Genomic DNA, 115,343 nt, shown 5'->3' on the forward strand with positions numbered 1-115,343 from the left:
AAGGCGCGAGAGAAGTCCAGAATGGCTCGGGTAGTGATCTCTCGCAACGTTCTTGCTCAATTTGCGCTAAACGGACTTACAGGATTTTCCAGATTGAATGTATTTCACGCAACTGGCGTTCACGGCAGAACGCAATTGTGACCGTGCATTGTTCTTCGCGGCCGAACATGCCGCGTGAAATTTCAGCTGTTTCGTGATTTGAACCTTCGCGGTTCTGGATGCGCCGAAATCTGACGAGGGACATGGCGCCTGTCCATTTACGACGCTCGCTGTTCCTTGAGCGTACGTGCTGGCGGCTTCGGCATTGGCTGTCGATGCAAATGCGACGCAAAGCAGAATTAGGGTTGAGGTTTTCATGACGCTCCGTTGGTTGGATGGTTAATAAGTGCTATCCAGCGTTGTTAGTGCGATGCAACCGGTGCTGGAGTTGTTGATGGGGCCGGAGGGACGGGCGGCGGATCGTTAATATAGTCAGCGTTGGCAAAGCTAATTGACCGGATCTGAGAACAATCGGCGCGCATGACAACCAGATCGGTCATGAGTTGCCATTGGTAGACGAACGCTTCCGGAGGGAACGTCAATTGCTCCTGATAGGTGTACTCACTGCTCTGGGTGTAGGTTGCGTTCACCGTAAGTCCGAACGTTTGCGTCATCGAAAGCGAAGCCGAGGCATTTTCGACCGCCCACTGGGCACCAACCGACACGCTTGCTTCGATCGAAGTCGTTGACTCGAATGTGGTCGAGTCTTCTGCCGTCACGCCCTGGTCATATGTGACCGTGATCTGTCCGCCTCCCGTCGGCGAGATAACCCTGTAGCAAAGATAATACGGCTGCGCCGCCACAAAATAAAACGGCGAGTTATACGCCTGATCCGGGAAGTCACTATCCGCCGGGATCATGTTGAATGGAACAATAAAGGCGTTGCTCAGACCTGCGTCGGTCCTTTGCTGTGTGACCGGCTGTGCCGTCGGTGATGGTTGCGGCGGCTGTGGGAAGTCAAAAGTTACATCCAGAAACGCTGCCGGCAGGTTGAGCATGTAGGCCTGCTCGGTGCTGTAAGTGTATCCAAGCGGCGACAACAATATATTGCCCTCCGGGACCTCTGCGATTGCCTTCAGAGTGGTAGCTGACGCCTCGACATCGCCATTGTCGTCCCACCCATATCCTGAGTCGTTCCATACGTTCTGCTGAGCGACCTTGAGACAGAGATCTTCGCGGACACACCAGTAGTCTTGCGTCCGGGGCATGTCCGGCGAAAAGCAGATTCCCAGAGCTACGTACCCTGGGGGCGGATCGAGGCGGTAATAGATCACCTTGTTCGGATTGTCTGACCCTGCGTCATCACACAACCAGGTGAACGAAACAGGGTGGGCGAGTGCGGGTTGCCCGTTGGGGGAAGGCGCGCCTGTCGGCGACAGAAAGAAGGTGGGCGGCGCAGGTTGGTACCTGACCGGGTCGTGACCGTCCATGGTTATCCATGCGTCAGGACGCATGAGATCGCCCACGGGCAAAATTTCATTTGGGACTGGATGTGGTGTCGGGATTGGCTGCATCGGGTTGAAGCGATAGAACACTGGCCCGTGGGTTTGGATCCCCAGCGCAAAGGCTGCCCAGAAAGGAGCGAACTCAAGGCTGCTGCTCAAGGAAAGCGCAATCTCGCCATAAGCGACCCGTTCTTTTTTCCAATCTGTATTTTTGATGGCAGCGATCAGGACTTCATTCGCCTTTGATTCGGGCATGTGGTCTCCAAATAATGATGTTTCTATCCAGACTATCGCGATCAGGGTGTGCTGCCGCTCGACGGAGCCGAACTGTCTCGACCTGCGTTTGCCTGCAATGTGGCACGAAGCCTGATCGCCAACCGACCTGACTACTCGTCGTCTGTGTCTGCAGTGCCCACCTCTTCCGTTATCGGCATCCGGCGTTCGCTACTTGAATCAGTGAAAGACGGCTTTCATGCTCGGACCGAGGGCACCCGCGTCCGCTTGCTGGCGCAGGCCATTTCCAGCCCGGCACGGTTCACGTAACGCTGCGGTCAGCACGAAATGCAGCCTATCCACAATGTGACCAGCCATATCGATGGAATGACTGGGGCTTACTGTGATGGCGTGGCACTCATGTCATGACGTCTTTGACCTGAAATCTCAGACACAGGCGATTAACCAAGAGACCCTCATGCAGAAGCCGGGAGAGGCGGCTAAAATAGCGCCGCAACATCGGTGACCGCGACATCGTTTCCCGCCCATAAAAATATCGACAACCCATGCCCGCAAAAAAACCCCGCTCAGCTTCGTCCGGCGCAAAGAAGGCGACCGCACTGGCACCGGCGACCAGCATGAGCGGAGCACGTACAGTTCTTGATGTCGTTGAAGAGTTGATGCCGGACGGTTCGCATTCGAAGCTGCCGAACGAACCTGTTGACCTACGCGTCTATCGCACGCTGCGATTGATCGTGCCGCCGCGCTGGCCAGCAGACATGTTTGCGGTCGCGGCGACGTTGATGGAACTCTCGGGGTGCTACACGGAAGCGTCCCTCGTTGGCAATCATCACGCGGCTCACGACACATACATCGATGAAGTAATGCGTGCGGCCAGGAAGTGGCGCACCTCGGGCGTGTGCCCGAAGGAAGTGGAAATCTGGTGGTACGACCTGATCGCCGTCCACGGCTCCGTGCCGCTGACCGCGCTCACAGCGGATGCGCCCTATAGCCCCGCGGTCGCGACCCTGATGCGGCTGCTTGCCGTTGCCGACGAAGCATCGGCGGGCGTCGGATGGATGAAAAAGGAAACGACCAGAATGACATTGCGGGCGTCCGTGTCGTTCCTCGATCTCAACGCGAAAAAAGGTGCGACGCTACCCTACGTCCCTTATTCGCTCTGTGAGCGGGTACCGCCGTCCGCGGCAACGGTGCTGCCCAAATCACTGACGCCATCGGTGGGCTGTACGGTGCGCGCCATGAGCCACCACCTGGCTCTGCTGCCGCCAGCCACGGTCGTCGAATCGGAATGGGTCTTGCCCGACAACGTACCGACCGACGAAACCCCAATGCGACTGCTTGTCATTCCTTACCCGTTCCGGGTAGATGACGAGAGTTTTGTCGCCTCGGGTCCCATGCGGGACATGAAGCATGGCGCGAAGATGCAGCCGTATTTCACGCTGAACCCGACCTGGCTGAAGAAGCCGAAGAGAGTCACGGCTCGGATGATCCGGGACCAGCTGATTGCCCCGATGGTCGGGCAGGCAGTGAGCAAGTTCGGCAAGAACGCCATTGATGGTGTGCTTTTCCCCGAATGCGCTCTCACGGAGAAACTTGGCGACCAGCTCCTGGACGAGGTCGCGCGCCGGCCGATTCCTGGCCTCAAGTTCCTGATTACCGGAACGATGGCTGCAGGAAAGCCGGGCAGCGAAGCGAACGATGGCACGCCGGGCCGGAATCGCGCGAAGACCATGGTCTTCGCCCAAAACCAGACGACGCCGGCAGAGCGCGTGCTTTACGGCAAGGCGCACTCAAAGCATCACCGATGGGCACTCGACTGGGACCAGATAAAGCGGTACGGCCTGACAGGTATTCCTTCGCCCCACCCGCTCAAGGTATGGGAACATATTGCGGTAGACAACCGGCGATTGCCTTTTCTCGCGCTGCGCAATGATCTCTGCATGACGGTGCTGATCTGTGAAGATCTGGCTCGCGCCGACCCGGCGATGGCCGTGATCCGGTCAGTCGGCCCGAACCTGGTCATTGCATTGCTGATGGACGGCCCGCAACTCGCGGTTCGCTGGCCGGGGCGCTACGCGACCGTGCTTGCCGAAGATCCCGGGTCATCTGTCCTGTCGATTACATCGGCGGGAATGGTCGACCGGTCCAACCTCGGCGAGCGCAGCCCGGCACGCGCGATCGGCTTGTGGCGACACGATCAGGGCTCCAACACCGAGCTCTATCTCCCCGAGGGACATCACGGCCTTGTATTGACCCTACAATCAGAAGGTGACAGGCAATACTCCCTCGACCACCGGAGCGATCTTGACACAACCCGGCGGTGGAAACTCAAAACGGTAACTCCGCTTGCGGTGCAGGCCGATTGGCTCTAGTCTGAGCGGATGGAGAGGGTAAACCTATGGCAACCAATCTTATTAAGGCTCGACACGGCGTATATGGCCGCAAGCCCACCGACCAGGAGCGCGAACAGTTGGAGCGGTTCGCCCGCGATTACGTGGCTTCGAGCGCGACCCATTCGGAAGCGGAGGCCAAAGCGCTCAGACGGCTGACAAAAAAGATGCTCACCGATCCAAAGGTCGCCGGGGCGCATGTCAAGCAGTTTCGGTCTGAGGGTTTCAAGGAACCAATCGGAGGCAGCGCCAAGGCGCACTCCGATGGTTTTCGCAAGAAGGCTGCGGCCCCGGACAATCGGGGCGTCAAGCGGCCAGCGAAGTCCGCTGGACAGACTCGCCCCAAGGCCTGAGCGGTCAGCCGCCGTCCCCGGCGGCTTTTCTCTGGCATCGCTCAATCCTGATAATCGTCGGCCGAAGTAAGCGCCTCGTGCAGCAGCGGCGATTCGCTGCGGTTGCGCGGTGCGGACACGAACGGAGCGAACACATTGCAGTGACAATCGCAGTAGGCCACCATCTTGCAGCCCTTCACCCGCTTGTGACCGCTGAAGCCCAAGTTGTCGCCGCCCTTTTTGGCCGCGCTCGTGGTTCTGGTCTACGACTGTCAGTAGGGTGGAGCATTGGCCGAGCGCACGTTTCGGACGACGGGCCGTCTCTAACCGACCCGAACCGGTCTTCCACCTTGCCAAGCCGAACGTCCGATCAGCACGCGAAAGCCGGCGTGGAATGTACCGGTTCCGACCGCCGTATCTCGTCGGGCGGTGGCCATTCTCACGGTGTATCAACGGTGTAACTTGCGCGAGCGTTTAGCTGCAATGACTCATTGGTGTCGATCGCATGGAGCAAGCTCGCGACGATTTGCCGGCTTTCACCAAGGTGGCTCAGCTTGGCTTCGAGCTTTTCGGCTTCGTGCCGCAATGCAGCCCGTACTTCGGCACACGGATGAAAAACAGGCGCAGCGCCAAGAACGCAGGGTAGCAACATCCGAATGCTGCTGATCTTCAATCCGGCCGAACTGAGCACATGAATACGGTGCACCGCATCGATCTCGTCGGGACCGTAATCGCGGTAGCCCGAATCGGTTCTCTTTGGTTTGAGCAGACCTTCATGCTCGTAATAGCGCAGCATTCGCTCGCTAACGCCGGTGCGGCGAGCCAGTTCTCCGATACGCATCACTATCCCCGAAAGTACGCTTGACCTTGACAGCGGTGTCAGAGTTTAACCTTTTTCGACCGGCTCATAGCGCCGGCCACACCATGCGTCGAGGACCATTCATGACATTGTCAACCGATACGTTTGACGGAACGTTTCCGTTTGCGCCGCGCTTCAGCAGCGTCGCCGGCTTTCGCATGCATTACATCGACGAGGGACCTGAGGATGGCGAAGTCGTCCTGTGTCTCCATGGGGAACCGACGTGGGCTTATCTGTTTCGCGAACTCATACCGGCACTATCAGGAAGCTACCGTCTGATCGCGCTCGACCATATGGGCTTCGGCAAAAGCGAAACGCCAGCGCATCGCACCTACTGGCTACAGGATCATATCGACAACCTCGAAAAGTTCGTCTTGGCCCTGGACCTGAGCGATATCACTCTCATCATGCACGACTTCGGCGGCCCTGTCGGTATGGGACTCGCCGCGCGCCATCCCGAGCGCATTCGCCGAATTGTCTCCGTCAACGGTCCGACGCCGTTCGGTCAGACAACGCTATTCGACCGGCTGGACGCGAATGCAGCAGTCTCGCCGTGGTTCCGCTGGATCGCACGCGCCGAGTCGGAAGGCCGCCTCGAAGCCGTGCTCGGAGAACTGGGCTTCAATATCCTGAGTACCTTGAAGCTCAATGGCTTCGAGAACCATACGCGCATCAACAACACATGGTTGAGTGCTTACGGCTCGCGTTTCGCCATACCGGCCGACAGTGCGGGAGCGATCGGCTGGGCCAAAGGTTTTGCGCTTGGAGCGCATCGTTTCGAAGCGCCTGACGCGGCAGCAGTCGACGCGGTCCGGTCGAAGCCGGCGTTAGCCATTTGGGGCGATGCCGACCGCACGCTGGCACCAGAGCATTTTCTACCGCTATTCAGCGAGCTATTTCCTCAGGCGCCTGTTCATCGGCTTGCTGGCGTTGGTCATTACAGCTTCGAAGACGCGCCGCAAAAGATCGCCGAGCTAATCGCAGCATTTCTAGAAGCGCACTGACGCGCCATGGCAAGCAATGCGACGCCGCCCATCTACACGGCGTCGATTGTAGAAGTCACGCTTTGTGCCCAGTTGCAGACAGTCGAGTTGGAAGGCCGAAGGTCCCTTCCTGGCCGCGTGCTGCCCGATGCGACCGGCATACGTCGGCCGCAACATTCCTCGAGCACCGTCGGCGGCTGTGCGTCGATGGCCTGGATCAGGTTGACATCTCTGTTGCTGGGAAACCACCAGGGATCGTTAAAGACATCTCTCACGTTCAGTGGTTCGAGTCCTGGGAAGCCTCATTCCGGAGGGGAAAGCGGATATCAAAGGTCGTGCCGAGCCCTTGGCGGGTCTCAAAGCGAATCCTGCCGTCGAGTACCCGGCAAAGCTCCTTGACGATCGCCAGTCCGAGGCCCACGCCGGGTATATCGTCGCCCGCGGCCCGTTCGAATTCGTCGAATACGCGGACCCGGTCCGCGGGCGCAATGCCTACCCCTGTATCGGCAACGCGCAGATACCAGCTGCTTTCGCCGTAGCCGCCCATAGCCAGCTCGATTTCGCCGGTTTTCGTGTACTTGGTCGCGTTTGACAGCAGGTTCAGCGCCACCTGCTTCACCTTGATGCGGTTCGACAGCACCGTTGCCACGTCCGCTTCGAAGCGGGTAGACAGGCGTAACCCCTTCGCCTCGATAGCGGGTCGGCAGGACGTGACCAGCTCATCAAAGAGTTCACGCAGGTCGAACGGCTCGACTGCGAGCGGGGTGCTGTCGCCGAGTACCACCGAATATTCGACCATGTCGTCCACCAGTTGCTTCATGTCCGCGGCCTGCCGGGTGGCTAGCGCGAGTCCGGCTTCCGCCTTCGACGGCGCACGCGAAATCAATTGAAGCGCAATGGAGAATGCATTCAGAAAATTGCGCAGATCGTGCACCACACTGCGGGTAATCTGCATGCGCGATTCGTACAGTTCGCTCACGAGCCGCTGCTTCAGCGTCAGTTCGTGGTTTGCCCGCTCCAGACTACCGGTGTATTCATCAATTTTCCGGTCGCGCTCGGTGACCGCTTCCCGGATGGACGTGACGGTGACGATGCCAAGCGCTTCATCGATCAGCCGCCGGGCGCGCCCTTCGTGGCGCCTCGTGAATGCGCTGTTCGATTCCGCGAACATCTCAGCCGCGTCAGCCAGCACCTGTCGGAACAGGTCCAGTTCGTGGACCAGTTCATCGATGCGATAGCCCTGTTGCCAGCGGACCTTTCCATGTGTGCGGGCGTCGCGTTCGATTGCCGGCTCCGCCTGTTCGAGGTCCTGCGCGTCAAGCGCGGTACAGATCCCGTCCAGGATTTCCGGCAGATGATCGGCGAGCTGGGCGTACGTTAGCTTGTCGGCCTCGACAAGGCCTGCATCGCCGAACACCGCTTTCATCCATTGTTCCATCAGGGTGGTCCGTTCCCGACGCAGAAACGCAGCAAAATTGCGAAGCGGCCCTGCTTGCGTGTCAGTCATATTTCGTGTTCGCGGAAAAGTATTGGGATGTAACGGAGCACGTGGTGCCACAGCATGTGTCAGGCATTTCCTGAGATGGGTACAAGGCAATGGCCACCGACTTTGACGCGGCAAGGGGAAGACCCCAGTCCCTCCCCTCGCCAGAGAGCGCCCCGATGTGGTAGGCCGTGTCGTTGCGTTTCATTATCCTTCAATCGAGTTGCTGGAACATACCTTGCTGGCAAGGGCACGCGTCAGACAGAAGCGAAAACGCATAACGCCGGGCCAAAGTCTCATGAAATCTATTCTGCTTGTCGACGACGAACCCGACCTGCTCGCGGCATGGCATCTGATACTGAGCGCAGAGGGGTATGACGTGCGCTGCGCCGCCCATGGTGCGCAGGCGCTGGAAGCGATACGGGAACGCCTGCCGGACCTGGTTATCACGGACTGGATGATGCCCGTGATGGGTGGCGCCGAACTGTGCCGCCGTCTGCGCGCGCAGCCAAACCTGGCCCAGGTGCCCATCCTCGTGCACACATCGGCTCCGCCACCGGTGAATGAGGCTCACGCTGGGGGTAACGCCTGGGATGCCTGTCTTCAGAAGCCGGTCCCGATGCAGATTTTTCTCACCACGGTAGGACGGTTATGTGCAGGAACTGGATAGTTGACCACGCGTGCGAGGTCGATTTCGGGACGGTCTGACCGGCGGTGGTCGGACGCAGTCCTCGACGAGGTGCCCGCCCAGTCCTGCAATCGCGTTGTAACACGGGGAACGACGGCTCAGGAGACCATCCATCTGGCCGCGAGCGTCGCACTGCGATGAGCTTCGGCCCTGCCGCTCACCTCGCGCCTGAAATCCGGATCTGATGCCTCGTGAACCGACGGATAACAGCGCCTCTGCATCTGGCCGGCATGCAGCGCATGCCATAACCTGGGATCGGCATTGCGGCGACTCGATGACCGGCCACATCAGCCACTCTGGGCAGACTCGGCGGCGGCATGTCTTTTCAGGTCCGCAGCGACGGCTCCAGTCGCGATGGAGCGTATCCGGACCAGGGCAACGCCCTCACCGAGTGGCCGGTTGTCAGCCGGCAATCGCAGTGCCGGAGATGATTGCCGGCTCGAGGAAAAATACGCCGGTCGCGACGTGAACGTGATATCGGCCCGACGTCCCGCACCTGCTGTCAATAGATCGGAAATACAAAGTCCGGCGTCGGCGTAAACCGGGTGTCGGTACCCGGGCAGATGACTCGTCCCCTGACCGCAACCCGCTGGCCCAGGTAAGGCAGCAGGAGCAAAGGCTCGGGTACGCCCGCCATACCGAGCACAATGTCGGTGACGACCTTGTCGTTACACGGCGAGGTTGACGGACGGTCCAGCCGCAGCGTCGTATAGTCGCCCGGCGCGTACTGTCCGTGGCCCCGCTGGATCGTGCCCGTGATCCAGATGTCCTGTTGCGACGGCAAGGTCTTCAAGGGTGGCTCAGCCGCTGCAGCCGCCGCCGGGCTGGCAGCCAGAATGGCCAACGCGAGCAGTGCCCTTGAGCGCTGTTTCATGATGCTGTTCCCATCTGACGTGTTGGTTCTGAACCCGGGCGTACCCGGCGAATCAACTCAGGTCCGCCGTTGCGCCGCAGCGCAATAGCCGGGCAATCAGTGGATCGGCGGCACAACGCCCAGTTTCTCGGCGAGCATGCGCTCGTAGACGCCGAAGTGCAGGTCGACTTCCTCCTGGCTGACCGTCGTCACGGTGACGTTCACCTGTTCCGTCGGCAGGCCGAGCACCACCGACATCGCCGCTTCCAGTTGCGGCGCACAGACGCTGTCTTCCACCACGGTTGTGCCGACGGCTATATCGTAGATCTGATCCGGCTGGAAGACGATCTCGACCAGCCGCGCGCGCGCACTCATGTTGTTGTCGATTGCGAGCCTCACGACCTCCGCAACGCTGTGCATTGTTTCGGTCGGAAAGCCTCTGGTCGAGCGTAGCCGCACACGGTGCCTTCCCAGCGTGAGCCAGTCAGAGCCAAACTCCATGATGTCCTCCATGAGATCTTTCGATGCGTTCGACAATAGGCGCCCGTTCAAAGATTTCAAGCCCAAAAAAATTTCAATATTCCCCCTTGAAGTTTTCGCTGGAAGGCCTATTTTGGATTTCGCTCAAGCAGACGCCGTGTTTTGGCGCGCTGCGTGTTTCGATTTGTCTGCCAGCAGCTGGCAGGCGGACTGGAGCGCATAGGCCAGTTCGCCTCCATGCAGCATTCACGGAGGATACGACCATGAGTGATCTCTATTCCGGAACCGACCTGTTTAGCGAGTTCGACCGTCTGCAACGCCAGATGGCCAGCCTGTTCGGCGGCCTTCCATCCAGCATCCGTTCCGGCAATGCCGGCGCATTCCCGCAGATCAATATCGGTGCGACCGACGACTCGATCGAGATCGTCGCGTTCGCGCCGGGCATCGACGCCGCCGCGATCGACCTGTCGATCGACAAGGGGCTGCTGACGATTGCCGGCGAGCGCAAGCCGGCACTACCACACGCCAGTGGCGACAGTCGCGACGACGTTCGCACCTACGCGCAGGAGCGCTTCAGCGGCGCATTCCGGCGCGTGATCGAACTGCCGCAGAATGCGGACCCCGACAAGGTGCAGGCGCGCTACACGAACGGCTGCCTGTCGATTACCGTGGGCAAGCGCGAAGCGTCGAAGCCGCGGGCCATCACCGTCCAGTAACGCCAGTTATTCAAGGAGCAAGCCATGAACGACAGGACACAGGTTGCTGAACGCGACCGGCAAACGGCAGCACGACGCGAGGGGGAGCAGCAGGCGCGGCGGATGACACTTACCCCCGCGGTTGATGTATTCGAGGACAGTCAGGGCATCACACTGTGGGCGGACCTGCCAGGCGTCACGAAAGAGAGGCTCGAGGTGAGAGTGCACGACGGCAATCTCTATATCGAGGCCGAAGCGATCGTACCGACACCTGCCAGTCTGCGGCTGCAGCACGCCGAGATCCGCGAACCGCGATTCGCGCGTGCGTTCTCGCTGAGCCCGGACTTCGACACATCGAAGATCGACGCGAACCTGCGGGACGGCGTGTTGAGACTGACCATTCCGCGCCGCGACGAAGCAAGGCCGCGACGCATCGAGGTGCAGACAGGGTAAGCCCGGACGATCAGCAGCGATGACGGGCAAGAATTGATGGCGGCCCTGAGGCCGCCATCACCTGCGCCGTGGAAGCGCGAATGCAGAACTTAATGGAAAAATGGTGGCTCCTCGCGAGGCGCAGCCCCGCCACGCAAGCAGAAACTTTGCACTGTGGGCCCAGATGGATATCCAGTTTTCCTGTCAAACCATCGAGGTGAATACGATGAATAACGACCTGAAAAAGTGGAACCCCTTCAAATTCATTCGCGGGTCAGTAGGCAAGTCCGGCACGGACGGCCCTGACACTCAGACAGCCAGCGAGCAGGGGCGCGCCACATGGCCTGACATTCAGCGGCTTTTCTCGCGTGATTCCCTGCGTGCGATGGAGGATTTCTTTCTCGATCCGTTTGCCGTGCGCGGCACGCTCGAACGATGGTTCGGCGACTTCAGCTCATCGCGTTTCCAGCCGCGCATCGATGTGGTCGACGAAGGGAAGATACTGCGCGTGACCGTGGAGCTGCCGGGCATGGAAAGGGACGATCTGACGATCAGCGTTGAGGACGGAGCGCTGGTGCTGCGCGGCGAGAAAAGACAGGACGTGCACAGTGAGGAGGACGGCTGCTATCGTCTGGAGCGCGCTTACGGAGCCTTCACGCGCACGATACCAATGCCTGAAAACGCCGATGCTGACCATACCCTCGCAAAGTTTGACAAGGGTGTGCTCACCTTGACCGTACCGAAGCATGAACCCTTGCGATCCGCCAGCCGCACGATCGATATTGGCTAGCGTTGTGCGGCCACGTTGCGGTTGCGAAGTGAAATGATGGGTAGGTGATCGCCGCGGGTTAAATCAATGGCCTTGTGGCGATCATTGCGCCTCGAAGTCGCGAATCCGGTGCCAGTATTCGTCGGCACGCCCCTCAGGACTTCCATCCTGAACCCAGAGTACATTAGCCCGCTCCCGCAGATGCTGCTCCAGCGCGCGATGCCAGTATTCCTCTGCACGTCCGGCAGGGCGCCCGTCCTGTTCCCACAGAAAGTAGGCGCGCTCGCGAACGCTCTGCTCAAGGCCCAATTTCGTTTCCGAACTGCTCGCCACGTCATCGCCGTAGGGAGCCATCTGGCCGCCCCGGCCGATGTGGATTCTGGCGGAAAGGCTCTGGAGTTCTGCGTCGGATACCAGGCGGCCGTGGGCGGCTGCCTCAAGAGCTTTTGCCTCGTAAGCCGCGTCGTCCGTCTCATCTTCCGCTTGTCCGAGCGTGATGGGATAGGTGTGAATGACAGCGCCACTGCTGTCCAGTACATCGACCAGTCGCTCCATTGCTCTTGCCCCAGTTTCCGCGGCCCGATCGTTGATTTACCTACCCTTCCCACGGTGCGAAGGAGCGGCTGCAACGTGAGCGTTGAACAGGCCAGAATTGCAACGCCTCCCGAGACCTTACCATCATTTGTCGATGCTGCGGGGCGGACCGGCGAGGCGCTGCGCAGGGGACCACGTGTCAGGCAGACCATCGTGCCGGAACGCTGGCTGCCGATGCATGCCCGCTGATCGCACGGTACCCGGGACGGCTGGCGGAGGCGGTCCTTTTTCAGGTCACACGACGCGTCTGAACCTGCGCTGCGCCCGCTGGCTTCCTTCTTCATCGCCCGCCGAGCGGGTGATCGCGATGAGCCGCGGTTGCCGCTTCCTTCTTTTCTGTCGGGACTTCTCATTTACCGTCCAATCATTCGCTGATAGCGGGGCCGGGCCTGGTTCTTGCGCGCTAGTGAAGACGCGAGTGTCGTTGCGACAGGTCGGCCTGCCGGCGAGACTGCGAGCCTTGCTGTTTCATCGCTTGAAAAATGTTTAGCTTAACGGAGCATCGAATGGAAACGGAAAAGGCAGAAGGTGCGATCCAGGAAGTAGCTGGCAAGGTTCAGGGCGCAGCCGGCGCGCTGGTCGGCGACTCTGCGGCGCAACTGGCGGGAAAGGTGCGCGAGCTCTCCAGTAAGGCGCAGCAGGTTCGCGCCGACGCCGCGAGCGCAGTGCGCGAGACAGCAGCCACGAATCCCTTTATGACGCTGGCAGCGGTTGCGGCCATAAGCTTTGTGGCAGGTGCCATATGGCGTGCCGGTGGACCCAGGTGCAATGACAGGTAAGCAGTCCTCGCACATGACGCAGTCTAGGAGCCCATGATCTTCATACACGCCAGCGCTTACGCCTCGGCGTCGGGAAACCATGGGTACGTTACAAAACCGATTGCGGTTAAAGCAATTCAAGCCGGCGAAGGTCGTCGCGTGCGTCAACTTGAACGCTCCGCACTGCACTTTCGCCAGCCGCACTTTTCGCCTCCTATGCGCAAAAAGCTTCTGCTTGCGGACGACGACGTCAATGCAATGGCAGCAGTCGCCGTGTTTTTCGAGTCTCACAATTTTGAGGTGCGCACCGCCACTGACGGCATCACCGCGCTCCGGTGGTTCTCAACCTGGCAGCCCGACGCGGCCATGCTCGATATCGACATGCCGGGCGCCAGTGGATATGAGGTGGCGCGGCATGTGAGGACCACCGAGCGTTCAGGCAAACGGACACTACTCGTTGCGGTCACGGGAGAAATGCCGCCACGCGAGGTCGCCGCCAGATGCTATCAGGCTGGCTTCGATCTCCACGTTGCGAAGCCAGCCGACGTGAAGGCACTCGCTGAATTCGTCATTCTGGGAATCGTGGGCTGAATCTTTCCCGGCTACCTTGAGAGGGCGAAGGACGAAAAGCGTTGACATTGTTGCCCGGTCACTATACTGTGGCTCTCGAAATATTCAAGAAGCTCGATTGCTGATCACCATTTTCCGCCTTGTCTGCGCGGTACTCGTTGTCCTCTCTTCTTCCTTGAAGTTTTTGTCGCTCCGCAACGGAGCTGTTATTTTTATTTCAGGGAATTCTCATGGATACCGGTACTGTTAAGTGGTTCAACGATAGCAAAGGCTTTGGCTTCATTACTCCTGACGCTGGCGGCGACGATCTCTTCGCTCACTTCTCGGAAGTTCGCGGCGACGGTTTCAAGACGCTCGCAGAAAACCAGAAGGTGACCTACGAGACGAAGCGCGGCCCGAAGGGTATGCAGGCCGCGAATATCTTGCCGCAGTAACGTATTTCAAGGGCCGGTAGACCGGCCCTTTGCTTGTCTGCCTGACTAGTATCCTCGCGGAGCCGTGCGCTCCCGATCTGATCGCCGTTGTTTCACCGCGCGCATCATTTGTCTTTCCGACACGATCCCCGTCTCGCCTTATTTTCAATTTATTTCGCTTGTACGATATATATGTCGTACGGGCGTCGCCCGGTTATTGCTTATGCAAAATAATAAACATCTCCACCACTACAACGGTTATTCAGTCTCCCCTTCTGCACATCGGTTGCCGGACGGCTGGTTTGCCGCCAACCTTCTGCTCGTCAGGGGTGATGCCCTTGAGGCTGATCCTGTTTCCTACAAGTTCCACGCGCTCGACTATTTCGATAATGAAACGCAGGCCCTGGGACACGCTACGACCTGGGCGCGTGACTGGGTCGACAGTCGCGGGTAGTCGGCAATACACTTGCATCGTAGCCGCAAGATGGACGGCGATCGATGATCGACGAGCCGTGGGCGCAGACCCCGTCAGACCGCAACGATACACAGCAAGAGCACCTCTGCCTGCATGAACTGATTTCATTGCGGCGACACCGCTTGGCGCCTCGCCAGTAGGCCGGTGGAGATGGGCGCGCAGGATGCTCACCGCATGATGCGAGAAAGCCCGTCATGTCTGTCACATCAGCGCCAATCATACTGCTCACACAACGTCGCGATGAAGCGCCCCAAGGCTGCTCAAGCTTGCGCCCGCCAGAACGTCACTCAACCGGATCACGGGATCCGGTCGCCTGATCGACACAACGCTATTCCCGTCAATCGCAATACAAGGAGCAGAGATGGCGTTATTGATCATGCAGGTCGCGGTAAGCGGGGAGCTGGTCGAGATTTTCGAAATGCCGGTTGATGATGTCGACGGCCACCGGATGCTCGCTGCCGCCAATGAGGACGAACGGGTGATTCATCCCTCGGGACAGGCGCTCGAAGACGGTGAGGTCTGGATTGATCTGATCGACGGAGATGGCGAGACGCTGTTCGACCAGGTGGCATGTTTTCACCGGGCGGATGCTTCCGACGCGCTTCAGATTCATTTCGGCATGAATGTCGATGTCGTGAGAGATTGCCTCTCAAAGTCGAACATCGCATCGCTCCATGCAAGGCACCGTCTGGCAGCCCAGGCCTACTTCCGCAAGGTTGACCGTCTTGTCGATTGCTCGCTGGTAGGTTCGAGGCTGAGCAATCGCCGGCGTGTCGGCGACGCCAGTGTCATGGACCTCGTGATAGAGCTTCGCAGGCGGCTGGACGGTGTTGTCACCCAACTCGCACTGAGCGAGCTGCCGACGCCTGTGCAGGCCGCAGCACAGCAGCTGAAAGACGCGACCAAGAGCTACGTGGGTGCGGTGCAGAGCCTGTGAAGCAGCCGACTGAGCTGTATTGTGGAATGTGAAGAGACGGTATGCAGAGAACAGTGAACTATCGCGGGTTTGAGATTGATGTTGACCTGGTGCCGACTTCCGAAGACATGTATGACGCGTGGTTTCGCATACACGGTCCGACCCCCGCCCCGGGAGTATCGGCGCTAGGGCTGCGTATCAAGGTTCGCGGCGGACCGTTTTCCCGCCGTTGGGCTTACTTCGTCGCGGAGATCGCCGGTCAGGCGTCAATCGACGTCATCCTCGGCCCTGGCGAATAGTCTGAAATCGGCAACGCGACGAGCGGTCCTGTCTGTCGCGTGCGAATCAACGAAACACCGGCCACCGATTTGAAAGGAAACAGGTTTCATGGATGAACGCAAGCGGGACAGCATGATTGCCTATCTCCGGCACCGCATGGAGGACTTCGGCATCAGCCCGGACGATCTGGCCACCGCACTCGCGGTCGTACCGGAAGCTGACCGCTACCGCAGCGCGAATGGCGATAGCTGGAGCGGCGAAGGGGCTATGCCTCATTGGCTGAAGCAGGCCACTAGCGCCGGGCAATCCATCGGACACTTCGAGCGATCGTCGGGGTCAGTGATCAGGCCGCCCTCGCAGGCGGGCGGAGACTGGACGAACGATCCCTTCGCAGGCAGTCCACTCGCGCGGCTGAGCCCCGGTTAGTTAGATCCCGCGTGCCTGACGGTTACCTGAGCCGTGCGTTAAGCGAAGAACCGACGTCTGAGCGTTCAATTGGGCGGCCCGTGGAAGGACCGTAGATGGCCGCACCCGGTCTGACACGTCGGAGTTGCAAACATTACTCCCCCTCGACGGTACCGGACGTGCTGGAGAATATGTAGCAATCTCTCGCCAGATTCCCGAACGCAGGAAGCACTAACCATTTCCGTAACGTCCCCTCGCACTCAAATCCAAGTTTCTCCAGAACGCGGCGCGAGCCCGTGTTTTCAACATCACAGACTGTCCAGATTCTTTGGATGTTGGGCGAACGCCAAAGTGCCGAAACAGCGGCTCGGCCAGCCTCAACTGCGAGTCCGCAGCCCCAGAATCGCTCGCCGACTCCAAAGTGAATTTCGGTTTTGTGTCGCTCGGGGATCACAACGAATAGACCCATCGGCTCGTCGTCGTCTCGTGTGCTAATGACCCAGGCAAAAGGCGCGTCGCTTTCATCCCAAGCCGTAATGCACCACTTTTCGAGCATCGCTTCAGTGTGGGCGACGTCCTTATGGGCATGCCGTTGAAGGAAGCGTGAGCAATTCTGGGCTCCCGTGTAATTCTCGAATAGGACAGATGCATCACCTTGTCGCGCTCGACGCAAACATAGGCGCTTTGTCAGTAGCTCAACTCGATCTTCCATCCTGTTCTCCTGCGAAGCGCCGACTCTTAAAGCTCGGATTGTCGCCAATTTGGAGAAGGCTGTCGAACGTCCCTTCGTGGCCGGTCAGCGTCCAACCAGCCGACCGTGTGGCGCGACAATCTGGATGAGAGACGCGCGACAATCAAGTTGAGAATGTCGCGGCAGAAATGATGATGCCGATGTTGATTGACGCTGGCAAGCGTTTATTGATTGACGTGCGGCGTTGATTGACGCGGGCGAGTGGGTGTCGCGCGACAATCAAGCTGAAGCGATCAGTCGATGAGGATTGCTGTGTAATGGTGACGCCGCAGGTATTCTGGCTGCACGACAATCAGATGAGAATGTGGTGGCGTGGAAGGTGAATCCGGGGTTGATTGACGCCGGCTAGCTTTGCCTGCGAGCCGCGCGTCAATCAGGATGAGAACAGCGGGTCATTCGGTGAGGTCGATGCCGTGCTGATCCTCCTGTGTCGGTGGCACGCCAACGTTCTTTGGTGTCGCTCGACTGGCCGGGCGTCCCGGTCCCTGCTGCTTGCGCTGCAGGGCAGTACGGCGACGGTAGCTTTCGACGTTCAGCTCAAAGATGGTCGAGTGATGGACCAGCCGGTCGACGGCGGCCACCGTCATGGCCCGGTCGGGGAAAACCTTGTCCCATTCGCCAAACGGCTGGTTGGCCGTTATGCAAAGGGAACGGCGCTCGTACCTGGCGCTGATGAGCTCGAACAGCACTGACGTCTCTGCCTGATCCTTGCTGACATATGCGAAATCGTCGAGGATGACCAGGTCGAAGCGATCCAGCCGCTTGATGGCGGACTCCAGCGCGAGCTCGCGGCGCGCGACCTGCAACCGTTGCACGAGGTCGGTAGTGCGAGCGAAGAGGACCTTCCAGCCCTTCTCCAGCAGGCTCAGTCCGATGGCCGACGACAAGTGCGATTTGCCCCCTCCGCTAGGCCCCAGAAGAATCAGGTTGGTGCCGTTACGCAACCAGCCGTCGCCCGCGCAAAGCGCCGAGACGTGCGCGCGCGACACCATTGGCACCGCGTCGAAATCGAAGTTCTCCAGTGTCTTGCCCGGCAGGAGCTTGGCGTCCCTGAGGTGACGATCGACTCGGCGTCGATCGCGCTCGGCGATCTCGTGTTCGGCCAGCGCCATCAGCAGGCGCGCTGCCGGCCAGCCTTCCGTGTCGGAGCGCTCGGCAAAGCTGGACCAGATCTGCTTGATGGCGGGCAGCCGCAAATCGTTGAGCAGCAGCGACAGGCGGGTGGCGTCGATGTCGAGATTCATGCCGTCACCTCCGTTGCCATGTCAAGCAGGGCTTCGTAGTCGCTCAGCGCGGCGAGCTGGATGTTCACCTCTGGCATGCTGCTCGTCGGCTTCGCTTCGAAGCGCGAACACAGTGCGTCGAGATCGGGTAACCGTCCATCGTCCAGGCACTGTTGCAGCGCCTTGGCCAGTTGGGCTTCGCAGTTGTGCTCGTGGGCCAGGCTGAGCAGTTCTACCATGGTCCTGCATGCCTGACGCTGCGGGAGCTACTCGAGCAGGCGATCGAAGCTCAGTCGATACGCCTCGCGCGGAAAGATCTGATCGCGGTAGACCAGGTTGAGCAGTGCCATGGGCTTGCGGCGCAGCGCGTGGATGACGTGCCGGTAGTTGATGACGTGGCCGTGCTTGCCCTTGGGACCCGCACGGCCGCGCTGCAGTGTCATCAGGGCCGTACTGCCCAGAAACAGCTCCAGCCGGTCGTCGTACAGGCGCACGCGCAGGTGATGGCCGATCAGCCGGGACGGGACGGTATAGAACACCTTGCGCAGGACGAAGCCGCAGGTGGTCGTGACGTACACGCGCGTTTCCTCGTAGTCACACGTACGCTGGGCCGGAAGCGGCTGAAGCAGTGCCCGCTCGAGCTCAATGCGTTTGCCATTACGCGCGTTGATTCGACCGACGATCTCGTCGATGAAGCGGCGATAGGAACCGAGATCGTCGAAGTCGTGACTGCCGCGCAGAAGCAACGCATCACGCACTGCGCTCTTGAGGTGGCCATGAGGGCTCTCGATGGAGCCGTTCTCGTGGGCAACGCCACGGTTGTTGCGTGTGGGCTGCATGCCGTAGTGGGCGCACAGCGCATCGTAACGCGTGGTCAGATCCTTGCGCGCGTCGGCATCGAGATTGCGGAACGCCGCCGACAGGCTGTCGCTGCGGTGCTCGCGCGGCGCGCCCCCGAGTGCCCAGATGGCGTTCTGCAGCCCTTCGGCCAGCGCGACATAGCTCTCGCCGCCGAGAATGACGTGAGCGTGCTCAAAGCCCGAGCAGGCCAGCCGGAAGTGATAGAGGCGGTGGTCAAGCGCGACACCCGCCACGGTGACGCCCAAGCTGTCCATCTCGGTGAAGTCGGACAACCCGAGACGACCGGGTTCGTGTACCTGACGGAACATAACGTCATGCTCCTCGCCATGGAGTGCGCGCCAGTCCCGAATACGGCGCTCCAGTGTGCGGCGCACGTTGCCCGGAAGGTCGGGATGGCGCCGAAGCATCTCGTCCAGTACGGCTATCGGCCGGATGCCGGGAGCGCACTGGAGCAGCGGCACGATCTCTGTGTCAAAGATTGCCGCCAGGGGATCGGGACGGCGACGCGCACGTGGTGCCTTCTTCTTCGATGGCAGTCGCCGGTCCTGATCGATGCGATAACCCGTGGCGGCGCTGAACCCGGCGCGCGCAGCCGCTTGAGCTGGTCCTTCCTTGAGTCTGTACTTCATGAAGAGCCTCATCTGATGGTCGTTGATGTGTCGGCCGGGCAACTCAGCCTCCCTTCGCTACATGGAAGAGCTGTTCATACCCGATTTACCGCGACCACCGACAAGGCACCCCGGCAGCGGGGCGGACTCCTCGGCGCGGCGTTGCGGCAGCGGTTCTGGGCTACGCCCTCCACCGCTGCCGCAACGCCAGTACTCTCATCCTGATTGACGCACGGCTCTCATCTTGTTTGACGCGCGGCACGACCGGCTGGGAGCGGTCAAACTTCGGTCTGTTCGGCCATTTCGAGCGCGTCGTCAACTTCGATACCGAGATATCGGACGGTACTCTCCAGCTTGGAATGGCCAAGTAGCAGCTGGACGGCTCGCAGGTTTTTCGTGCGTCGGTAAATCAGTGACGCTTTAGTGCGACGCATCGTGTGTGTCCCGTAGGCTGTGTCGTCAAGACCGATCGATTTGATCCAGCGATGGACTATTCGTGCGTACTGTCGGGTCGAAAGATGCGGCGAACCGCGAGGGGCCATACCCGTCATGCCTTCAAAGCAAATCGCGGTAGGGTAATGGTGAAGACGCAGCCGGCGCCTGGCACATCGCGGACGCTGAGAATGCCGGCATTTGCTTCAACGTAGCGCCTCGCGATTGAAAGACCAAGTCCCAGTCCTGTTCTATCCTCGCCATTCTGCGTAAACGGCACAAACATTCTTTCTGCATCACCGGGCGGCAGACCACCGCAATGATCCTTCACATCGATCAGGATATGATCAGACAGCGCGTATACATCCAACGCCACTTCGGTGCGATGCTGCGTAAATTTGAAGGCGTTTTGGAGCAGGTTTCCCAACGCCGAATAGAGCTGGTCACGGTCGCCACTGATAGCAAGCCGCGTGTCCACAGCGGAAACTGTTAGCACGCAACCGCGAATCTGGGCAGCAAGTTCAGCGGCATACTTCACGTCAGCTATGAAATCCGCGACGGAGAACAGTCCGGACTGTGCTGAAACACCGGTTGCCGTACGAACCTCCTCAAGGGAGTGCCTGATTAAATCGCGCAATCCATCCAGGCTGCGCTCCAGAACTGAGCTCGGTGATCATCATCACCGAAATACGCAGCTGCAGGTTCACTTCATGCAGCAATGGTTTGGGCTTTCGGACCCGGCGATGGAAGAGGCGCTATATGACGTGCCGCTGTACCGTGAGTTTGCGGGGCTGGACGAAGGTATGACGCGTTTGCCGGACGAGAGCACGATTCTGCGGTTCCGCCACCTTCTCGAAACGCACGGACTGGCCGCGCAGATGCTCGCACTGGTCAATGAGATCCTGAGTGAAAAGGGCTTGATGTTGAAGGCAGGGTCGGCGGTCGACGCGACCTTGATTAGCGCACCCAGTTCGACAAAGAACGGCTCTGGCAAACGGGACCCGGAGATGCACCAGACGAAGAAAGGGAATCAATGGTACTTCGGGATGAAAGCGCACATCGGCGTGGACGCAGAGTCAGGTCTGGTCCACACCGTCATTGGTACTGCGGCCAACGTGCACGACATCAATGCGGCCGGAGCGTTGTTGCACGGCCAGGAAAAAGATGTGTACGCTGACGCCGGATATCAGGGTATTGAAAAGCGCTGTCAGGCGAACCCGGTACGCTGGCATGTCGCGATGCGACCGGGCAAGCGTCGACAACTGGACCTGACCAGTCGTCTGGACGTGATATACAACCAGATTGAGCGCCTGAAGGCTGGCGTGCGCGCCAAGGTTGAACATCCGTTTCGAGTGCTCAAGCAGCAGTTTGGCTATACGAAGACCCGGTACCGAGGATTGGTGAAGAACACCGCGCAGATCACGACACTGTTTGCGCTGGGCAACCTCTGGATGGCGCGCAAGGCTTTAAGCAAAGCGTGAAACGTCCTGCGAATCAGGCCGTGAGTCTCGGCAAACGACGGTCATCATGCTTCAAAAGCCGGACGACCAACCTGCTGGCAGACTCTGCGGCCGATATGCCCAACGTGAAAAAAGATCGGTGCTCTGAAAACGTGTTGTGCAGACCTTCCCTAAGTACTTCGGTTTAGCGCGAACATACTCTTTCTGCAGATCGCCACCCTTCTCAAATTCCGCACACCAAGCCTTAAGAGAATTCTTCGTCGGGTAACCCAACTGGCGGATTGTCGCCTTGATGCGCTTGCCAAGCGTCAGGTACAGCTCGACCGCCCGAACGCGGTCTTCGTATGAATACATGGACTACCTCCAAAGTAGTCCATGATTTTGTCCGCATCCCCGGTGGGTCAGGATTCCGTGCAAATCAACAATCTACCCTGAAGTCCCTGCTTTATCTCAATTGCAGAGCTGTTGTTGGGGTGCTTCGCGATGGCGAGATTGGTACGCGACTCGTGCCAGTAGCCTGTACGGTATCGTACCGACTTTTATTAAGTTTCTGATGATCATCTTTCGGCGCGCGGCTGATACCCGCGTGTGTGATTCCGATGGCCGCGGCCGCAGCCGCTGCGGCCTTTTTTTCGTGCCGACGATAAACAAATAACAGGCATGATGAAGGCGATCTCTTCTGCTTGGTCCGTTAGCGAAATTTCTTGCTGCGGCGACGGAATCACTACACCGGGGCTACATCATGATGCACGTGTTTCTTGCGAACAACCGCAATGAACTCATAGAGAGATGTCGGGCGAAGGTGGCGCAGAGGCCCGCGCGCGAGGCGACCGCGCAGCAGCTTCAGAATGGTGTGCCGATGTTCCTGGACCAGCTCATCAGGACTCTCCAGGTCGAACAGACGTCGCAGCCCATCGACAGCCACAGGATTTCGGGTCCGTCGGGCGGCGGAGCGTCTCCATCCGAGATCGGCAAGTCAGCAGCAGAGCATGGACGGGAGCTGCTTAAGCTAGGGTTCTCGGTTGATCAGGTTGTTCACGATTACGGCGACCTGTGCCAGGCAATTACAGACCTCGCGTATGAGCGCGACGCTCCATTTCTGATAGACGAGTTTCGAACGCTCAACCGCTGTCTGGACAATGCCATCGCCGATGCGGTAACAGAATTCAGCTATCAGCGCGATTTCGCCGTCGCCAACCGACAGACCGTTGAAACGCATGAACGGATGGGGGCTTTCACCCACGAGCTGCGTAATTTTTTGCAGACCGCAACGCTCGCTTTTGTCGCAGCAAAAGCCGGAAATCTGAGCCTGTCTGGAGCCACTGGTTCTGTTCTGGAGCGCAGCCTGGACGGCTTACGAGACTTGATCGCCCGCTCTCTCGATGAGGTACGTACGGCAGCGGGGATTTCCGAGCAATCCAGAACGTTTTCCGTTGCCGACTTCATCGCTGAAGTGAAATATGCAGCTGACCTTGCGGCCCAGGTTCGGGGATGCGTATTGAGAGTTTCCGATGTGGACACGCGGCTTGCCATCGTTGGTGACCGCGATCAGCTTTATTCGGCGGTGGGTAACCTGCTGCAAAACGCCTTCAAATTCACGCGCCACCGCACCGAAGTGACGTTGGACGCCTACGCGTTATCGGATCGCATCCTGATTGATGTAAAGGATCATTGCGGCGGTCTCCCCGCTGGCGATGCAGAAAGAATGTTCCGGCCTTTCACACAGAACGGTACGGACAAAACCGGACTGGGTCTGGGCCTGTCAATCGCCAGGCGCTGCGTAGAGGGAAACAACGGCACTCTCAGTGTGCGCGATGTACCCGGCACCGGCTGCATATTCACCGTTTCACTGCCCAGATATGCCGTCCCCGCTGAGACAGTATGACAGCGTCGCCGCGACGGTCAGGTTTGAACCGGACAACCGACTCTCCGGTTATTCGTTCGAGCGACGGAAGTGGGTTGAACTGAGCCGCCCGTCGTACGGTTCAGTGCGGTCATGAAGAGCCGTTCGTCGGATGAAAGCGACAGGACGAAACCGGTCTTGTAGCTGTCGGTTGACCCACTGGCGTGGTTGGTTTGAAGTGAGCTGTGCGACATTGACCCAAGTCCGGCATGCCTTCTGACGTCGACGCCATTTGCCCGGACGAGCGGAAAGATATAAACGGAAGAAGAGCTTTTCCACGTACGCACGTGCTCAGGCGCGTCTTTGATCACAGGGGTGGCATCGCGGGATCAGTTTAATGCAGTGAACCATGTGCAGGGTCGAACAGACGCGCCTTTTTGGAGAGTTGCAACTGCAAATGTCGCGACTATCGTGAACTAGTCTCCTCTCCATATCGCCTGCTGATGTGGAATTGCCCGCCCTCAAAGCGGGCATTTTTTTACAGCGTTCCGTTTGCGGCGTCGGGGGGCGTTATGTGACCGTGCACAGATTACTAACGGTTGTAAGAAAAAGTGACACAGGTATAGGCTTCTTCAAGCAAAGATTCCATGCGGGCTGGAGAATGTCTGGTGGCGGCGTGGCTGACTGGCCGAGAATCGGGATATGCGCGAAGTCGGGTTGAGCTCGAATCTCGCGGCTTAAGGCCAGTCCGTCCATCAATGGCATGATCCAGTCGGTAACAATGAGGTCGGGCACATGGTGTTTCAGACATTCGAGCGCCTCGATACCGTTGCTCGCGCAAGTCACCCTGTATCCTTCGTTGACCAAGATCAGGGACCACGCGGCGAGAAGTTGGGGCTCGTCATCCACAAGCAAAATCGAATACATCTGCGGCCACCGATTGGTCAGTTTTTTCGCTGTCGCCTGACTGAGCAAGTAACATTCCAAAGGGAGGAGTAACTGCCGCTGCAAGGTGTTTTTCTTTGCTGCCACGCATCGTGGGGTGGGATCGATGCACCCAATAGCGTCGGGTCAGGATTTCTCCGAACTCCGTTGCCCCATCGAAGCGAATAACTAACGCTATCTTGGGCGCTCGGTCTCAAGGCAGCATTTTCTCTATGATCGGAAGCAGCGTGTCGAGCGAGAGCGGCTTGCGGCAATATGCAATCGCCGGATTGGGCTGTTTGGGTATGTCGACGGCTGCGCTGCACAGAATGACGGGGATTGACCGTAATTCCGGGTCCTCAAAGAGGGCGGCGCACAGCTCCGGACCAGACATCACGGGCATCATGCAGTCACTGAGGATGAGGTCTGGCCTGGCTTTGCGGATCAGCTCAAGCGCGACCGCTCCGTTGGGTGCTGTCACGGCGGCATATCCGACCTGTTCGAGCAGCAGGCTCCAGATAGTCAGAAGGTCGAACTCGTCATCTACGACCATGATTGTTTTCATGGCGCGTCAGCTGTCGAAACGGCCGATGATTCCTGTCGCGGCCCCGCGGCCACCGAGCAAACTCGCCGCACCCGGAAAAGCGTCGACAACATCGAGTCCCTTCTCGGCAATGACGAGCTCCCGAAGCGAAGAATCGTGCGCGCTTTCGCGCTGTTTGACCACGGAGATCATTCGATGCAGACCAGTGTCGGTTTCCGCATAGCGCAGCAAAATGAGATTTTCAGTCATGGCCGAGAGACGCATTCTGCGCATGACGGCGGGATCGGAATTGAACGGCACTTCTTCTGTGAGAAGCGTTGTCACTCCTGCGGCGCGTAACTGATGAGTCAATGCGTTGAGGAACAGACCAAACCGGCCCGTGCGCATTGCTGAATCACGAAACCCGTCGATACCGTCAAGCACAAGTCGCGTCGCGCCGGTCTGCTTCACCGTAGCGAGAGCGGTGGCTGCCAGTTCGTCTATTGCCAGTTCAATGGCCGGTTGCCACTGGACGGTCAGCCGCCCGTCGTCGCACGCCGCCCGCAACGGAATTGAAACGGATTCAGCCTTGCCGATGAGCCGTTGCGGCGACTCGTAAAAGCCGAGATAGACGGACTTTTCGCCGCGTTGCGCACCGGCCGATAGAAACTGCAGCCCAAGCAGCGTCTTGCCGATTCCCGATGCGCCCATCAGCGTGGTCGTGGAGCCCTTTATAAAACCTCCGCCGAGCAACTCATCAAGACGTGGAATACCCGATCCGAGGCGCGCCTTGAGGTCGGCCGGTCCAGGCTGCTCGGCACATCGTGCTTCCAGCCGTGGAAACATGACATGGCCGCTGTCCGTTATACGGAAGAAATGCTTGCCCAGCATGTGATCGCGAGCACGCATCTTGTGGACTTCAATTTCGCGTGTGCGGCGCATGCCGTCGCTGTAACGGTTGAGCTCAATCAGACCGTCGACGAGCGTATGTTCGGGATGCGGCTCGTTACCCGACAAAGGAGCCAGCAGCAACGTTGTACAGTTCATGGCAGCAACCAGCGCGTTCAACTCATGGATGAACTTGGACAGCGAGAGGTCCGTTTCACTGAACTCGCGTGCGCTGCGAAAGCCATCGACGATGAGCAGACCCGGGCGGTACTGGTGGAGGCTCAAGGCAACCTGCTTGAGGAAGCCATCAAGTCCGCCCTGCATGAGCGCGTGATAGCCCGAGACGAAAAACATTTTCTCCGCGACCACTTTTTCGTCAAAGAAGCTGAGTCGGCTCAGATGTCCGAGGAGCTTGTCGTGCGATTCAGCGATCAAGGTCATGTACAGCACCTTCTCGCCCTGGAGGACACGATGGAAGCCGATCTGGCTCGATAGAATCGTCTTGCCCGCGCCAGCCATGCCTTCTATCAGGTACAAAGCGCCGCCGACCAGACCGCCGCCGAGAATGGTATCGAGGCCCGGCACACCTGTTTCGACATTTGAACGGTCCGACGCTGGGGATGTGTGAGTTGTCATTTTTGAATCGTCTGCGAAGTTCAAACTGGGCTCGCCGCGAGATCAGTAAAATCGTCTAACCGCACGCAAACGGTGTACCTGGCTCGCTGCGTCGACAGAAAAGCGCGCTCAAAAGCGCACGCCAGAATTTTACCTTTTTTGAATTCGCTTGCGATCGTCGGACCCTGTGCAGGGGTAATCGCAAATCCATAGCTCAACGGTATGTTGTCCGCGCATAGGCGGAGCACAACGCTCGGTTTACATTACGACGCTGATATTCACCCGGACCGACTGAAAGACAGGGCAAAGTTCGTTGAGATCACGACAGCGAGGACAAAATCGCAACACGTCGTCTGGACATTTCATGCTCCGGAGAACAACAAGCAATCCAACTCGCTATATTTCGCGACGGGCATCTCCCGGTCGCCGCCGGGGCGCTTCAGCAGCACGCCCTGCAGCTTGCGGAAGCCAGCTGGAAACTCGGCGAATGGCGCGCCATTGCGAAGCGCTCCCGGTTTGCGCTGCAGGACTGCCAGGTAGTGACGCCAGTCGTAAATGGTTTCGCCGTGGTCATGGCTGCGGTTGATACAGCGCTCGTGCTCGGCAATCACCTGGCCTTCGGCGACGAACACGAGTCTGGCTGCGTAGACGCGCAGACTGATGGGCCGGTTCTCCCAGCCGGAGGCGACGTTGCAGAACTCGGCGTCAAACAGGTAGTGACTTACCATCGCGCTGAACCGCGCGTTGACCTCGCGCACCTTGCCGGGACGCACCCGGTCTACGGCGGTCTTCATGTTGTCGTAGATGCCGCGGCGTGGAATGCCGCCCCAGGCGACGAACGCGTGATGATGCGCGTCGAACAGCATCTCGTGGGTCTGCAGCAGGTAGGCCCGCAGGAAGAAGGCGCGGCTGTGGCTGAGCTTGAGTTGCGCGACCTGCAGCTTGGTGCGCTCGCCGTTGATGACGGCCCAGTCCTCGCTCCAGTCGAACTGGAACGCTTCGCCAGCGGCAAACCGGAGGGGAACGAATGTCCCGCGCCCGGTCGTCCTTGCCTGCTCGTGCTGCTCCTGTCGCCAACGCCGGGCAAACGCCGCGACACGGTCATAGGAGCCAGTAAAGCCCAGCACGCAGAGGTCCGCGTGAATCTGCTTGAGGGTTCTTCGCTGTTTGCGGGGCCGGGTCGCCTCGGTCTTCAGCCAGCCAGCAAGCTTCGCAGCAAACCCGTCGAGCTTGCTGGGGCTGTGGCGTTCGGGATAGGCGGGCAGTACGGTGCCGGCCCGTATGTAACGTCTGACCGTGTTTCTGGACACGCCCAGCCGTTTGGCAATCTCGCGCAACGACACATGATCGCGAAAGTGCCAGCGTCGGATGATGCTCAATATAGCCACGTCGATCACTCCGTTCCCCTGCCCGTTGCCGAGCAGGTCAGTGTTCTACGTGGGTCAATATTCGATGCAAATTACTGCGTAGGGTGGGTCAGGATTCCGTGCAAATCAACAGTCGAACCTTGTACTTGTTGCGTAACCACCGACGCAACCGCGTTGCGGTGTAACTATCGAGCGCCCGATACGCGCGTCTATCCGAGCCTACCTTGAAGTAGTTCGCCCAGCCGCGCAACGTGCGGTTCAACCTGCCCACCAGCTCCGTGGTCTCTTGCCACGCCGTCTTGAGGACGGTCATTGCATGAATCTTTTCGACCATGCGCCGAATACTCTTCTTCGACGGGCGCATGCCCATACGGGCCTGGCCAGTCGTCGCTGAGTACAGCCGCCCAAACGTGTAACCCAGGAAGTCGAATTCGCCCTCCGGCACCTTGCAGATTTGTGTCTTCTCCTCGTTGACCGTCAGCTTCAGTTTGCCCATGATCTCGCGCAGTCGCGACAACGCTTCCTCAGCCTTGCCATGCTTGCACAGGATCACAAGGTCATCCGCGTAGGTCACGATACGACTGCCAAGACTGCGCTGAAGTCCGAGCTTCTTCCATGCCAGCACGAACCGGCGCATGTAAATATTCGCCAGCAGGGGTGAGATGGGTGAACCTTGCGGAATGCCACGTCTGCTGTCTCGGGCTTCCGTCGTACGTTTCTTCCGGCCTCGGTTATCGGTTTCTTCAACGGAGCACTCCAACCACATCTTGATTAGATGCAGCACGCGCCGATCAACGATGCGTCGCGCGAGCGACAGCATCAATTCGGCGTGTGGAATACTTCCAAAGTAGTCCGCAAGGTCAGCATCAACAACGTCCGTTTGCCCTCGATGCAGCCGCTCTTCCACCTCGATCACCGCTTGCTGGGCATTTCGCCCCGCGCGATAAGCGTATTGCTCTGATGGAAGGTCAGCCTCGAAGATCGGTTCGAGCACCAGCATTGCTGCTGTCATGCACACCCGATCACGCAAGGTCGAGATGCTCAGTGGCCTCAGCTTGCCATTGGCTTTCGGGATGAACACTCTTCTGATAGGCTCCGGCCGGTAACTCTCCTGCCTGAGCGCAAGCGCCAGTTCGCCGAGCCACCTCTGCACCCCATACGCTTCGACCTCCGCGAAGTCTTGCCGATCGACACCCGGCGCGCCCCTGTTCGAGCGGCACTGGGCATACGCATGCGCCAGCACATCCTCGCGGTAGATCTTGTCGTACAGCGCGTAGAAGCGATATCCGGCTTCTGCCTTCGCTTTCGCGTGTAACGCCATCTGCAGCTTCTGAACACGAATCGGAGTTGATAGGTTGCCCAATCTCCACGTCCTCACTACGTATTGCGTCTGTCTTGAACTGAGGCCCCTTCCCTTCACCGGCATTACCCGGCTTCAGCGGTATTACGGGCCTCTCGGTCATCCCAAGACGCCCGGCCTGTCCCTCGCGGGCGTCCGGTTGGTCATCCCTGACCACGCCAAGGGACTTCCCGTGTTGCGTACGCTTTCCTTGTGTACATGCTGTCGCCACTACCCCGGCGCAGCGACTGGGCGTCCAGCCTGCTCATTCGCCCAGTCGTATCAGCCTTCCCCGATAGAGTTGTCGGGTCGGCCTGCGCATCGACCTTTTCGAGGTTTGCCCGGCGTTCACTCACGTTACGGCCTGCACACTCGCGCTGTCACCAATTTGTGACACGCATCACCGAAGGCTTCAGCCATTTCGTTCCCTCCATAGCTGCTCCGGTTGCTTCCGGCTGGAGCGGTTGCCGGGTGGGACTTGCACCCACTGGAAAACGCCACCTTTTCACGGCGCACACCCACAGCAGTCAGTCGACTTTCTCAGAAGCAGTCATTCATCGGACAATCTTCGCCTTGGAAGAAGTTGAATAACTGCGCAGTCACACCCTCCGCCCCGACTTTTACTCCACGAAACCGTCGAATGCTGTTCGCCTCCAGAATTCATTCGTTGGAAAGCCACCTCTCGCCTCAACATTCAAGGCGCTTGTTCGTATGGGCCAATGAAGGTGCTTTCACCAGTCATGGTTCGAGCAATGCATAGCGCGGCAAACTGATAGTGAATACGCATCCCACACCTGGAATGTCGCGAACACTTAGGTTTCCTGAGCTTGCTTCAACACTGCGCCGCGCGATCGAAAGACCAAGTCCCAGTCCGGTCCGATCACTCCCATTTTGCCGGAACGGCTTGAACATGGCTTCGACGTTTTCGGCCAACAAGCCGCCGCAGTGGTCCTTCACGTCGATCAGGATGCGATCAGCTACTGCGTAAGCATCCAACGTCACGTCCGTTTGATGATGTGTGTACTTAAAGGCGTTTTGTAGCAAATTTCCGAGGGCTGAAAACAAGAGGTCCCGACTCGCGGAAACGGCCAGTCTTTCGTCAACCTTAGACACAATGAAGCCACATCCGCGAGCCCGAGCCGCGAAGGTCGCTGACTCCTTGATTTCAGCGATGAAACCAGCGAGGGAGAACATTTGGAGTGACGCCGCTGCGCCAGCACTCACACGCACGTCAGCTATTGACTGGTCAATCAAGTCGCGGAGGCTCGTCAAACTACGATCCAGAACAGAGCCGGTGGCGCCAGACAAACTCAAATTCCCGGCCCTCGCGGCAGTAAAAGCGAGCGTTGCGGTCTGCAGAAAATTGCGCAGTTCGTGTGCAAAATAGCCTAAGCGTTCATTAATTTCTTGCGCAGACTTATCCGACGCCGCCGTATCGCGTTGATAGCTGAATTCAGTCACCGCTTCTGCGATAGCATTATCCAGGCAGCGATTGAGCGTTCTAAACTCGTCTATCGCGAACGGCGCATCACGTTCATAGGCGAGATCGGTGATGGCCTGGCAAAGGTCTCCATAGTCGTGAACAACCTGATCGACGGAAAATCCGAGGTCAAGGAGTTGCCTTCCATGTAGCGCGGCTGATGTACCAATAGCTGAAAATGACACTCCGCCGCTGGCAAGGCCGGAGATTCTGCGGCTGTCCATCGGTTCAGATGACTGTTCGACACGCAGTGTTTGAATCAGCTGATCCAAGAACAGCGGAACCCCATTCTGCAATTGCTCATCCGTGGCATCGCGGGCGGGCCGTTGGGCGACCTTTGCTCGACATCTGCTAACAAGATCGTCGCGGTTATTCGAAAGGAACTCATGCATCATGGTGCGGCACTCCGTTTTAGGCTGCGCATGGCTGACCTCCCTCGGCCTCAACCAGCGGTTCGCAAGCGCGGCCCGGTCTTTGCTCACGATCACAGATACATTCAATGTACTCCTTTTTCCGCATCGGACAGGATGCCATCAAGGCCACCCAAAATCGGCATTTATTGCGCGACGAGATTTGCGTGCGGAGCTTACCCGCAGTTCTTGCTCACTTCGGTGACTCTAGCCGATGGTGAAAAATCCTCTCTTGACAGGTCGCCAAGCTGCCATACAAGAAAATGACTACGCCCCAGCGCTACAGCCGATGGACTTCTCGACGTACGATGGCCGACAGATTTCCGATAAAGATTCTGGTCATCGATGATGATCATGCGTCCGCGGATGCTTTGGCGGCGGCGTTAAATACCGAAGGGCATGACGTCAGGCAAGCCTATAGCGCTGTCGGCGCGTTCATGCATATCAACGGATGGGCACCCGCAATTGTGCTTCTCGACATTTCGATGCCGGAGCACGACGGCTTTTCAATGGCCAGGATGCTTAGGCGATTGGACCGTACTCGCAACCTCGTGATCATCGCTGTGACCGCGTTGATGGAAGACTATGTGAAGGAACGTTGCTTTCCTGGGAGCTTTGATGGCTACTTTCAGAAAGGTACTCCCATGATCACCCTCCTCGCGTTTTTAAAGGTTTTGAGCGACGGATAAGGTATGCCGCGACGTATGCAAATCTCACAAATTCGATATCTACACGCTTGATATCGGATAGTCGAACGTCTCTTACTAGCTAGACATGGAGCCTGCTGGCCGCCGCACCTTTATCGGGATTCAGCCGAGTTGTGCTTGTCAAAATTTGTGTCACCGGCAGATTCTTTAAGTCTCAAGCTTTGAGTCGAGCAGCAATCAACGACTCGTCTAAAACGCTAAATTCGTCACGTCAGCCCGATCATCTCGGTCTCGACTTGCGAAAGCAGCCGTGAAGCAGCGAAAATTGGGCTCGATGTTGACGTAAAGCCCCGTGAAAGGTCCTGGAGCTGGACGCTTCGGTCACACGGGCCACTACTGTGAGTTGCCGGTTTCTTCGATCTCCAATTCCTGGAGTATTCTGGACATAAGACCGGCGCGTCGCCATTGCAGCCATTTGATGTAGCACGTCTGTGAAGGCGGAAAGTTGGCCGGTAACCTGTGCCACCTCTCGTTTTGCGTTATGACCCACAGAATCGCATTTAGCACGTCCCGTGGGTCGCGAGCTGGACGGCCAAACCGTTGCCCCGAATCTCGGCACAGTAGATGGCTAACACGCTGCCAAGCTTCGTCGGAAAGAGGAATATCCTTCATGCTACCTCGCATAGCCGATCAGTACAGATACGACCCTGTGGATCCGCTCCAAATCGTGAACTGATGAAGATTCAACGTGTTGTGCGACCGATTGGCTATCGCTGCGTATGCTTTTATGAGGATAAAAAGGCGATAAGAATTGAAGCGAGGGCGCGGAACAAACATCCGCCCCTCCGACGTTGCACCGCTTCGGATTGCTCGCAGCCGGTATAAAAAGAGCCCGCACGCGCGGGCAATGAAGCGCACGGGGTTGCGGCTCCATAAAAGATTATGGTTGCCCGTCGTCGCCATTGGGTTCATTTGACTTGCCTCTCTGCGACGGAAAGTACATTAACGGGCACGATTTAGATAACATTAATTCATCATATAAATTCGGTTTTTCTCAAGCAACGTCGTTTCACGCATGAAACGTTTGCATTCGGGTAAACCTGAGGACGTAGGATGCCCCGGACCAACAAGAAATGGCGAGGTGAGCGGCGGATCGCCCTAACTACAGCGTGGGACGCGGCATTTTATATTGCCATCCTGCCGCATCAGCAGGTAGCCCGCTGCGAACCGGCCCGCAATCTGGACTTCATGGACGTAGCTGCACCGGTGCCCCAACAGATTGGACTTAAGCGACGAGCGTCGCCGTACGCCATACACGGCACTTTCTTACTTTTCAAGAAGGGTCATAGTTGTCAATGATTGGCTCGGGTCGGTCAAACGTCTCAAATTGTTTAGGGTTGTAGGACGCCTGCCCTGGTCCGTACGCACGTGAACTCGCCCAGACGCCAGCGGGCAGGCGTCCTGCAAGCCCCAAGGGAGGAAACCGCGGAGTGTTCCGACGTGGTCTGAACATTTCACCGCTATGGCGATTTGTTTGGGCGCACTGAGGACATGGTGGATATAAAGGCGGGTAAATCTGAGGCTGGACAGGCACGATCGCGGCAGCGGCACAGCGGCGGGCTGCCATCGCGCCGACTCGGCCAGCGCCAGACTGCCTGTCTGGAAAGATAGGCGCAGGCGTCTGCTATCGGCTCTCGTTGCCGAAGAGCCGACAGTCGGATTGTGCATCCTGACACGATGGTGTTCATGCGTGGGCTCGCTCGACAGGCGGTGCCCGGATAGGTCTGCTGCGTTGGAGTATGTCGATGATGATCATTGGCGAACCGCAGTGCCGGCAAACGAAGGTTGGCGGCACTGCTACGGTGGATACGACGTTGGCACTGAGGCCGATACTGGCAGGCACTACGTCCAGCAACTCGCGTATCGTCGCGAGATTCTCGCGCCGCGATGGGTTCGCGATCAGACCGTAGTGGCGGATGCGGTGGAAGCCGCCAGGCAGCACGTGCAACAGGAACCGGCGCACGAACTCATCCGTTTCGAGTGTCATGGTCTTGTTGCGTGTGCGTCCGTCCACGCGGTAGTCCTTCCAGCGGAAGGTCACGCCGTGTTCGTCGAGCGCGACCAGGCGTTGGTTAGAGATCGCGACCCGATGCGTGTAACGCGACAGATAGGCGAGCACCGCCTTGGGTCCCGCAAACGGGCGTTTGGCATAGACCACCCACTCGCATGCGCGCATTGGCGCAAGCCACCCGGCAAAGGCTGCCATATCGTTGAGCCCGGCGTATTCGCCGAAGAAGCGCAACTGGCCGCGGCGATAGATCGCTTCCAGCTCTTCGAGGAATCGTCGCCGGAACAGGCGCGAGAGCACGCGCACGGGAAGGAAGAAACCTGGCTTGCACGCTACCCACCGGCTTCGATCCGGCGACAGCCCACCACCGGGAACGATGCCATGCACATGGGGATGATGCGTGAGCGCCGAGCCCCAGGTATGCAGCACGAGAGTGGCACCGATCTGTGCCCCGAGATGCTTCGGATCGGCGGCGATGGTGCGCAATGTCTCGGCCGCGATATCGAACAGCAGCCCGTAGATGACAGCCTTGTTGTAGTACGCAATCGCGCTGATCGCCGCCGGCAGTGTAAAGACCACGTGGTAGTACTCGACGGGCAGAAGATCGGCCTCACGCGCTTCGAGCCACCGGCGCGCCGCGGTAGCCTGGCACCTTGGGCAATGTCTATTGCGGCAGGAGTTGTAAGCGACCTCGATCTGTTCGCAACCGGAACAGCGCAACACGTGTCCACCCAGCGCCGCGCTGCGGCACTGTTCGATCGCTGACATCACCTTCAGTTGCCCGAGGTTCAGATTGGCGGATTGACGCCACACTGGACCAAGAGAGCGAAAGACGTCGGCCACCTCCAGCGCGCAATGCGCCACGATGGTGACCTACGCAGGATCCAGACCATCAAGGGGGCTGACCACCTCACGCAGAATATCGGTGGCGACCTGGGCATAAAGCGCTGTGGTCTCCAGCTTCTTGTGCCCGAGCATGACCTGGATCACGCGGATATCGACCTTCTGTTCCAGTAGATGGGTGGCAAAGCTATGGCGCAAGGTGTGCATGGACACGCGCTTGTCGATTCCCGCGGCCTCGGCGGCCGCATGGACCACCCGGTTGAGTTGGCGGGTGCTGAGCGATTCAATCGGGTTAAGCCCAGGAAAGAGCCAGCCACCGTCAAGCATCCGGCCCTGGGCCCGGGCCACTCGCCACCAGACCCGCAGACGCTCGAGCAGCACCGGGGACAGCATCGCGTAGCGGTCCTTCTGCCCTTTACCCTGCTCAACGCGCAGCGTCATGCGCTGGCTGTCGATGTCTCCGACCTTCAGGGCCACCACCTCGCTGGCCCGTAGTCCTGTGCCGTAGGCTACTGCGAGCGCTGTCTGATGCTTGAGGTTACTGGCCGCCGCGATCAGTCGACCCACTTCGTCGCGGCTGAGTATGACGGGCAAGGTACGCGGAAGATAAACCGGACGCATCTTCGCCATCAACTCCCCTTGACCGAGCGTGGTGGTGAAGAAGAACTTCAATCCGGTGATCGCCGCGTTCAGGGAAATCGGCGACACACCGCGGTCAACCAGATGCAGCTGATAGCGCCGCAAGTCCTCGACGGTGGCGGTGTCAGGCGAACGTCCGAGAAAGACAGTGAACTCTCGCACCACACGAAGATAGTTGGCTTGCGTGGTTGGCGCGAGGCGGCGCATGCGCATGTCGTCCATCATGCGCTGGCGTAGCGGACTGATGTCCTGGCTGTGGGTAGTCATGGCTCGGCTCCTGTCGAGTGACGAGGCGGATCGCCTCATCCCTCAACATAGGAAACCGGGCGGGTTTCCTATGAAGAACCACCACGTTGAAACGGAGTGCATACCGCGCGAGCGGTTTAGTCCTGTGGCCGCCTACTGCCTCATGCAAAAGGCATGCGTAACCTGAACCGCGCAAGTCTGTGATCGGCAGTACGCGACCCTGAGCGGTCAGTCGAGGTTCGGCAGTCCCGTGTTCCGATTTTCGAAGAGAAGCGGCCACTCGATGATCCTTCCGACGAAGATGCAAATGGCAGCGCGAGGCTGGGAAGCAACAACCGCTGAGCTAGGCGTTCTGGTTCGTCTGGGTGAACTCCCCGACATTGAATGACGGATGCGGCCGCTCCTTTATGGCCTTGCGTTCCGATCCCAGGGCGGTTCATCGCCAAACGTCCCGGCAAGGTAATCGACGAACCGGCGTACTTTGAGCGGTATGCGCTGCGCGCTCGGATAAACCGCTTGAATCGCCAGATCAGCCGCGCGGTAACCCGGTAGCAGTGCCACAAGTTCGCCCCGCCGTAGATGCTCGCCGAACACGAAGGTTGGGCCGTACGTAATACCGGCGCCCGCGAGCGCGGCGGCAAGAAGCATCTGCGCATTGTTGGCTGTCATCCGGCATGGTCCGTCGATCACGTGCGCGCGGTTTCTCGCATCGAGCAATGTCCAGTCGCCAGACGACACGGCTTCGCTGAAGGCAAGCCGCTGCGCGAGTCGTAAGTCTTCGGGTTTGCGCGGCGCTCCATGGCGCTCGAGGTACGCGGGGGACGCACATACGACCATTCGGCAGGGCGCAAGCCGGCGCGTCACCAGTCGTGGGTCCGTCAACCGTCCTATCCGGATTGCCACGTCAACGCCCGCATCCATGAGATCGACATAGCGGTCCCCGAGCAGCACTTCCACGTTGACGTGCGGATGGTCCTCCAGGTAGTGGGCAACAACGTCGCCCAAGTGCATGGCGCCGAACGTGACCGGCGCAGCGACGCGCAGTACGCCATGCGCCGTGCCTTGCGAATCGCCCGCTTCCCGATTCGCCTCGTCGAACGCTTCAAGGATCCGCTTGCAGCGCTCATAGTAAGTCTGGCCGGCATCGGTCAGACTCAACCGCCGAGTAGTGCGCTGCAGCAGTCGCGCATTCAGCTCGGCTTCGATTGCGCTGACATGCTTGCCGGCCATCGCTGGCGATAGCCCGAAGCGGCGCGCCGCAGCAGCAAAGCTGCCCTCCTCGACAGCCGCTACGAATACGCCAAGGCTCGTCAGTCGATCCATTTTATGCACTCCAATTCGATAGCCCCATTATCGACTGACTACACCAATTCGGCAATTATCAAACTGGTGACATGAATTTACCATTGAGACACTAACTGACCGGAAGGTGGCACGGAAATGGACATCGACTCAAACGGTACGCGGATTCACGTCACGCAGCGAGGCAGCGGCGAGTTGGCGCTGGTGTTCCTGCACTACTACGGGGGCTCGTCGCGTACGTGGGACAGGGTAGCAAGCGAATTGTGTGACCAGTATCGAATCGTTGCCACCGATCACCGCGGCTGGGGCGATTCCGAGGCGCCCGCCGACGGCTACCGCATTGCGGATCTTGCCGCCGATGTCGAAGGCGTCATCGAGGCGCTAGGTCTGCAGCGCTATGTTCTGGTCGGTCATTCGATGGGCGGCAAGGTCGCTCAACTCATCGCATCGCGCCGACCACGCGGGCTCGAAGGCCTTGTGCTCGTCGCGCCGTCGCCTCCGTCGCCGATGCTCCTCCCGGACGAGCAGCGTGCGACGTTGACCGGCGCGTATCAGTCGCGTGAATCGGTCGAATTTGTTATCGATCACGTCCTCACCGGAAAATCGCTTGACGCTGCTCTTCGGGAGCAGGTCATCGAGGACAGCCTGAGGGGCGCACCGCAGGCCAGGGCGGCCTGGCCGAACGTGGCCATGCGGGAAGACATTGGTGCGGCGGTGGCATCAATCGATGCGCCGACCATCATCATCTCAGGTGAGCTTGACCAGGTGGATCGCGTCGCAACGTTGCAGGCGGAATTGATGCCTCGTATTCCGCACGCGGCGATGTATATCCTGCACGGAATTGGACACTTGTCGCCGCTAGAGGCGCCGATCGAGGTGGCGCGGCTTATTGCGCGGTTCGTCGATGCGATCGAAAACAAGTCCGCCGTGTGCAGCACGCCCGAGCAGGTCCCCATCGCTTTCGACGCGGCGCTCAACGCCGGCGATCTTGATTCCCTGCTCAGTATGTTTAGCAATAAAGCCACGATGCGGATGACGGACGGCAAGGTGGTGCAAGAAAGCCCCACCGAATTGCGCAACGGCCTGGCTCGGTTGCTGACACTGCGCCCGCGCCTTCACAACGAGGTGCGTCGAGTGTTGACCAGCAGCAGTATAGCGCTCGTCCTGCTCGACTGGACCTTGAACGTGACGCTGCCGGACGGCCAGGAGCACGAGGAACACGGCACCGCCACGCAGGTCATGGAAAAGGGCCTCGACGGCGGGTGGAGGCTGCTGATCTCTAATCCGCTTGGGTTGAACTGAAGGGTACAGGGGGAACGACGCCATGAACAACCGACAGGAAGCACATCATGAATAAGCCTACCATCATTACGGTTCCAATCCTGCCGTTCGGCATGGTCCACTCTCACCTCATCATCGGTGCAAAGGGCTGCGTCCTCGTAGACACCGGCACGCCGGGCTCAGAGAACAAGATTGAGCGCGTCCTGAAGAAGCACGGTCGAAGCTTTCGCGATGTCACCTTGATCGTGGTCACTCATGCGCACACGGATCATGCCGGTTCGGCTGCGCGACTGCGCGAACTGACGGGTGCGCCAATCCTTGCTCATGCCGGAGATCTGGACTACTACGAGCGGCGCAAGGAAATGACGTATTGCGTTACGCATTGGTGGGGGCCTCTCTTTTTACGCTCCGGCCTGCCCGGCGAGCCATACTTGCCGTTCACACCGGACATCCTGATTCAGGACGGCGCCACCATCGATCTAAGCGGTTACGGAATCGAAGGCGTGGCTAGGCACACGCCAGGCCACACAGCCGGCTCCGTGTCAGTTGAACTGGGCAGTGGAGATGCGTTAGTCGGCGACCTCATCGCCTCGGGTGTCTTTCTAGGCGGATTGATCCGTAAGCGGCACGCCATGCGCCCGCCGTTCGAGGATGACCCGCAGGCTGTAAGTGGTGAATTGATGGGTATGGTGGAGGCCGGCATGGAACGCTTTCACATGGGACATGGTGGTCCGCTGGGCTCCGCCGAAGTACGCCGACACACCCTCGCTCTGCAGAACCTCAAGCCTGGACGCAAATACGGGATGCAGACCGTCGGATGCGACTGCTCGAGGCGCAAGCTGGCTGAGTTGGGTGAGTAAGGCTAGTCTTGGCCGATTGCTTGCCGGGCTGCCCGAATCCCCAGATGAAGGAAAAACGTCGCTGTCAACCCTTCCGAAACTCACGAGGCGTTTTGCCGAAGGCCATTTTGAATGATTGACTGAAATGCGTGAGATTATTGAAACCCCATGAGGAGGCGATATCGCCAATGGCGCGATTTACCTGTCCCCGGTCTTCGAGATCGCGAGCACACCTGGCCAATCTTCGCTCCCAGATGTACCGTTCAACCGACTGGCCGTCACTGGCGAATACCGAACTCAGGTATCGCTTCGAGATTCCCAGATGCTCAGCAACGTCGGCGGGCGCCAACGAATGATTTCGCAAATTCGTTTCGATAAAAGCGCGACCACGATAGGCGAGCATAGCCCTCGTCACCGTGTTCGTTGGCGCTGCTGTAGATTTGTCCTCCGGTCGCGACATGAATGCCATCATGGCCATGTCTATCGCCTGTGCGGTTAAGCGTTGCGCGATATCCGCACTGAAGCTCTCGAAGTTCTGGGCCAACGAGTTGACAAAATCCCTTGTCATATTGCACAGCGGATTATCTGTCGTGACGATGGTCGCGGTGAGGTGTTCGATGGCGCCAACCTGCTTGCGCACAAGCGTTCGTGGAATCTGCAGAACTAATTGGGATGTTGCCTCGGGAAACTCGGCGCGAAATGTCTTCGATGTATCCAGAAAAGTGATATCGCCTTGACGAAGAACATTGCGCCGGTTGTCCTGTTCGACGATGGCCTCTCCTGTCACCTGTATGCAGACGAATACCTGCTCTTCTCCGATCTGTGAGATTTTCGGCTTGATCCGAGCTATCGTATGCGATGCCGCTACGATTTCGATGAGGTTGATTGGACTCGAAAGATGAGCGGTAATCGACCCGGAAAAGCCTTCATCGAGAGCGCTCGAACATTCCAGATGAGTCAAAAGATTTGCGACGTTGGTTTGCCAGAAGGCTAGTCTGGCGTTAGGCGCCACGCGCTCAGTGGAAATTAGAACGGGGGCTCTGTTCATCGTCGTACCGGTCATGCGTGTCCGTCAGAAGAATCATCCCCGTGACAGGGATGCACCGATCGTCTTGTTGTGCAGCCGCTCAACGCTTTGTGATGATAGCCGATGTCAAATTTCCGCGCGACTGACCTGAAACTTTCTCGAAACGGAATAAAGAATGTAGTCAAGCGGCGCAGGCATCGCACAGCGTGCGCGCTCCGTTACACTTCGAGCACGTTACGATTTAGGGTATGTCTCGACCAGCGCAAGACCAGTTGCACAAATATCAGCACACGCGATACACAGCGCCCGACCGCCATTCGCGCTTGAACACATAGAACACAGCATTAACGCGGACCACACATATCGCGAGAATGTGCTCCGCGCGACCTCTCAGCCTGACGAGCTCTGAGCTGCAATCGTCCGACCGCAGATCCGAAAAAGTGAAGCAGGCAAAGTGCGCATGAGCAATGGCTTGCCGTGCGCGTGTTGTGTGCCCGAATCACCATCCGTTCAATGCCTTGATGTTCTTTCAGCGTTTGGAGAAGAAACGATGGATATGCATGCGTCGAGGTCCCGGATCGCGCTCTCGGCAGGGAAATCGCCGAGCGGGTCGCGGGTAGGTCACTCCCCGGTTGTTTCACCTTTCCAGCAGGGTTTTCTATTTCGGCGCACCGGCCGGACAAGCGCGATGACTGAGGTTCGACCCGAAGCTTCCTTTTTTCGGCTGCACATGCGACGACCTCGGCCCGCAGAAGATTATTACGTAGTTATTTCTGGTTTATGAACGTCTGATGGCGGTGAGATCGTCACGACCTCACATTTCAATGGCAGGTTGGCCCAATCGCTCAAGGGCATCAATACTTGCCTGGTTGTTTGCTTTAGAAATACCCCTGTTTTTTCCGCTTGTATCTCGCGTCTTCTCTCAACTGCATTTTCGACAGCATTCGTTAAGGAAACGACCATGAGTCAATCTGTAACCGCCGTACTCGTCCATGGAGCATGGGCCAACGCCGCGTGCTGGTCCAAAGTCATTCCGCTGCTGCAGGCGGCCGGATTATCCAGCGTCGCCGTGCAATTGCCGTTGACCTCGCTCGTGGACGACGCCGCTGCAGTCAATCGGGCGCTCGCTTTGATTGAGGGGCCGGTGGTGCTGGTCGGCCACTCCTACGGTGGCGTCGTCGCGACTGCTACAGGCAATGACAGCCACGTGCAAAGCCTGGTGTTTGTTGCGGCTTTCGCGCCGGACGAAGGCGAGTCAGCAGGCTCGCTCGGGGCCGGCGCGGACCCGGCACCACTCGGTGCGCAGATCCGGCCCGATTCACAAGGCTTCCTCAAGCTCACGCGAAACGGCATTGATGAGAGCTTCGGTCAGGACTTGACGGAAGATGAACGGTTGTTGGCCTTCGCGACACAGGGCCCGACGGCCGCAAAAGCGCTTGGGGACAATGTATCTAAGCCCGCATGGAAATCGAAACCGTCCTGGTATGTAGTCGCCGAACAGGATGGTGCGATTCAACCTTCGTTGCAACACAAAATGGCCGACAGGGCGAAATCGCAGAAGGTGTCCGTGGCTTCCAGTCACCTTGTCATGCTCTCTCACCCAGAGAAAGTCAGCGAAGCGATTCTGGCGGCGGCCAAGTAGGTATCACGCAACGGAGTACCCCGGCGCACATGTGGTCGAACCACGCGCCGGCTTCCGTTTTGCGCATGCGCTGTGCTGCGCTCTCAAGCCTTACCGATACCCCATGGAGAATGCAATGAGCAAACTGACGACCGCGTTTGGCGCCCCTGTACCTGACAATCAGAACACGCAAACGGCTGGACCACGGGGGCCGGCGCTACTTCAGGATGTGTGGTTTCTCGAGAAACTGGCCCACTTTGATCGCGAGGTGATTCCGGAGCGTCGTATGCATGCCAAGGGCTCGGGCGCATTTGGAACGTTCACTGTCACACACGATGTAACTCAGTACACTCGCGCAAAAATTTTTTCCGACATCGGAAAATCGACGGAGATGTTTGCTCGGTTCTCCACGGTTGCGGGGGAGCGAGGCGCTGCGGATGCGGAGCGGGACATCCGCGGTTTCGCGCTCAAGTTTTATACCGAAGAAGGTAACTGGGATCTCGTGGGGAACAACACGCCCGTTTTCTTTTTGCGAGACCCGCTGAAATTTCCGGACCTCAACCACGCAATCAAGCGCGATCCGAGGACGGGACTCCGCAGCGCGGAGAGCAACTGGGATTTCTGGACGCAATTGCCGGAGGCGCTTCATCAGGTCACCATCGTGATGAGTGACCGCGGCATTCCTCGCACGTTCAGAAACATGCACGGATTCGGCAGCCACACTTTCAGTCTCATCAACGATGCCGGCGAGCGCTTCTGGGTGAAGTTTCATATGCGCACGCAGCAAGGCATCGAGAACATGAGCGACGCGGAAGCGGTAGAGCTGGTTGGCTGCGACCGCGAAACCCATCACCGTGACCTGTACGAGTCCATCGAGAAGGGGGCGTTTCCGCGCTGGACCCTGTATTTCCAGATCATGCCCGAGAAGGAAGCCTCGACATACAAGGTGAACCCGTTCGACCTGACCAAGGTCTGGTCAAAGAAAGACTATCCGCTGATTGAGGTGGGCTACTTCGAACTAAACCGCAATGCGGAGAACTGGTTTGCCGACGTCGAGCAGGCGGCGTTTAATCCGGCAAACGTTGTCCCCGGCATCAGCTTCTCACCGGACAAGATGCTGCAGGGCCGCCTGTTTTCCTACGGTGACGCACAGCGATACCGTCTTTCCGTCAACCATCACCAGATTCCTGTCAACGCGCCGCGTGGTGCCAGCCACTACAACAGCTATCACCGCGACGGCGTCATGCGCGTCGATGGGAATCACGGCGGAACAACGCCTTATAACCCCAACACAAAGGGCGCCTGGGTCGATCAGCCCGACTTCAGCGAACCTCCTCTTTCTATCGAGGGCGCGGCTGACCATTGGAATCACCGAGTCGACGACGATTATTTCTCACAGCCGGGTGACCTGTTTCGGCTGATGTCGGAGGCGCAGCGTCAGGTTCTGTTCGAGAACACGGCGCGTGCGATGCACGGCGTTTCCCAGGCAATCAAGGACCTGCATGTCGAGAATTGCAGCAAGGCTGACCCGGCATACGGGGCCGGCGTACGACACGCCATTGACAGCCTTGAAGCGCCGGGGACGACCAGCGTCAGGTCGGAACGAGAAATGTCGAAATAGCCTCCGCCACGTCCTCGGGGAATGCGGGCAATTCCGCTACCAGCATTCCGGCCACGCAAAACGGAGCAATGCCGTTCGAAATGCACTGTTCGCCGTGTCCTATGTAGGCCCGCAATTGAGTATGTGCATCGCAACCCTAGCCTCACCCATCTAGAGATAAAAAATGAAAATGAAGTTCCGCCTCAACCGTATTGTCAACGCGCTCACTCTTTCGACCGCGGTGTTTGGGTCAACTGCTGCGATGGCAGCGCCGATCAGAAACGTCGTCCTCGTTCATGGCTACTTTGCGGATGGATCAGGTTGGCAAGCGGTCGCAAAGATCCTGACGCGCGATGGCTATAACGTCACCGTCGTTCAGGAACCGGAAACGTCCTTCGCCGACGACGTCAAGGCAACAAGCCGAGTCGTTGACGCACAAGACGGCCCGAGCATCCTTGTTGGCCACAGCTACGGTGGCGCTGTGATCACAGAGGCAGGTAGCGATGCAAAGGTTGCGGGACTGGTTTATGTCGCCGCATTCCAGCCTGATGCGGGCGAAAGCGCAATGGATCTGGCCAAGAAAATGCCCGGAGCCTCCAAGGCAATCAAGGCGACCGCTGATGGCTATCTATATCTGGACCCGGCAAGCTTCCACGCCGATTTTGCGGCAGACGTTCCGGCTGCTGAAGCACAATTCATGTCGGTGTCCCAGGTTATGCCGGCAGCAGCGTCCTTTGGAACGCCCATCTCGACGCCCGCCTGGAAAACCAAGCCGAGCTGGGCAGTTGTCGCAACCGCTGACCGGGCCATCAATCCCGACCTCGAACGGTTCATGACGAAGCGTGCCGGAAGCAAGACCATCGAGCTTAATTCGAGCCATGTGGCGTACATCTCTCACCCGAAGGAAGTGGCGAAGCTGATTGAGCAAGCAGCAGAGAATTCTGGCAAGTAACGAGGAATCAAATACATTGCGCGGGAATGGCTCTGATGAGGAGCCATTCCCGCGTAGTTGTCCCTTTACACAGAAAGTTCTATCCGATCGAAACACGGCAAAGTTCGGAGGATTTCAGTAACAAAACTACTAAGTGACGCGGAAGAGGCAATGTCAACGGGATGGCATATGGGCAATTACTATTCTGGCAAAGATCCTTGGGCTCACATAGTGAAAAATCTTGATGCGGATGCCGATTGGATCGAGCAACCAGTGTCCTCTGTCAAGAATGAACGCGTTGACTTTGCGCTATCGGGCTTTAGGTCTGGAACCAGGCTGATAGTCACGGGTACGCTCAACGACCATACACTCACAGTTATGTGGAGCAATCCCACCGTGGGCCATTACGGCGAGCAACACTGGTTTTCCACCTTGGCCCGAGCAAAAGGCGTTTGCGAGTTAAGCGGTGACGCCATCCACCGTGGAGACGCAGTTTTTCGGCCAAGGTCCAGTTCGCCACCACCGTTGAACTACAAAGCGATGATTCTTGCCCGGCACTTGGTCCAAGCCGCCATGCATTCAGGTTCACCGTCTACAGAGCAACCGCCTATGACGTGGGATCGTCTTGGATCCCCCAACGTGGAGGAGTCCGTTAACTGACCTAAGCAGCCGCTCAGATGTTCGCTTGCAAGCGTGGGCCAGTGTCCGTAGATGGCCGGGCACGGCCTGACGCGACAGGCTCGTGCCGACCCGCCTCAGGCGCTCGGTGTCCTTCATCAGAAATGGCCGTTTCCTAGGGGCAACGGTCGTTCGTCGATGCGCATAGGGGCTTAGTCCTGCTCGAGGCTGTCAGTGGAAATGAACCCCGAGTCGTCGGTCGGTGTTGTGGCAGCGGACTGGGCTTGACCAAAAGGAACACGTGCCCACGCCAACCCATCAGTGGAATTGCAAGCGCCGTCCTCAAGCTACGTTGAACAGTGGGTCGCTCTTCAGCCCGATGCGAACCAGTTCTGAATATGAAGCTAGATTGCACAGCCCGTGCATGGTAGGAGTTATTTGCAACAGCGCTTACCAGCGAGCGATCCGATAGCTATGCAATTACTAGTTACCGCCTGCAATTGTAGCGGGCAACGTGAACTGAAAAATCGCGCCCCGCCCCGGAGCACCGGCGACCCATAATTGGCCGCCATGCGACTCGACAATCGAACGGCTGATACGAAGTCCCATGCCAGTTCCGTGGGGTTTAGTCGTAAAGAATGGGTCGAAAATCTGGTCCGCGAAATGCGACGGAACGCCAATGCCGGTATCGCTGACAGACACCAGAATCTGCCCGTCTTCTGTCCACCGTGACCCGACGACCATCTCCCGTATTCCATTGACGTCCTTCATCGCTTCGATGCCGTTGACGATCAGATTCAGGGCAACCTGTTGCAATTGCACGCGATCGCCGACAATCCGGGGAAGATTGGCTGCCAGTCCTATGCGGACCGATATGTTGTATCGAACGGCCTCGCCACGCAAAAGATCAACGGTCTCACGAATAGTCTCGCTGACATCGAAGACCTCCCGGCTCAGGGTGCCCTTCTCGAATTGCGCACGGATCCTGCTCATGATCTGAGCCGCGCGTTCTCCGTCCTTTACCATTCTGGTCGCAGCCGCGCGCGCCTCATCGAGATCCGGCTTATCCCGATCAAGCCATCGCAGGCAGGCGTTTGCGTAAGTGATAGCGGCAGTAATCGGTTGATTGATTTCATGAGCGAGGGAAACCGTAAGCTCTCCCATGGTTGTCACCCGGTTGACACGCGTTAGATCAATCAGTGCCTCGCGCAAAGCCTCCTCCGCCCGCTTGTTTTCCGTGACATCACGAATGGCTCCGACAAAGTCAAGCTTGCCGGTATTGACTGCGCGTCCAGTCGCGTGGACGTGCTTGATTCTTCCGTCCGGCATGACGAAGCGATGTTCACTGTCAAAATCCTTCTTCTCGCTGATCGCTTCTTCCAGAAGCCGTCGGACCGATTCGCGGTCGGCGGGATGGATTCGTTGCAATGCAAGCTCCGCGGAGGCTTGGACACCCTTGTCATATTCAAGCATGTTGTAGCCCTCCTCCGACCAATAATACTCTCCGCTGGCAACGCACCAGCCGAAGGAACCGGTATGGCTGATCCTTTGCCCTTGAGAAAGGAAAGCTTCGCTGCGCTGCAGGTCCGTATAGAGCGCGGCGTTCTCCAGTGAAATGGCGGCTTGTGAAGCCAACAACTGCAAGAGTGCGACGCGATTCGAGGTGAAAACGCCCGACGTCAGGTCATTCTCCAAATAGAGTGCGCCACCAAGCTTCGCATGTTTGAGAATGGGTAGGCAGAGTACAGAACGCGAGTGGTTCCGCCGCACATATTCGTCCCTTGAGTACACAATGTCGGCCGAGGCATCGTCGATGAGCACGTGCTCCTGCGTCCGGATGACGTACTGCAGCACGGTTTGAGGAAGATCAAACGTTCCGATGGCTGCTCGTCGAGTCGAAACCTCGATTCTGCCCGAGCCACTAATAGCCTCCGCTTCAATACGCGGTTCCCCATCCGACAAGATCAGCAGACCCCGTTCGGCGCCTGCCTGTTCGATTGCCGTGCGCATGATCATCTCGATCAGCTTTTCCAGGTGGATCTCGCCTGAAACGGCCTGCACAACCTTGATCACGGTCGCGAGCTCGATGTGCTCGATTGGCGCTGCCATCGTATTGGTTGGTACGGGCGCCATCTCTTGGGTCCGCAGGTACGGGCACTGTTCCTCGAGTTGACGCACCTTTGCGTTGGCGCCCCAACGCACATAGCCATAGCAGGCGTTCTGCATATACATACGCGCAATGCTCCCCAGCCCGCGGGCTGCATAGAAGCGGGACGCGAGTTCGCTGGCCAGTGCCTCGACCTGCGCGAAGCCGCTTTCCTGTGCCGAGCGGATGGCCCGTTCGTAGAGCATCTCTGCATCGACTACGCGGCCCTCGATGCGGGCGATCTCCGCACCGACCAGCGCGCTATGGCTTGCGAAGTTCTCCGGACAGAGTTCTGCCCAGACGCGCAACTGGTTGTGGTGGGCAGTCAGTGCGTCCAAGTGCTGCGGGAGATCGCCGGCCGGGAGGGAGTCGCATCGGGCAGACCGTGCCAGCGCGGCATAGAGGTAATATTCGGCGTCTTCGTTGAACGAGTATGAGGTCCACAGGAGCGCTTGTGCCTTTGAGGCAGCAGCCGTGGCCGCCTCATACTTGCCCGCGAGATAGCGCGCCTGCAGTTTCCGGACCCAGTACCAGCACGCGGCGGTCGACAGGGACGGTTTGGACAGAAGGTGTTCGGAGTGAGCTTCATTGCACTGCCCGACCTCAAGGCAGCCGAACACCGGCGTCAAGCCGCGAAGCGTCCGGATCAGTGCAAGCTGCACTTCGATACAGTGAATGACCAGCCCGAATCGCACTTTCCTGGCGTACGCGAGGCCGGATTCGGCTTCTCGCTGCACATCGGCTAGTGACTCGCCGATGAAAAGCAGGGTCGAGGTCAGGTGGTTGCGCGCGAACACGCCGTACGTCAGGTCGCCGGTCCGGCTCAAAGCGTCCAGAATGTGGCGGAACTGGTCACGGCAAGTCCGCGCAGGTTGCAGCCAGCGTGTGACATAAAGTGCGCGAGCGTGGTAAGTGCGGGCTGCGTACCGTTCGAGGCCGCGCCGTTCGACGAGTTGGCAGCCGAGCTGGCTAAATCGAAATCCGGCCTCGTAGTCGCCGAAAAGCCTGCCGGCGATCCTGGGCAAATAAGCGTAGGCCACGCATGAGGCATCGCCATTCCCATGCTCAAGGCTAAGACTGACCGCCTTGCAGATTGCCAGGCCCGCGAACTGCCCATCGATGACCAACGCAGCTGCGAAGAGCTTGGTTAGAACCTCGACGGTGGCAATGGCCACCGCGTCCTGCATAGGCGGCAGGTCGATGAGTCCTTCGATCGTCCGGTCCCCAAGCAGGGACCCGATACGCTCGTATTCGCTTTGCACCGCCATCTCATCCGGATGGGGTGACCACGCGATGCCCACACGACGAAGGAAGGCGAGGCCGACTGTGATTGCCTGGTCACACTGGTCGCTGACGATGTGGACATCCATCTGCCTGCATGCAACCTGGGCACGCTCGGGCGTGGTCGCAGCACACTTCGACAGCCGCGACAGCCGCGCTTCGGCGGCGGGCAGTTGTCCCGTGAGGAATTCGCATTCGGCCCGGTTCAACTCCAGCGTAAAGAGCAAGTCATGCTGCCGCTGCCAGCAATCGTCGCTCAGTAGCCCCACACCCGTGGCGAAATAGGCGAGCGCCGAGGCATAGGCGCTCGATGCCTTGGCGCGCTGTCCAGCGAGCAGATTGAGTTCGGCCAGGTGGTCGCGTTCGTCCCGTTCGGTGATCAGCACGGCGCCGCGATTGAGCTGCCCCACGATCTCGAAGATTGCTTCCTCGCGCTTTTCCTCGGGCGTATGCGCGACGAGCAGCCGGCCGATCCGCAGATGGGCATCGGCGCGCGATGCCTGCGGGATGAGTGAATAGGCGGCTTCGTGGATCCGGTCGTGAACGAACGCGTAAGCGTCCTCCGCCCGCACGGCCAGTTCCTGGCGAACCGCCTCCCACAACGCCGCATGAACCCGCGCCCCCTGCATGCCGAGCACGGCCGACAGGGTCGCGATGCCCGCGACGTTCCCGAGGCAGGCAAGCTGCTGCAGCGCGTGCTGCGTCGCGGCCGGCAGGCGGGTCAGCTTGCCGGCCATCAGGTCCGCGACGTTGTCGGTGTAACCCTTGGCATGGATGCCTTCGGTGTCCCAGCGCCACTGGCGCACGTCGTGATCGAACGTCAGAAGATTGCCTTCGGCCAGCGCCTGAAGGAACTGGATCACGAAGAACGGATTGCCGCCCGTTCGGTCGCGCACGAGGCGCGCCAGGGGCTCGATCGACTCGGGCGCACAGCGTAGCGCGTCCGCTATCAGATGTGCGATGTGCGCCCGCGTCAGTGACGCGAGCCGGATTTCCTCCACCTTCGCGCCTGCATTGCTGACCGCCTGAAGCCTGGCGGTCAGCGGATGGGCGGCGTCGACCTCGTTGTCGCGGTAAGCGCCGATCAGCATCAGGTAGCGCAGGTCCGGGTGGGTCAGCAGATCCGCGAGCAGGTCCAGTGTCGCTGCATCGAGCCACTGCAGGTCGTCGAGAAAAAGTGCAAGCGGATGGTCGGCCTGGGCGAATACGCCGATGAAGCGCCGGAACACATGCAAAAAGCGCTGTTTCGCCTGCTGTGGCTCGAGTTCCGGGACGAGGGGCGGTTCGCCGACGATGAGCTTCAGTTCTGGGATCAGGTCGCTCAAGAGCGCGACATTGGGCGAAAGCGCCTCCAGTAATGCGGCGCGCCAGCCTGCCAGCTCGGTGTCGGACTTGCCAAGCAACATGCGCACCAAGCCTTGGAATGCCTGAACCAGCGTGGCGTAGGGGATATCCCGCTTGTACTGGTCGAATTTGCCGGACGCGAAGAGTCCCCGCGGGGGCACCAGCACCTTGTGCAGTTCATTGACGACCGATGATTTGCCAATGCCAGAATACCCGGAGACGAGCACCAGTTCCGGCACGCCACACTCGACGATCCGATCAAATGCGGCGATCAGAGTGTCGACCTCGCGCTCCCGCCCGTACAACTTCTCAGGAATCAACAGGCGGCCAGGCGCGTCGTCTTCGCCTAGTGGGAAGGCCTTGACGTGGCAGCGCTGCCAGCCGGTCAGACACTGCCTCAGATCACGCTCAACACCTGCTGCAGTCTGGTAGCGTTCCTCGGCCGTCTTGGCGAGCAGCTTCGTGACGATATCCGAGATCACAGCGGGGACGGTCTGCACCCGCGCGCTGGGTGGCACCGGTCTTCGGGCGATATGGCAGTGCACCCATTCCATCGGGTCGGTGGCGGTAAACGGCAGCACGCCCGTCAGCATCTGATAGAGCGTGACGCCTAGCGCGTAGAGATCGCTGCGCGAATCGATCGAGCGATTCATCCGGCCGGTCTGCTCGGGCGCCATATACGCGAGCGTACCAGTGAGGGTCTCGGGCGGCTCGGGTGCCTGTCGCTCGCGCGGCAGGCGCGAGGCGAGGCCGAATCCGGTAAGCCGCGCGAGTCCGTCGGCGCAGTTCACCAGGATATGGGCTGGCTTGAGATCCTTATGAACGAGGCCGCTCTGGTGAAGCTTGCCCAGCGCTGCGACGATAGGCACGGCAAGCCGCAAAAAGAGTCCCGTCTCCATGGGGGCGCCAAGCAGCCGCGCGAGCGGCTCGCCACCTGGGTCCTCGAACAACAGGACAGTACGGCCACGTTCGCGCACCAACTCCAGCGGCAGCACCGCCCACGCGCTATCGAGTTCGTGCCTCAGGCCAAACTCGTAAGTGATGCGATCCAGGCTGGCGGTTGGTGGATGTTCGGCGGCGAGCCGCGCAAGCAGAACGTTGTCGCAGCCGGCCCCGCTTGCGCGTCGCTCCCGACAGAAGACACGCTCGCCATCGTCCCACAAGATCTGGAGCCTGTCATCCGCCGCCGCCCGAACCATAGGTACACCCTCATCTGCCGCACGCTGTCATCAGCCCGCACTCGGCCACTAAGCTGGACTTAACATTCGCCCACAAAATCTGGACAAGGCACGCCTGGCGACGCGAGTGATAACACGGCGCTGCCGCGATTACCAATCGCGGCAGCAGCATCCATTCGTTAGAATACGCCTTGGGCGCCCGCAGTGCCAACTGGATTGGCACGACGGATGCAGCGGGAGCGGAGTTCGCGCCACGCGAGCTGTCATCTGAAATCGGGAAGGCCATTGGGGCCGCGACATCCACGGCGGCGAAGATACCGGGCTAAGCCCAATACTGTTAACAAAGTCGAATTTGTGTTAACTTTCAAGCGCCTGCAACGACAAGAAGAGCTTGAAGATGGCAAGAACGGAAGCAACGCTGCCCGGTGGTGCGAGGCTCGCGGACTATCTGGCGGTGGGGTATCTGGCGCTGAACTGCTCGCTGGGCGAGGTCAAGGAGGCGCTCGTGAAGTGCGCCGTGCATACGCGGCTACGCCGCGATATGCCGCGGGAAGTGCTGGTGTATTTCGGATGGCGATGTGCCTGTATCCGCGCGTGGCCTATGAGGAAGTGTTTCGGCTGGAGATCGAGGGGCTGCGGCGCATCTACGGCGACCAGGTACGCGATGCGCAGGTCAGCAAGGCGGCGATCTCGCAGGGGCGCGCACGCCTGGGCTGGCAGGTGATGCGCGAGCTGTTCGCCCGGCAGGCAGCGCAACGCCCACGAACTGCAGGCGGCGACTATGCGGGCTACCGGGTCATGAGCGTGGACGGCTCACGCTGGATGTGCCTGATGAGAAGGTCAATGCGGAGGCGTTCGGTTATGCGCGGGGCGGGCGCGGTGAGGCCGCGTATCCGCAGATTCGCTTTGTAGCGCTGGCCGAATGTGCAACGCACGCGCTGTGTGAGGTCCAGATGGGCGGGCTATGCAATGACAGCGAACAGGCGCTCACACGCCAGTTGCTTCCGGCATTCTCGGACGACATGCTGGTGCTGGCCGATCGCCTGTTCTATGGCTATGACATGTGGCGCGACGCGGTGGCTACCGGAGCGAAGCTACTGTGGCGCGTGAAGTCGAATTTGCGCCCACGCGCGGAATCGAGCGCCACCAGCTGCCGCCGCGCCGATTGCAAAACGCAACCAAGTCCCCGATCGTCGCAATCCCCTCCCCCTTCAAGCGCGAGGCGATGCGCGGGCGAAACCACCTTCCAATTGAATGGCTCGCCGCGGGCGACGCAGCCGCGAGTGCTGCCGCTTCGGTGACCATCCGGAACGTCACTGTGGTGAGCTTTGGCTCGCCATGCTTCTTGATGGACGCACGCAAGTGTTCCGCCAACGCGGGCGACCCCTGCTCGATCGCCACCTTCACCAGTCCGTCGAGCAGGGTTCGCAGATGCCGGTCCATCGCCGAGGGCGTCGCGGTGAAACTGTCTTCATCGACGTCGTAATAGGTGCGCGCGATGATCGCCGGCGCCACTCGCTGCACGTACGCTCGCACCGCCGCGAGATCCTTGGCGGTGTAGCCGTAGGTCAGCGTGAGGACTTCACTCATTGGGAATTACTCACGCGGGCCGCCCTTGGATTTGGACCCGCCTGGTGGCCGGGGCCGAAATCCCGCTAGTACGTCGTTGGCTTCAGCGAGGAACGCGTCAGGAAAAGCCAGCGTGATTTGCGTGAACGCCGCGCGCGTCGCGCCGAGCATCGTGGCCAGTTGGACATCGGACGCGGACTCGCCCCACAAGACGCGCTGCACCAGCGCAATGCCACCGTGCCGGGCGACCAGGCGCAGTGCATAGCCAAGCGACGCATTGGTCAGCATCTCGGCGCCATAGGTGTCGGCGAGCGCGGTGAGGATCGCGAGCTCCACGCGATCCGGTCGACGGGGCACTTTGCCATGCCGGGTCGCACGCGCAGTGACATCATCGGCCAGGTCACCGATCAGGCGGCTGGCCGAATCCAGTGCGCGGATGCCCGTCGCCTCCCCTGCCCGGAAGGCCGAGATCGCGTCATCCAGGCGCAGCACGATGCGCGCGGTCTCCGGGCTGAGCGGAGCGGCCTTATCGGATGGCGGGTCGGACTGGGGTTGTGGCATGGGCGGGCGGGCCAAAAGTGACCCTCAAATGGGAATCGTCGTATTTTAGCTCTCAAATGCAGTCCCGATAATACGAGTTAGAAGGTTTGTATCGCTCTAAATCATTGATTTATAGCACTGTTTTTATACCCCTACCCGTATTTGGCCGCCATCCCCAGTGCGTAATGTGCCGTCAACAGTCGTTAGTTTCTCTTCGGCTTTTGGTTTTTCGATTGGCCTCGCGCAGAGAAACAAGGAACTTTGAGCAGCCGGCGATTCGCAAGCATTAAAACAGTCGACAATTAATCCGAATGGCCCTAGTCGACCCTGTATAGACCTTCGTCCTTGGCTGAAGCGGTCGCTCAAACGTCCTGCTGCTGGGAGAGGTGATTACGCTGGAACGAAGTAAGGATGCGCGCCGTCGGGGAACTGATCCCACTCGATTTCGTTGGTGTATTCCGCGCACTTCACAAACAACGAATCTGTGTCGTGTGCATTCAAAATCTCCAGCGCAGCTTCGGGCGCATGTTGCCCAGGGAAAGTATGCTCAATTACATAAGCCTCGTAATCTCCTTTCGCGACCACCACTCGGCCGATGCTCCAACGGAATGCGGCCAACGGATATGAAGGTATTTCGCGCACATGAATTCTCGCCATATCGGTTCTCCATCTCCAGTCTCAATTTTGCGAATCACTTGGCAGGTTGGCCGGGCGGCGTTCGGGCAATTCCGCACGTTTCTTTCAATGCAGTGAGCGCTAGCATGTTCATGGGCTCCTGCCAGTACTTCGGGTTGTCGCGAAGGTACTTGTCTAAGATTGCCACTACCTGCTTGTTGGTCATCCCATGTATGCATCCATTCAGCATGTCGAGATTGCTGTCCGAGCCCGTGAGTACAGACGAAACCAGCAATCCGTCAACCAGTCCCTCCGCGTACCCAGAACGTTCGGCAACCGAAAGGTCGTTGTAGCCGTTGCCTGTCTGGAAGCCGCTGTAGAACGCCAATCCGCCCGCATTTGCATTCGAGGCGATCAGCCCCGAGATGATATCAACGTGTGTCTAAATCGCATATTCGATTTTCCTTGGTGTTGGTCTTTTCTCACGTTGCACTTCTCATGCGACCGTCAGTTCCTCATACGCGGACGATTCCGGTACCTGGGGCTCTTAGTATCCTGAGCCATTCGGTCACTTTGTCCGCATTAACTTCCTTGATCGGGTATCCGCGGACATTCACCACTTCACGAGCGCCAACGCTCAATTCAGCCGAGGTAATAAGGACGCCATATTTCGCACCATTGTACGTAACGTCGGCTGCAAGACCTTTGATGGTAACTTTGTCAACTTTCTCCTTTTGGCGTTTGTCTTCAGGCGATCAAAAGCTGTGTTAATCGCGAACTGCTGCATCAGGCTCATTTTCTGCGATGCATCTTCCGGCCAGTGTCCTGCGTTGGTTCTGGCGGGATGCAAGGCGCGAATGATTTCGTCGCGACCGGCATCGCTATAGAGATCAATCCGCTGGGCGGCGTCGCCCGGTGTCAGGTATGCGCGTAGCGTCGCGGGAATGTCACCGTCGTGAACCGACGCCATGCACCGTTCAATATCCTCGACAAAAAAGCTGTTCAGGATATCTACCGTCGGTTCTTCCGTCGCATCATCAATAGCCTCATCGTCGGCGTCGCTCCCAGACGTATATTGCGTTGCGAGTGACTGCGCATCGGGCAGCGACTTCTCACCGGTGATGGCCGCGGGGGTAAGCTTCGCCTGTTTGTCGTTCTCTTTTTCTCTCGTAAGTATCTCGAGCAGTGCGATGGACGATTGCGATGGCAATGTACAACCGGCCCAGTCCACGAGCACAGCATACAAAGACATGATCTCTTCACCGGTCAGCGGCGAAGGCTGCGCATCGTCATGCTCGCTTGAGCGTCGCCTCAGACGCTCGGTTTTGTAGTTGAACAGGCGCTCCGAAAGATCCTTTTGCGCGATACTAAACGCTTCTGAAGTGAGCGCCAGCAGTCCTTTTTGTCTTGCCATGCCAATCGGTCACGGCACGGTCGAAACTGAAAGCGGGTCGAACTCGGACTGGCCGTGCGCGTCGAAAACAATTCTCGCGATACATGACTGCCCATCGAGCGCCGTGCGTTCGGCGTCTTCCGTTGAATCGGTCGCCTCCTTCGCGCGGAGCTCTCCAGCAAAATCCGCGATGCCCTGCATCTCAAAAATGCCGAGATAGAGCTTGAATCCAGTCAACTCGCGGTCGTCGGGAATAACGGCCTGCCATGGCGATGGAGCACCTGCGCAAAGGTTATCTAGTGTGAGCCATTTCAGGTCCCGCTCGTCCACTTGGTCAAATACCTGCTTCAGGTCGAATGGAATGAAGAATTCGACCTTGTGCCAGAAATCGAGGACATCGTGAAGTGAGTTGGCTTGCGTCATGAACTCGTTCGTCTGCTTCCAATGGGTGACTCTCCATCATAGCCGGTTAGTAACGGTTCGCTTTGTTCGATGGCAGCGCCACGACGTCAATGTCGTATACGAACTGCGACGGTCATCAGAGCGCGACACTCGATAAGAATTGCCCTGAACGAAATCGAATCTCGATATTTCAATCAGGTATTCGACCACTCGACTGACATGATTGAAGCAATGGGCATCAGCGGCATCACGTGCGCACGCATGAATCCTGAGAAAGCCATGACCCCATTCAAAGGACGACCACCGTACACAGCAGCAAAGCCCGATAGAACCCCGTATCGGGCCACTAACGGGCTTCCAATATGACATCCAGGACCCACCGCATGACGAATCCATTCGAATACCTTACAGAGCCTGTTATGCACCCTCCAAGGAATCGCTTCACCTAATACGTCATTGCTTCGCTAGACAACAGCAAAGCCCCAAGGAATGTCGTCGGCGTCACCTTTGCCAATTGACGGAGCAACCACGCCGATCCCATTTGGTTGGATACCAGAATCCGTTGTATGAGACGGCAGATGCTCACGCGTGCCCTTCGAGAGACGCCCCATACTTTCCTCGAAGTCTGCTACTGGCGTCGCCTTCAAACGGGGGATCGGTACTCCGGTCTTACTACGCTTTCTGCCCTTTCTTTTCGCTTCAATCTTCGGTGGGTGACTGACCCAGAATGAGCGGTGAGCATCGGGCTTAACCATCTTCATGTAGAAATCCGGTTTCGTGATGTAGGGGACGACCTGATTTTCGAGAGCGCGGAGCTTTTCCTCATTGTCGTATCTCACGGACCCGATACCGGGCTTCACATACTTCGAACGAAAGCAGTTATAGCTGCCGCCTTTGCCGCGTGTGATCCGGCTATTCCAGTGATTGCAGATCATCTCGGTAATGACGGCGTGCTGGCCCACGACATCGCCATTGAGGATAACCAGAACATGAAAATGAAAGCCTTTATCTAGGCCGTACTCCAGTTTGATTCCAAAGCCCATGCCCTTGCTGGCACCCGCAGGCAGCATCTTGCTCAAGTCACGCTTGAGAAAGCGCCTCAGTGCCCTTCTATGGTTTCTCACATCCTCATAAGTGATCGCCTGCTCACCGGACGTCTCAGGATCGCAATAGTGCTTTGCGTAGCCGAGATCAAAGCGTAAGACCGAGAGATGATGATTCACGTTCAGGCAGGCGAGCACCAGAGACCACAGCGTGTCCTTATTCTCAGCAGGCTGCCTCTCGAGTCAGTCTATCCAGTCCCGGAAAGCTGGGCTATTGCCCTTTCTCCGAATCTCGTTGATGACATCATTCAAAGGCTGCACGTACTCGGTAAGCCTCACCGTGCTACTTTGTCTCCAGTCGGACGCGCCCAGCCATTCATCCTTAGCCGTCGTTGCAAATGACGCACGGCCATTCGTGAACGCCACTTCACGCATGACAGCCTGATGGAAGAGTCCGAAGTAACGGTTGAACTGCCCGATAGCCGGGTACCTGTCCAGTATGCGATCCAGATCCATCTTCAGACACTGCAGGAAGCACTCGCCGAGCTTACCCATCTCGAGTCTGGAGGTCAGCGGCTTGAGTCGGCGATCCACACTTACGTCTTCCAGATGAAAGAGACGATACTTTGAACGGATGATCGCCTTGACGCATTCGGTGATGTGATGCACGTCACTGGCGACAGTGCCTTCGCCAGAGCCGTAGGTGGACACGACGTTGTCGTCGATCAGGTCAAAGTGAAGTGTCTCGAATGGTCTAGACTCGAATGACTCTTCGCTAGTATGTCTGTTACTGTTCAATAAGTTTGTGGTCTTCATATCCGTCTCGATCAGTGATTAGTCGTGGCCCTCGTCGATCCCGTAGATCGACTTGAGCACCATGTGGAGCAGGCACGATGAGAACGTGAGCGCTACTCCTCGAATCATTCCAATGAGATGTAAAAAAGTACGGTAACTTGAGCAGAAGGACTGTTTATACTTGAGTGACCTACCTATTGATGGATGTCTGGTCAAGACTGTCGAAGAGGACGCTGTGGTATCGAGAGGGATGACGATTCGAACAGTTATGCAAAGAGGTCAGGAACACAGGTACGCTAAGTTGACCGTATAATATTAGAATATTGAATAAAGACAACAACGTTAGATCCGGAATTCATCGTCACTGAAAGATTCCATTTATCGAGAAGCCTGAATCAGAAACGGCTTTCCCATGCACGCTTTCTTCCTACCCGGTCTCGTCAAGTTAGCGTCCTGCGCTGTGAGATAAGGGTGCTTGCCGAGGCAATGTATCTTCTGATAACGTCTACCACTCGCAGTGATCCAATTTAAATCCAGAAAGGGGAAAGCATCAATGTCCAAGCTGAACGCAATCGACGAAGAAAGGGCAAAGCTCAATGAACAGCTGGCCGAGTTGGAAAGGCGGGAAGCGGCAATTCTGGAAGAAGAAAGGCCTGCAGCCATCACCCGGATAAACGCCGACATAGCGCGCTACAAGATCAAAGCTCAGGACCTCAGATTCGAGTCAGAGGGACACGGGACGCCAAAGCAATCTAAAGTTCCGACAAAAAAGCAGCAGGCACCCGCGAAGTACAAGAACCCGAACGGCGATGAGACATGGTCCGGCCGCGGCACACCTCCGAAGTGGATGCCTAAAGACAAAACCGAGTGGGATAAACTCGGAGTCTCCAAAGCCTGAGCCGTGCACAAGGGGACGGCTTTCCGTGGCCGGATTCCCCGCGATCCCGTCCATACGCGTACGCTCGCAATCCGGCCGCTCCTGCCGGCACCCGTTGCGAGCCATAGCCCCCTTCTCCATGCCGCCACCCGAGACGGAGACTTGATTGGGCCATACGACAAAGGCTTTCGACGGGAAGGGCCGCGCGAAAGCTCGGCACGCATTCCAACGGAACTGATAATGGCCCCATCGGTGACGGGACAGGATCCGAGACCCACGCGGAGTGCCCCAACGACCGGCTATACCCTTGCCTGGCGGAGCACGCCGTGCACTCCGCTAGGTACGTACGAAGCATCAGATCTCAGCTACACTTTAAGAATGGCCTGGACTGTCCCATTTGGTAGAGCAACCCTTGTCATACCGTCGATCTAGCGATCTGAAGAACCAACCCGACTTCATATAAAGAATCAACACCTACACTCAATAACAGATTCTTGACGTCACAAATTCGCTAATCTAGCATGATGAAAATCAGATATTGATTAGGTATAAAACCAGTAATCGTGAAGTCAATAACAGAACGTGATCTGAAGTTTGCTCGCCGTGCCCGCAGCCTGCGCCGACTCACATTGCATGCCGATGGCGGCGCTTTCGAGTTGCGCGTGAGCACGGCGGGCGAAGAAGATCTGACACTTGTGACGATGCGCAAAGCAGACGGCGCCTCGGTTCCCCGCCGCTTCGATAGTCCGGTTGCCGCCTTGGCGCTGCTGTTCAAACTTGGCATTCACGAAGTCAATGTCAATCTCGAGCATTGGCAGCCAAAGGAGAAAGACTCAGCCCGGCGCCGGCCAGATAGCGCTGCGCTGATGAAGGAAGCGCATGAAGCACTCGCCGAGAAGAAGCGGAATAAGCCCGATACGTCAGAAAGCACGACAGTAGTCCCGCCTCCTCAGGACGAAGGAGGGACGATTAACACCGCACAAGCTTCGGGCGATGAGAATGTAAAGCCATCTGCGGGGGATGAAAAGCCTTCACCGATCCCTCGAAAGACAGGCATTCATCAAGTGGAGATCCGTACCATGAAAGGGTACGTTCGGCGAGATGTCACTCAGCCGCACGTTGATTCAGGCGACGCTCCAGGCCGAGATAAAAGCACTATAAATGGCGATGAGCATACGTCATGACTTCGACCTTTTATGCTTTTTCGATCAAACAATGCAATGGCAAATAAGTCCCACCTGTCACGACTCATCGCTGAGTATTGGCGCCGAAGACGCGTCGCAATCCGGCTCGATCGCTTTGGTCTGGTGAGTCGTGCATCGCTTTTTTTTGCCCACAGCCTGGATGCGCAGATACTTCCTCAGAATGAGACGTTCCTTGTACTGTCGCAACTACCTGAGATAGTTGAACTCGTGCGAGGACTTGGGAAAACCCAAGGCCCCCTTCTCGCGGTCGCCCCTACGAAGCTTGCTGCCCAAATGGGGGTCTCGAGAACGCCAGGTTCCTTAATTAAAGCCGTACGTACTGAGTCCGACGAGGAAATAGGTTTGTACGACTGCACAGGAGAGTTCCATTACGGGACACTATTGAGGCGTTGCCTTCAGGCCAAGCTGGAAGTCGTCATGAAGTACCTTCCCCATCATGCATTCCATCCGGCTTTGGAGATCATCGAGCGACGCTTTCGGCACCTGCTGCGTTATCGCGAAGATATATTGGCCGATCAGATTCAAGGCCAGCTCCACACGTATGCAAACGAAGTCAATCAGGCAGTCGAAGGCATCCGGGCCGATTTGCTTCATGCCAGCTTCCGGAAAGCGTCCAGTGAATTCATCCGGGCAAGCAATGAGAATTTCCGTACCTTGCACGCCTATGTCGCCACGCTATTCAGCAAATGCACGACTCTTTGGGTAATTCGCCTGGATCTTGGCTACACTAGCGTCCAGAATTACGAGACGGTCAAAAAGCATCGGGAAAGCTTTCTCCGCTACCTTCGACAGAACACATCCATCGGGCAACCGTTTGGCCTTTCATGGAAACTCGAATTTAGTCACAAGGGTTCCTGGCGGCATCATTTTTTGCTCTTTTTCAAGCCCGTGCCGACTACAACCGCTGAACAGATCGGCAATCAGCTGGGAGAGCATTGGCTTTCTACGACCCGGAATGCTCAAACCGGGCGCAGTGATGGCGCCTTTCTCAATTGCAATACCATCAATCGCCGCGCGTCCCTGTCCTTAGCGGTGCGGCGATTTGGCACAGGCACCGTCACGTGTAAGCAGCTAGGTCCAGGTCGCGGCATCATCAGCGCGATCCAGTACATGACCCAGCTGGACTATTACGTCAAGCTGCGTCCAAAGAAAGGAATGAAAACGTTCTTCGGCGGAAACAAGAAGGCGGCTGAAGAAAAGAAACCTGCCGTGCGTCGGACGAGGAAACCGCGCGTTACTTTACGGGACCAGCTTTCCAAGGTAGAGGAAGCGCACCAAGCCATGCCACGCTACTACCAGGGCGAAGCTGATGAATAACAGCCCTTGGCCTACCTGTCGAAGGGTATCCCCGCCTTTACGATCTGATCAACAGCATCGGGCATTCGTGACCATTTGCGCCTCAGTAGCTTGGGCGAGGTCGCCCGCCGGAACAATAGTTGACCTAACTCTGTGCAAGGCGAGCCACAGACGCATTTGCGCTGCGCGCCGAAATCCGGTATGCCAATCTGATTCACACAGTGGGCAAATTCCGCCTGACCTGGACCGATCAGTCGTCAATCTGGTTACCGTTGAGCAGCCGCTTTACCGCCTCAGCCGGCCAGAGCAACCGTCGACTCGGAAGCTTGGTCGGTCGCACGCCGTGATAGCTTCCTGTTTGCGAATAACGCTTCCTGACCGATTGTGGGTCGACCGCCAAGGCGGTGGCGAATTCTGGAAACAGCCGACAATGCTCGGCAACTCGCTCAAATGAAGATACGCCCCGCGTCGCGGGAAACGTGCCGGGCCCCATTCATTTCTTCGTTGCCGACAAATGCTGCTGAATCCATGCATCGACTGCTATCCGCGAATAGCGGACGGTACGCTCGCCAAGCGGGATTTTCGGCGGAAAATTACCGTCGTAATACTTCGATGACGGCTTCATCTTTTCATGCAGCATCGAGACACTGATGCCCGTCCGCTCGCTGACTTCCTTAATGTCCAGCAACGGACCAGATGGAATCGCCGCCGGTTGTGAAATTCCCACCGCTTGATCAACCAGCACTTGTTCCGGCGCATCATGGAGGACTGGGCTGCCCGCTGGCAAACCTGATCGTGAGGATCGGTTGTGCCCCGGACTTCCAGCTTCAGCGGGCACGGTCAATTCTCCTCCGGGGCTGTGGATGTCACGATTAGCTGTCTGAGGAGAAGACGGCGCCGACGACTCCGCAGCCGTGGAGCCGATGCCACAGTAATCAAGATACTTCTGCGCATCCTGACGCGGAATCGAGGTTCCGATAGTCAACTCGATCGCCGGCACGTGCTTTCTTCGAAACGCCTTGATTCGATCCGTGTCGAGCCAATGCTGAAGGACTTGTAGATGTTCACCCGAAGCCTGCCATCGGAGGCCAATCAGCCTGTCGTACTCTCGCAGATACCGTGACTCCGTCAGCAGCACGGGTTCCCAGCTTGGCCCATCTGGCAGCGCACGATAGGCTTTCAGAAACGCGTCTACAACATCGTCGGAATAAGGGATTCGGAGCTCCGGCAAATCCGGCAAAACGCGCAGGAGATATCGCCGATCATCGTCAGTCAGATGCTGCTCGACAAACTGTACATCCCCAATGCCAGCAACGCCCAGAACAGTCGGCTTCTTCGCGACGACGCATTCGATGCCGGTTGCCTTCGGATTCAAGTCGGGCACAACAGCCTTACCAATCTCCCGGATGAGTGTCCAACAATCAATTACTTCATCCGGCGGCAGTTCGACACGGGCTGGCACTCAGGTACACTCCAAGCGTATGGAAGCTAATGGCAACATATCGACCGGCACGCTGCCGATCCAAATAACAATATACCGCCTTCTGACACTGGCGCCGATAGTCTTGCTCTCAGGCCGGCCTACTTCCTAAATCACACCCGTGTCCAGCAGCTAACCCCGACATAGCGGATCATCGAATCGCCGTAATCCTTAACGCAAAAGGATCTCGGACTCAAATGTGGTTACCGCCGAAGCTTGGAACATCCCCCCTTCGCAAGCTAGAGATTTCGTTGGCACTTTTGTTGGTATATTTTTTTCATGCCCAGATAAGATCCTTTTAAAATATAGGGTTCGGACTGCTATTCCAGTCCGGCCCTGGCACCAAATCGAATTCGAGTTTGACCAGCTTGTTTGAATAAACCCGCGAGAGCATCACGCTTCGCGGGTTTTTTTATGCGCGCGTGTTTATGCTTCTGCCGCGTCCGACGGCGCCGACAACGCGCGCAATATATTCATCGCCTCATCGGCACGCTCGGCCGGCACGAACAGATGGTCGTGATAGAAAGCCGACACCACGTTGCACGCGATTCGCGCTTGCGCCAGCTTCGTCGAGATCACGGCGAGAAAACCCACTGCGGCAAGATCCGAATGAACCGTCAACGTAATCATGCGCGCGGTGAAGTCGTAGGCGATGCCGAGGCGATCGGCATCCGACTGATCGAGAATCGCGGTCAGGCCTTCGGCCTCGTTGAACAGACAGACCGCGTCGACGCCCGCCGGCAGACGACGATCGGCAAAGCTACAGAAAACATAAGCCGGCGCGGCAACGACCGGCGTCATGTCGCGTAGCAACTGCTCGAGATCGCGGCTCGCTTCCATAGCTTTGCTCCTTATCGCCCGGCCACTCGCGCGCCACCCTGCAGCGCCGCGCGCCGGCGCTTGAACACATAGCCGGCCCACATCACCACCAGCCACGCCGGCACGAGCCACACCGAGACCGACAACCCAGGCGTCATGGCCAGAATCACGAGCACCAGCGCCATGAACGCGAGGCAGAGGTAGTTGCTGAGCGGGAACCAGATCGACTTGAACACCAACGTCTCGCCCGCCGCCACCATCGCCTTGCGCGACTTCAGATGCGTCAGGCTGATCAGCGCCCAGTTCAGCACCAACGCGGCAACGACCAGCGCCATCAGCAGACCGAGCGCTTCGGCGGGAATCAGATAGTTGACGATCACACAGGTGAACGTAGCAAGCGCCGACAAACCGATCGCCATATACGGCACGCCGCGACGATCGACCTTCATCAGCGCGCGCGGCGCATTGCCCTGCTCCGCGAGACCGTAAAGCATGCGGCTATTCGCATACACGCCGCTGTTGTACACCGACAGCGCCGCCGTCAGCACCACCACGTTGAGCACGTTGGCGGTCAGCGTCGAACCGATCTGCGAGAAGATCATCACGAACGGGCTGCCGCCGGCCGCCACTTCATTCCACGGATACAGCGAGAGCAACACCGTCAGCGAGCAGATGTAGAAAATCAGGATCCGGTAGATCACCTGATTCACCGCTTTCGGAATGCTCTTTTGCGGCTGATCGGCCTCGGCTGCCGTGATACCGATCAACTCCAGCCCGCCGAACGAGAACATGATGACCGCGAGCATCATGAAGAGGCCGTGAAAGCCGTGCGGGAAGAAGCCGCCATGACTCCACAGATTGGTGATCGACGCTTGCGGGCCGCCGTGACCGCTGAACAGCAGATAGCCGCCGAATACGATCATGCCGATCACCGCGACCACCTTGATGATCGCGAACCAGAACTCGGTTTCGCCATACGCCTTGACGTTGGCGAGATTGATCGCGTTGATCGCGACGAAACACACCAGCGCCGATATCCACGACGGCACACCGGGCCACCAGTAATGCACGTAGGTGCCGACCGCGGTCAGCTCGGCCATGCTCACGAGCACGTACAGCACCCAGTAATTCCAGCCCGACAGAAAGCCGGGAAAGTCGCCCCAATACTTGTACGCAAAGTGGCTGAAGGAGCCGGCCACCGGTTCCTGCGCGACCATTTCGCCGAGCTGCCGCATGATCATGAACGCGATGATGCCGCCGATCGCGTAGCCGAGAATCATCGACGGGCCGGCTGCCTGCAACACGCTGGCGGAGCCGAGAAACAAGCCGGTGCCGATCGCGCCGCCCAGCGCGATCAACTGGATATGGCGATTCTTCAGCCCGCGCTTCAGGCCGTCTTGCTGCTGTGCACTATTCAACATTGCGCCCCAGTGTATGGAAATCGATCGCCCGAGCGGACTTATGGTCCCTGCCGGGCGTAACCTGAAATTTTACCGTGGCCGATATAAGTCAAATACTGGGAGCAACCCGCGCTTCGTTCAGCGCCGCACTTAACGGCGCGGTTAGGGATTGTCACTGGCCTGGGGCTTCTGTATGGTCGCCTAGTCGAGGTTCCCGCCTCCGGAGATTCAACATGTTGCCCAAACGTCTGCTTTGCGCCGCTGCTTTGTGTCTCTGTTTCACGGGGACGGGCGTACGCGCCCAAACCGCGGCGCCTGCCGAGGCGCCCATGGCGACACCCAGCATGGCGCCCTCTCCCGAACCCGCCGACGAACCCGGCATGGCAGCCAGCGCACCCGAAGCGCCCGCTTTGCCCGCAGCACAACCACCCATGACGCCGCCCACGCCCGCAGCGCAAGCCCCTGCCCCAATGCCGGCAGCCGCTGCGCCCACACCGCCCGCTGCGCCGATGACCGGCCCTGTGCGCAACATCGTGCTGGTGCACGGCGCGTTCGTCGACGGGTCGAGCTGGAACGGCGTGGTCGCCAAATTGCAGCAGAAGGGTTATCACGTGAGTTCGGTGCAAAACCCGCTGACGTCCCTCGCGGATGATGTCGCCGCGACCCGTCGGGTGCTCGCGCGTCAGGACGGACCGACCATGCTGGTGGGCCATTCGTGGGGCGGTGTCGTGATCACCGAGGCAGGCGCGAACGCGCCGAATGTCGCGGGTCTCGTGTACATCGCGGCGATTGCGCCGGACCTTCACGAATCGACGCAGGACCTGATGAAGCGCGCCGAGCCGATGCCGGCGGCCCAGGCCATCATTCCGGATGCGAGCGGTTTTCTGTGGCTCGATCGCACCAAATATCATGCGGACTTTGCCGCTGACGTGCCCGAGAATCTCACGCGCGTACTCGCCACCGCGCAAGTGCCGATCGCCGCGAAGGCGTTCAGCGAAACGGTCAGTCATGTCGCGTGGAGAGAAAAACCGTCGTGGTATGTGTTGACGACGAAAGACCGCGCCGTGTCGCCGGACGTCGAGAAATTCATGGCCGACCGGATGGGCGCGAAGATCGTGCCGATGGCGTCGAGCCATCTCGCGCCGGTGTCGCATGCCGGTGCGATTGCCGACGTGATCGATCGCGCGGCGCGGGAATTGAGCCGGCAGCAGTAGCGGCTAACACGCGGTGCGTGCGTATGCGCGGCAGCGTGGCCGCGCATACGCTAACTTCTTCCGCAATCCGACCGCGCGTTAGCGGTCGCAAAGCACTTCAGCACTTCAGCAACTCGCCACCTCAGCGCAGATTCGTCGTCGCCAGTTCGACGATCTCGTCTCCGCGTCCGTTCAGCACCGCCTTCAGCATATAAAGACTGAAGCCCTTCGCCTGCGCCCATTGAATCTTCGGCGGCATTGCGAGTTCATGCTTCGCGGTCGTCACATCGATCACCGCCGGTCCCGGATGCGCGAAGGCTTCGCGCAGCGCCGGTTCGATGTTCTCCGACAGTTCGATACGAACACCGTAGATGCCCGCGCCGCGCGCAATCGCCGCGAAGTCGGTGGTCGCGAGATCGGTGCCGGCTTCCAGATAGCCGCCGGCCTTCATCTCCATCGCGACGAAACCGAGCACGCTGTTGTTGAACACCACGACCTTGATCGGCAGATTGAGCTGACGAGCGGTGAGCAGATCGCCGAGCAGCATCGACAACCCGCCGTCGCCGGATAGCGAAATCACCTGACGACCCGGTTCGGCGGCTTGCGCCCCGAGTGCCTGCGGCATCGCGTTCGCCATCGAACCGTGATTGAACGAGCCGTGCAGACTGCGCTTGCCGTTCATGGTCAGATAGCGCGCGGCCCACAGCGTCGGCGTGCCGACGTCGGCGGTCAGCACGGCGTCTTCGTTCGCGACCTTATCGATGATGCTGGCGAGGTACTGCGGATGAATCGCGCGCCCCGGCGCGGACGGACGCGCCAGATCGTCGAGCCCTTTGCGTGCGTCCGTATAGTGTTTGCGCGCGTTATCGAGAAAGCTCCGGTCGGTCTTGCGCTGGAGCTTCGGCAGCAACGCCTGCAAGGTCGCCTTGACGTCGCCGACCAGACCCAGCTTCAACGGCGTGCGCTTGCCGAGCGCGGAGCCGTTCCGGTCGATCTGCACCACGTTGCCGTGCGACGGATAGAAGTTGCGATACGGGAAGTCGGTACCGAGCATCACGAGCGTGTCGCACGACATCATCGCGTGATAGCCGGAGCTGAAGCCGATCAACCCCGTCATGCCGACGTCGAACGGGTTGTCCCACTCCACGTATTGCTTGCCGCGCAACGCATGCACGGTCGGCGCGCCGAGCTGATCGGCGAACGCGACCACTTCGTCGTGCGCGCCCTCGCAACCGCTGCCGCACAGCAGCGTCACGGCGCCGGCCTGATTCAGCAGATCGGCGAGACGATCGAGATCGGGCCCGGACGGCGTCAGCGTCGAACGTTCCAGCGTGCCGGACCATGCCGGCGCTTCGTCGGGCGCATCGCTCAGTGCCACATCGCCCGGCAGCACGATCACCGCGACGCCGCGTTCTTCGATCGCGGTGCGCATCGCGCGCGCCAGCACGCGCGGAAACTGCGACGGATTCGTCACGAGCTCCACGTAGTGGCTGCACTCTTTGAACAACTCCTGCGGATGCGTTTCCTGAAAGTAGCCGAGACCGATTTCCGACGAAGGAATGTGCGCGGCAATCGCCAGCACCGGTTGATGATTCCGGTGACAGTCGAAGAGACCGTTGATCAGATGCAGGTTGCCGGGACCGCAACTGCCCGCACAGACGGCGAGCTTGCCGGTCGCCGCGGCGTCGGCGCCGGCGGCGAAGGCCGCGACCTCTTCGTGACGCGTGTGCATCCAGCGAATCGAGCCGACGCGCTGCAAGCTGTCCGACAGGCCATTCAGGCTGTCGCCCGTCACGCCCCAGATCCGCTCGACATCCGCTGCCGCCAGGGTTTTGGCCAGATAATCCGCGATAGTCTGCTTACCCATGCTGTACTCCGCTCAGTGAGAAAGACGGTACTTTTTGGAAAACAGAGAGTACCGCGTCCTCACCGAACGTGTTCGCTGCGTGTACTTCTTTACAGTCGGCAGCAATCCGTAAGCGAGTTGAAAAAGGCCGCACGTGATTTGCGCGCAACCGTAGCGCGGGCTGCCCGGCTAGCGCAGCATGAACGACATCGCGGACAGGCAGTTCAGCATACGCACTGTGTGCTCCGCCGACGCCGCGTCGAAACGCAACGTGACCGCGTCGACGCGTGCAAGCGTCGGCCATTGGCAGAACAGATCGGCGAGCGCGCTGGTCTGCACGCGCAGTTCGCACGCAACCGGCTGCACCGCCGCACGCGTGGCCTGCGGCGCGCGGCCACCGTCGAGATGTTGACGGACCACTTCGCGCGCCGCCGTTTCGATCGCCTCGCGCGCATTCGCCGGCGACTGCGTGACACCGCTCGACTGGCCCGTCGCGCTCTTGGTGACGACAAAACGTGCGCCGGGAAAACGCGGCGCAGTTTCCTCGGCGAACACATCGTCGCCGGATAAAAGCGCTACCTGTGCCCCATATTCTTCCGCCAGCGCGCCATAAATACCCGCCTCGCCGACTTCCACGCCGTTCAGCGACACGCGCGCGAACGCGAAACTGTTGATCGTATGCGCGAGGATGCCGCGCGTTTGCGACATGGCGTGATAGCCGATCATGAAGACCAGCGCCGCACCATATTCAAGGCCGGCCATCATGCCCAGCGTGCGCGGTTTGCCGAGCACCACCAGCGCGCGCGGATCGAGCAGATCGGGCAGCAGATTGCGGAAGCCGCCGTGCGAGTCGTTGACCCACACTTGCGTGGCGCCGCCGGCGAACGCGCCTTCGATCGCGGCGTTGGCTTCGAGCGTCATCCAGCGGCGCGCGGCTTCGTATTCGCCGTTGCCCGCGCGCGTTTGCTCGGGATGAAACACGCCGGCCACGCCTTCGATGTCGGCGGAAATGAGGACTTTCATCAGCGAACGGAGTTGAGTAGTTGGGAGAGATCGGGCGCGCTGTCGTGGAGCGACAGACGTCGATGACCGTCGCGCCCGGTCACCGACACAGCGTTCCACAACGCGTCGACGATGGCCTGCTCGACGCTGTCCGCGCAGGCGCGAAACAGCGGGTCCAGACGTTCATCGGCGAGTAGCGGCGGCAGCGTGACGAATTGCGCTTCGTGCGGCACGGTGTACGCGGTTGAAAACGCCAGCGCGATATCGCCGCTGCCGTGACCGTACACGGAACCGGTGCGCGCAAGACCGGCTGCCGCGCGTAGCGAGAGACGCTTGAGCTGACGCGCGTCGAGCGGCGCATCGGTGGCGACGATCATGATGATCGAGCCTTGCTCGGGCTTCGTCGTGGTCGAAGCGTTCGCAGTTGCAGCCGCGCGTTCGCTCAGCATGCGGCCGAGCGGCACGCCGTCGAGCGTCAGCATCGGCAAGCGGCCAAAGTTCGCCAGCACCAGCGCGCCGACGGTATAACGTTGCCCTGCGGCCTCCACCACGCGCGACGCGTTGCCCATACCGCCCTTCAGATCGAAGCACGACATACCGCGCCCCGCCCCCACCGAACCGCTGGCAACCTCGGCGCTCGCGGCCGCGTACGCGTCGTCGAAATGTTGCGAGCCGACCGCCATTGCCTGGATATCGTTCAGATAGCCGTCGTTGCACTCGAACACCAACGGATTCACCGTCGACCACTCGCGCCCGATTCGCGGATTCGCACGAATCGCCGCGCGAATCTGCGCCTGTGCAACGGCGGCGACACCGAACGTATTGGTCAACGCAATCGGCGTTTCCAGCGTGCCGAGTTCCTCGACCTGCACGAGCCCGATACTTTTGCCAAAGCCGTTGATCACCGACACCGCGGCGGGCACCTTGTCGCGAAACGGATCGCCGCCATGCGGGCGAATCACGGTCACGCCGGTTTGCAGCGCGCCTTCGTCGAGCGTGCAATGTCCGGCGGTTACGCCCGGCACATCGGCAATCGTGCCGAGCGGACCGCGCGGCAAAGCGCCGATATGCGGCGCGTTTTCAGCAGAGGACACGCTCATGCGCGGTCGAGCTTCGGATCGAGCGCATCGCGCAAACCGTCGCCGAGCAGGTTGAACGCGAGCACGGTCACGAAGATCGCCAGACTCGGAAACAGCGCGATATGCGGCGCGGTGACCATATCGGCGCGCGCTTCGTTGAGCATCGCGCCCCACTCGGGAGTGGGCGGTTGCGCACCGAGTCCGAGAAACGACAGACTCGCGGCGGTGATGATCGAGGTGCCGATGCGCATCGTGAAGTACACCACCACCGACGAAATCGTCCCCGGCAAAATATGGCGCACGATGATCGTCCAGTCCGACGCGCCGATACTGCGCGCCGCTTCGATATACGTGAGCTGCTTGAGCATCAGCGTGTTGCCGCGCACGAGCCGCGCGAACGCCGGAATGCTGAAGATCGCCACCGCGCAGATCACGTTGATCATGCCGTTGCCGAGAATCGCCACCACGCCGATGGCGAGCAGAATGCCGGGGAACGCGAACAGCACGTCGGCTACCCGCATCACGATACGATCCCACCAGCCTTCGTAATAGCCGGCCAGCAGACCGAAGAACGTGCCGATCAGTGCGCCGATCGCGACCGACAGAAACCCGGCCTCCAGCGAAATGCGCGAGCCCGCGAGAATGCGGCTGAAAATATCGCGGCCCAGCGAATCGACGCCGAACCAGTGCGCCGCCGAAGGCCCCGCGTTCAACGCGTCGTAGTCGAAGAAATTCTCCGGGTCGTACGGCACCAGATGCGGCGCGGCGATCGCGACCACGATCAGCAGCAGCACGAAAATGCCGGCGCCGAGCGCCACATGCTGCTTACGGAATTTGCGCCAGAACTCGCCCCACGGTGTGCGGATCGTTTTCTCGACGATAGCGGCCTTGGCCGCATTCGCCTCGGTTGCGGAGATGCTCATGCGGGCCTCACTTGAAACGGATGGTCGGATTGATCACGGCGTACAACACGTCCACGATCAGATTGATGATGATGAATTCAAGCGAGAACAGCAGTACCTCAGCCTGAATCACCGGATAGTCGCGCATCGACACAGCGTCCACCAGCAGGCGTCCGAGACCCGGCCAGTTGAATACCACCTCGACCACGATCGAGCCGCCCAGCAGAAAACCGAATTGCAGCCCCATCATCGTGATGACGGGAATCAGCGCGTTGCGCAGACAGTGTTTGAGGATCACGAGACGTTCGGGCACGCCCTTGGCGCGCGCGGTCCGCACGAAGTCCTCGTTCAGCACCTCGACGAACGAAGCCCGCGTGAAGCGCGCCATCACCGCCGCGACCGCCGCGCCGAGCGTCAGCGAAGGCAGCACGTAGCTCTGCCACGAACCGTCGCCGACCACCGGCAGCCAGCCGAGCTTCACCGAGAAAATCTCCATCAGCACCATGCCGAGCGCGAAGGCCGGAAACGAAATGCCCGACACCGCGAGCGTCATGCCGAGCCGGTCGGGCCAGCGGTTGCGCCACACCGCCGAGACAATGCCGATGCCCATGCCCAGCACGACCGCCCACACCATGCTGGCGAGTGTGAGCAGCAGCGTCGGCATGAAGCGTTCACCGATTTCCTCGCTGACCGGCCGCTTGCTGCGCGTCGAGATACCGAAGTCGCCGTGCGCGATCTTCACGAAGAAGTTGACGAACTGCTGCGGCATCGGTTTGTCGAGACCGAGATCCGTGCGCACCAACGCGACGGTCGCCTCGTCCGCTTCGGGACCGGCGGCGAGCCGCGCCGGATCGCCCGGCAACAGATGCACGAACAGGAACACCAGCACGGCGACGATAAAGAGCGTCGGCAGCAGGCCAAAGAGACGTTTGACGAGGAAGTTCAGCATGAAACCCAATCCGGCAATGATGCGGGTAACGAATGATCCGGTGCGGCCTGTGAGTCAGAACCGTTCACGCTCCGGCGTATTCATCGAACACGCCGGAGCACGAACGGTCAGCCGATCACTTGATCGCGATCTCGTCGAAATTGAACGAACCGTCCGGCGCCACGTACGCACCCGACAGACGCTTGCTGCGCGCGTACACGACCTTCTCCTTGACGAGGAAGATCCACGGCGCGTCGGCCCAGATGCGTTTTTGCGCGTCGGTATAGAGCGCGGCCTTCTGCGTGCGGTCGGTGGTTTCGAGCGCCTGTTTCAGATCGTTGTCGACCGTGTCGTTCTTGTAGTACGCGGTGTTGACCATCTTCGGCGGGAACGACACGGAGCCGAGCAACGGCGTGATCGCCCAGTCGGCTTCACCCGTCGACGACGACCAGCCCGCGTAGTACATGCGCACCGGCGCGGTGGCGGGGTCCTGCGCGCTTTCCACCTTGGCGACGCGCTGCCCCGCTTCGAGCGCTTCGACCTGCGCCTTGATGCCCACTTGCGCGAGTTGCTGCTGCACGAACTGGATCACCTTCTGCGCGGTCGAGTAGTTATACGCGGACCACAGCGTGGTTTCGAAACCGTTCGGATAGCCCGCTTCCTTCAGCAACTCACGCGCCTTCGCCGGGTCGTACGGCCACGGCCCAAGCTTCACCGCGTAATCGACGCCTTGCGGCACCACGCCGTCAGCCGGCGTCGCATAACCGGCGAACGCGACCTTGGTCAGCGCGTCCTTGTTGACCGCGTAGTTCAGCGCTTCGCGCACCTTCGGGTTGTCGAACGGCTTCTGGTTCATGTTCAGGCTGATATAGCGCTGAATGATGGACGGCGACGCGATCAGATCGACCTTCGGGCTCGCCTGCAATTGCGCGGCCTGTTCGAACGGCACCTGGAACGCGAAATCGGCTTCGCCGGTGCGCATCAGCGCGGCGCGCGTGTTGTTGTCGACCACCGGCTTCCAGTCGATTGCGTCGACCTTCGGATAGCCCTTCTTCCAGTAGCCGGCGAACTTCTTCACCGTCAGATCGCCGGCCGGATCCCACTTGACCAGTTCGAACGGCCCCGTGCCCACCGGATGAAACGCAATGTCCTTGCCGTACTTCTTCAGCGCGTCCGGCGAAATCATCACCGCCGACGGATGCGCCAGCACGTTGATGAAAGCCGAGAACGGCGCCTTCAGGGTGATCTTCACCGTGTACGGATCGACCACTTCGGTCTTCTCGATACGGCTGAACATGTTGTAGCGCTTGAGCTTGTTGGCCGGATCGGTCACGCGGTCGAAGTTCGCTTTCACCGCTGCGGCGTTGAAGTCGGTGCCGTCCTGAAACTTCACGCCATGGCGCAGCTTGAACGTATAAACCTTCGCATCCGGGCTGGCCTCATAGCTATCGGCCAGCACGTTGACCAGCTTCATGTCCTTGTCGAAACCGAACAGCCCTTGATAGAACGACTTCGCGACGGCTTGCGACAGCGTGTCGTTCGCATCGTACGGATCGAGCGTCGTGAAGGTCGACGCGACGGCCATCACGGCCGTGGTCTCGGCATGCGCCACATTGCCCGCGAGCATCGCGAACACCACCGCGCCGCCGCTGACCAGCGCGCGCAAACGAAACGGAGAAGACGGGACCAGCAGGTTCATGAGGATGACTCCAGGCTGCGAAATGAAAACGGGTTGAGGGACTGCGAGAGGAAACGTTTTTTTGCTTTGGCTTGTCGGTCTAGTAAGCGCCGCCAACGCGATGCTGCGCGACAAAGTGATCCGGGCCCACCGCCACCAGCGGCGCCACCATGGGTTCGTCGTTCAGCGCGCGGATCGGGCTTGGAATTTCATCGGCGGCGAGCATGCGTTTGGCGTGACGGCGCGCGGGATCGGCAACCGGCACCGCGCCCATCAGCTTCTTCGTGTACGGATGCTGCGGCGCTTCGAACACCGCGCGGCGTGGACCGATTTCGACGATCTGGCCGAGATACATCACCGCGACGCGATGGCTGACGCGTTCGACCACGGCCATATCGTGCGAAATGAACAGATAAGCCACGCCGAGCTCGCGTTGCAGATCGAGCATCAGGTTGACGATTTGCGCCTGCACCGAGACGTCGAGCGCGGAGACGGATTCGTCGGCGATCACGACTTTGGGGTTCAACGCCAGCGCGCGGGCAATCGCGATCCGCTGCCGCTGACCACCGGAGAATTCATGCGGATAACGGCGCGCCGCTTCGTGCGGCAAACCGACCTTGTCGAGCAGCCACGCGACGCGCGCCTGCGCTTCGGCGCCCTGCGCCACGCCATGTACGAGCAACGGCTCCATGATCGAGAAGCCGACCGTCAACCGCGGATTCAACGACGCGAACGGGTCCTGGAAAATAAACTGGATGTCACGGCGCAGGGCCTGCAACGCGGGCCCCGTCAGCGAACTGATTTCCTTGCCGGCGAATTCGATCGAGCCGCTCTGACTTTCAACCAGACGCAGCAACGAGCGACCCGTGGTCGATTTGCCGCAACCCGATTCACCGACCAGCGCGAGCGTTTCGCCCGGCCGCAGATCGAAGCTGACTTTTTCGACCGCATGCACGCGGCCCGTGAGGCGGCCGAACACGCCAGTCTTGACCGGAAAACGCGTGACCAGATCGCGCACGCGCAGAATGGGCGGCGTGCTCTCCTGTACCGGCGGCTGCGCTTCTTCGGCGACGGCGGACGCGGCACGCACCGCCTGTTCCGCACCGCTCAAACTCGCCTGCTCGACGGTCAGAATCGGAAACTTGGCGGGTTGATCGGTGCCCTGCATCGCGCCTAAACGCGGCACGGCGGCGAGCAACGCCTTCGTATAAGGATGCGACGGCGCGGCGAAGATCTTGTCCGACGCACCCTCTTCCACTTTCTCGCCGCGATACATCACCAGCACGCGGTCAGCCACTTCGGCGACGACACCCATGTCGTGCGTGATGAAGATCACGCCCATGTTCATCTCGTCCTGCAAGCCGCGAATCAGTTGCAAAATTTGCGCCTGGATCGTCACGTCGAGCGCGGTGGTCGGTTCGTCGGCGATCAGCAGCGCGGGCTTGCACGACAGCGCCATCGCGATCATCACGCGCTGGCGCATGCCGCCCGACAACTGATGCGGATATCGCGCCGCCACCCGTCGCGCCTCCGGAATCCGCACGAGGTCGAGCAGGCGCAGCGTTTCGGCGTGCGCGGCCGAACGGCTCTTGCCCTGATGCAATGCAATCGCTTCGCTGATCTGATCGCCGACCGTGAAGACCGGATTGAGCGAGGTCATCGGCTCCTGAAAGATCATCGCGATGTCGGCGCCGCGAATCGAGCGCATCGTGCCGGACGACGCTTCCGCGAGGTCGAGCACGCTGCCGTCGCGGCGCCGGAATGCGATGCTGCCGCCGGCCAGGCGCCCACCGCCGTGCTCGATCAGCCGCATCAACGCGAGCGAAGTCACCGATTTACCGGAACCCGATTCGCCGACGATCGCGAGCGTTTCGCCACGCTCGACTGTCAGCGACAGATTGCGCACCGCGTTGAAGGCCTGTTCGCCGCGGCGAAACGCGACCGACAGATCGTCGACCGCGAGCACGCGTTGCGGCGGCAGGGTTTCGATAAGCGGACGGGCGGTGTGCAATGAAGTCGGCACGGTGGTTCCTTTGAATTCGAACGCGACTAGCCAGAACGCAAGCGCGCGGTCGCGCGAGCGTTCGAACCATGATTCAGTGAGATCCGGCGAGGCCTGCTAGCGATAGATCGCCGTCACCGGCGTTTCGCCGAGACGCGCGAAGCCGCGATACATGCCTTCGGTGTTGAACGGCAGCGTGATGTTGCCGCGCGCGTCGACGGCGATCAGACCGCCACGGCCGTCGATCTTCGGCAAGCGGTTCATCACCACGTCGTGCGCCGCTTCCTGCAGCGACACCTGGCGGTAGGCCATTTGCGCGGCGACGTCGTAGGCCGCGACCATGCGCATGAACATTTCGCCGGAGCCGGTGGTGGAGACCGCGCAGGTGGCGTCGTCCGCATAGCAGCCCGCGCCGATCAGCGGCGTGTCGCCGACCCGGCCCACCTGCTTGTTGGTAACGCCGCCCGTCGAGGTCGCCGCGGCCACATGGCCGTGTCGATCGAGCGCGACCGCGCCGACCGTGCCGAACTTGCGGTTCGGGTCGATGGGTTCGTGCGGCATGGGGTCGTCGCCGTTGTCGTTATTGCTGTCGTTGCCGCTGTCGTCATGCTCCGCCGATGGCGTGGCGGCGAGCGACGCGCCGTCGTGATCGAGCATCGCGCGGTGCTGATCGCGCGCGAGCAGCCATTGACGATGACGCGCTTCGGTATGGAAATACTCGGGCTCGGCGAATTCGAGTCCCTGCGCGGCGGCGAACGCCTCCGCGCCTTCGCCGGTGAACAGCACATGTTCGCTGCGTTCCAGCACCTTGCGCGCCGCCAGAATCGGATTGCGCACGCGCTTCACGCAACAGATCGCGCCGGCTTCGAGCGTGCCGCCGTCCATGATGGCGGCGTCCATTTCGTGCGTGCCGGCCGCCGTGTACACCGCGCCGCGGCCCGCGTTGAACAGCGGACAGTCTTCGAGCAGACGCACCGCTTCGCTCACCGCGTCGAGCGCGCTGCCGCCGTCCGCCAGCACGCGCTGGCCGGCGCTCAGCACCGCGTGCAGCGCGGCGTGGTAATCGGCTTCGGCGCTGGCCGACATCGACGCGCGCAGGATCGTCCCGGCGCCGCCATGAATGGCAATGACTGCGTTGGAGTTCATCGTTTAGCTTGAGTCTTGCTGGAGATTCGGGTGGATCGGGGCCTGGCCGCAACGCCAGGCTCACCAGGCTTGCCGGGTTTGCCGGCGTCGTTCGCACCACGGCTGACCGCGCGCGCTGGCCGCTCGTTCGGGCCGGCGTTCTCGGCGTGCGGATCGACCAGCCACGGCAGCACGAATTCGCTGACTTCGGCGGCGGCTTTGACCGAGCGTTTCGCCCGGTACGCGACCGCGTCGCACAGTGCTTCGATCACGGCCAGCACGGCGGAATCGGCATTGGCCGCGAGCCGTCGGTCGGCGCGAATGTAGAGCGAGAGATCCGCGAATTGCGCGAGCGGCGAACGCGGACTGTCGGTCAGCGCGAGCACGCGAGCGCCACGGCTTGCGGCGCGGCGCGCGAGTTCGATCGTGTCTTCGACGTAACGCGGAAACGCGAGGCCGATCACGAGATCGTCCTCGTTCGAGGCGAACAGACGCCGCGCGGCATGCGACGGGCCGCCCATCAGCGCGAGCGACTGCACGTTGTCGTGATACGGCATCAGGCCATGCTCCATCAGCCCGGCGAGGAACGCGCTGGCGCCATAGCCGAGCACGAACACACGGCGCGCCGCGATGATCGCTTCGACGGCGGCTTCGGCTGCGTTCTTGTCGATCGCCGTGCGGGTGGCGTGCAGATTATTGGCGGCCTGTTCGAGCGACGCGTCGAGCACAGCGTCGCCGGCGGCCAGCGACTCCTGCGCGCTGCGCAAGCGCTCGACCGGCGCGAGCGTCGCTTCGAAGCCGCGCACGAGCGCGTCGCGAAACTGCGGATAACCGTCGAAGCCGAGCGCGCGAGCGAAACGATTCGCCGTTGCCACCGACGCGCCCACCACGCTCGCCAGTTCGTCGATCCGCATGGTGGCCGCGCGGAACAGATTGGCCAGCACGTAATCGCCCATACGCCGGTGAATCGGCGTGAGCGTCGGCATCGCGGCGGCAATGCGCGCCGCGATAGCCTGCTCGGCGGAATTAGGGGCAACGGACGGTTGATGAATCATGCGAGCGGGTTGGCTGGGCCGATGCTGTAATGAAAATGAATGAAAGTATATTTACATAGAAATCACGCCAAAAAAAATTCATTTTCATTTTCAAGGGTTTCTCCGGATGATGCGTATTGGCTCGTGCGGCACCTCCACGCACCGCCGGCTGGCACGACGCGACCGGATGAAAACCTGTTTTCAGCAGGCGGCGGCACTTGGCTCGGGAATGCGCTCGAGCCGCGCCGCCGGCGACATGAAGATGATCAGCGCCTGCACGACAAACGCCGCCGCGGCCGCGACGAGACAAGCGTCCATGCCCCAGCGCGCGCTGATCGCCGCGCCGAGCAACGCGCCCAGCGGACGCGCACCGTAGGTGGCGGTGCTGTTGAGCGCCGACACGCGGCCCATCATCCGTTCGGGGGTGATCGCCTGGCGCAGCGTGGTCGAACCGACCACCCACAGAATCGGCCCGGCGCCGACCAGGAAGAAGCTCAGCATTGCCAGCCAGAACGACGGCGCGACGAGCGTCGCCACCATCACGAGCGACGCGAGCAGGCCGCACGACGGCCCAATGATCAGCACGCGTCCGAAGGCGAGACGCCGCGCGATCGCCGGCGCGGCCAGCGCGCCGCACACCATGCCCACGCCATAGGCCCCGAGCGTCACGCCGACCATCGACGCGCTCAGGCCCAACCGATGCACCGCGTACGGCACATACACCGCTTGCAGGATGAAAAAGCCGAGGTTGAAGAACACGGCGGTCGCGAGCATCGGCCGCAGCAGCGCATCGCGCAGCACGAAGCGCGTGCCGTCGCGTAACTCCAGCAGGAAGTGACGCTGCGGCATGGCCGCGCGCGGCGGTTCGCGCAGTCCGGCCAGCAGCGCGACGGCTAGCGCCGAGAGCCCGGCCGCGCAGCCGTACGCCCACCCTGCTCCGATCCAGCCGACCAGCAAACCGCCCAGCGCCGGACCCGCCGAATACGCGACGCTGCGCGCGAGTTCGAGCCGGCCGTTGGCGTTGGCGAACGCCTCGCGCGGCACCAGCGCGGGCACCAGCGACGGCGCCGCGACGTTGTAGGCCACCGTGCCGGTCGCCGCCACGAAGCCGAGCGCGGCCAGCAGCGGCAGGCTCAACGCATGCGTCGACACGAGCAGCAGGACGCACAGCATCGCCATCACGCGCACGCTTTCGGCGAGCGTCATCAACAGTCGGCGCGAGCGGCGGTCGGCCCAGACGCCGAGCGGGATCGACAGCAACAGGAACGGCAGCGTCTGCGCGGTTTGCAGCAAGCCGGTGTCGCGCGCGTCGGCGCCGAGCATGAACACCGCGACGAGCGGCGCGGCGGCGAGGCTGATCTGTTCGGCCGACTGCGCGACCAGGTTCGACACGCGAGCCGCTGGAAGGCGGCCGGCAAGCGGGATCGGATCGACGGAGAAGAAGAGGAAACGACGGGCATCGAAGCACTCCTTGGGCTCGGTGATGAGGAGCCCATCGTCGTCCGGTTCGCGCCGTGGGGCGCTCCGCTTCTTGCGGTGTTATTCTTCGCTCGCCATGAATCTCGAAAGCATTCTCTTCACTCAAGGTTTCGGCTCGCGCCGCCAATGCCGCGCGCTGATCGGCGACGCGCGCGTGAGCATCGAAAGCGCCGTCTGCACCGACGCCGACGCCGATTTCCCCGTCACCGGCAACGCCTTCCACTTCAGTGTGGACGGCGTCGTCTGGCCGTATCGCGAGCACGCTTATCTGCTGCTGAACAAGCCGGCCGGCTACGAATGTTCGCGCGACCCGCAGCATCATCCGAGCGTATTCAGTCTGCTGCCGCCGCAGTTCGCGGAGCGCGGCGTGCAATGCGTGGGCCGGCTCGACCAGGACACCACCGGCCTGCTGCTGCTCTCCGACGACGGTAAGTTCGTCCACCTGTTCACGTCGCCGAAACGCAAGGTGCCGAAGGTGTATGTCGCGACCACGCGCCATCCGCTCGACGACACGCAATTAGGCGCGCTGCGCGACGGCGTGCTGCTGCACGGCGAGCCGAAACCGATCGCCGCAGTCGACGCCGTCGCGCGTGGCGAGCACGCGCTGGCGCTCACGGTCATGGAAGGCAAGTACCACCAGGTCAAGCGGATGATCGCCGCCGCCGGCAACCGCTGCGAGGCGTTGCATCGCGAGCGGATCGGCGGACTCGCGCTGCCCGCGACGCTCGCGCCGGGCGCATGGCAATGGCTCGACGAAACCGACCTCGGATCTTTACGGAGCGGGTAAACCGGTAGTCGCGCACCAAGGCCTTGATGCGGCTGGAAAAAGCCTGTGCGCGGCCGCACACAAGGCGTGGCGGGCGGTCTTCATGCGCTGCGCCGCAGCATGCTCTTGCTTACAGCTCGCCCTATACTCCTTTAAACAAAGACAACAAAGGGTACAAGGAGGCGCGCCATGATGATCCACGACACTATCCGGATCTCGTCCGTGATGATTGCTTTTATTTGTCTCGGACTGGTTCTGATCGGCGGACTGCTGATCGCGATGCGGCTGCGGCATACCTACCATCCGAATCTGATCGGCGCATTGATCGGCGCAATGCTGTGCTTCCTGCTGCTGGAAGCATTGCCGGCGCTGACTTAAGCCAGCGCGGCACGCGAGGTCACGGTTGCGTGGTGGCCTTGCGCAGAAAATCCGCCACGCTCGGATAGCGCAATTGCACGCGCAATTCCGTCTTGAGCCGCCGGTTCATCAGCCGTCGCGATTCACGCATGAACGACAGCATGGTCGGCTCGATCGCCTGCTCGGCCTGCGCACGCGTGATACGCGGCGCACGCGCGACGCCGAACGCATCGGCGACCGCATCGAAGTACTCCCCCATTTTCAACGACGAGTCGTCGCTCGCGTGGATCGCGCGCGCCGGCCGGCCGTGTGTGACGAGCCGCACGAGGATCGCGGCGAGATCGTCGGCGTGGATATGGTTGGTGTAGACGTCGTCGGCATCGATCAAGGCCGGCGTGCGTTTTTCGAGCCGCGCGAGCGGCAGACGGTTGCCCGCATAGATGCCGGGAATCCGCGCGATGCTGGCGCGGACCGCGCCGCGAGCGGTCGCGCGCCGCAGTTGCCGCTCGGCCGACACGCGACGTTTGGCGCGCGCATTGGTCGCCTGCGTGACGCGCGTCTCGTCGATCCAGGCGCCGCCGCAGTCGCCGTAGACGCCCGTCGTGCTCGCGTACACGAGGCGGACCGGCGCGCGCGAAGCGGCGGCACGGCTGACCCCGTCGGGTACAATATTGGCTTTCCCGGATCCGTCCCACAGGGCAAAATCAGCAAACCCGGCACGCGCGGCCCGTTCGCGACGCAGCCGCCCAACCGGCGCCACGGCAGGCGCCGCCGCGGCTCGCAGCGCGCGAGCGCCACGAGCGCCAAGTGTTGCAAGCAGGGCGCGAGTACGCAGATCGTCGTCGCCATTTTTTTGCGGCGGCGCAAGGTGCAGCACCGTCGGCGCGAGGCCCGCGAGCCGTTTCAGGCTCCGGCGTTGATCCAGATCGCCGACCAGCGGCGTGACGCCCGCGGCGCGCAATTCTGCGCAGCGCCCGGCATGGCTGGTCAGTGCAAAAACGTGTGCACGTGGCTGCAGCAAGGGCACGCAGCGCATGCCGACATCGCCGCAACCTACGATCAACACGCGCGGCCGGCGGAAGTTTCGTGTCGCTTTCATGGTGGACGCATTGTAGCCGTCAGCCGCGAACGCGGCGGGTCCGATAACGATTACCGACTTTTCGATTTCCCCACACTTTATGGCATTCAACGTCACGCTCCGGCAAAGCGGCCGGCAGTTTCAGGTAGAACAGGACGAACCGGTGCTGAGCGCCGCGTTGCGCCAGGGCATTGGCCTGCCTTACGGCTGCAAGAACGGCGCTTGCGGCTCGTGCAAGGGCGCTGTGCTCAGCGGCGAAGTCGAACAGCGCGCGCATTCGTCGTCGGCGTTGTCGAACGACGAAAAGACTCGCGGCATGGCGCTGTTGTGCTGCGCGACCGCCTGCTCCGATCTCGAAGTGGACATCCGCGAAGTGGCCGGTGTCGGCGACGTGCAGGTCAAGAAGCTGCCGTGCCGCGTCAGCGCGATCGAGCGCAAAGCCGACGACGTCGTCGTGCTGAAGCTACAACTGCCCGCCAACGAACGTCTGCAATATCTGGCCGGCCAGTACCTCGAATTCATTCTGAAGGACGGCAAGCGTCGCAGCTATTCGATGGCGAGCGCGCCGCACGCGGAAGGCCCGATCGAACTGCACCTCCGTCACATGCCCGGCGGCGCCTTCACCGATCACGTGTTCAACACGCTAAAAGAGCGCGACATTCTGCGCTTCGAAGCGCCGCTCGGCACGTTCTTCCTGCGCGAAGATTCCGACCGGCCGATCGTGCTGCTGGCTTCGGGCACGGGCTTCGCGCCACTGAAGGCGATCGTCGAGCATGCGGTGTTCAAGAATCTGGATCGTCCCATGACGCTTTACTGGGGCGCACGCCGCAAGAAAGACTTGTATCTGCTCGAACTGGCCGAGCAATGGGCACGCGAGATTCCGAACTTCAAGTTCGTGCCGGTGTTGTCGGAGCCCGATGCGGACGACGCGTGGACGGGCCGCGTCGGCTTCGTGCATCGCGCGGTGATCGAAGATTTGCCCGATCTGTCGGCGTACCAGGTCTATGCCTGCGGCGCACCCGTGATGGTCGAATCGGCTCAGCGCGATTTCACCCAGCATCACGGCCTGCCGCAAGATGAGTTCTATGCGGACTCGTTCACGAGCGCCGCGGATCTGGCGAACGCGGTTTGAGGTGAGCGACGTCGGTGCAGATGCGCCGATGCTCGCAACGTACGATTCTGGAAGCGCGGCCATGCACCTGGCCGCGCTTCGCGCATGGAGAGGATGCGCCCGCGCCGGTCTCGACTTTGAGCTGAAGCAGGTGTGCCCGATCCTCGAGCGCCGCACGCTCGGATCGCAGCATTTTATGTAGTGCAGTACAGCCGTCGCTGCCGGTCGCGCCGAGATTCGAAGCAAGAAAATCGACCGCGTTTAGCGTGTCGAATAGTCTGTGCCCATACACCGGTTCATGGTGCGCGACGCGATTGCGTGACTGGTGGATTCGCTCCAGTTGAATGGCAACCGCCGATCGATCAATTGCCTTGTTCGGAAAGATGCGTCTTAGCGCAGGCTTCCACAGCGTCTGTTCGTAATCGCGAGAGAAGAGCCGCTTCCAGAAGTACATCGTGAGTTGGGTAATCACCTGACCACTCCGCACAACGATTGCCTTTTGCCGCGCCGCGACCCGAAATTCATGGTCCAGACCCGGCGGCACGCCGCGACGGAACGCCGCTTGATCGAGCGAGGATTTATCCGAAGCATTCAGTTTTGCATAGGCTGCACGTTGTGCCCCGCGAACGGCCGCTTCGATCTTGCCGCGCTCCTCGTCTTTCCAGACGAAAGGCACCGGTGGACGACGCAACCAGCCGTCCACGCCGAAGTGATCGCCTAGCCGGTCACAGACCGAATTACGAAGCGCTATCTCGACAACTGCCGTGACGCTCATCAGCGCCCCGGCCAACTGCAACATCTGCTGATGAAGCGCGATGGCCGCGCGAGTCGTGTCGGCCATTGTCTGAAAAGTGCTGAGGCGATCTTCAGAGAGCAGCGCGGTGATTGCTGAAATTTCATCATCTGTCAGGTGGTCCATTGACGGGCACCTCCTTGGCTTTTAGAATTGTTTGCGATAAGTCGGGATCAGCGTCGGCAGCTATCTTCGGGTGGGCGGACCCCCGGCTTCCTGATTCAGAATGGGCGCTCAACCGAGCGCCCATTTGCTTTTACGGCGATGGTTTTTGATGAGTTGCTGCCTCGTGCAGACAGCCCAAAAAACAACCGCCGTCACATTCTAGTCAGCGGCCGATCTCATAATCGGCAAGCCGCATAAGCTTGCACGTCGGAGAAAAAAATCCGTCCGATGCAAATTCATGGTTTACACCAGCGCTTTCCTTGTCGTATTCTTTCGCGCATGAACCGCATCCAGTCCGAACTTCGACGTCGCCGCTCGCCGCTCCCTTAGGGACGCCGCTGGCTTCGTCACGGATTCGCGCCACACACAGGCGCACGCAGTTCGAATCATGAAAGCCACGGCATGCCGTGGCTTTTTTGTTTTTGCCGTTCCGTTGTATTCCCGGCCGCTCTGTTGCGTATCCGGCCAACTTTCATCCCCCCTTCACCCGTTGTCTGGAGCCTGCCGTCATGAATTTCACTGAGTACCCGATCGAGTCGCTGATGTACATCACGAACCGGCCCGAAATCGTTTTCACGCACGGCAAGGGCTCGTGGCTCTACGACAATAACGGCAAGCGATATCTGGACTTCATCCAGGGCTGGGCGGTCAATAGCCTCGGCCATTGCAACGAAGGCATGATCGAAGCGCTGAACAAGCAGGCCAAGTTGCTGTTCAATCCGTCGCCGGCGTTCTACAACGAACCGATGGCGCAACTCGCCGGCCTGCTGACGCAACACAGCTGCTTCGACAAGGTGTTCTTCACCAACAGCGGCGCCGAAGCCAACGAAGGCGCGATCAAGCTCGCGCGCAAGTGGGGCAAGAAGTTCAAGGACGGCGCGTTCGAGATCATCACCTTCGATCACAGCTTCCACGGCCGCACGCTAGCCACCATGTCGGCCAGCGGCAAGCCGGGCTGGGACACGATCTACGCACCGCAAGTGCCGGGCTTCCCGAAGGCGGATCTGAACGACATCGCGTCGGTGGAAAAGCTCATCAACGCGAAGACCGTTGCCGTGATGCTCGAACCGATTCAGGGCGAAGGCGGCGTGATTCCGGCTACCCCCGAATTCATGAAGCAACTGCGCGCGCTGACGCAACAGCACAACCTGCTGCTGATCGTCGACGAAGTGCAAAGCGGTTGCGGCCGTGCCGGCACGCTGTTCGCGTACGAACTGTCGGGCATCGAGCCGGACATCATGACGCTCGGCAAGGGTATCGGCGGTGGTGTGCCGCTCGCGGCACTGCTGTCGAAGGCGGAGGTCGCCGTGTTCGAAGCCGGCGATCAGGGCGGCACGTACAACGGCAATCCGCTGATGACCGCGGTCGGCTATTCGGTGATCTCGCAACTGGTGGCGCCGGGCTTCCTCGAAGGCGTGCGGGCGCGCGGCGAATATTTGCGCGCGAAGCTGCTGGAGTTGTCGGCGGAACGCGGCTTTGAGGGCGAACGCGGTGAGGGCCTGCTGCGCGCGCTGCTGCTCGGCAAGGACATCGGCAACCAGATCGTCGAGAAGGCTCGTGTGATGCAGCCCGACGGTCTGCTGCTGAACGCGGCGCGCCCGAACCTGCTGCGCTTCATGCCGGCGCTGAACGTGACGAACGAAGAAATCGACCAGATGATGGCGATGCTGCGTTCGATTCTCGACACGCTGTAAGCCAAAGGAACGCACCTATGACGACGACCTCCACGCTATCGATCCGCCGCTTCGACGCGCGCGACACCGATGCCGTGGTCGCGCTGTGGCAAGAAGCCTTCCCCGAGTATCGGGACGTGACGAGGCCGCAGCGCAACCCGCATCTGTCGATCGCCAACAAGCTGGCGACGCAAGCCGAACTGTTCTTTGTCGCGACACTCGACGAGCGCATCGTCGGCACGGTGATGGGCGGCTACGACGGTCACCGAGGCTGGCTCTATTCGCTCGCCGTCGACGAATCGGTGCGACGTCACGGAATCGGTACGCGGCTGGTCGCGCACGTCGAACAGGTGTTGACCGGGCTGGGTTGCCCGAAGCTGAATCTGCAGGTGTTGTCCGCGAAGACGGATATCCGTGAGTTTTACGAAGCGCTCGGCTATCGCGCCGACGCGGTAATCAGTTTGGGCAAGCGGCTGGGCGAACTCGCGGAGCCGGTGGCGGCGACCTGAGACGCCGCGTCGGAATAGAAAAAGGCTGCATGCGTTTGCGCATGCAGCCTTTTTTTCAGTCTCGTCCAGCTAAGCCAGGTTACTCACCCAGATATGCCGCGCGCACCTTCGGATCGTCCAGCATCTGCTTGGCGTCGCCCGACATCGTGACCAGACCCGAGTCCATCACGTAGCCGCGGTTCGCCGCCTGCAACGCCAGACGCGCGTTCTGCTCGACCAGCAGCACGGTCATGCCTTCGGCCGAGATCGCCCGCACCACTTCGAAGATCTTCTCGACCATGATCGGCGACAGACCCATCGACGGTTCGTCGAGCAACAACAGCTTCGGCTTGCTGATGATCGCGCGCGCCATCGCCAGCATCTGCTGTTCGCCGCCGGAGAGCGTGCCCGCGTACTGCGTGGCCCGTTCCTTCAGACGCGGGAAGAAGCCGAACATGCGATCCACGTCCGCCTTGATGCCGTCGGTATCGGTCCGCAGATACGCACCCATCTGCATGTTCTCGATGATCGACATACGCGAGAAGATGCCGCGGCCTTCCGGCACCATCGCCAGACCGCGCTTGAGCAACAGATGCGGCGGCACGCCCTTGATCGACTCGCCCATGTACTCGATGTCGCCGATCGTGTACGGCTTCAACCCCGTGATCGCCTTCATCGTCGTGGTCTTACCCGCGCCGTTCGCGCCGATCAGCGTGACCAGTTCGCCCTGCTGGACGTCGAGGTCGATGCCCTTGACTGCCTGGATGCCGCCGTAATTGACCTGCAGGCCCTTGATTTTCAACATTGCTTGCGTTGTGGACATCAGTGGACTCCCGCACCCAGATAAGCTTCGATCACCTTCGGATCCTTCTGCACGTCTGACGGCAGACCTTGCGCAATCACCTTGCCGTAGTCGAGCACCGTCATCTGGTTGCACAGACCCATCACGAGTTTCACGTCGTGTTCGATCAAGAGGATCGTCTTGCCGTCACTGCGGATCTTGTCGAGCAGCTTGGTCAGATCGACCTTTTCCGTCGCGTTCATGCCGGCGGCCGGTTCGTCCAGCGCGAGCAGTTTCGGATCGGTTGCCAATGCGCGGGCAATCTCCAGACGGCGCTGGTGGCCGTACGACAGATTGCGCGACGTGTAGTCCGCGTACTGCGCAATGCCGACGTATTCCAGCAGTTCGATTGCGCGTTCCTTGATCTCGCGCTCTTCCTTGCGTTCGGACGGCGTCTGGAACACCGCGCCGAGCAGCCCGTGTTTGGTACGCACATGGCGGCCGACCATCACGTTTTCCAGCGCGGTCATGCCGCCGAACAGACGAATGTTCTGGAACGTACGCGCAATACCGGCCTGCGCCACCTGGTACACCGCAGTCGGCGTGTACGGCGTGCCGTCGAGCTTGAACTCGCCCGAATCCGGCGTGTACAGGCCCGTGATCACATTGAAGAACGTCGTCTTGCCGGCGCCGTTCGGGCCGATCAAACCGTAAATCTGGCCGGACTTGATTTCAAGTCCGACGTCGGACAGCGCCTGCAAGCCACCAAAGCGCTTGTTGACGCCCTTCACCGACAGTCGAATGTTGTCGCTCATTTTTTCTCTCCCCGGCTTAGGCGCGAACCGGCTTCTTGCCGCCACGCTTCGTCAGTTTCGCAATCTTGTCTTCATGTTTGGGCGATGGCCACAAACCTTCCGAGCGATACAGCATGATCAGCACCATGGCGAGTGCGTAGACCAACTGACGGATCACTTCCGTGTCGACGATTTCATGACCGAAGATCATGTTCTGCAACGGACCCATGGTCGAGCGCAGGAATTCCGGCAGCACCGCGAGCAGCACCGCACCGAGAATCACGCCCGGGATGTGGCCCATACCGCCCAGCACCACGCACGCCAGCACCACGATCGATTCCGGCAGCGTGAACGATTCCGGCGACACGAAGCCCTGGAACGAGCCGAACATCGCGCCCGACAGGCCGCCGAACGACGCGCCCATCGCGAAAGCCAGCAGCTTCACGTTGCGGGTGTTGATGCCCATCGCCTTGGCGGCGATTTCGTCTTCGCGGATCGCGGCCCATGCACGGCCGATACGCGAGTGCTGCAAACGCGTACACACCCAGATCACGGCCAACGCCGCGATCACGAACAGGTAGTAGTACGAGTACACCGTGGGGAACTGGAAGCCGAACAGCGTGTGCGTTTGCGCGAGGCTGAAGTCGCCGAAGTGAACCGGGTCGATCGCCGTGATCCCCTTCGGGCCGTTGGTGATATTCACCGGACGGTCGAGGTTGTTCAGGAAGATCCGCACGATTTCCCCGAAGCCCAACGTCACGATGGCAAGGTAATCGCCCCGCAGACGCAACGTCGGTGCACCGAGAATCACGCCGAAGAACGCGGCGACGGCCATCGCGCACGGCACGATCAGCAGGAACGGCACATGCAGCCCGTTCGGCGCGAAGTGCGCGATCCACTCGAACTGCGACGACAGGTGCGGTGAACTCAGCAGCGCGGACGTGTAGGCGCCGACCGCATAGAACGCGATGTAGCCCAAATCCAGCAGGCCGGCAAAGCCGACCACCACATTGAGGCCGAGCGCGAGCATCACGTACAGCATCGCGAAGTCGAGCACGCGGACCCAGTAGTTGCCGCCGGCCGTGCCGATGATCATCGGCGCGGCGATCACGAAGATCGCGGTGATGATGCCGACCGTCAGCGTCTTGGTGCGGTTCTTTTCAGGGATGAGCGTCGTGGACGGCTCGATCGGTTGAATTGAGGTCATGTTTATTTACTCCCAGAATCAGGCGCGATCCGCAACGCGTTCGCCGAGCAGGCCCGACGGACGGAACACCAGCACAATAATCAGCACGATGAAAGCAAACACGTCCTGATAATTACTGCCGAACACACCACCGGTGAGGTTGCCGATATAGCCGGCGCCCAACTGCTCGATCAGGCCGAGGATCACCCCGCCCACCATCGCGCCGCCGAGGTTACCGATGCCGCCCAGCACCGCCGCGGTAAAGGCCTTCAAACCGGGGATGAAGCCCATGTAGAAGTGCGCGTTGCCGTATTCGGACGCGATCATCACGCCGGCCAGAGCGGCGAGCGCCGAGCCGATCATGAAGGTTGCCGAAATCACGAAGTTCGGGTTCACGCCCATCAGGCTGGCATTGCCCGGGTTCTCGGCAATGGCACGCATCGCGCGGCCGAGCTTGGTTTTGTGCACCAGCAGCAGCAGGCCGGCCATCACGAGGAACGCCACCACGATGATCACGATTTCAGTCATCGAGATCACGGCGCCCGGCGTCGTGTCGGTGGCCTTGATCACGTTGATCGGGTCGGTGGGCAACAGCTGCGGGAACGGCAGCGGATTGCGCGACCAGATCATCATGGCCAGCGTCTGCAGCAGGATCGACACGCCGATCGCGGTGATCAGCGGGGCGAGACGCGGCGCTTTACGCAACGGCCGGTAGGCCACCCGCTCGATCGTGTAGCCGACGGCCGCGCACACTATGGCGGCGATGATCAGCGCGATGATGAGCGTCGGCACGTTGCCGAGGCCAGGGAAGTGGTTCTGAAGCACGCCTATGGCTGAGAGCGCAACCATCGCGCCCACCATCAACACATCGCCGTGAGCGAAGTTGATGATGCCCAAGATGCCGTAAACCATCGTATAGCCCAGTGCGATGATGGCGTAAACGCTGCCAAGCACCAGCCCGTTGAGGACCTGCTGGATGAAGATATCCATTTAATGCTCCTTAGCCCGTGCGACTGGATTCGCGTTCTTCATCAGCCGGTGGGCGGTGATGCGTCACGGAATCTCAACGGCACTGCGGGTACTGATGTAAAAGACCGGTAAGGGTTATCCGCCGCCGGTTTGCCATAACGACCGGGATGCGGTCGCAGGCTCGCCTTGAGCGGATGCAAAAACGGCACCGTTGGGTGGTTTCGGTGCCGTCAGGCTGAACGTCCCGTCATCACATCTTCACGACGTCGAGAACCGCTTTCTTGCCGTCCTTGAAGTCGTAAAGCGTAATGGCGCCCTCTTTCAAATCACCCTTGTCGTCGAACGCGATGTGGCCGATTACCCCGTTGTAATCGGTGGACGGCATCGCAGCCAGCACCTTGGGCGCCTCGATCGAATTAGCGCGCTTCATTGCATCGACAATCACGTACACAGCGTCATACGTGAACGGTGCGTAAATCTGCACCGGCGTGTGGAAGCGGTCCACGTACTTCTTTTCGAAGTCCGCTCCCTTGTCCATCTTCGAAAGCGCGAGTCCCGCCTCCGAGCAGACCAGGTTTTGCACGGCGGATCCCGCCAGCTCCCCCACCTTGTCGGTACACACACCGTCGCCGCCAAGGATTTTTGCCTTGATACCGAGCGCCGCCGCCTGTTTGGTAAACGGGCCGCCCGTCGCGTCCATGCCGCCGAACATAATCACGTCCGGCTGAACACTCTTGATCTTTGTGAGGATGGCCCGGAAATCCGTGGCCCGGTCGTTCGTCGCTTCCCGCGCGACGATCTTCGCTCCGCTCGCCTCTACGGTCTTCGCGAATTCGTCCGCGAGCCCCTTACCGTAGGCGGTTGCATCGTCCACTACCGCGATGCGTCTGGCGCCCAACGCCTTCGTGGCGTAATCGGCGAGCGCCGGACCTTGTTGCGCGTCCGTGGCGACGACCCGATAGGTCGTCTTGAATCCTTGCTGCGTGTAGGCCGGATTGGTCGACGACGGCGAGATCTGCACGATGTTCGCATCGCTATAGATCTTCGAAGCCGGAATCGACACCCCCGAGTTCAGATGCCCGACCACCGCGACCACGTGATCGTCGACCAGCTTCTGCGCGACGGCGGTGCCCGTTTTCGGGTCCGCTGCATCGTCCTGCGCGTCGAGCTCCAACTGGATCTTGTGGCCGTCGATCGTCAAACCCTGTGTGTTGATTTCCTCGACCGCCAGACGCGCGCCGTTCTCATTGTCTTTGCCAAGGTGCGCAATACCGCCCGTCAATGGGGCCGCATGACCAATTTTCACAACCGTCGCTTCGCTTGCCGGCGCCGCTGCCGTCACGACCGCCGATGCACCTGCTCCCGCCTCGCCATCCTGTTTCTTGCCGCACGCGGTCAGCATCGCAACCGCGGCCGCGATGGACACGGCGTAAGCAAATTTGACTCGCATTAAGTAGGTCTCCTGCGCCTTGCAAAATCTCGTGTTCGGGACCCGGAGGCCTTGAGAACGCGCGCATTGTAACTCCAATTTTGCGACGGGCAATATTGTTGAACCGGCAGGGTTTTCCTGCATTGCAACCTTATTTTGAGAGCGAAATTCACTAAAAGGCGCAACCCGGTTGCGACTATTTTTCGTGCATCAGTTGCACCAGCGCCGCGCCCCGTGGCATCAAGTGTTGCGGCGAATTGGCCCAAGCCCCGATTGCAGCGCGTTTCGCGATAAGTATTACGTTTCTATCGATTCAACGATCACGCACTATTTTAGTGCGTCAAAAATCGGCGCAAGCGCTTTTACTGGAAATAAACGGGGCCATATCATTGGGGGCGGGTTTAAAAACCAGATCGGTTTTCAAAAGAATTTGTGCGCAAGGCCACTAAAACTGAGCTTGACCCGTGATCTGGCACTTTATTTATTCTGAGATCGCCCGATCGACGGACATAAAAAAAGCGCACCCTCGGGTGCGCTTTCCTTTCATGGTCAGCTAATTGTCAGGCGGGTAGACCTAGCCCGCGCGGCAGCGGAAACGCAATATTTTCCTCGATGCCTTCCAGCGCGCGCACGTTGCGCACGCCGAGTTCGCGCAAGCGGGCGATCACCGCCTGCGCCAGCACTTCCGGCGCCGAGGCGCCCGCCGTCACGCCGATACGGCGCTTGCCCTCGACCCAGACCGGATCGATCTGATCCGGCGAATCCACCATATAGGCGGGTACGCCGAGCTTTTCGGCCAACTCGCGCAAGCGGTTGGAGTTCGAGCTGTTCGGGCTGCCGACCACGATCACGACGTCGCACTGCGGCGCCATGAACTTGACCGCGTCCTGACGGTTTTGCGTGGCGTAGCAGATGTCCTGCTTCTTCGGCTCACGGATAGACGGAAATTTGGTCTTCAACGCGCGGATGATTTCGGCGGCGTCGTCGACCGACAGCGTGGTTTGCGTGACGAACGCGATCCGCTCCGGGTCGTCGAGCTGCAAAGCCTGCACGTCTTCGATATCTTCGACCAGGTGCATGCCCTCGCCGGCCTGGCCCATGGTGCCCTCGACTTCAGGATGCCCCTTGTGGCCAATCATGATGATGTCGAAACCGTCCTGGCGCATTTTCGCCACTTCGATATGCACCTTGGTCACGAGCGGACACGTGGCGTCGTACACCCGCAGCCCGCGCGACTCGGCTTCGGAACGCACGGCTTTAGACACACCGTGCGCGCTGAAAATCACTGTATTGCCGGCCGGCACCTCTTCCAGCCGCTCGATGAAAATCGCGCCCTTCTTGCGCAGATCTTCAACGACATAGGCGTTGTGGACGATTTCGTGACGTACGTAAATCGGCGAGCCGTGCAATTTGATAGCCCGCTCGACGATCTCGATCGCCCGATCGACGCCGGCACAGAACCCGCGCGGCTGCGCCAGCAGGATCTCGGTTTCGGCAAGAGTCGTATCCGTGATGCTCATGTTTACAAAATCCCGATGATTTTCACTTCAAACGCCAGCGCCTGGCCGGCAAGCGGGTGGTTGAAATCGAACAGGGCCGAGGTTTCGCCGACCTCCTTCAGGACGCCGGCGTAGCGGCCACCACCCGGCGCGTTAAATTCGACCAGATCACCGGGAGAAAAATCCTCGCCGATCATGCTGTGTTCTCGCAGCGTGGCCAGCGACACGCGCTGGATCAATTCCGGATTGCGGGGACCGAACGCCTGACCGGGCATTAGCTGAAAGGTCGAGTGGTGGCCCACCTTCAAACCCAGCAAAATATCTTCCAGCGGCGGCGCCAGTTGACCGGCCCCGAGCAGCAGCGTGGCCGGTTTCTCGGTGAAGGTGTTGATGACTTCGGCGCCATCGGCAAGGGAAAGCCGGTAATGAAGCGTCACGTGTGAACCGGGTTTCACTTCGGAAATGTCGATGATGCTCATGCAATGCTCGCTCAGTCGAAGCGCGCTGCACGCGTGCGCCGCGGGCGCAGTCGACGCCGCAGTACGCGTGTGGCAGACCGTCGGGGGTGCCGTGCGCAAAGCGCCTATTGTAAGCCACATAGTCTGCGCTGGCTTGGCTGCGTCGCAGAGCGCCGCGGCATCGGCGCCGCCCTCAAACCGAACCGGAGGACTCTCTATATATGGCAGATTACGCCAGCATGATCGACGAAACACCGTTGCCCGCCGTGCACCCGGCGCCGGCGGCGCGCGGCAAACGGCCACGCCCGCGGCTTATCCGCGGCAAGTGGCTGAAGCAGGACATGCCGCGCGAGCGCCTGATCGGCCACGGACCCGGCGTGTTGTCGGACACCGAGATGATCGTGCTGGTGCTGGGTTCGGGCTTGCCCGGACACGACGTGTTCAGCGTCGCGCGCGCGTTGCTGGAGCGTTTCGGCTCGTTACGCGCGATGCTCGACGCAACCTATTCAGATTTCGAGGGCATCCGCGGCATCGGACCGGCGAAGATCGCCCAGTTGCTGGCCATCATGGAAATGGCGCGCCGCTCGCTGGTCGCCCGCATGCGCGAACGTTCGTTGATGAACTCGCCGGAAGCCGTGGAGAACTTTCTGCGTCTGCGGATCGGCTCACTTCAACAGGAAGTGTTCATGTCGTTGTATCTCGACGCCCGTCATCGGCTGATCGAATGCGAGGAAAGTGCCCAGGGCACGCTCACGCGGATGGCGGTGTATCCGCGCGAAATCGCCCGCCGCGCGTTAAGTTTGAATGCAGCCAGCCTGATCGTCGCGCATAATCACCCCTCCGGCGTCGTCGAGCCGAGCGCGAGCGATTGCCGCCTGACGCGCACACTGCGCGACACCCTCTCGCTGATCGACGTGCAACTGATCGATCATCTGGTGATCGGCACCGACCAGGTTTACTCGTTCGCCCGCGCCGGCTGGCCGTGACAGGGCTTGAACCCGGGCCGAATCCGGCCTGAACCTGGACCGCACGGGCGTTGCGCGGAGTCAGGCATCGCAAATAAGGTTTGATTTTGCGGCTTTTTTTCCGCTATAATTCCGGTTTGCCTATTTCCAACCCCCTGTTCCGAAGCCACCAAGGCGTTCCGGAAAGGACCAAGCGCCTCTAGTTTCATAACTTAAGCGTGGCTCTTTTCGGGAAACTTTCACGGCGTTCGAACTCAGAATTAGCGTATTAGGAGTGCTCTCATGGCACGCGTATGCCAAGTAACTGGGAAAGCGCCGATGAGCGGCAACAACGTTTCCCACGCGAACAACAAAACCAAGCGCCGGTTCCTGCCGAACCTGCAAAACCGCCGTATTTGGGTGGAAAGCGAAAACCGTTGGGTGCGTCTGCGCGTTTCGAACGCCGGTCTGCGCCTGATCGACAAAAACGGTATTGACGCTGTGCTCGCAGATCTGCGCGCACGCGGCCAAGCCTAAGGAGTAGATCATGGCGAAAGGCGCACGCGACAAGATCAAGTTGGAATCGACCGCAGGCACGGGTCATTTCTACACGACGACGAAGAACAAACGCAACATGCCGGAAAAGATGCTGATCAAGAAATTTGATCCGGTCGTCCGTAAGCACGTTGACTACAAGGAAACCAAGATTAAATAAATCTTGGCTCCTGCCTGACGAAGGCAAAGACAGGCGCAAAAAGCCTCGCATTCATGCGAGGCTTTTTTGTTTTCTAAGGGCCTGTTTTCCACTGCTCCAATCTCAACGACCACGTCGCCGCATTCCCTTTACACGCTGAGATAGTCCTAACCCGTTCGGCTAGCTTTCCCTACTCCATCGCGACGCGTATCCTTTCTCGTTTTAGCGGCGAACGAATGTTTCGCCGTCATGGCAAAACGACAGTGGGAGATGCGGGTAATGGAATTCGATGTGGCGATTGTCGGTAGCGGTCTGGCTGGTTTGAGCGTCGCGCTCAATCTCGCCGAGACCCGGCGGGTTGCGGTGGTCGCCAAGCGATCGATGACCGAAGGCGCAAGCGATTGGGCGCAGGGCGGCATCGCTGCAGTGCTGGACTCGGCAGACAGCATCGAAAATCATGTGCGCGATACGCTGATTGCCGGCGGCGGCTTGTGCGATGAAGCGGCGACACGCTTTATCGTCGAACACGGGCGGGCCGCGATCGAATGGCTGATCGAGCAAGGTGTGCCGTTCACCAAAGACGACGCCGCGGAACTCGGCTTCCATTTGACGCGCGAAGGCGGCCATAGCCATCGGCGCATCATTCACGCCGCGGACGCAACGGGTCACGCCGTGGTCGCCACGCTCAGCGAGCGCGTGCGCCGTCATCCGAACATCACGCTGCTCGAAGATCACTACGCGATCGATCTGATCACATCTGACCGCCTCGGCTTGCCGGGTCGTCGGTGTCACGGTCTGTACGCGCTTGATCTGCAGAGCGGCCGCACCGTCACGATCGAGGCGCCGCATACCGTGCTCGCCACCGGCGGTGCCGGCAAGGTCTACCTGTACACAACGAACCCCGACACCGCGACGGGCGACGGCATTGCGATGGCGTGGCGCGCCGGCTGCCGCGTATCGAACATGGAGTTCATCCAGTTCCATCCGACCTGCCTGTTCCATCCCTACGCGAAGTCGTTCCTGATCTCGGAGGCCGTGCGCGGCGAAGGCGGCATTCTGAAGCTACCGGACGGCACCCGCTTCATGCCGAACCACGACGAGCGCGCTGAACTCGCGCCACGCGATATCGTCGCGCGTGCGATTGACTTCGAAATCAAGAAGCGCGGCATCGATTGCGTGTATCTCGACATCAGCCATCAATCGCCCGAATTCCTGCGCGAGCATTTTCCGACAATCCTGGCGCGCTGCCTGGAATTCGGTATCGACATCACTAAAGAAGGGATTCCGGTCGTGCCGGCCGCGCACTACACGTGCGGCGGCGTCGTGACGGATCTAGCGGGCCGCACCGATCTCGCGGGCCTCTATGCGGTCGGCGAAACGTCCTGCACGGGTCTGCACGGCGCGAACCGGCTGGCCAGCAATTCGCTGCTCGAATGCCTCGTGATTGGGCGCTCCGCCGCGCAGGCTATCGAGGCAGAAGGCTTCAGCGCCGCCGTCCATGCGCCGCTGCCCGATTGGGACGAGAGCCGTGTCTCCGATCCGGATGAGGAAGTGGTGGTCGCGCACAACTGGGACGAGTTGCGCCGGCTGATGTGGAATTACGTCGGCATTGTGCGCACCGACAAGCGTCTGATGCGCGCCAAACATCGGCTCGCCCTGCTGCGCGACGAGATCCACGAGTACTACGCCAACTTCAAGGTCAGCCGCGACCTGCTTGAGTTGCGCAATCTGGTGGACGTGGGGTCGCTGATCGTGGAAGGCGCACGGTCGCGGCGCGAGAGTCGCGGCCTGCATTTCAGCCGCGACTGGCCCGCTACGTTGCCGAAGGCGCTGCCGTCGGTTCTATCGCCGGAGCATGTGCGCAACCGCAACGTGTGATTGAAGGTGAGTTAAAACGAAAAGGCCATCGCCGGTGAACACACTGGGGATGGCCTTTTTTCCAGCGCAATAAACGCTTGGACGCGCAAACGCGCTGCCTCAAACAATCCGCATCGAGTAATCGGTCGCGCGCACGTCTTTAGTCAGCGCGCCGATCGATACCCGGTCAACGCCCGTTTCCGCAATCGTCTGCACCGTGTCCAAGTTCACGCCGCCCGACACCTCCAGCACCGCTCGTCCTGCTGTCACGCGAACAGCCTCACGCATTGCGTCGAGCGAGAAGTTGTCGAGCAGAATGGATTGAGCACGATGCGCCAACGCCGTCTCCAATTGCTCCAGCGTCTCTACCTCGATCTGGATGGAGATACCCGCGTTCAACGCAAGCGCCGCATCCATTGCCGCGCCCACGCTGCCGGCTGCGGCAATGTGGTTTTCCTTGATCAGAATGCCGTCGTACAGCGCGAGCCGCTGATTTGCGCCGCCGCCCACACGCACCGCATATTTCTGCGCAAGCCGTAAACCGGGCAGCGTCTTACGCGTGTCCAGGACGCGCGTTCGCGTATGGGCGATCGCGTCGACATAACGGCGCGTTGCGCTCGCCACGCCCGACAGCAACTGCAGAAAGTTCAGCGCGTTGCGTTCGGCCGTCAACAATGCGCGCACGGGTCCGCGCAGTTCGCAAACGGGCGTGTCCGCCGTCATGCGATCACCTTCGCGGTAGAGCCATTGCACGTCGATGCGCAAATCTACCTCGCGCATCACCGCGGTAAACCACGGCACGCCGCACAACACCGCATCTTCGCGCACGATAATGCGCGCGTTGCGTATGTCGTCCGCGGGCACCAGGCGTCCGGTCTGATCGCCTGCACCGACGTCTTCGGCCAGCGCATCGGCGACGTTGCGCGCGAGCGCGGCGTCGAACGCCGCACCGTATTGCGCGTGAATTTCAGCGAACAGCGGCGACACCGCCTCACCCGGATTGCGCTCGACCATGCTCTCAACCGCCCCCATCACGCTGCTCCCACATTCGAATACAGTTGCGCGTCGCGCGCGAGATCGCCGCTTGCCTGCACGCGTTTCTTCTGACGCGCGGCGAAGTCCAGCATCCGATCGATCGGCAGACGCGCCCGCTCGCCGATCGCACGGTCGACGAAAATTTCGTTATGCCCGCGCTCCAGCACGTCGGCCAGATTCGCGAGTCCGTTCATCGCCATCCACGGGCAGTGCGCGCAACTCTTGCAGGTCGCGCTGTTGCCGGCCGTGGGCGCGGCGATCAGGGTCTTGCCGGGCGCGGCGAGTTGCATCTTGTGCAGAATGCCGAGATCGGTCGCGACGATGAAATGCGTGGCATCGAGTTTTTGCGCGGCGTCGATCAATTGCGTCGTCGACCCCACCACGTCCGCTTGCGCGACCACGTTAGCCGGCGACTCCGGATGTACCAGCACTTTCGCGTCCGGATACTCCGCGCGCAGCAGGTCGAGTTCGATGCCTTTGAATTCGTCATGCACGAGACAGGAGCCTTGCCACAGCAGCATGTCCGCGCCGGTCTTGCTCTGGATGTAGCTGCCGAGGTGCCGGTCCGGCGCCCAGATGATCTTTTCGCCGCGCGCGTGCAGGTCGGCGACGATTTCCAGACCGATCGACGACGTCACCATCCAGTCCGCACGCGCCTTCACCGCCGCGCTGGTGTTCGCATACACGACCACTGTGCGGTCAGGATGCGCGTCGCAGAACGCTGAGAATTCGTCCACCGGACAGCCCAGATCGAGCGAACAGGTCGCGTCGAGATCGGGCATCAGAATGCGCTTGTTGGGGCTCAGAATTTTGGCCGTCTCGCCCATGAAGCGCACGCCCGCCACCACCAGCGTCTGCGCATCGTGATCGCGACCAAAGCGCGCCATTTCCAGCGAATCGGCCACGCAGCCGCCGGTCTCATCGGCGAGTTCCTGCAACTCCGCGTCGACGTAGTAATGCGCGACGAGCACCGCTTTCTCGCGCTCAAGCAGAGCGCGGATGCGTGTCTTCAGTGCCGCCTTTTCCTGCGCCGACGGCGTGTCGGGCACCTTCGCCCAAGCCTGCCCGATTCCGCAGGTCATGCCCTGCGCTTGCGGCCGGTCGTATTCGACGGTCCTGATCGCCTGCTGATCCATGATCTCCTCTGCCTTCGCTCTGCCGCCGCGGACGGTCAACGACGTGTCGTTGCAGTTTTCGCGGCCCAAAAAGCAAAACCCCGCCAACGCGGGGTTTTGTGACGTAACGAGATTTTAATGGATTTCGCAATCAGGCATAACGACGTAGTCGCAAAGCGAATTCCTGCAGCGCCTTGATACCGCTCTGCTCAGCGCGATGGCACCAGTCCTGCAACTGAACCAGCAACTGGTCACGCGACGCATTCGACCGCTCCCACATGGACGCGAGTTCGTTGCGCATGTCGATGTAGGTCTTGAGCTTCTGGCTGTTTGCGAAGATTTGCGGCAACTGGCGCTTCTGCGGCTCGTTCAGACCGGCCTCTTCCTTGTGGAACCAGCTACGCGCACCGCGCATGACCTGATACTTCTCGCGCGCGCCGACTTCTTTCAGATGAGCCAATTCCTGGCGATAGGCACGCTTGAGCGCCTTGCCGTAACGCGCCATCACTTCGTAGCGATTGGCCAGCACGGCTTGCAGCGTGTCCTGATCGAGCACCAGCTTGCCGGTGGTCAGACGCGGCGTCGGCGCGACCTTCTTCACCTTGGCAAGACGGAACGCCGACATGATGCGGATGTACATCCAGCCGATATCAAACTCGTACCACTTGTTCGACAGCTTGGCCGACGTCGCATACGTGTGGTGATTGTTATGCAGCTCTTCACCGCCGATGAGGATGCCCCACGGGAAGATGTTGGTGCTCGCGTCCGACGAGTTGAAGTTGCGATAGCCCCAGAAGTGCGCAAGGCCATTGACCACGCCAGCGGCCCAGAAGGGAATCCACACCATCTGCACGGCCCAGATCGTCAGGCCGGCCACGCCGAACAGCGCGATGTTCAGCACCATCATCAGGCTCACGCCGAGGATCGGGTACTTCGTGTAGACGTTGCGTTCCATCCAGTCGTTCGGCGTGCCGTGGCTGAATTTGCGCATCGTTTCTTCGTTCTTGGCCTCGGTGCGATAAAGCTCCGCGCCTTCGAGCAAGACCTTCCAGATACCGCGCGTTTGCGGGCTGTGCGGATCTTCTTCAGTCTCGCACTTGGCGTGGTGCTTACGGTGAATCGCGGCCCATTGGCCGGTCAGCATGCCCGTGCTCATCCACAGCCAGAAACGGAAAAAATGACTGACGACCGGATGCAGCTCCAGCGCGCGGTGCGCCTGGCAGCGATGCAGATAGACCGTCACGCCGATAATCGTGATGTGCGTCGCGATCAGCGTGTACACCACGAGTTGCCACCACGAGAAGTGCAGCAGACCGTGGGCAAGGAAGTCGAGCAAGGAATTCAACAAGGCAATTTACCTGTGGAACGAGAGACACGAGACACACGCAACATGCGCATGTCAAGAAAGTGAAAGCATACAGCGGGATTGGACGTCATTCTACTTGAACCGTTCCAAGTGTTTGTAACAAATGGGGATTTTTTGTGCGATATCAATGGGATGGAAAACGCCGACAGGGTTTTTACCGCTGTCGGCGGGTTCGAAACACCCGTCAGAGGGCGCCGTCCGCCTGATTGGCCGCAGGCGCGGTCATTGTTACCGGTTGCGGCATGGCCGCACTCACATTGCCCACGATCCGCACTTCGCGTTGCGCGAACGGAATCGAGATGTCGTGTTCGGAGAACAGACGCCAGATATTCCGATTCACGGCGGAACGCACACCCGACGTGCCGGTTGCCGCGTCTTCGATCCAGAAACCCAGCTCGAGATTGATGCCGTCGGCGCCGAAGCTCGCCAGATACGGCGTGGGCGCGGGCTCCTTGAGCACGCGCGGCACGCCTTCGACCGCTTGCGCGAGCAGGCCCATGGCCTGCTCGACGTCCGACGAATAAGCGACCTGCACGGCCACCTTCGAATACCCGCGCGTCAGGAACGACGACTGGTTCTGCACCACGTCGGTGATCAGTTTTTCGTTCGGGATCAGCGTTTCGATGCCGTCGAGCCCACGCACCACGGTGTAACGCGTGCGGATCTGCGTGACCATGCCTTGCAGGCCGCTCACGTTGATCGTGTCGCCGATCCGCAGCGACCGGTCGATCAGGATAATGAAGCCCGACACGTAGTTGCTGGCGATCTTCTGCAGCCCGAACCCGAGCCCGACGCCCAACGCGCCGCCGAACACGCCCAGCACGGTGATGTCGATGCCGACCAGCGACAGGCTGATCAGAATCGCCGCCAGCATCAACGCGGCCCGGCCGACGCGCGCCACCACCACCTTCAGATTGGCGTCGAGCGTGGTCGAGCGGATCAGCCGGTCCTCGAACGTGGAGCCGAGCCACATCGCGACGATCATCGTCACGCAGACCCACAGCAGGCCCGTGGTGAGCGACAGCAGCGTCATGTGCGCATTGGCCACGCGGAAATGGACGCTGCCCATCCACGAGATCACGTCGTCCTGAATGCCCATCACGGTCAGCACCATGCCGACCCAGACAATCAGCGAGACCAGTTTTTCGACCAGAAACAGCCAGGGATGCGTCACGCCGTCGTGGCTGAAAACCCGTCGCGCGATGAAAAACACGATATAGATCAACCCGATGCCGAACAGCGGCACCAAGGCCAGATCGAGCAGCGCGGTATGCATGAACGGCGCGGTGATCGTGCGCGCGAGCCACACGAGCGCCGCGCCGATCAGCGGAAAGAAGGCGCGGTTCAGACTTTCCGCGCCGAAGCGCAGCGTCTGGTAACGCGTTTGCCGGCGCAGATCGAGCGTTCGCCGCAACAGGCGCGCGAGCAGCCACGCGAGCGCGAGCGTCCCCAGCAGCACGCCGACCTGCCAGAGCATGACGGGCTGGCCAAAGTCGCGCGCAAGGTCGCCGAACATATGAGAAAAAATACGGTTTTGCATGATGTCGCCGAAATCGCCGGCGTGCCGCGGGTCAACTACCCAACCCACAGTACGCCGGCAAAAAAGCCTGTCGTGTTGCTTAGCTCTGGCGTTCCAGCACGGCGGCGAAGAAGCCGTCGGTTGCATGGCGGTGCGGCCACAGCGACAGGTAGTCGCCCATTTCCAGTTCGATACGCTGCTCGGCCAGCACGTCGCGTGCGGGCACCAGTACGAAGTCCTGATGGTCGGCGAGGAACTGCTGCACGACCGCTTCGTTTTCCGCTTCCAGAATCGAGCAGGTCGCGTAGACGAGGCGGCCGCCCTTCTTCACCAGACGCGAGGCGCTCGCCAGAATCGACAATTGCTTCGGCGCCAGTTCGGCGACCGATTCCGGCGACTGGCGCCACTTCAGGTCCGGGTTACGGCGCAGCGTACCCAGCCCGCTGCACGGCGCGTCGACGAGCACGCGGTCGATCTTGCCGGCCAGACGCTTGATCTTGGCGTCGTGTTCGCTATCGATCAGCACCGGATTCACGTTCGATAACCCGCTGCGCGCGAGGCGCGGCTTGAGCTTGGCGAGACGACGCTCCGAGATGTCGAAGGCGTACAAACGGCCGGTGGAGCGCATCGCCGCGCCCAGCGCCAGCGTCTTGCCGCCCGCGCCCGCGCAGAAGTCGACGATCATCTCGCCGCGCTTGGGCGCGACCAGCGAGCACAGCAACTGGCTGCCTTCGTCCTGCACTTCGACCCAGCCGTGCTGGAACGCGTCGAGCTTGGTGAGCGGCGGCTTGCCGACCACCCGCACGCCGAACGGCGCGAACGGCGTTTCACCGCCCTCGATACCGGCCTTCGACAGCGCGTTCAGCACGTCTTCGCGGCTCGCCTTGATCGGGTTCGCGCGCAGATCCAGCGGCGCCGGGTAGTTCAGCGCGGCGGCCAGTTGCGCCAGTTCGGCGGGCTCGAAACGCTTGGCCAGCGCCTGATAGATCCAGTCGGGCAGGTTCAGGCGAATGCGCAGCGGCAAGCTCTGCGGGTCGATCTTCGACACGTGTTCGAGCCAGCTCAACTCCTGCTCCGTCACGAACGGCTTGAGCGCGTTACGCCCCGCCGTCTGCATCAGGCCGAGCAGCGCCATACGTCGGGCCGGGCTGCCGGCGCCGCTTTCGGCCAGATGGGCGAATTCCATCCGGCGGCGCAGCACCGCGAACACCGCTTCCGCGATCACGCCGCGCTCGCCGTGCCCGAGCTTCGGATGGGCGCGGAAAAAGCGGCTGGTCGTGGCATCGGCCGGGCCGGTGAGTTTCAGGACTTCAGCCAGCAAAGTCTCAGTTTGTCCAATCAAAAAACCATGTAATCTCATGCGCCCTCTCCGGCGGTGTGACCGGCAAAGAGCCATTGCGGCTCTGACGGCGTAAGCGTGACGCGCAGGCCATCTAGAGCAAGACGCCCTTCGACGAACCAGCGCACCGCGCGTGGATAAATAATGTGTTCGATCGCCAGCACGCGTTCGGCGAGCATGGCGGGGGTATCGCCGTTTTCCACGGGAACCGCCGCCTGCGCGACGATCGGCCCGTGATCCAGTTGCGACGTAACAAAATGCACCGACGCGCCGTGTAGCCGTACGCCCGCATCCAGTGCCTGTTGATGGGTTTTCAGGCCCGGAAAGCTCGGCAGCAGCGACGGGTGCACGTTCAGCATGCGCCCGGCGTAACGGTCGACGAAACCGGCCGTCAGCACGCGCATGAAGCCGGCGAGCACCACGAGATCGGGCGCGAAGCCGTCGATCTGCTGGGCCAGCGCCGCGTCGAAGCGGTCGCGGTCGGGATACTGGCGGTGGTCGACCACCGCCGTGGCAATACCGTGCGACGCCGCGAACGCAAGGCCCGCGGCGTCAGGACGGTTGGCAATCACGGCGGCGACTTGCGCCGGCCAAACCTCGTCCGAGCAGGCTCGAACGATGGCTTCCATGTTGCTTCCCCGCCCCGAAATCAGGATGACGAGTTTTTTCATCCGCGGATTTTATCATTCGGGGGACCCTGAAACCGCGACGCGCCGCCGTCTCACGCGCCGAGCGTTTATAATCGTTTGTTTTGCGGCACCCCGCCCGCCCTATTCCAACGCGCTATCGTGAGAGTCTTCCGCGGTCTTCCCAATGCTGAAAGCCGTGCGCCCTGCGCACTGACCATCGGCAACTTCGACGGTGTCCACCGCGGCCATCAGGCTCTGCTCGCGCACGTGCGCGCAGCGGCCGACGCGCGCGGCCTGCCCGTCTGCGTGATGACCTTCGAGCCGCACCCGCGCGAGTTCTTCAATCCCGCCGGCGCGCCGCCGCGTATCGCCATGCTGCGCGACAAGCTCGAGGCGCTGCGCACCAACGGCGTCGATCGCGTGGTGGTCGAGCATTTCAACCACACGTTCGCAAGCCAGTCGCCGGATACGTTCGTCGAACGGATCATCGTCAACGGCCTGCACGCGCGTTGGGTCATGATCGGCGACGACTTCCGCTACGGCGCCAAACGCGCGGGCGATTTCGCGTCGCTCAAGGCCGCGGGCCAGCAATACGGTTTCGAAGTCGAGCAGATGGCTACCGTCGCCGATCCGTCCGGCGCGCGCATTTCCAGCTCGGGCGTACGCGCCGCGCTGGTGGCGGGCGACCTCGATTCGGCACGGGCCGCGCTGGGCCGCGATTATCTGATCAGCGGCCACGTCGTGCACGGCATGAAGCTCGGCCGCGATCTCGGTTTCCCCACGTTGAATCTGCCGATCGCTCACAAGCGGCCGGCGCTCGCGGGCATTTTCGTGGTGCGCGTGCACGGCGTGGCGGACGAGCCGCTGCCGGGCGTCGCGAGCCTCGGGCTGCGCCCCACCGTCGACGATTCCGGCCGCGTGCTGCTCGAAGTGCATCTGCTCGACTGGCACGGCGACGCGTATGGCAAACTCGTGCGCGTCGAATTCCTGAAGAAGCTGCGTGACGAGGAAAAGTACGTCGACCTCGAAACGCTGACCGCCGCGATCGCGCGCGACGTCGCCAACGCCCGCGCCTGGTTCGCGGCTGTCGGCGCCGGCACGCCGGGCAGTCGGTCCACCGGCTTCGCCACCTCGGCCACCGACCGAATTAGATAGCCGCCGTGGTCCATGCGCGCATGCCGTACGCCGCCTGGACCCTCGCCGCGCGCATCGAAGGGCGTCCGTGGATCACGCGACATGCCTGCCGGGCGCGCCCCACGCCCACGCGCAGCGTGCGCATTCCGCGCCCCGCTGTGCACAGAACGAATTCACCGCGACGACATCATGAGCAACAAGAAAGCCGATTCGAAACCGCAGTCACGCTATCCCGTGAACCTGCTCGACACGCCGTTCCCGATGCGCGGCGACCTGCCCAAGCGCGAGCCGCAATGGGTCAAGGAATGGCAGGAAGGCAAGATCTACGAAAAGATCCGCGCCGCCAGCAAGGGCCGCAAGAAGTTCATCCTGCACGACGGGCCGCCGTATGCGAACGGCGACATCCACCTCGGTCACGCGGTGAACAAGATCCTGAAGGACATGATCGTCAAGGCGCGCAATCTGGCGGGCTTCGACGCGGTCTACGTGCCGGGCTGGGACTGCCACGGCATGCCGATCGAAATCCAGATCGAAAAGCAGTTCGGCAAATCGCTGCCGGCCGCGGAAGTGATGCAGAAGGCGCGCGCCTACGCGACCGAACAGATCGAGAAGCAGAAGGTCGGCTTCCGTCGTCTGGGCGTGCTCGGCGACTGGGACAATCCGTACAAGACCATGAACTTCACGAACGAAGCCGGCGAAATCCGCGCGCTCGCGAAGATCCTGGAAAAAGGCTACGTGTTCCGCGGTCTGAAGCCGGTCAACTGGTGTTTCGACTGCGGCTCGGCGCTGGCTGAAGCGGAAGTCGAATACGCGGACAAGAACGATCCGACCATCGACGTGCTGTTCAGCTTCGCCGAACCGGAAAAGACCGCGCACGCGTTCGGCCTGAACGCACTGCCGCGCGAAGAAGGCGGCATCGTGATCTGGACCACCACGCCGTGGACCATCCCCGCCAACCAGGCGCTGAACCTGCATCCGGAAATCGTCTACGCGCTGGTGGATACGCCGCGCGGTCTGCTGATCCTCGCGGAAGAGCGCGTTGAAGCGTGCCTGAAGCAATACGGCCTGGAAGGCACGATCGTCGCCACCGCGCCGGGCGCGAAGCTCGTCAACCTGCGCTTCAATCACCCGCTCGCGGCCGCGCATCCGGCTTACAAGCGCACCGCGCCGGTCTATCTCGGCGACTACGTGACGACCGAAACCGGTACGGGTGTCGTGCACTCGTCGCCGGCCTACGGCGTGGAAGACTTCGTGTCGTGCAAGGCGCACGGCATGGCCGATTCCGACATCATCAGCCCGGTGATGGGCGACGGCCGTTACATCGAATCGCTCGCGCTGTTCGGCGGCCTGTCGATCTGGGCGGCGAATCCGCAGATCGTCGAGGCGCTGCAAACGGCCGGCTCGCTGATGCGCACCGAGCGCTACACGCACAGCTACATGCACTGCTGGCGCCACAAGACGCCGATCATCTACCGCGCGACCTCGCAATGGTTCGCCGGCATGGACGTGAAGCCGAACGACAGCGACAGAACGCTGCGTGAGACCGCGCTGGAAGGCATCGAAAACACCGCGTTCTATCCGGCGTGGGGCAAGCAGCGTCTGTTCAGCATGATCGCCAACCGCCCGGACTGGACGCTGTCGCGTCAACGCCAATGGGGCGTGCCGATGGCGTTCTTCGTGCACAAGGAAACCGGCGAGCTGCATCCGCGCACGGTGGAACTGCTCGAAGAAGTCGCGCAACGCGTTGAGAAGGCCGGGATCGAAGCGTGGCAAACGCTCGACCCGCGCGAACTGCTCGGCGACGAAGCCAACCTGTACGAAAAGAACCGCGACACGCTGGACGTCTGGTTCGATTCGGGCACCACGCACTGGCATGTGCTGCGCGGCTCGCATAAAGACGAACTGCAATTTCCGGCCGATCTGTATCTGGAAGGCTCGGATCAACACCGCGGCTGGTTCCACTCGTCGCTGCTGACCGCCTCGATGCTCGACGGCCGTCCGCCGTACAACGCGCTGCTGACCCACGGCTTCACCGTCGACGGCGAAGGCCGCAAGATGAGCAAGTCGCTCGGCAACGGGATCGACCCGCATGAAGTGGCGAACCGTCTGGGCGCGGAAATCATCCGCTTGTGGATCGCGTCGACCGATTACTCGGGCGAACTGGCGATCTCGGAAGAAATCCTGAAGCGCGTCACGGAAAGCTATCGCCGGATCCGCAACACGCTGCGCTTCCTGCTCGCGAACCTGTCGGACTTCGACTTCGCGCAGCACGCGCGTCCAGTTGAAGACTGGCTCGAGATCGATCGCTACGCGGTCGCGCTGTCGGCGAACCTGCAGAACGACATCCTCACGCACTACGACAAGTACGAGTTTCATCCGGTGGTCGCCAAGCTGCAGACGTTCTGCTCGGAAGACCTCGGCGGCTTCTACCTCGACGTGCTGAAGGACCGCCTGTACACCACGGCGGCGGATTCGGTCGCGCGCCGTTCGGCACAGACCGCGCTGTATCACATCGCGCACGGTCTGCTGCGTCTGATGGCGCCGTTCATGTCCTTCACCGCCGAAGAAGCGTGGAAGGTGTTCCAGCCGAATAGCGAAACCATCTTCACCGAGACGTATCACGCGTTCCCGGCCGTGCCGCAAGCGGGCGAACTGCTCGACAAGTGGACGCTGCTGCGCGCGGCGCGCGGCGACGTGACGAAGGCGCTGGAAGAAGCGCGCGGCGCGAACCTGATCGGTTCGTCGCTGCAGGCGGAAGTCGAAATCCGCGCGAGCGGCGCGCGTTACGACGTGCTCGCGAGCCTCGGCGAAGACCTGAAGTTCGTGCTGATCACGTCGGCGGCGAATGTCGTGAAGGTCGCGAGCGAAGCGGAAGAAGGCGTCGAAGTGATCGCGTCGAAGTATCTGAAATGCGAGCGCTGCTGGCACTACCGCGAAGACGTCGGCGCGCACGCCGATCACCCCACGCTGTGCGGCCGCTGCTTCAGCAATCTGTTCGGCGACGGTGAATCGAGGAGCGCGGCATAATGGCACGAACCCTGTCCAAAGCATCGAGCGGCCATAGTTCGCTGGCGCCCTGGCTGGGCGTCGCGCTGATCGTGATTCTGTTCGATCAGTTGACGAAGATCGCGATCCAAAAGGTGTTCGCGTACGGTGTCCCGCATGAGATCACGCCGTTTTTCAACCTGATCCTCGTGTACAACCGCGGCGCGGCGTTCAGCTTCCTCGCCATGGCCGGCGGCTGGCAGCGTTGGGCCTTCACCGCGCTCGGCGTGATCGCGGCGCTCGTGATCTGCTATCTGCTCAAGCGCCACGGCGGGCAGAAAATGTTCTGCACGGCGCTCTCGCTGATTCTCGGCGGCGCGCTCGGCAATGTGATCGACCGGCTCGCGTACGGTCACGTGATCGACTTCCTCGATTTTCACGTGCGCACGTGGCACTGGCCGGCGTTCAATCTCGCCGACAGCGCGATTACCGTCGGCGCGATCCTGCTGGTGCTCGACGAGTTGCGGCGCGTCCGCGGCGCGTCACGCTAACGCCGCAGACGCCGGCGCCCGGGTTCGTCTGAATCCGCGCGCCGGGGTCCGGTTCGAAAGACGCGGCGGCCCGGGGTGCAACGCCCCACCGCGCCGCCCGCCACCACGCTTTGTCGGAGGCTTCGTTGGCAACCGCAGAACTCGCAGGAAAACACCTCGTCCTCGGCATGACGGGCGGCATCGCCTGCTACAAGATCGCCGAACTCACGCGTCTGCTGACCAAGGCCGGCGCGACCGTGCAGGTCGTCATGACCGAAGCGGCCACGCAGTTCATCACTCCCGTCACCATGCAGGCGCTCTCGGGCCGTCCGGTCTACACGAGCCAGTGGGATGCGCGCATGGCGAACAACATGGCGCACATCGATCTGTCGCGTGAAGCGGATGCGATCGTGATCGCGCCCGCCTCCACCGACTTCCTCGCCAAGCTCGCCCACGGCATGGCCGACGACCTGCTGTCCACGCTGTGCGTGGCGCGCGACTGTCCGCTGCTGGTCGTGCCGGCCATGAACCGGCAGATGTGGCAGAACCCGGCCACGCAGCGCAACGTCACGCAACTGCGCGAGGACGGCGTTCAGGTGCTCGGCCCCGACTCCGGCCCGCAGGCTTGCGGCGAAATCGGCGACGGGCGCATGCTCGAAGCGGCCGCCACGTATGAGGCGATCGCGTCGTTTTTCTCGCCCAAGATTCTGGCCGGCCGGCGCGTGTTGCTGACCGCCGGACCGACCTTCGAACCGCTCGATCCGGTGCGCGGCATCACCAACCGGTCGAGCGGCAAGATGGGTTTCGCGCTGGCGCGCGCCGCGCAACAGGCCGGCGCCGAGGTGCATCTGGTGGCCGGCCCGGTTGCGCTGGAAACGCCGTGGGGCGTGTTCCGCGAAGACGTGCAGACCGCGCAGCAAATGCACGATGCGGTGATGCGCTCGGTCGCGAATGCCGACATCTTTATCGGCGTGGCCGCCGTGGCCGACTGGCGCGCCGATCACGCCAGCGAGCACAAGATCAAGAAGACCGCCGAGCGCACGCTACCCACCTTCACGTTCGTCGAGAATCCGGACATTCTGGCCACGGTCGCGCAACTGCCGCATCCGCCGTTCGCGGTCGGCTTCGCGGCGGAGAGCGGCGATCTCGAAGTGCATGGCGAAGAAAAGCGCGCACGCAAGAAGGTGCCGCTGCTGATCGGCAATCTCGGGCCGCTGACTTTCGGCCTCGACGACAACGAAGTGATCCTGTTCGAAGCCAGCGGCGCCACGAAGCTGCCGCGCGCCGACAAGCAGACGCTCGCGCGCACGCTGATCGCGGAGATCGCGAAGCGCTTGCCCGATTCAAGTCTGATTCGCTGAACGCCGCTCGCGTTTGACCTCACGGCAAGTTCGCCGTCACGAGGTCAAAACGCGCAGCGACGTGACTCATCTGGAGCCGTGCCGACATGACGCTACTATCCGTGCTCGATCAAACGCCCGTGATCGCCGGGCACTCGGTGGCGGATGCGATCGCCGCCACCGTGGAACTTGCGCAACTCGCCGACGACCTCGGCTACACGCGCTACTGGTGCGCCGAACACCATGGCCTGCGCGGCGTATCGAATCCTTGCCCGGAAGTGCTGCTGGCGCGCCTCGGCAGTGTGACGAAACGCATTCGCCTCGGCTCAGGCGGCGTGATGCTGCCTTACTACAGTCCGTTCAAAGTCGCCGAGCAATTCATGATGCTCGAGGCGCTGTTTCCGAATCGCATCGACCTCGGCGTAGGACGTGCGCCGGGCGGCGACATGCGCACCGCGCAAGCGGTCGCGGCCGGCGACTACAACCGCGGCGATATTTTTCCGCAGCAGGTCGCGGATCTGGTCGGGCTGATGCACGGCACGCTGCCCGACGATCACGTCGCACATGGCGTGCTACTGCAACCGCAAATCGATACGCGCCCGCAACTGTGGATGCTCGGATCGAGCGAATTCGGCGGCTTGCTGGCCGCGCAACTCGGCATTCGTTTCGCGTTCGCGCATTTCATCAACGCGCATTTCGGGCATCAGGTGGCGCAGGCTTATCGCGAGCGTTTCAAGGCCAGTCAGGAAGCGCAACAGGCTTATCTCGCCGCCGCGGTTTTTGTGATCTGTGCGGACACCGAACAGGAAGCGGCCGATCTGGAGAAAGCCGTCGATCTGCGCCGCGTGCAAATGGCGTACGGCCTGAACGAACCCATTCCGTCGATCGAACAAGGCATCGCGCAGGAGTACGGCGAGCGCGAGCAACTGGTGATCGCGCGGGAACGGCCGCGTAGCATTGTCGGTACGCCGGAGATCGTCACTGAACGCCTGCATGCGCTGCAGGAGCAGTTCCAGGCCGATGAGCTGATCGTGCTGACCGTGGCGGGCAGCTATCGCGCCCGCCTGCGCTCTTATGAACTCCTTGCCGATGCGTTCCAACTGGCGCATTGAGGTCTAACCTCTACTTTCCACCCTCTTCAACCTTTCCAACCCGCATGAAACTCGACCTCAAGATTCTCGATGCGCGCATGCGCGACCAACTCCCGGCCTACGCCACCACCGGCAGCGCCGGCCTCGATCTGCGTGCGTGCCTCGACGAACCGCTGACGCTCGAGCCCGGCCAGACGGCGCTGGTGCCGACCGGGCTGGCGATTCACGTCGGTGATCCGGGTTATGCGGCGTTGATCTTGCCGCGCTCGGGGTTGGGACATAAGCACGGCATCGTGCTGGGCAATCTGGTCGGCCTGATCGATTCGGATTACCAAGGTCAGTTGATGATCTCGACGTGGAATCGCGGCGAGACCACCTTCGTGCTTAATCCGATGGAGCGCCTCGCACAACTCGTGATCGTGCCGGTCGTACAAGCCGAGTTCAATATCGTCGACGACTTCGAGACGAGCGATCGCGGTGCGGGCGGGTTCGGTAGCACGGGCAAGCATTGAGCGCGTAGTCGCCAACCGGCACCGAAGCCGGAGCGCACATAAAAAAACGGCGCGGGTTAAAAAACCGCGCCGTTTTTTTGCCTGGCTTAGCCGTGTAGTAACGCCTGAAACTTACTCGACTTCGACCGCTTCCGGATTCGGATTGCGCGGCGCCGGATGCTCGTCGAAGGTCAACTGCACCTTGTCTTCCGCATCGACGTCGACCGATACGCGGCCGCCGTTCATCAGCTTGCCGAACAGCAACTCGTCGGCCAGCGCACGACGGATCGTGTCCTGGATCAGACGCTGCATCGGCCGTGCGCCCATCAACGGATCGAAACCGTGCTTGGCGAGATGCGCGCGCAACGCGTCGGTGAAGAGTGCGTCGACCTTCTTCTCGTGCAACTGATCTTCCAACTGCATCAGGAACTTGTCGACCACACGCATGATGATTTCTTCATCGAGCGAACGGAAGCTGATCGTTGCGTCCAGACGGTTACGGAACTCCGGCGTGAACATGCGCTTGATGTCGACCATCTCGTCGCCGGTTTCCCGACGATTCGTGAAACCGATCACCGACTTGCCCATTGCCTCGGCGCCCGCGTTCGTCGTCATGATGATGATGACGTTGCGGAAATCCGCCTTGCGGCCGTTGTTGTCCGTCAGCGTGCCGTGATCCATGACCTGCAGCAGCACGTTGTAGATGTCCGGATGCGCCTTCTCGATTTCGTCGAGCAGCAGCACGCAATGCGGCTTCTTCGTGACGGCTTCGGTCAGCAGACCGCCCTGGTCGAAACCGACATAGCCCGGCGGCGCGCCGATCAAACGGCTGACCGCATGCCGCTCCATGTATTCCGACATGTCGAAGCGGATCAGTTCGATACCCAGCGTGAACGCCAACTGCTTCGCCACCTCCGTCTTGCCGACACCCGTGGGGCCGGAGAACAGGAATGCGCCGATCGGCTTGTCCAATTTGCCGAGCCCTGCACGCGCCATCTTGATCGCGGCCGACAGCGCGTCGATAGCCGGGTCTTGCCCGAACACCACGCTCTTCAGATCGCGATCCAGCGTTTGCAGCTTGCTGCGATCGTCTTGCGACACGCTTTGCGGCGGGACGCGGGCGATCTTCGAAATGATCTCTTCGATCTCGTTCTTGCCGATAGTCTTCTTCTGCTTCGACTTTGGCAGGATGCGTTGCGCGGCGCCGGCTTCGTCGATCACGTCGATTGCCTTATCCGGCAAGTGACGATCCGTGATGAAGCGTGCCGACAACTCAGCCGCCGCCGACAGTGCGCCCGACGAATACTTCACGCCGTGGTGCTCTTCGAAACGCGACTTCAGGCCACGCAGAATCGCCACCGTCTGCTCGACGGTTGGCTCGGTCACGTCGACCTTCTGGAAACGACGCGACAGTGCCGCGTCTTTTTCGAAGATGCCGCGATATTCCGTGAACGTGGTCGCGCCGATGCACTTCAGCGTGCCCGACGACAACGCCGGCTTCAGCAGATTCGACGCGTCCAGCGTGCCGCCCGATGCCGCGCCCGCGCCGATCAGCGTATGAATTTCGTCGATGAACAGGATCGCATGCGGACGTTCCTTCAATTCCTTGAGGACCGTCTTCAGACGCTGTTCGAAGTCGCCACGATATTTGGTGCCGGCCAGCAGCGCGCCCATGTCGAGCGAGTACACCTGAGCATCCGCTAGGATGTCGGGCACTTCGCCGCGCGTAATTCGCCACGCCAGACCTTCGGCGATCGCGGTCTTACCGACCCCCGCCTCACCGACCAGTAGCGGATTATTCTTGCGCCGGCGACACAGCACCTGCACCACACGCTCGACTTCCGACTCGCGTCCGATCAGCGGATCGATGCGGCCGTCTTTCGCCATCTGGTTCAGGTTCTGCGTGAACTGCGCGAGCGGCGTTTCCTTCTGCGCGGCGGCTTCGTCGGACTCGGCATTCGCGTCGCTCGCTTTCGCGGCGTCCGTGCTGCTCGTCTTGGCGATGCCGTGCGAGATGAAATTGACCACGTCCAGACGCGTCACGCCCTGCTGTTGCAGGTAGTACACCGCGTGCGAATCCTTCTCGCCGAAGATCGCGACCAGCACATTCGCGCCGGTCACTTCCTTCTTGCCATTCGAGGTGGACTGCACATGCATGATGGCGCGCTGGATCACACGCTGGAAACCCAGCGTGGGCTGCGTGTCGACGTCGTCCGTGCCAGGCACGGTCGGCGTGTTGTCATGTATGAAGTTGCGCAGGTTCTGGCGCAGATCCTCGATATTGGCCGCGCATGCACGCAACACCTCCGCCGCTGTCGGATTGTCCAACAGTGCCAGCAAAAGATGTTCGACCGTTATGAACTCGTGCCGCGCCTGGCGTGCTTCCATGAACGCCATGTGCAGGCTGACTTCCAGTTCCTGGGCAATCATGCTTCCTCCATCACACACTGCAGCGGATGCCCGGCCTGCCGTGCGTGGGTAACGACTTGCTCGACTTTGGTCGACGCGATGTCCCGCGTATAGACCCCACAAACTCCCCTGCCCTCGCGATGCACCTTCAACATTACCTGTGTTGCGGTTTCACGATCTTTATTGAAGTATTCCTGCACGACCATCACGACAAATTCCATTGGCGTGAAGTCGTCATTCAGCAGCACCACTTTGTACATGGACGGCGGCTTGAGTTTCTTCTCCTGCCGCTCCAGTACGGTGCCGTCCTGCTTGTCCGGGATAATCGCCATACACCCATTCTAAACAACTAGGACAGGCCCGCAATCCTGTCAAAACCCGGCCGACCGGCCGGTGAGCCCGTTCGCTACCGCCTGATGAGTAACTACCCGCCATGCGTGCGCCATTCGACGAGCCGTTTGCGGAGCCGGCCCCCTATCCTGATGCATCGCGGCCTTGCTGCACCGCAGTCGGATCGAGTATCGCACAACCTGCCGGAGCTGGCTGGAAGGCTCGCCCCGTGCCAATCGGCGGCAGGCGACCCGCAGAACAGCATGTGAGTCGATTATGCGACTTTTCAAGACAGCCCGCTTGCGCAACCGCACATAACGAAAGCGGGAAAAACCCTGGAAAGCGCCTGTTTGCAACGCCTCAGCTAGCGTCTCAAAATTTTCTTGACACCCGAATAAAGAGCCTCAACAATCAAGCTGGCACTTTTTTCACTGAGCCATAAATCGAAAAAATGCCGATGGTGAGCTTGTGAGGAGGGAGCGGCTGCTCGCGCGGTCGTCGAGCTTTTCGAGGGCTCGTGGTAGTGACATGAGTTACAGGGGAAGTTGGAATGGCAACTGGTACGGTCAAATGGTTCAATGACGCAAAAGGTTTCGGATTCATCACGCCTGATGAAGGTGGTGAGGATCTGTTTGCACACTTCTCGGCCATCCAGATGAATGGGTTCAAAACCCTCAAGGAAGGCCAAAAGGTGACCTTCGAGGTCGTGCAAGGCCCGAAAGGCAAACAGGCATCGAACATCCAGGCACCCGCCTGATACGGTTCGTTACCCGTCCTTTGAGACCCGGCTACGTGCCGGGTTTCTTTTTTTGGGGGCGTCACATCGCTGCGGCTCGCGATTATTTTTAAATGCGGCACGTCAGACAGTTAAGTCCGCATGCCGGAATCGATGCCGAGATGGCCTGCTAACATCTTGAACTTCCCATTTCCGCGTGTTCGGCGACTCCCCGGGTGGCCGAGACCCAAGCCTTAACGCACATGACAATTCGAGGCCTCTTTTCCGTCTTTGCTTCGGCGTCGATTCTTTGGTGCTGCGCAGTGGCGCCAGCTAACGCCAAGACCGTCAGCATCGAGAGCGTGTCCACCGAAAACAAGCCCACTCCGCTTGGCATCGACGCCATGACGCCGAGATTCAGTTGGGTCATCGCGGCAAACGAGCGCAACCAGAAACAGACCGCTTATCAGATTCGCGTCGCTGGAAGTCCGGAAAAACTGCGCACACCTGACATCTGGGATAGCGGCAAGGTCGCCGGAGATCAGTCGCAGTTCGTTCCGTATCAAGGTGCCGCACTACGTTCACGGAGCCGGTATTTCTGGATGGTCCGCGTGTGGGACGCTCACGGCCATCCTTCCGCCTGGAGCAAACCGTCCTGGTGGGAAACGGGCTTGCTGAACGACACCGATTGGCACGCCCAGTGGATTGGCCGCGGCGGTAACGTGCCCTTGCCGCCGGACATTATCAAAGCGCAACTGCCCGCCATATCGTCCGCATTCAAGGCGGGCGAGGTGCAGGGACAAAGTTTCACGACCGACCACGCCATCGCGTCAGTCAGCGCAGAGGTGCCGACTTTCGGCACCAAAGACTCCGGCTTTACGCTATCGCTGTACAGGAACGGCCCTGGTGGCGAATTGCTGGCCAGACAGCGCATTACGAACCATCTCGATAACGACTGGGCGACGTTGAAGCTCAGCAAGCCGCTGCCAGCGGGCAAGTACTATCTGGAGCAATCCGATCTCGTCGGCAAGGCTGGGTGGTACACCTATCCCGACTGCAAATATGCGTATGGCATGGGCTACGCCGGGAAGACGGTAATCCCGGGCGATCGCAAGACAAAATGGGAAATCAGCGGTGAACGGGGACGCGACGGTCTGACATCCCAGTTGCGTCATGAGTTTTCCGCCACTAAGACTATCGCGCAAGCCAGGTTGTATATCACCGCGCTCGGCTTGTATCGCGTACAGATCAACGGTCAACCCGCCAGTGCCGATTACTTCGCGCCGGGCTGGACCGACTACCGGAAGCGGATTCAGTACCAGACTTACGACGTCACCAAACTGGTCCACCCAGGCAACAACGCCATCGCGGTCGATCTCGGCCCTGGCTGGTATGCCGGGAACGTCGGCTCGCTGGGTCCGAACCAATATGGCCAGTTGCCTTACCTGCGCGCGCAACTCGAATTGCGTTACGCGGACGGCACCACCGCTCAGATCGATACCGACGGCAGTTGGAAAAGCACGCTCGGCCCCATCATCAGCTCCGATCTGATCATGGGTGAGCAATACGACGCCCGCCTGGCTACGCCGGGCTGGACTTTGCCGAACTTCGACGACAAAGCGTGGCAGCCGGTGCTGATCGGCCCGATCGTCAAAGCCGCCCTCGTCGCCCAGGTCGATCCGCCCGTGCGCGTCGATCGTGACATCAGGCCAGTCAAGGTCACGCGGATCAAGCCGGACACCTACGTCTACGATCTGGGCCAGAACATGGTGGGGGTCGTGAAGCTGCGTGTCCGTGGCAAAGCCGGACAGGTCATCACCCTGCGGCACGCGGAAGTGCTGAACAAGGACGGCACGCTATACACCGACAACCTCCGCACCGCAAAGGCTACGGATCAATACATCATGAGCGGCAAGGGAACGGAAACCTTCGAACCGGTCTTTACGTTCCATGGCTTCCGCTATGTCGAGGTCAGCGGATCGAGCATCCGGCCGGTGATCGTCGGGCGCGTCTTACACACGGCCATGCCGTTGACGGGGTCGTTCAACACCAACGTGCCCATGCTGAACCAGTTGCAGCAGAACATTCTGTGGAGCCAGCGCGGCGATTTTCTGTCGGTGCCCATGGACACCCCCGCGCGCGAC

General features: G+C 60.4%; 102 protein-coding genes and 6 pseudogenes (1 of these 108 only partly in view). 44 read left to right on the top strand and 64 right to left on the bottom strand.

What is annotated here, in order from left to right:
* Nucleotides 1-76 precede the first annotated feature (76 nt).
* Complete coding sequence (locus tag FA94_RS38525; protein ID WP_156126546.1) at nt 77-244, bottom strand: hypothetical protein; 168 nt, start codon at nt 242-244, stop codon at nt 77-79.
* A gap of 157 nt (nt 245-401) precedes the next feature.
* Nucleotides 402-1,739, bottom strand: a complete 1,338-nt coding sequence (locus tag FA94_RS06140; RefSeq protein ID WP_035547893.1) for a hypothetical protein — start codon at nt 1,737-1,739, stop codon at nt 402-404.
* A gap of 524 nt (nt 1,740-2,263) precedes the next feature.
* Between FA94_RS06140 and FA94_RS06150 the strand changes: the two genes are divergently transcribed.
* Nucleotides 2,264-4,090 carry a hypothetical protein gene (locus FA94_RS06150; protein ID WP_081935724.1) on the top strand — a complete coding sequence of 609 codons (1,827 nt, stop codon included), beginning with the start codon at nt 2,264-2,266 and terminating at the stop codon, nt 4,088-4,090.
* 26 nt (nt 4,091-4,116) lie between these two features.
* Nucleotides 4,117-4,461 carry a hypothetical protein gene (locus FA94_RS06155; RefSeq protein ID WP_035547901.1) on the top strand — a complete coding sequence of 115 codons (345 nt, stop codon included), beginning with the start codon at nt 4,117-4,119 and terminating at the stop codon, nt 4,459-4,461.
* 418 nt (nt 4,462-4,879) lie between these two features.
* On the opposite strand, the gene FA94_RS06160 is transcribed toward FA94_RS06155, so the two are convergent.
* Nucleotides 4,880-5,281, bottom strand: coding sequence for a MerR family transcriptional regulator (locus tag FA94_RS06160; protein ID WP_051980391.1), 402 nt, complete (start codon nt 5,279-5,281; stop codon nt 4,880-4,882).
* A gap of 101 nt (nt 5,282-5,382) precedes the next feature.
* On the opposite strand from FA94_RS06160, the gene FA94_RS06165 reads away from it, so the two are divergent.
* Nucleotides 5,383-6,303, top strand: a complete 921-nt coding sequence (locus tag FA94_RS06165; protein ID WP_035547903.1) for an alpha/beta fold hydrolase — start codon at nt 5,383-5,385, stop codon at nt 6,301-6,303.
* A 256-nt stretch (nt 6,304-6,559) separates the two neighbouring features.
* Here the strand turns inward: FA94_RS06165 and FA94_RS06170 are convergent, their stop codons facing one another.
* Complete coding sequence (locus FA94_RS06170) at nt 6,560-7,789, bottom strand: sensor histidine kinase (RefSeq protein WP_035547905.1); 1,230 nt, start codon at nt 7,787-7,789, stop codon at nt 6,560-6,562.
* 274 nt (nt 7,790-8,063) lie between these two features.
* Here FA94_RS06170 and FA94_RS06175 point away from each other — a divergent pair, with 274 nt between their 5' ends.
* Entirely contained in the window at nt 8,064-8,435 is a 372-nt protein-coding gene (locus tag FA94_RS06175; RefSeq protein ID WP_035547908.1) for a response regulator, read from the top strand.
* A 520-nt stretch (nt 8,436-8,955) separates the two neighbouring features.
* On the opposite strand, the gene FA94_RS06180 is transcribed toward FA94_RS06175, so the two are convergent.
* Both FA94_RS06180 and FA94_RS06185 read right to left on the bottom strand, forming a co-directional pair.
* A complete protein-coding gene (locus FA94_RS06180) occupies nt 8,956-9,327 on the bottom strand; it encodes a hypothetical protein (protein WP_035547911.1) in 372 nt (123 codons plus the stop codon).
* A gap of 96 nt (nt 9,328-9,423) precedes the next feature.
* Entirely contained in the window at nt 9,424-9,807 is a 384-nt protein-coding gene (locus FA94_RS06185) for a hypothetical protein (protein WP_035549406.1), read from the bottom strand.
* 242 nt (nt 9,808-10,049) lie between these two features.
* Here FA94_RS06185 and FA94_RS06190 point away from each other — a divergent pair, with 242 nt between their 5' ends.
* The 3 genes from FA94_RS06190 to FA94_RS06200 all read left to right on the top strand — a co-directional run bounded on the left by FA94_RS06190 (nt 10,050) and on the right by FA94_RS06200 (nt 11,703).
* On the top strand, nt 10,050-10,502 hold the full coding sequence (locus FA94_RS06190) for an Hsp20/alpha crystallin family protein (protein WP_035547913.1): 453 nt from the start codon (nt 10,050-10,052) through the stop codon (nt 10,500-10,502).
* 24 nt (nt 10,503-10,526) lie between these two features.
* The gene (locus FA94_RS06195; RefSeq protein WP_035547914.1) at nt 10,527-10,934 is read left to right on the top strand and encodes an Hsp20/alpha crystallin family protein; all 408 of its coding nucleotides are present in this window, start codon (nt 10,527-10,529) and stop codon (nt 10,932-10,934) included.
* 205 nt (nt 10,935-11,139) lie between these two features.
* Nucleotides 11,140-11,703 (top strand): Hsp20/alpha crystallin family protein, encoded by a 564-nt coding sequence (locus FA94_RS06200; RefSeq protein WP_035549408.1) that lies wholly within the window; start codon nt 11,140-11,142, stop codon nt 11,701-11,703.
* 81 nt (nt 11,704-11,784) lie between these two features.
* Here FA94_RS06200 and FA94_RS06205 read toward each other — a convergent pair whose 3' ends face one another.
* The gene (locus tag FA94_RS06205; protein WP_035547917.1) at nt 11,785-12,237 is read right to left on the bottom strand and encodes a DUF2934 domain-containing protein; all 453 of its coding nucleotides are present in this window, start codon (nt 12,235-12,237) and stop codon (nt 11,785-11,787) included.
* A 545-nt stretch (nt 12,238-12,782) separates the two neighbouring features.
* On the opposite strand from FA94_RS06205, the gene FA94_RS06210 reads away from it, so the two are divergent.
* The 6 genes from FA94_RS06210 (at nt 12,783) to FA94_RS06240 (ending at nt 16,113) form a co-directional block, all read left to right on the top strand.
* Nucleotides 12,783-13,055, top strand: coding sequence for a CsbD family protein (locus FA94_RS06210; protein WP_035547919.1), 273 nt, complete (start codon nt 12,783-12,785; stop codon nt 13,053-13,055).
* Between the two features lie 33 nt (nt 13,056-13,088).
* On the top strand, nt 13,089-13,625 hold the full coding sequence (locus FA94_RS06215; RefSeq protein WP_051980393.1) for a response regulator: 537 nt from the start codon (nt 13,089-13,091) through the stop codon (nt 13,623-13,625).
* 209 nt (nt 13,626-13,834) lie between these two features.
* Entirely contained in the window at nt 13,835-14,038 is a 204-nt protein-coding gene (locus tag FA94_RS06220; RefSeq protein WP_035547921.1) for a cold-shock protein, read from the top strand.
* Between the two features lie 202 nt (nt 14,039-14,240).
* Nucleotides 14,241-14,471, top strand: coding sequence for a hypothetical protein (locus tag FA94_RS06225; RefSeq protein WP_035547925.1), 231 nt, complete (start codon nt 14,241-14,243; stop codon nt 14,469-14,471).
* Nucleotides 14,472-14,853: 382 nt separating this feature from the next.
* The gene (locus FA94_RS06230; RefSeq protein WP_035547927.1) at nt 14,854-15,429 is read left to right on the top strand and encodes a hypothetical protein; all 576 of its coding nucleotides are present in this window, start codon (nt 14,854-14,856) and stop codon (nt 15,427-15,429) included.
* 366 nt (nt 15,430-15,795) lie between these two features.
* Nucleotides 15,796-16,113, top strand: coding sequence for an H-NS histone family protein (locus FA94_RS06240; protein ID WP_035547932.1), 318 nt, complete (start codon nt 15,796-15,798; stop codon nt 16,111-16,113).
* A 133-nt stretch (nt 16,114-16,246) separates the two neighbouring features.
* On the opposite strand, the gene FA94_RS39855 is transcribed toward FA94_RS06240, so the two are convergent.
* The 5 genes and pseudogenes from FA94_RS39855 to FA94_RS06265 all read right to left on the bottom strand — a co-directional run bounded on the left by FA94_RS39855 (nt 16,247) and on the right by FA94_RS06265 (nt 20,604).
* A complete protein-coding gene (locus FA94_RS39855; RefSeq protein ID WP_051980395.1) occupies nt 16,247-16,804 on the bottom strand; it encodes a GNAT family N-acetyltransferase in 558 nt (185 codons plus the stop codon).
* A gap of 431 nt (nt 16,805-17,235) precedes the next feature.
* Nucleotides 17,236-18,087, bottom strand: coding sequence for an IS21-like element helper ATPase IstB (istB, locus tag FA94_RS06250; protein ID WP_035547934.1), 852 nt, complete (start codon nt 18,085-18,087; stop codon nt 17,236-17,238).
* Nucleotides 18,084-19,598 (bottom strand): annotated as a pseudogene (gene istA / locus FA94_RS06255) (IS21 family transposase). The gene istB and the pseudogene istA (FA94_RS06255) overlap by 4 nt, the downstream one beginning before the upstream one ends.
* Before the next feature lie 215 nt (nt 19,599-19,813).
* Nucleotides 19,814-20,062, bottom strand: a pseudogene (locus tag FA94_RS06260) (tyrosine-type recombinase/integrase); the annotation flags it as partial.
* Nucleotides 20,063-20,082: 20 nt separating this feature from the next.
* Nucleotides 20,083-20,604, bottom strand: coding sequence for a sensor histidine kinase (locus tag FA94_RS06265; RefSeq protein ID WP_231584856.1), 522 nt, complete (start codon nt 20,602-20,604; stop codon nt 20,083-20,085).
* A gap of 52 nt (nt 20,605-20,656) precedes the next feature.
* Between FA94_RS06265 and FA94_RS06270 the strand changes: the two are divergent.
* Nucleotides 20,657-21,448, top strand: a pseudogene (locus FA94_RS06270) (IS5 family transposase); the annotation flags it as partial.
* A 153-nt stretch (nt 21,449-21,601) separates the two neighbouring features.
* Here the strand turns inward: FA94_RS06270 and FA94_RS37815 are convergent.
* A pseudogene (locus tag FA94_RS37815) lies at nt 21,602-21,781 on the bottom strand (IS3 family transposase); the annotation flags it as partial.
* 388 nt (nt 21,782-22,169) lie between these two features.
* Between FA94_RS37815 and FA94_RS06280 the strand changes: the two are divergent.
* Nucleotides 22,170-23,312 carry a sensor histidine kinase gene (locus FA94_RS06280; RefSeq protein WP_197070178.1) on the top strand — a complete coding sequence of 381 codons (1,143 nt, stop codon included), beginning with the start codon at nt 22,170-22,172 and terminating at the stop codon, nt 23,310-23,312.
* 528 nt (nt 23,313-23,840) lie between these two features.
* On the opposite strand, the gene FA94_RS06285 is transcribed toward FA94_RS06280, so the two are convergent.
* From FA94_RS06285 to FA94_RS06310, 6 genes and pseudogenes are all read right to left on the bottom strand, one after another.
* Nucleotides 23,841-24,302, bottom strand: coding sequence for a response regulator (locus tag FA94_RS06285; protein WP_231584858.1), 462 nt, complete (start codon nt 24,300-24,302; stop codon nt 23,841-23,843).
* Nucleotides 24,303-24,408: 106 nt separating this feature from the next.
* Entirely contained in the window at nt 24,409-24,759 is a 351-nt protein-coding gene (locus tag FA94_RS06290) for a response regulator (RefSeq protein WP_035547940.1), read from the bottom strand.
* A gap of 6 nt (nt 24,760-24,765) precedes the next feature.
* Nucleotides 24,766-26,241, bottom strand: a complete 1,476-nt coding sequence (locus FA94_RS06295) for an ATPase domain-containing protein (RefSeq protein WP_051980398.1) — start codon at nt 26,239-26,241, stop codon at nt 24,766-24,768.
* Nucleotides 26,242-26,633: 392 nt separating this feature from the next.
* A pseudogene (istA, locus tag FA94_RS06300) lies at nt 26,634-27,608 on the bottom strand (IS21 family transposase); the annotation flags it as partial.
* An 88-nt stretch (nt 27,609-27,696) separates the two neighbouring features.
* A complete protein-coding gene (ltrA, locus tag FA94_RS06305) occupies nt 27,697-29,013 on the bottom strand; it encodes a group II intron reverse transcriptase/maturase (protein WP_081935730.1) in 1,317 nt (438 codons plus the stop codon).
* A 651-nt stretch (nt 29,014-29,664) separates the two neighbouring features.
* Nucleotides 29,665-30,801: a sensor histidine kinase gene (locus FA94_RS06310; RefSeq protein WP_197070179.1), complete on the bottom strand. Its 1,137-nt coding sequence runs from the start codon at nt 30,799-30,801 to the stop codon at nt 29,665-29,667.
* A 323-nt stretch (nt 30,802-31,124) separates the two neighbouring features.
* Here FA94_RS06310 and FA94_RS06315 point away from each other — a divergent pair, with 323 nt between their 5' ends.
* Nucleotides 31,125-31,505 carry a response regulator gene (locus FA94_RS06315; RefSeq protein WP_035547943.1) on the top strand — a complete coding sequence of 127 codons (381 nt, stop codon included), beginning with the start codon at nt 31,125-31,127 and terminating at the stop codon, nt 31,503-31,505.
* 351 nt (nt 31,506-31,856) lie between these two features.
* Here the strand turns inward: FA94_RS06315 and FA94_RS37825 are convergent, their stop codons facing one another.
* The 4 genes from FA94_RS37825 to FA94_RS06330 all read right to left on the bottom strand — a co-directional run bounded on the left by FA94_RS37825 (nt 31,857) and on the right by FA94_RS06330 (nt 36,582).
* Entirely contained in the window at nt 31,857-32,147 is a 291-nt protein-coding gene (locus FA94_RS37825) for a transposase (RefSeq protein ID WP_353611435.1), read from the bottom strand.
* 1,060 nt (nt 32,148-33,207) lie between these two features.
* On the bottom strand, nt 33,208-34,395 hold the full coding sequence (locus tag FA94_RS06320; protein WP_051980300.1) for an IS91 family transposase: 1,188 nt from the start codon (nt 34,393-34,395) through the stop codon (nt 33,208-33,210).
* Between the two features lie 9 nt (nt 34,396-34,404).
* Nucleotides 34,405-35,280, bottom strand: a complete 876-nt coding sequence (locus FA94_RS06325) for a tyrosine-type recombinase/integrase (protein ID WP_035546331.1) — start codon at nt 35,278-35,280, stop codon at nt 34,405-34,407.
* 384 nt (nt 35,281-35,664) lie between these two features.
* Entirely contained in the window at nt 35,665-36,582 is a 918-nt protein-coding gene (locus FA94_RS06330; protein WP_035547945.1) for a LysR family transcriptional regulator, read from the bottom strand.
* Nucleotides 36,583-36,699: 117 nt separating this feature from the next.
* Here FA94_RS06330 and FA94_RS06335 point away from each other — a divergent pair, with 117 nt between their 5' ends.
* Nucleotides 36,700-37,863: an alpha/beta fold hydrolase gene (locus FA94_RS06335; protein WP_035547948.1), complete on the top strand. Its 1,164-nt coding sequence runs from the start codon at nt 36,700-36,702 to the stop codon at nt 37,861-37,863.
* Nucleotides 37,864-37,910: 47 nt separating this feature from the next.
* Nucleotides 37,911-38,702 carry an MBL fold metallo-hydrolase gene (locus FA94_RS06340; RefSeq protein WP_035547951.1) on the top strand — a complete coding sequence of 264 codons (792 nt, stop codon included), beginning with the start codon at nt 37,911-37,913 and terminating at the stop codon, nt 38,700-38,702.
* 64 nt (nt 38,703-38,766) lie between these two features.
* Here FA94_RS06340 and FA94_RS06345 read toward each other — a convergent pair whose 3' ends face one another.
* Entirely contained in the window at nt 38,767-39,744 is a 978-nt protein-coding gene (locus FA94_RS06345; RefSeq protein WP_035547953.1) for an AraC-like ligand-binding domain-containing protein, read from the bottom strand.
* 925 nt (nt 39,745-40,669) lie between these two features.
* Between FA94_RS06345 and FA94_RS06350 the strand changes: the two genes are divergently transcribed.
* From FA94_RS06350 to FA94_RS39725, 4 genes are all read left to right on the top strand, one after another.
* Nucleotides 40,670-41,350, top strand: a complete 681-nt coding sequence (locus FA94_RS06350) for an alpha/beta hydrolase (protein ID WP_035547957.1) — start codon at nt 40,670-40,672, stop codon at nt 41,348-41,350.
* Between the two features lie 115 nt (nt 41,351-41,465).
* Complete coding sequence (locus tag FA94_RS06355; protein WP_035547960.1) at nt 41,466-42,950, top strand: catalase; 1,485 nt, start codon at nt 41,466-41,468, stop codon at nt 42,948-42,950.
* 169 nt (nt 42,951-43,119) lie between these two features.
* Entirely contained in the window at nt 43,120-43,881 is a 762-nt protein-coding gene (locus FA94_RS06360) for an alpha/beta fold hydrolase (RefSeq protein ID WP_035547963.1), read from the top strand.
* Between the two features lie 168 nt (nt 43,882-44,049).
* Nucleotides 44,050-44,520, top strand: a complete 471-nt coding sequence (locus FA94_RS39725) for a DUF3331 domain-containing protein (protein WP_081935734.1) — start codon at nt 44,050-44,052, stop codon at nt 44,518-44,520.
* A gap of 441 nt (nt 44,521-44,961) precedes the next feature.
* On the opposite strand, the gene FA94_RS06365 is transcribed toward FA94_RS39725, so the two are convergent.
* The gene (locus tag FA94_RS06365) at nt 44,962-50,448 is read right to left on the bottom strand and encodes an ATP-binding sensor histidine kinase (protein ID WP_035547966.1); all 5,487 of its coding nucleotides are present in this window, start codon (nt 50,446-50,448) and stop codon (nt 44,962-44,964) included.
* A 549-nt stretch (nt 50,449-50,997) separates the two neighbouring features.
* Between FA94_RS06365 and FA94_RS39090 the strand changes: the two genes are divergently transcribed.
* Nucleotides 50,998-51,339: a transposase domain-containing protein gene (locus FA94_RS39090; RefSeq protein ID WP_051980403.1), complete on the top strand. Its 342-nt coding sequence runs from the start codon at nt 50,998-51,000 to the stop codon at nt 51,337-51,339.
* A gap of 168 nt (nt 51,340-51,507) precedes the next feature.
* On the opposite strand, the gene FA94_RS37200 is transcribed toward FA94_RS39090, so the two are convergent.
* The 9 genes from FA94_RS37200 to FA94_RS06405 form a co-directional block, all read right to left on the bottom strand.
* A complete protein-coding gene (locus FA94_RS37200) occupies nt 51,508-52,017 on the bottom strand; it encodes a phage integrase family protein (protein ID WP_051980405.1) in 510 nt (169 codons plus the stop codon).
* Between the two features lie 6 nt (nt 52,018-52,023).
* Entirely contained in the window at nt 52,024-52,557 is a 534-nt protein-coding gene (locus FA94_RS06375) for a hypothetical protein (RefSeq protein WP_035547967.1), read from the bottom strand.
* Nucleotides 52,558-52,926: 369 nt separating this feature from the next.
* The gene (locus tag FA94_RS06380; protein ID WP_035547971.1) at nt 52,927-53,193 is read right to left on the bottom strand and encodes a hypothetical protein; all 267 of its coding nucleotides are present in this window, start codon (nt 53,191-53,193) and stop codon (nt 52,927-52,929) included.
* A gap of 34 nt (nt 53,194-53,227) precedes the next feature.
* Nucleotides 53,228-53,539, bottom strand: coding sequence for a Rap1a family protein (locus FA94_RS06385; RefSeq protein ID WP_035547974.1), 312 nt, complete (start codon nt 53,537-53,539; stop codon nt 53,228-53,230).
* 127 nt (nt 53,540-53,666) lie between these two features.
* Entirely contained in the window at nt 53,667-53,861 is a 195-nt protein-coding gene (locus FA94_RS39860) for a hypothetical protein (RefSeq protein WP_081935738.1), read from the bottom strand.
* Complete coding sequence (locus tag FA94_RS06390; RefSeq protein WP_035547977.1) at nt 53,789-54,565, bottom strand: hypothetical protein; 777 nt, start codon at nt 54,563-54,565, stop codon at nt 53,789-53,791. Before FA94_RS06390 ends, FA94_RS39860 begins: the two co-directional genes overlap by 73 nt.
* Nucleotides 54,566-54,574: 9 nt before the next feature.
* Nucleotides 54,575-54,967 carry a hypothetical protein gene (locus tag FA94_RS06395; RefSeq protein WP_035547980.1) on the bottom strand — a complete coding sequence of 131 codons (393 nt, stop codon included), beginning with the start codon at nt 54,965-54,967 and terminating at the stop codon, nt 54,575-54,577.
* 443 nt (nt 54,968-55,410) lie between these two features.
* Entirely contained in the window at nt 55,411-56,169 is a 759-nt protein-coding gene (locus tag FA94_RS06400; RefSeq protein WP_197070180.1) for a hypothetical protein, read from the bottom strand.
* Between the two features lie 63 nt (nt 56,170-56,232).
* A complete protein-coding gene (locus FA94_RS06405) occupies nt 56,233-56,805 on the bottom strand; it encodes a hypothetical protein (RefSeq protein WP_035547984.1) in 573 nt (190 codons plus the stop codon).
* A gap of 532 nt (nt 56,806-57,337) precedes the next feature.
* Here FA94_RS06405 and FA94_RS06410 point away from each other — a divergent pair.
* From FA94_RS06410 to FA94_RS06420, 3 genes are all read left to right on the top strand, one after another.
* A complete protein-coding gene (locus FA94_RS06410) occupies nt 57,338-57,682 on the top strand; it encodes an H-NS histone family protein (protein ID WP_035547987.1) in 345 nt (114 codons plus the stop codon).
* A 542-nt stretch (nt 57,683-58,224) separates the two neighbouring features.
* Entirely contained in the window at nt 58,225-58,845 is a 621-nt protein-coding gene (locus FA94_RS38530) for a hypothetical protein (RefSeq protein WP_156126552.1), read from the top strand.
* 438 nt (nt 58,846-59,283) lie between these two features.
* On the top strand, nt 59,284-60,183 hold the full coding sequence (locus tag FA94_RS06420) for an inovirus-type Gp2 protein (protein ID WP_156126554.1): 900 nt from the start codon (nt 59,284-59,286) through the stop codon (nt 60,181-60,183).
* Nucleotides 60,184-60,655: 472 nt separating this feature from the next.
* On the opposite strand, the gene FA94_RS39380 is transcribed toward FA94_RS06420, so the two are convergent.
* From FA94_RS39380 to FA94_RS06440, 3 genes are all read right to left on the bottom strand, one after another.
* Complete coding sequence (locus FA94_RS39380; RefSeq protein WP_231584860.1) at nt 60,656-61,624, bottom strand: helix-turn-helix transcriptional regulator; 969 nt, start codon at nt 61,622-61,624, stop codon at nt 60,656-60,658.
* 444 nt (nt 61,625-62,068) lie between these two features.
* On the bottom strand, nt 62,069-62,482 hold the full coding sequence (locus FA94_RS06435; RefSeq protein ID WP_035547997.1) for an ACT domain-containing protein: 414 nt from the start codon (nt 62,480-62,482) through the stop codon (nt 62,069-62,071).
* An 11-nt stretch (nt 62,483-62,493) separates the two neighbouring features.
* The gene (locus tag FA94_RS06440) at nt 62,494-63,879 is read right to left on the bottom strand and encodes an amino acid permease (RefSeq protein ID WP_035549444.1); all 1,386 of its coding nucleotides are present in this window, start codon (nt 63,877-63,879) and stop codon (nt 62,494-62,496) included.
* Between the two features lie 215 nt (nt 63,880-64,094).
* Between FA94_RS06440 and FA94_RS06445 the strand changes: the two genes are divergently transcribed.
* Entirely contained in the window at nt 64,095-65,075 is a 981-nt protein-coding gene (locus tag FA94_RS06445; RefSeq protein ID WP_035548000.1) for an alpha/beta fold hydrolase, read from the top strand.
* Between the two features lie 121 nt (nt 65,076-65,196).
* Here FA94_RS06445 and poxB read toward each other — a convergent pair whose 3' ends face one another.
* The 10 genes and pseudogenes from poxB to FA94_RS06495 form a co-directional block, all read right to left on the bottom strand.
* Nucleotides 65,197-66,921, bottom strand: a complete 1,725-nt coding sequence (gene poxB, locus FA94_RS06450) for a ubiquinone-dependent pyruvate dehydrogenase (RefSeq protein ID WP_035548003.1) — start codon at nt 66,919-66,921, stop codon at nt 65,197-65,199.
* 168 nt (nt 66,922-67,089) lie between these two features.
* Complete coding sequence (locus FA94_RS06455) at nt 67,090-67,923, bottom strand: M55 family metallopeptidase (protein WP_035548005.1); 834 nt, start codon at nt 67,921-67,923, stop codon at nt 67,090-67,092.
* On the bottom strand, nt 67,923-69,002 hold the full coding sequence (locus tag FA94_RS06460) for a DmpA family aminopeptidase (RefSeq protein ID WP_035548008.1): 1,080 nt from the start codon (nt 69,000-69,002) through the stop codon (nt 67,923-67,925). Before FA94_RS06460 ends, FA94_RS06455 begins: the two co-directional genes overlap by 1 nt.
* Nucleotides 68,999-69,904 (bottom strand): glutathione ABC transporter permease GsiD, encoded by a 906-nt coding sequence (gene gsiD, locus FA94_RS06465; protein WP_035548011.1) that lies wholly within the window; start codon nt 69,902-69,904, stop codon nt 68,999-69,001. Before gsiD ends, FA94_RS06460 begins: the two co-directional genes overlap by 4 nt.
* A gap of 7 nt (nt 69,905-69,911) precedes the next feature.
* A complete protein-coding gene (gene gsiC, locus FA94_RS06470) occupies nt 69,912-70,832 on the bottom strand; it encodes a glutathione ABC transporter permease GsiC (RefSeq protein WP_035548013.1) in 921 nt (306 codons plus the stop codon).
* A 115-nt stretch (nt 70,833-70,947) separates the two neighbouring features.
* Complete coding sequence (gene gsiB / locus FA94_RS06475; protein WP_035548015.1) at nt 70,948-72,510, bottom strand: glutathione ABC transporter substrate-binding protein GsiB; 1,563 nt, start codon at nt 72,508-72,510, stop codon at nt 70,948-70,950.
* Between the two features lie 79 nt (nt 72,511-72,589).
* Nucleotides 72,590-74,512, bottom strand: a complete 1,923-nt coding sequence (locus FA94_RS06480; RefSeq protein WP_035548018.1) for a dipeptide ABC transporter ATP-binding protein — start codon at nt 74,510-74,512, stop codon at nt 72,590-72,592.
* 96 nt (nt 74,513-74,608) lie between these two features.
* Entirely contained in the window at nt 74,609-75,637 is a 1,029-nt protein-coding gene (locus FA94_RS06485) for an isoaspartyl peptidase/L-asparaginase family protein (RefSeq protein WP_035548021.1), read from the bottom strand.
* Complete coding sequence (locus FA94_RS06490) at nt 75,634-76,671, bottom strand: MurR/RpiR family transcriptional regulator (RefSeq protein WP_035548023.1); 1,038 nt, start codon at nt 76,669-76,671, stop codon at nt 75,634-75,636. The genes FA94_RS06485 and FA94_RS06490 overlap by 4 nt, the downstream gene beginning before the upstream one ends.
* A gap of 180 nt (nt 76,672-76,851) precedes the next feature.
* A pseudogene (locus FA94_RS06495) lies at nt 76,852-78,110 on the bottom strand (MFS transporter).
* A gap of 95 nt (nt 78,111-78,205) precedes the next feature.
* Here FA94_RS06495 and FA94_RS06500 point away from each other — a divergent pair.
* Nucleotides 78,206-78,916, top strand: coding sequence for a 16S rRNA pseudouridine(516) synthase (locus FA94_RS06500; RefSeq protein WP_035548026.1), 711 nt, complete (start codon nt 78,206-78,208; stop codon nt 78,914-78,916).
* Nucleotides 78,917-79,084: 168 nt separating this feature from the next.
* Nucleotides 79,085-79,273, top strand: coding sequence for a hypothetical protein (locus FA94_RS06505; protein ID WP_035548029.1), 189 nt, complete (start codon nt 79,085-79,087; stop codon nt 79,271-79,273).
* 19 nt (nt 79,274-79,292) lie between these two features.
* Here the strand turns inward: FA94_RS06505 and FA94_RS06510 are convergent, their stop codons facing one another.
* Complete coding sequence (locus FA94_RS06510; protein WP_035548032.1) at nt 79,293-80,351, bottom strand: NAD-dependent epimerase/dehydratase family protein; 1,059 nt, start codon at nt 80,349-80,351, stop codon at nt 79,293-79,295.
* A 79-nt stretch (nt 80,352-80,430) separates the two neighbouring features.
* Between FA94_RS06510 and FA94_RS06515 the strand changes: the two genes are divergently transcribed.
* Nucleotides 80,431-81,462: a CDP-6-deoxy-delta-3,4-glucoseen reductase gene (locus tag FA94_RS06515; protein WP_035548034.1), complete on the top strand. Its 1,032-nt coding sequence runs from the start codon at nt 80,431-80,433 to the stop codon at nt 81,460-81,462.
* Here the strand turns inward: FA94_RS06515 and FA94_RS06520 are convergent.
* Entirely contained in the window at nt 81,428-82,360 is a 933-nt protein-coding gene (locus tag FA94_RS06520; RefSeq protein WP_063771763.1) for a hypothetical protein, read from the bottom strand. The two genes, FA94_RS06515 and FA94_RS06520, sit on opposite strands and share 35 nt — an antisense overlap.
* A 548-nt stretch (nt 82,361-82,908) precedes the next feature.
* Here FA94_RS06520 and FA94_RS06525 point away from each other — a divergent pair.
* Both FA94_RS06525 and FA94_RS06530 read left to right on the top strand, forming a co-directional pair.
* Entirely contained in the window at nt 82,909-84,093 is a 1,185-nt protein-coding gene (locus tag FA94_RS06525) for an acetylornithine transaminase (RefSeq protein WP_035548038.1), read from the top strand.
* Between the two features lie 17 nt (nt 84,094-84,110).
* Nucleotides 84,111-84,581, top strand: a complete 471-nt coding sequence (locus FA94_RS06530) for a GNAT family acetyltransferase (protein WP_035548040.1) — start codon at nt 84,111-84,113, stop codon at nt 84,579-84,581.
* Between the two features lie 79 nt (nt 84,582-84,660).
* Here FA94_RS06530 and FA94_RS06535 read toward each other — a convergent pair whose 3' ends face one another.
* From FA94_RS06535 to FA94_RS06565, 7 genes are all read right to left on the bottom strand, one after another.
* Entirely contained in the window at nt 84,661-85,365 is a 705-nt protein-coding gene (locus FA94_RS06535) for an ABC transporter ATP-binding protein (RefSeq protein WP_134962882.1), read from the bottom strand.
* Between the two features lie 17 nt (nt 85,366-85,382).
* Entirely contained in the window at nt 85,383-86,156 is a 774-nt protein-coding gene (locus FA94_RS06540) for an ABC transporter ATP-binding protein (protein WP_035548046.1), read from the bottom strand.
* Nucleotides 86,157-86,172: 16 nt separating this feature from the next.
* On the bottom strand, nt 86,173-87,342 hold the full coding sequence (locus tag FA94_RS06545) for a branched-chain amino acid ABC transporter permease (RefSeq protein ID WP_035548048.1): 1,170 nt from the start codon (nt 87,340-87,342) through the stop codon (nt 86,173-86,175).
* 18 nt (nt 87,343-87,360) lie between these two features.
* Complete coding sequence (locus tag FA94_RS06550) at nt 87,361-88,311, bottom strand: branched-chain amino acid ABC transporter permease (RefSeq protein ID WP_035548051.1); 951 nt, start codon at nt 88,309-88,311, stop codon at nt 87,361-87,363.
* 229 nt (nt 88,312-88,540) lie between these two features.
* On the bottom strand, nt 88,541-89,740 hold the full coding sequence (locus FA94_RS06555; RefSeq protein WP_035548054.1) for a branched-chain amino acid ABC transporter substrate-binding protein: 1,200 nt from the start codon (nt 89,738-89,740) through the stop codon (nt 88,541-88,543).
* Nucleotides 89,741-90,279: 539 nt separating this feature from the next.
* Entirely contained in the window at nt 90,280-91,239 is a 960-nt protein-coding gene (ispH, locus tag FA94_RS06560) for a 4-hydroxy-3-methylbut-2-enyl diphosphate reductase (protein ID WP_035548057.1), read from the bottom strand.
* 2 nt (nt 91,240-91,241) lie between these two features.
* Nucleotides 91,242-91,697 carry an FKBP-type peptidyl-prolyl cis-trans isomerase gene (locus FA94_RS06565; protein ID WP_035548060.1) on the bottom strand — a complete coding sequence of 152 codons (456 nt, stop codon included), beginning with the start codon at nt 91,695-91,697 and terminating at the stop codon, nt 91,242-91,244.
* 200 nt (nt 91,698-91,897) lie between these two features.
* Between FA94_RS06565 and radC the strand changes: the two genes are divergently transcribed.
* From radC to nadB, 4 genes are all read left to right on the top strand, one after another.
* On the top strand, nt 91,898-92,662 hold the full coding sequence (radC, locus tag FA94_RS06570) for a RadC family protein (protein ID WP_051980407.1): 765 nt from the start codon (nt 91,898-91,900) through the stop codon (nt 92,660-92,662).
* A gap of 261 nt (nt 92,663-92,923) precedes the next feature.
* Complete coding sequence (rpmB, locus tag FA94_RS06575) at nt 92,924-93,157, top strand: 50S ribosomal protein L28 (RefSeq protein ID WP_035548063.1); 234 nt, start codon at nt 92,924-92,926, stop codon at nt 93,155-93,157.
* Nucleotides 93,158-93,167: 10 nt separating this feature from the next.
* Complete coding sequence (rpmG, locus tag FA94_RS06580; protein WP_006050116.1) at nt 93,168-93,335, top strand: 50S ribosomal protein L33; 168 nt, start codon at nt 93,168-93,170, stop codon at nt 93,333-93,335.
* Nucleotides 93,336-93,593: 258 nt separating this feature from the next.
* Complete coding sequence (gene nadB / locus FA94_RS06585; protein ID WP_035548066.1) at nt 93,594-95,192, top strand: L-aspartate oxidase; 1,599 nt, start codon at nt 93,594-93,596, stop codon at nt 95,190-95,192.
* A 99-nt stretch (nt 95,193-95,291) separates the two neighbouring features.
* Here the strand turns inward: nadB and nadC are convergent, their stop codons facing one another.
* The 6 genes from nadC to purN form a co-directional block, all read right to left on the bottom strand.
* Nucleotides 95,292-96,203, bottom strand: a complete 912-nt coding sequence (gene nadC, locus FA94_RS06590; protein ID WP_035548069.1) for a carboxylating nicotinate-nucleotide diphosphorylase — start codon at nt 96,201-96,203, stop codon at nt 95,292-95,294.
* Entirely contained in the window at nt 96,203-97,342 is a 1,140-nt protein-coding gene (nadA, locus tag FA94_RS06595) for a quinolinate synthase NadA (protein ID WP_035549451.1), read from the bottom strand. Before nadA ends, nadC begins: the two co-directional genes overlap by 1 nt.
* Nucleotides 97,343-97,472: 130 nt before the next feature.
* A complete protein-coding gene (locus FA94_RS06600; RefSeq protein WP_035548072.1) occupies nt 97,473-98,669 on the bottom strand; it encodes a DesA family fatty acid desaturase in 1,197 nt (398 codons plus the stop codon).
* A gap of 202 nt (nt 98,670-98,871) precedes the next feature.
* A complete protein-coding gene (locus FA94_RS06605) occupies nt 98,872-100,227 on the bottom strand; it encodes a mechanosensitive ion channel family protein (protein WP_035549454.1) in 1,356 nt (451 codons plus the stop codon).
* 79 nt (nt 100,228-100,306) lie between these two features.
* Entirely contained in the window at nt 100,307-101,566 is a 1,260-nt protein-coding gene (locus tag FA94_RS06610) for an RsmB/NOP family class I SAM-dependent RNA methyltransferase (protein WP_035548075.1), read from the bottom strand.
* Nucleotides 101,563-102,216, bottom strand: a complete 654-nt coding sequence (gene purN, locus FA94_RS06615; protein WP_035548078.1) for a phosphoribosylglycinamide formyltransferase — start codon at nt 102,214-102,216, stop codon at nt 101,563-101,565. The genes FA94_RS06610 and purN overlap by 4 nt, the downstream gene beginning before the upstream one ends.
* 117 nt (nt 102,217-102,333) lie before the next feature.
* Here purN and FA94_RS06620 point away from each other — a divergent pair, with 117 nt between their 5' ends.
* From FA94_RS06620 to dut, 6 genes are all read left to right on the top strand, one after another.
* Nucleotides 102,334-103,329, top strand: a complete 996-nt coding sequence (locus tag FA94_RS06620) for a bifunctional riboflavin kinase/FAD synthetase (protein ID WP_035548081.1) — start codon at nt 102,334-102,336, stop codon at nt 103,327-103,329.
* 168 nt (nt 103,330-103,497) lie between these two features.
* Entirely contained in the window at nt 103,498-106,335 is a 2,838-nt protein-coding gene (gene ileS / locus FA94_RS06625; RefSeq protein ID WP_035548084.1) for an isoleucine--tRNA ligase, read from the top strand.
* Nucleotides 106,335-106,844, top strand: a complete 510-nt coding sequence (gene lspA, locus FA94_RS06630; RefSeq protein WP_035548088.1) for a signal peptidase II — start codon at nt 106,335-106,337, stop codon at nt 106,842-106,844. Before ileS ends, lspA begins: the two co-directional genes overlap by 1 nt.
* 125 nt (nt 106,845-106,969) lie before the next feature.
* The gene (gene coaBC / locus FA94_RS06635) at nt 106,970-108,184 is read left to right on the top strand and encodes a bifunctional phosphopantothenoylcysteine decarboxylase/phosphopantothenate--cysteine ligase CoaBC (RefSeq protein ID WP_035548091.1); all 1,215 of its coding nucleotides are present in this window, start codon (nt 106,970-106,972) and stop codon (nt 108,182-108,184) included.
* An 86-nt stretch (nt 108,185-108,270) separates the two neighbouring features.
* A complete protein-coding gene (locus tag FA94_RS06640; protein WP_035548093.1) occupies nt 108,271-109,275 on the top strand; it encodes an LLM class flavin-dependent oxidoreductase in 1,005 nt (334 codons plus the stop codon).
* 44 nt (nt 109,276-109,319) lie between these two features.
* A complete protein-coding gene (dut, locus tag FA94_RS06645; protein WP_035548097.1) occupies nt 109,320-109,766 on the top strand; it encodes a dUTP diphosphatase in 447 nt (148 codons plus the stop codon).
* A 111-nt stretch (nt 109,767-109,877) separates the two neighbouring features.
* On the opposite strand, the gene clpA is transcribed toward dut, so the two are convergent.
* Together clpA and clpS are read right to left on the bottom strand one after the other, a co-directional pair.
* A complete protein-coding gene (gene clpA / locus FA94_RS06650; RefSeq protein ID WP_035548100.1) occupies nt 109,878-112,175 on the bottom strand; it encodes an ATP-dependent Clp protease ATP-binding subunit ClpA in 2,298 nt (765 codons plus the stop codon).
* Nucleotides 112,172-112,486 (bottom strand): ATP-dependent Clp protease adapter ClpS, encoded by a 315-nt coding sequence (gene clpS / locus FA94_RS06655; RefSeq protein ID WP_012434130.1) that lies wholly within the window; start codon nt 112,484-112,486, stop codon nt 112,172-112,174. Before clpS ends, clpA begins: the two co-directional genes overlap by 4 nt.
* Before the next feature lie 548 nt (nt 112,487-113,034).
* Here clpS and FA94_RS06660 point away from each other — a divergent pair.
* Both FA94_RS06660 and FA94_RS06665 read left to right on the top strand, forming a co-directional pair.
* Nucleotides 113,035-113,241 carry a cold-shock protein gene (locus FA94_RS06660; protein ID WP_007180614.1) on the top strand — a complete coding sequence of 69 codons (207 nt, stop codon included), beginning with the start codon at nt 113,035-113,037 and terminating at the stop codon, nt 113,239-113,241.
* A 194-nt stretch (nt 113,242-113,435) separates the two neighbouring features.
* On the top strand, nt 113,436-115,343 hold the 5' portion of the coding sequence (locus FA94_RS06665) for a family 78 glycoside hydrolase catalytic domain (RefSeq protein ID WP_197070181.1). Its footprint extends 1,188 nt past the window's final position; the window shows 1,908 of its 3,096 coding nt (coding positions 1-1,908); it begins with the start codon at nt 113,436-113,438; its stop codon lies beyond the right edge, outside the window.

It is taken from the genome of Burkholderia sp. 9120 (genome assembly GCF_000745015.1).
Classification (GTDB): domain Bacteria; phylum Pseudomonadota; class Gammaproteobacteria; order Burkholderiales; family Burkholderiaceae; genus Paraburkholderia.

Excerpts from the sequence above, each read along its gene's own strand:
- clpS (WP_012434130.1), bottom strand. The coding sequence starts at position 112,486 with ATGGCGATTATCCCGGACAAGCAGGACGGCACCGTACTGGAGCGGCAG.
- FA94_RS06610 (WP_035548075.1), bottom strand. The coding sequence starts at position 101,566 with ATGAGATTACATGGTTTTTTGATTGGACAAACTGAGACTTTGCTGGCT.
- FA94_RS06140 (WP_035547893.1), bottom strand. The coding sequence starts at position 1,739 with ATGCCCGAATCAAAGGCGAATGAAGTCCTGATCGCTGCCATCAAAAAT.
- FA94_RS06505 (WP_035548029.1), top strand. The coding sequence starts at position 79,085 with ATGATGATCCACGACACTATCCGGATCTCGTCCGTGATGATTGCTTTT.
- clpA (WP_035548100.1), bottom strand. The coding sequence starts at position 112,175 with ATGATTGCCCAGGAACTGGAAGTCAGCCTGCACATGGCGTTCATGGAA.
- FA94_RS06395 (WP_035547980.1), bottom strand. The coding sequence starts at position 54,967 with ATGACGCAAGCCAACTCACTTCACGATGTCCTCGATTTCTGGCACAAG.
- rpmG (WP_006050116.1), top strand. The coding sequence starts at position 93,168 with ATGGCGAAAGGCGCACGCGACAAGATCAAGTTGGAATCGACCGCAGGC.
- FA94_RS06380 (WP_035547971.1), bottom strand. The coding sequence starts at position 53,193 with ATGGCGAGAATTCATGTGCGCGAAATACCTTCATATCCGTTGGCCGCA.
- FA94_RS06515 (WP_035548034.1), top strand. The coding sequence starts at position 80,431 with ATGGCATTCAACGTCACGCTCCGGCAAAGCGGCCGGCAGTTTCAGGTA.
- FA94_RS06435 (WP_035547997.1), bottom strand. The coding sequence starts at position 62,482 with ATGGAAGCGAGCCGCGATCTCGAGCAGTTGCTACGCGACATGACGCCG.
- nadA (WP_035549451.1), bottom strand. The coding sequence starts at position 97,342 with ATGGATCAGCAGGCGATCAGGACCGTCGAATACGACCGGCCGCAAGCG.
- FA94_RS06200 (WP_035549408.1), top strand. The coding sequence starts at position 11,140 with ATGAATAACGACCTGAAAAAGTGGAACCCCTTCAAATTCATTCGCGGG.
- FA94_RS06165 (WP_035547903.1), top strand. The coding sequence starts at position 5,383 with ATGACATTGTCAACCGATACGTTTGACGGAACGTTTCCGTTTGCGCCG.
- FA94_RS06295 (WP_051980398.1), bottom strand. The coding sequence starts at position 26,241 with ATGACAACTCACACATCCCCAGCGTCGGACCGTTCAAATGTCGAAACA.
- FA94_RS39725 (WP_081935734.1), top strand. The coding sequence starts at position 44,050 with ATGGGCAATTACTATTCTGGCAAAGATCCTTGGGCTCACATAGTGAAA.
- FA94_RS37200 (WP_051980405.1), bottom strand. The coding sequence starts at position 52,017 with ATGAGTGAAGTCCTCACGCTGACCTACGGCTACACCGCCAAGGATCTC.
- gsiD (WP_035548011.1), bottom strand. The coding sequence starts at position 69,904 with ATGAGCATCTCCGCAACCGAGGCGAATGCGGCCAAGGCCGCTATCGTC.
- gsiC (WP_035548013.1), bottom strand. The coding sequence starts at position 70,832 with ATGCTGAACTTCCTCGTCAAACGTCTCTTTGGCCTGCTGCCGACGCTC.
- FA94_RS06525 (WP_035548038.1), top strand. The coding sequence starts at position 82,909 with ATGAATTTCACTGAGTACCCGATCGAGTCGCTGATGTACATCACGAAC.
- radC (WP_051980407.1), top strand. The coding sequence starts at position 91,898 with ATGGCAGATTACGCCAGCATGATCGACGAAACACCGTTGCCCGCCGTG.
- FA94_RS06460 (WP_035548008.1), bottom strand. The coding sequence starts at position 69,002 with ATGAGCGTGTCCTCTGCTGAAAACGCGCCGCATATCGGCGCTTTGCCG.
- FA94_RS06160 (WP_051980391.1), bottom strand. The coding sequence starts at position 5,281 with ATGCGTATCGGAGAACTGGCTCGCCGCACCGGCGTTAGCGAGCGAATG.
- FA94_RS06445 (WP_035548000.1), top strand. The coding sequence starts at position 64,095 with ATGTTGCCCAAACGTCTGCTTTGCGCCGCTGCTTTGTGTCTCTGTTTC.
- FA94_RS06345 (WP_035547953.1), bottom strand. The coding sequence starts at position 39,744 with ATGACCGGTACGACGATGAACAGAGCCCCCGTTCTAATTTCCACTGAG.
- FA94_RS06410 (WP_035547987.1), top strand. The coding sequence starts at position 57,338 with ATGTCCAAGCTGAACGCAATCGACGAAGAAAGGGCAAAGCTCAATGAA.
- FA94_RS37825 (WP_353611435.1), bottom strand. The coding sequence starts at position 32,147 with ATGCGAGGTAGCATGAAGGATATTCCTCTTTCCGACGAAGCTTGGCAG.
- FA94_RS06205 (WP_035547917.1), bottom strand. The coding sequence starts at position 12,237 with ATGGAGCGACTGGTCGATGTACTGGACAGCAGTGGCGCTGTCATTCAC.
- nadB (WP_035548066.1), top strand. The coding sequence starts at position 93,594 with ATGGAATTCGATGTGGCGATTGTCGGTAGCGGTCTGGCTGGTTTGAGC.
- FA94_RS06640 (WP_035548093.1), top strand. The coding sequence starts at position 108,271 with ATGACGCTACTATCCGTGCTCGATCAAACGCCCGTGATCGCCGGGCAC.
- FA94_RS06485 (WP_035548021.1), bottom strand. The coding sequence starts at position 75,637 with ATGAACTCCAACGCAGTCATTGCCATTCATGGCGGCGCCGGGACGATC.
- FA94_RS06355 (WP_035547960.1), top strand. The coding sequence starts at position 41,466 with ATGAGCAAACTGACGACCGCGTTTGGCGCCCCTGTACCTGACAATCAG.
- FA94_RS38525 (WP_156126546.1), bottom strand. The coding sequence starts at position 244 with ATGTCCCTCGTCAGATTTCGGCGCATCCAGAACCGCGAAGGTTCAAAT.
- ileS (WP_035548084.1), top strand. The coding sequence starts at position 103,498 with ATGAGCAACAAGAAAGCCGATTCGAAACCGCAGTCACGCTATCCCGTG.
- FA94_RS06150 (WP_081935724.1), top strand. The coding sequence starts at position 2,264 with ATGCCCGCAAAAAAACCCCGCTCAGCTTCGTCCGGCGCAAAGAAGGCG.
- FA94_RS06315 (WP_035547943.1), top strand. The coding sequence starts at position 31,125 with ATGGCCGACAGATTTCCGATAAAGATTCTGGTCATCGATGATGATCAT.
- FA94_RS06340 (WP_035547951.1), top strand. The coding sequence starts at position 37,911 with ATGAATAAGCCTACCATCATTACGGTTCCAATCCTGCCGTTCGGCATG.
- nadC (WP_035548069.1), bottom strand. The coding sequence starts at position 96,203 with ATGGGGGCGGTTGAGAGCATGGTCGAGCGCAATCCGGGTGAGGCGGTG.
- FA94_RS06215 (WP_051980393.1), top strand. The coding sequence starts at position 13,089 with ATGATCTTCATACACGCCAGCGCTTACGCCTCGGCGTCGGGAAACCAT.
- FA94_RS06220 (WP_035547921.1), top strand. The coding sequence starts at position 13,835 with ATGGATACCGGTACTGTTAAGTGGTTCAACGATAGCAAAGGCTTTGGC.
- FA94_RS06240 (WP_035547932.1), top strand. The coding sequence starts at position 15,796 with ATGGATGAACGCAAGCGGGACAGCATGATTGCCTATCTCCGGCACCGC.
- FA94_RS06335 (WP_035547948.1), top strand. The coding sequence starts at position 36,700 with ATGGACATCGACTCAAACGGTACGCGGATTCACGTCACGCAGCGAGGC.
- FA94_RS06175 (WP_035547908.1), top strand. The coding sequence starts at position 8,064 with ATGAAATCTATTCTGCTTGTCGACGACGAACCCGACCTGCTCGCGGCA.
- FA94_RS06550 (WP_035548051.1), bottom strand. The coding sequence starts at position 88,311 with ATGGATATCTTCATCCAGCAGGTCCTCAACGGGCTGGTGCTTGGCAGC.
- FA94_RS06455 (WP_035548005.1), bottom strand. The coding sequence starts at position 67,923 with ATGAAAGTCCTCATTTCCGCCGACATCGAAGGCGTGGCCGGCGTGTTT.
- FA94_RS06420 (WP_156126554.1), top strand. The coding sequence starts at position 59,284 with ATGAAGTACCTTCCCCATCATGCATTCCATCCGGCTTTGGAGATCATC.
- FA94_RS06230 (WP_035547927.1), top strand. The coding sequence starts at position 14,854 with ATGGCGTTATTGATCATGCAGGTCGCGGTAAGCGGGGAGCTGGTCGAG.
- FA94_RS06545 (WP_035548048.1), bottom strand. The coding sequence starts at position 87,342 with ATGACCTCAATTCAACCGATCGAGCCGTCCACGACGCTCATCCCTGAA.
- FA94_RS06155 (WP_035547901.1), top strand. The coding sequence starts at position 4,117 with ATGGCAACCAATCTTATTAAGGCTCGACACGGCGTATATGGCCGCAAG.
- FA94_RS06210 (WP_035547919.1), top strand. The coding sequence starts at position 12,783 with ATGGAAACGGAAAAGGCAGAAGGTGCGATCCAGGAAGTAGCTGGCAAG.
- FA94_RS06535 (WP_134962882.1), bottom strand. The coding sequence starts at position 85,365 with ATGTTGAAAATCAAGGGCCTGCAGGTCAATTACGGCGGCATCCAGGCA.
- ltrA (WP_081935730.1), bottom strand. The coding sequence starts at position 29,013 with ATGCCGGTGAAGGGAAGGGGCCTCAGTTCAAGACAGACGCAATACGTA.
- FA94_RS06365 (WP_035547966.1), bottom strand. The coding sequence starts at position 50,448 with ATGGTTCGGGCGGCGGCGGATGACAGGCTCCAGATCTTGTGGGACGAT.
- FA94_RS39855 (WP_051980395.1), bottom strand. The coding sequence starts at position 16,804 with ATGGAAGATCGAGTTGAGCTACTGACAAAGCGCCTATGTTTGCGTCGA.
- FA94_RS06510 (WP_035548032.1), bottom strand. The coding sequence starts at position 80,351 with ATGAAAGCGACACGAAACTTCCGCCGGCCGCGCGTGTTGATCGTAGGT.
- lspA (WP_035548088.1), top strand. The coding sequence starts at position 106,335 with ATGGCACGAACCCTGTCCAAAGCATCGAGCGGCCATAGTTCGCTGGCG.
- rpmB (WP_035548063.1), top strand. The coding sequence starts at position 92,924 with ATGGCACGCGTATGCCAAGTAACTGGGAAAGCGCCGATGAGCGGCAAC.
- FA94_RS06225 (WP_035547925.1), top strand. The coding sequence starts at position 14,241 with ATGCAAAATAATAAACATCTCCACCACTACAACGGTTATTCAGTCTCC.
- FA94_RS06500 (WP_035548026.1), top strand. The coding sequence starts at position 78,206 with ATGAATCTCGAAAGCATTCTCTTCACTCAAGGTTTCGGCTCGCGCCGC.
- gsiB (WP_035548015.1), bottom strand. The coding sequence starts at position 72,510 with ATGAACCTGCTGGTCCCGTCTTCTCCGTTTCGTTTGCGCGCGCTGGTC.
- FA94_RS39090 (WP_051980403.1), top strand. The coding sequence starts at position 50,998 with ATGGCGATGTGCCTGTATCCGCGCGTGGCCTATGAGGAAGTGTTTCGG.
- FA94_RS06325 (WP_035546331.1), bottom strand. The coding sequence starts at position 35,280 with ATGACTACCCACAGCCAGGACATCAGTCCGCTACGCCAGCGCATGATG.
- FA94_RS06555 (WP_035548054.1), bottom strand. The coding sequence starts at position 89,740 with ATGCGAGTCAAATTTGCTTACGCCGTGTCCATCGCGGCCGCGGTTGCG.
- FA94_RS06405 (WP_035547984.1), bottom strand. The coding sequence starts at position 56,805 with ATGAAGACCACAAACTTATTGAACAGTAACAGACATACTAGCGAAGAG.
- dut (WP_035548097.1), top strand. The coding sequence starts at position 109,320 with ATGAAACTCGACCTCAAGATTCTCGATGCGCGCATGCGCGACCAACTC.
- FA94_RS06520 (WP_063771763.1), bottom strand. The coding sequence starts at position 82,360 with ATGGACCACCTGACAGATGATGAAATTTCAGCAATCACCGCGCTGCTC.
- FA94_RS06540 (WP_035548046.1), bottom strand. The coding sequence starts at position 86,156 with ATGAGCGACAACATTCGACTGTCGGTGAAGGGCGTCAACAAGCGCTTT.
- FA94_RS06490 (WP_035548023.1), bottom strand. The coding sequence starts at position 76,671 with ATGATTCATCAACCGTCCGTTGCCCCTAATTCCGCCGAGCAGGCTATC.
- FA94_RS06290 (WP_035547940.1), bottom strand. The coding sequence starts at position 24,759 with ATGAAAACAATCATGGTCGTAGATGACGAGTTCGACCTTCTGACTATC.
- FA94_RS06375 (WP_035547967.1), bottom strand. The coding sequence starts at position 52,557 with ATGCCACAACCCCAGTCCGACCCGCCATCCGATAAGGCCGCTCCGCTC.
- FA94_RS06660 (WP_007180614.1), top strand. The coding sequence starts at position 113,035 with ATGGCAACTGGTACGGTCAAATGGTTCAATGACGCAAAAGGTTTCGGA.
- FA94_RS06280 (WP_197070178.1), top strand. The coding sequence starts at position 22,170 with ATGATGCACGTGTTTCTTGCGAACAACCGCAATGAACTCATAGAGAGA.
- FA94_RS06390 (WP_035547977.1), bottom strand. The coding sequence starts at position 54,565 with ATGGCAAGACAAAAAGGACTGCTGGCGCTCACTTCAGAAGCGTTTAGT.
- FA94_RS06190 (WP_035547913.1), top strand. The coding sequence starts at position 10,050 with ATGAGTGATCTCTATTCCGGAACCGACCTGTTTAGCGAGTTCGACCGT.
- poxB (WP_035548003.1), bottom strand. The coding sequence starts at position 66,921 with ATGGGTAAGCAGACTATCGCGGATTATCTGGCCAAAACCCTGGCGGCA.
- ispH (WP_035548057.1), bottom strand. The coding sequence starts at position 91,239 with ATGAGCATCACGGATACGACTCTTGCCGAAACCGAGATCCTGCTGGCG.
- FA94_RS06185 (WP_035549406.1), bottom strand. The coding sequence starts at position 9,807 with ATGGAGTTTGGCTCTGACTGGCTCACGCTGGGAAGGCACCGTGTGCGG.
- FA94_RS06360 (WP_035547963.1), top strand. The coding sequence starts at position 43,120 with ATGAAGTTCCGCCTCAACCGTATTGTCAACGCGCTCACTCTTTCGACC.
- FA94_RS06565 (WP_035548060.1), bottom strand. The coding sequence starts at position 91,697 with ATGAGCATCATCGACATTTCCGAAGTGAAACCCGGTTCACACGTGACG.
- FA94_RS06350 (WP_035547957.1), top strand. The coding sequence starts at position 40,670 with ATGAGTCAATCTGTAACCGCCGTACTCGTCCATGGAGCATGGGCCAAC.
- istB (WP_035547934.1), bottom strand. The coding sequence starts at position 18,087 with ATGAATCTCGACATCGACGCCACCCGCCTGTCGCTGCTGCTCAACGAT.
- purN (WP_035548078.1), bottom strand. The coding sequence starts at position 102,216 with ATGAAAAAACTCGTCATCCTGATTTCGGGGCGGGGAAGCAACATGGAA.
- FA94_RS06180 (WP_035547911.1), bottom strand. The coding sequence starts at position 9,327 with ATGAAACAGCGCTCAAGGGCACTGCTCGCGTTGGCCATTCTGGCTGCC.
- FA94_RS06170 (WP_035547905.1), bottom strand. The coding sequence starts at position 7,789 with ATGACTGACACGCAAGCAGGGCCGCTTCGCAATTTTGCTGCGTTTCTG.
- FA94_RS06605 (WP_035549454.1), bottom strand. The coding sequence starts at position 100,227 with ATGCAAAACCGTATTTTTTCTCATATGTTCGGCGACCTTGCGCGCGAC.
- FA94_RS06310 (WP_197070179.1), bottom strand. The coding sequence starts at position 30,801 with ATGATGCATGAGTTCCTTTCGAATAACCGCGACGATCTTGTTAGCAGA.
- FA94_RS06195 (WP_035547914.1), top strand. The coding sequence starts at position 10,527 with ATGAACGACAGGACACAGGTTGCTGAACGCGACCGGCAAACGGCAGCA.
- FA94_RS06330 (WP_035547945.1), bottom strand. The coding sequence starts at position 36,582 with ATGGATCGACTGACGAGCCTTGGCGTATTCGTAGCGGCTGTCGAGGAG.
- FA94_RS06530 (WP_035548040.1), top strand. The coding sequence starts at position 84,111 with ATGACGACGACCTCCACGCTATCGATCCGCCGCTTCGACGCGCGCGAC.